Raw genomic sequence first — 112044 nt, 5'->3', positions numbered from 1 at the left:
TCTGATTGGACTGGCCCAGGGCACGCTGCCGCCAGACCAGCTCGCGGATTAATCGTTATCGAGGTAGTGCTTTAACGTCAGACGTAAATCGGGGTTGAGCTGTTTGACGTTATTGAGCATCCAGCGCAGATACCCCGGATCGCGCCCGGCGATATCGGCCACCGGCTCGCCGCGGTATTTGCCAAACGGCAGCGTGGCGATAAGCTGCGGGCGGCCGGTGATATTGACCATCTCTTCCGGCGTCCATCCGGAGACTTTCATTATCTCCAGCAGCAGCGCCGCGGTGATGTAGCAGTCGAACAGCGCGCGGTGATGATGCAGTCCTTCAGGCGTTTCCACCTGTAGCTTAAGCGATTTATACAGCCCCATATTGCTGTAGCGAATGCCTGGCCACAGGCGGCGCGCCAGCTTGACGGTGCAGATCCACTCGCCCGGCATTTCGGGCAGTACTTTGCGGTCAAAGCTGGCGTTATGCGCCACATACCATTGGCTGCCGTGGTAGCGCGGGATCACCTCTTCGATATAGGGTTTATCCGCGACCATCGCCTCGGTAATTTTATGTATCGCCATCGCCTGATGGCTGATAGGGCGGTCCGGGCGCACCAGATCGCTCATCGGGTTGACTATCGCGCCGTCGATGATGTCCACCGACGCCACTTCGACAACGCCGCCCTGCAGTCCGCAGGTTTCGGTATCAATAATCCGTAGCATATGCGCTCCGCCGGAAGGAAAAACAGACGCCCGCCGTTGTCAGATGGACCGGCGGGCAAGGCAGAAAGCCATTATTTCATTTTAGGCTCGTAAGGCAGGCGGGAGAGATTCACCGACGCCAGACGATGCGCGATAAGACGCTCGCGAAACCAGTCGCGCAGATGCTCAGGCTGTTCGCGCTCTACGGCTTCGGCGATAACCGGCATGTTGTAGCGCTCTTTAAACGCCACGCCGGACGCCGCCAGATCGACGTTCACTTTATCCATCTCTTCCTGCGGAAGAAGGGCAAGGTTCTGGTTCATGGTGTGCTCCTGTTAATCGCCGTGAAGGTACTGCGCCGCGCGCCGGATGACAAGCCTTATGTGGCGGGATGTGCCTTCCCGGCTCGACTTGCCATCAGCGCGAAGGTATTCTTGCGCCTGATTTATAATAAAAAGGAATGACTGATATGGCACTGTTTACCGCACGTTTTTGCCGTGCGCTGGCGCTGGTCGCCGCCGTCATGACCACGCCTGCCGTCTGGGCGCATGCGCATCTGAAAGCCCAGCAGCCTGCCGCGAACGCGACGGTTGACGCCTCGCCCGAAGCGCTGACCTTAACCTTTTCCGAAGGCATTGAGCCTGCGTTCAGCGGCGTGACGCTGACCGGCCCGAACGGCAAAAAAATGGCTACCAGCGCGGTCAAACGCGCGCCGAATGATGATAAACAGCTGGTGGCACCGCTTGCTGCACCCCTTGCGAGCGGTGAGTACCAGGTACAGTGGCACGTGGTGTCGGTGGATGGCCATAAAACCAAAGGCAGCTACCGGTTTAGCGTGAAGTAACGTCGTGCTGGAAAGCGTTTATGTCGCGCTGCGTTTTGTCCATGTCGCCGCGCTGATGCTCGGCGCGGGCGGCGCGCTGTTCTGCACGTGGCTGGCACCTCCCGCGCTCGCAGAACCGCTGGCGCAGCGTCTGCGTACGCTCTGGCGCTGCGCTGCGCTGGCGACGGCTATTAGCGCCGTGGCGATTTTCGCGGTGCAGGCGGGGCTAATGGGCGATGGCGCGGCCGACAGCCTGCGCCCGGCTGTCTGGCAGGCGATGTTATCGACGCGCTTTGGCGCGGTGTGGCTCTGGCAAATCCTGCTGGCGCTGGTGACGCTGCCGTGTCTCGGGCTGGCATTACGGCGCGGCGGCCTGTTACTGCTACTGTTTTGCGTGCAGCTCGTGTTGCTCGCGGGCGTCGGGCATGGCGCGATGCACGAAGGGCTGACCGGCGCGCTCCAGCGGATTGGCTATGCGCTGCATGTGCTGTGTGCGGCCTGGTGGTTCGGCGGTCTCGTACCGCTCTTGATGCTGATGCGCATGGCGAAAGAGGTCACATGGCGCGCCGACGCCATTACCGCCATGATGCGCTTTTCGCGCTACGGACACATCGCGGTAGCCGGTGTCATCGCGACAGGCATCGTTAACAGCGTACTGATCCTCGGCATAGCATGGCCGTTACATAGCGGGTATGTGCGTCTGCTGGCGCTGAAAATCGCGCTGGTGGCGGTGATGGTGGTCATCGCGCTGATTAACCGTTATGTTCTGGTGCCGAAATTTTCACGTCAGGCGACGGCGCAGCGCCGGTTTATCCTGATGACAAAACTGGAAGTGGCGCTCGGTGCGCTGGTGTTGTTAAGCGTCAGCCTGTTCGCCACCTGGGAACCTTTCTAACTGGTGAGAAAATAATGAAGAAATCGCTGCTTGCGCTGCTGATGCTCTCCTGTTCCGGCATGGCTCTCGCCGCGCCGCAGATTATTACGGTAAGCCGTTATGAAATCGGCAAAGACAAATGGGCGTTCAACCGTGAAGAAGTGATGCTCGCGTGCCGTCCGGGCGATGCGCTGTTTGCGATTAACCCCAGCACGCTGATGCAGTATCCGCTCAATGACGTGGCTGAAAAACAGCTGGCGCAGGGCAAAGTCACCGGCCAGCCGATCTCGGTCATCCAGATTGATGACCCGGCGCATCCGGGGCAGAAGATGAGCCTGGCGCCGTTTATCGAGCGCGCACAAAAACTCTGCTAATTTCCCGTCACGCATAAAAAAACCGCAACAGCCCGCCAGGGCGCGTTGCGGTTTTTCTTTTTTATGACGTTCTGACCGCTTTTTGCTGCGACTTTAGCCGCAAACTGGAAAAGCTGGTGTCGTCATCTATTCTTAAAAGGCAAGGCGACTGAGCCTGCATTAATGCCAACTTTTAGCGCACGGCTCTCTCCCAAGAGCCATTTCCCTGGACCGAATACAGGAATCGTATTCGGTCTTTTTTTATCCTTCGTTTATAAGTAATAAACTAAATCATCCTTAATAAATACCCTTTTATTTAAATATTATTGATTCAGACAGGTCTGAAGGGATCGAAAGTGGTTTTCAAGTCTTTTTGATCCAATAGGTTGTACTATTTTTAGGGGGGGTGAGTCGCTGTTCATTTCTGGGGGATTTAATTAGCATATACTGCCTTCTTTTATCAGAGGGGTGCCAAAAAAGGAGAATGAAATGAAGGAGTTAAGCGGAGCAGCTTGGGTTAATAAATTTCAGGGTAGTGCTTCCACTGAAACGTTAAGCTATCCATTCAGAACCAATGTTGAACAATTTTTGGCCGCCTTGCGGCAAGCTGGAGCAGTAGTAACTATAGCCGCTACGCTTCGCCCACCAGAAAGAGCTTATCTGATGCACTGGTGCTGGAAAATTAGCCGGGGACTGGTCAAAGCTTCCGATGTACCCCCAATGGCTGGCGTTGATATTGAATGGGATCATGGCAATGACGCTAAGAGTTTGCGTGAAGCGAATGCGATGGTCGCGGCCTATGGTATGAGTGGGTTGCATGTGGCTCCGGCGTTACAAAGCCGTCATACTGAGGGGAATGCGATTGATATGAACATTTCGTGGTCAGGCGATCTGCATATCATCGATAAAAATAATAACGCTGTCATTATCAGGACACCGCCGCGAGATGGAATGAATACAGAACTCCATCAGGTAGGCAGAAATTATAACGTGATAAAATATCATGGTGGTGCTCGGGACAAGCCTCACTGGTCATCTGATGGGAGATAACATGAAAAAAATAATGATGATGGTCGTCGCTTTTTTGCTGATAGAAGGATGTACCGCAGTACAGGCTGAACCCGTACAGCCTGATGTGAAAGCTTTTCAGGATAACGCTGATGAATGCCAGCACTTTGCTGGTGAGTGGGACAGCACGTTACCTAAAAGCCGCCAAAAGGAAATTGAGGCAGGCGTAGATAAATATTGTACAGCGGCGCGTCAGCAACAAGAGCAACTAAAGAAAAAATATAAGGGAAATCATCAGGTAGAACAAATAATTGCTGAGTACGATCTCTGAATGAGCGTACTCGCATCGTATTATTCGACGGGGTTTCTGAGGCGACATCCTATAACCGGGTGCCGCCAGTTAATGACTTCGCGTCAAGCCTTCAGCATAACGTTTATTCACGCTCTGGTTATGCTTGTTATTTTCTGCTCTCTTCTCAATATCAGTCAGGATTATCTCTGGATCATGAATTCATGATGATTAAGGTCATACCGTTCTTTCGCGAACGAACCGACCATCCCTTCCTTATGTGAACAGAAATTCCGCCCACTAAATCTGGTGGATTTGTAAAGGCGAACCGGTAGCAGGCTAAGGGATGAAGTATAGTAAAAGCAGGAAAACAAGGAGTTAATCCCGATGAATCCGTTTATCTATGTTTTTGGTCTCCTGCTGACGCTCGACGCGCTGCGTGAACTGGCCGGCGCCTCTTCCGTTATAGGGCTGTGGTAAACCGGCCTGCGCAAACATGCCTATTTATCGTGTTTGCGGCCAAACAACCAGAGCATAAAAATAGCCGCCACAACACAGCCGATAAAACTGACGATAGCTTCGTGAGTAAAAATGGTCACAGGACACCTCCCGACGTTGCTTGCTTTAAGCATAGAACATCCTTAGCCGGGTAAGCGTCTCTTTACGCATTAACGAGATAAACGCTGCCATTCATCTCTTTTTTAGTTACAACATACTTATGCTTGACACAATGGTTGCTGACAAACACCCACGCGAGCGCATCGCCTGGCAAGGCGCACTGCGCATTACACTATGCCATGCAGCGCTATACTTGGCTGATAACCAGAGGGGCAGGCGATGTATCAGCGAATCGACGGCGCGGCGTGGCGGCATATCTTTATTGTGGGCGATCTGCACGGTTGTCTGGAGGCGCTGGTCAGCGCCCTGAAGCGCGAGCGTTTCGACCCGCGCGTCGACGCGTTGATTTCTGTCGGTGATTTAATCGATCGCGGCCCGGATAGCCTGGGCTGCCTGCGGCTTATCGGCAAACGCTGGTTTTTCGCGGTGCGCGGCAATCATGAGGCGATGGCAGTCGAGGCGCTGGAATCCGGCGACAACGCGTTATGGGCAATGAACGGCGGAAGCTGGTATTTCGGGCTTTCTGAAAAGGAGAAGCACGAGGCGCAGGCGCAATTTGTCAGAGTGAGTGAACTGCCGCTGGTCATTGAGGTACAAAGTCATGACAGGGTGATAGTGGTGGCGCACGCCGATTATCCGGCGTCGCGCTACGTTTGGGGTCAGCCGCTCGATGAACAGGCGGTGGTGTGGAGCCGGGCGAGAGTAAACCGGGTATCGGCAGGTAAAGCGGAGCACATTGAGGGCGCGGACGCGTGCTATTTTGGCCACACGCCGCTGCGCGAGCCGCTCACGTGCGGGAACCTGCATTACATCGATACCGGCGCGGTCTTTGGTCATACGCTTACGCTGGTACGCGTGCAGTGATCAGAAATCGCTGTACTCCCGCGCCGGGCGCCAGAAGCCATCGATAAAGTCTTCAACGGGGTAGCAGCCCCCGTGGCGCATCCGCTGTTCATCCATCACTTTCAGACATTGCTGTTCCGTATTAAACACATCCACGACGATGTCATCGCAACCGCCATCCAGATAACAAACAAATAAAACCAGAGCGAACATGGCGTCCTCTGTGTGACAACGTTTGTCATAAGTGTAGGAGAAGCGAGGGGGAAGGGAAAACCGAAGGTTCTGAATCGGGACGTGTAAATAAATAACCCGCCTTCAGCGACGGGTTCTTTTTGAATCAGGCAAGGCGCATGATCCAGGCATCAGCTTGTTGGTCGTAATGTTCGCGGTAGAGCACGGAGTGTTCGCCGTTGAGCACGGCAGGAATGCTGGTTTCGGCGTCCCAGGCATCAAGCTGCATGCAGAGATCCGGATCTGATTTGCAGGGAATGCTCAGCTTACGCTCGCCAGGTGAGTCGCCGTGCAGCTCTGCATCATCTATCTCGAAAGTGCCGATTTTTACGCTGGTTTTTGACATAACGTTCTCCCTCAGACAGTACACAGGTGGTATGACCAGTCAGGCCCCACCGTTAAGCGTAGTCAAAAGCGCAAGAAATGCCAAAAAATGCGTTGGTGTTTTTTTGCGCGCCTTAAACCGGCGCGCTGAACAGAACCCCGTCGCGCACCAGCTCGCGCGGATAACTGTTCTTCAGTCGGCTGCCTACTTTTTTCGCCAGACCCAGCGGCTGATGCTGGAAAGTGACAATCACGTCATCGACATCCGGCACCGTCTGCGGCCAGACATCGCGTCCGCGATACCACTCCTGAGCCTCTTCGGCAGACAACTCAAAGCCGAGCGGATTATCGCTTCCGGCCAGCGCGACGACGGCTTCGTGCTGCCAGCGGTACCCTTTATTATGGATCTCAGCCAGACGAATGCCAGTGCGGGAGAACCGCACCTTGCCGATGAACGGCGTAAAAGCCTGTGGGAAAAGCCAGATCTCTTTATCGCGTTGCCATAGCTCAAGCGTCTCGTCCCATTCGAGGCCGACTTTTCTGGCGGCGGCGATGACGGCCTGCGCTTCGCGGGTTTTCAGCGGCGTAAACGGGAATGCGCCTACCTTGTAGGTCGGCGCGGGCAGCGGCTCGACGCTCGCGGTTTTACGCAGACGCGCGACAAAAAAGCCTTCGCAGTCGTAAATCTGCGGAAAGACATGCAGAAAGCCTTCTTTGGTCAGCGCCGCATCGGCACCGGGGAAGAGGGCTTCAAGCGAGAGCACTTCCACCGCCTGCGGGTAGCGCGCCAGCAGCCAGCGCACCGTCTCCTGGTTCTCTTCGCGGTTCAGCGTGCACGTGGAGTACACCAGCGTGCCGCCAGGAGCGAGCGCATGAAAAGCGCTGTCGATAAGTTCGCGCTGGGTGGCGGCGATTTCCTGATTGCTCTGCGGCGACCAGTTGCGCAGCGCGTCCGGATCTTTTCTCACCACGCCTTCGCCGGAGCAGGGCGCATCCAGCAAAATGGCGTCAAACTGCTCCGGCAGCGCGGCACCAAAAACGCGACCGTCAAAATGAGTCAGGCCGACGTTGTGAATGCCGCAGCGGCTGATATTCGCGTGCAATACCTTGACGCGGCTGGCGGAATATTCGTTGGCGAGAATAAAGCCCTGGTTTTGCATCAGCGCGGCTATCTGGGTCGTTTTTGAGCCGGGTGCCGCCGCAACATCCATCACGCGCGCAGGCGTGTTGCCATCGGCGAACAGCGCCGCTACCGGCAGCATGGAGCTCGCTTCCTGAATATAAAACTGGCCGCTTAAGTGCTCGGCGGTGCTGCCAAGCGGCAACGCGTCTTCGTCATCGCGCTCGATCCAGAAACCTTCCGGGCACCACGGCACGGGCGTTAACTGCCAGCCGTAGGGCGCGACCTGCGCAAGGAAGTCTGCAACGCTGATTTTCAGCGTGTTGACGCGAATGCTGCGACGCAGCGGGCGCTGGCAGGCGGCGATGAAATCGTCCATCGCAAGCCCGGCGGGCATCGCTTCACGCATAACATCAAGAAAAGCTTCAGGAAGGCAGACAGAACCGAATTGCGCCACGGCGACACCTCAGCGGGCAGAAAAAGAGGGCGCGAAGTGTAACACAAACGCCCCGGCGTGACACCGGGGCGCAGGCGTTAACGGGGAAGGGCAGTGCCCCACTGACGCCACTCTTTCGGCTCACTGTCCTGCAACAGGAAGTGCTTGCCGGGCTGCGCTTTCGGCGCGAGCGGCGTTTCCGGTGGCGTGGCGAACGCAATACCGCCGCGGATGAACTGGTTAAACGTACCGGTTTTCACCACGCCGCCCACCAGGCCGAAGTTCAGGCTGTAGCCCGAGGCGAGCCAGAAGACCGAGTTCTCGCGCACCAGATGCTGATAGCGCTTACTGATGCGCATCGCGACCATCACGCGATCGGACATGCTGCCAAGCGACATCCCCGTCACTGTGCCCACTTCGATGCCGCGGAAGAGCACCGGCGTGCCGATATTCAGCGACCCGGCCTCCGGCGCTTCAACAATAATGCTCAGGCCGTCGAGGTAGCGGGAATCGGTGATAGTTGCTTCCTGTAGCTCAAAGCTGCGACGCCCCGGTCCGCGCCCCGGCTCCACGTTGATATAGGGTTGCAGGATGGTATCGAGATTCTCAACGCCTGCCGCCGAAATTTGCGGCGTCACCACGGAGAACCGCGAACCCGCGCGCGCAAAAGTATTCACATATTCCGGATAGAGCACCGCCGTCGCCTGCACTTCGTTGCGATCGGTGATGAGTTTGAGCGATTCGATCTGGCCGATATTGATGCCGAGATAGCGAATCGGCATGTCCGGCGCCAGCTTGCCGGCATCAAACGCGTGCAGCGTGATCTGGCTGCCCACCGCGCGGGCGGCGGTTTCTGATGGATAGAGCGTGCGCTTGTCTTTTTCGCCAAGACCGGCACCCGCACCGTTGAGATTATCGAAACTGATGGCACCTTTCAGCGCGCGGGAGAGCGGGGAGGCCTGCACCGTCAGCCCGCTACCGTTGAGCTGCACTTTCGCGCCGCCTTCGGCCCAAAAGACGCTGTTTGGCGTAAGCAGCTTGCGATACTCCGGCTTGATATGCACTTCGATGTCAAACGCGTTGGCGCGTGGCCGAACGGTGATGACTTCACCCACTTCAAATTTACGGTACAGCACCACGGAACCGGCCTGAACGTCCGGCAGGCTTTCGGCGGTCAGCGTCAGCGTCGTGGTCGGCATGTCGCTTAAGCTGTTTTCCACCGCTTTTTCCAGATTGGCGTACAGCGGGTATTCGTTTTTCATCTCGCCTTTATCGCCCGGCAGCACGCGGATGCCGCCGCTCAGCCATTCGCTGGCGCTGGCACCGAGAAACTCAACGCCATCGAGACCGACCTTCACATCCACGCGGCTGTTGACGACGAATTTGCTGTCGCCTTTGAGCAGCTCGCGGTACTGCGGGTCAATCGCCACGGCGAAACTGACGCCTTTGGCGTTAAGCGAGCGCTCCAGCACCTGGCCTATCTGAATGCCGTGCAGAATGACCGGCTGGCCGGCGTCGATGCCGTAGCTCTCCGGCGCGTTCAGCGTCAGCGTCAGCACGCCCGGCTTTTGCAGCGGCGTTTTGTCATCCGGCAGGACAACGAAATGGTTGCGCGGCTGGCCTTCGCCCGGCACCAGCTCAAGCGTACTGCCGGTCAGCAGCGTGCTGATTTCAGGGTTATTGAGCGAGAGTTTCGGGCTGTGCATCTCAATGCGCGTACCGTCACGCAGCAGATTCACGACGCTCGGGTCGACCGTCAGCTCGCCGGTGACGGCGCCGCCAGGATTGAGATTAAGTTTGGTGAGCGTACCCACCTCAAGCCCCTGATACATGAGCGGCGTGGAGTTCTCTTTGAGCCCCTGACCGCCGGGGAGATCGAGCTTCACCAGTACGCCGCGCTGGCTGTGGGCGAGATCTTCATACAGGCCGAAGGTGTCGTTCTGGTCGGCATGTGCGGAATCCGCGGGCGAGTCAAAGGCGATAGCCCCGTTGACCAGCGCCGCCAGGCTCTCCAGCTCCACTTTGGCACCGCTCAGCCCAATGTTGGTTTTCACGCCGGAGACGTTCCAGAAGCGGCTGCCTTTTTTCACCAGATTGGTGAAACGCCGCTCAATGATAACGTCGATAGTGACGCCCTGTTTATCGGTGTTAATGGAGTAGTCATACACCCGGCCAACCGGGATTTTGCGGTAATAGACCAGCGACCCGCTGTTCAGCGAACCAAGATCCGGGGCGTGCAGATGAATCATCAGCTCGCCGGTATTGAGGCGGTATTTCGGCTGTGTATCAAGCGCCCGAAAGTGGTCGCGCGGCTCGCCTTCGCCCGGCATCATGCCGATATAGTTACCGCCCACCAGCGCGTCCAGCCCGGAAACGCCTGCCAGCGAGGCTTTCGGCGTCACGAGCCAGAACTGCGTCTGGTCGCGCAGGGCGTCTTTCATGTCATTCTTGATACTGACCGTCACCTCGATTTTATTCAGATCTTCGCTCAGGCGAATATCCTGTACGGTGCCGACTTCGACGCCCTGATAGCGCACCGGCGTGCGCCCGGCGACGATCCCGTCGGCGGACATAAAGTCGATAGTGACGGTGGTGCCTCGCTCTTCATACGTGGTCCAGATAAGCCAGCCCGCTATCAGCAATGCGATAACGGGCAGGATCCAGAACGGAGAGATGCGACGTTTTGTTTTAATTCGCGCTTCAGTCTGTGAAGCGGGCGTTTCCTGACTCATGTGCGTCCCAAAGTAAGCGGCTGTCCAGCCATTCAACAGCAAGAATAGTCAAAATCACCGACGCGCCGAAATAAAACGCCGCCGGCCCCATGACAAACGACAACAGCTGGTCACGGTTGACCAGCGACATCGTAAGAGAAATCACAAACAGATCGAGCATTGACCAGCGGCCAATCCAGGCCACCAGACGTAACATCAGAATGCGCGCGCGCAGCCCCTGCTGACATTTAAAATGAATACTGACCAGCAGCGTCAGCAGCACCAGCACTTTGGTGAACGGCACCAGAATACTTGCAACGAACACGACGCCCGCCACCAGGATATTGCTCTGCGCCAGTGAGATTATCCCTGACATGATCGTATCTTCCTGGCGCGAACCGTTGATATAGATAATCGAGATAGGCAGCAGGTTGGCAGGCAGCAGAAACACCATTGAGGCGATGAGCGCCGCCCAGCATTTTTGCAAGCTCTGCCGACGGCGGCGGCGTAGCGGAATATGGCAGCGCGAACAGCGCCCGCGGTTATCCGGCACGCCGGTGTAGTGACAGCCGAGACAGACGCGCAGATCCTCGTGATAGCGCGTGGCAGGGCGTTGGGGATAAAAGCGCTCCCACAGCTCTTCAACATTGAGATGGATCAGCGTCAGTACGCTTAACACCACCAGCGCCACAAATGCCAGAAGCCCGATGCCCGGCTCAAGCCAGGCGTATTCGCGTACTTTGATGGACGCGACGCCGATGCCCACCAGATAGATATCGAGCATCACCCATTCGCGCAGCCGCTCCAGCATCAGCAACACCGGACGCAGGTTCATACCCAGAATATTGCCAAACCAGAGATAGGCGATGGCGGCGACCAGCGTCGCGGGCGCACCTACCGAGCAAAACAGCACCATAGCGGCGGTGATCGTATCGCCCTGGCGCGTCATCTGCCAAATGCCCTGGAAAAGGTTGGCGTCGATGCGTGTGCCAAGCAGGTACAGGCGCAGCAGCGGTTCGCTATAGGCGAACGGCATCAGCAGCAGCATGGTGATGGCCATCGCCGCCAGCCGGGTAAGCGACCAGTCGCGACCGTCGCGAATTTTCGCGTCGCAGCGCGGGCAGTGCGCGGTCTGGTTAGACTTCACCACAGGCAGCATAAAAAGGATATCGCATTGCGGACAACGCTGATAATGTGCCATCGGCAACGGCTCGCCGATGGCGTGAATGTTCAGTTTTTTGCCAGGAGAAATCTGTTGAGTTTTGAGTGCCATGTGCGAAGCATGTTTTTATATGATTCTGTTATCGTAACTCATGAAATGATTAATCTTGAGCATGAGCGCATTTAATGCTTATTTTAGTAGGCTGGCAGAGTAAGTAAGACAACAAAGCGATCGGATTAATGAACAAAACACAATTTTACGCGGAACTCAATCGCGATTTTCACTCCCTTATGGCAGGGGAAACCAGTTTTCTCGCGACGCTCGCGAATACCAGCGCGCTGCTGTTCGAGCGCCTTGAAGGCGTGAACTGGGCAGGTTTCTACCTGCTGGAAGACAAAACGCTGGTGCTTGGGCCGTTCCAGGGCAAAATCGCCTGCGTGCGTATTCCTTACGGCCGCGGCGTCTGCGGTACGGCGGTCGCGACTGGCGAAGTGCAGCGCGTGGATGATGTGCATGCGTTCGACGGCCACATCGCCTGCGATGCGTCCAGCAACGCCGAAATCGTACTGCCGCTGCGCGCGGACGGCGAAATTATCGGCGTGCTGGACATCGACAGTACCGTCTTTAACCGCTTCGATGCCGACGACGAGCAGGGGCTGCGTACCCTCGTGGAACAGCTTGAAGCCGTTATCGCCGCCACCGACTTTAAAAAATTCTTTGCGCCAGTCGCATGATAAGCAACGGATAACGTGGCATTTACCGATGGCGTCATTATAATGACGCCTGTTCATGCCTGCGGCTTGTTGGCAACATCCGTTGTAATCAGGAAATTTCATGGAAAATCAACCTAAGTTGAATAGCAGTAAAGAAGTTATCGCCTTTCTGGCCGAACGTTTTCCGCAGTGTTTCAGTGCTGAAGGCGAAGCGCGTCCTCTGAAGATCGGCATTTTTCAGGATCTGGTAGAGCGTGTTGAGGGCGAAATGAACCTCAGCAAAACGCAACTTCGTTCCGCATTACGTCTTTATACGTCGAGCTGGCGCTATCTTTACGGCATCAAACCCGGTGCCACGCGTGTCGATCTCGACGGCAACCCGTGCGGCGTTCTGGAAGAACAGCACGTAGAACACGCCCGCAAGCAGCTTGAAGAAGCGAAAGCCCGCGTTCAGGCGCAGCGCGCCGAACAGCAGGCGAAAAAACGCGAAGCAGCTGGCGCTGAAGGCGAAGAGAGCGGCGCAGAGCGTCGCGAACGTAAGCCGCGTCCGGCTCCGCGCCGCAAGGACAACGCCGAGCGTAAACCGCGCGCTGCGAAACCTGCCGCTGCCGCCAAACCATCGCGCCCTGCGCGCGAAGAGCGCCATACTCCGGTGTCTGACATTACGGCGCTCAGCGTCGGCCAAGCCATCAAGGTCAAAGCAGGCAATAACGCGATGGACGCCACCGTGCAGGAAATTACCAAAGATGGCGTCCGTGTACAGCTGACTTCTGGTATGTCGATGATTGTACGCGCAGAACATTTAGTGTTCTGAAACGGAGGTCAACCAGGGCATGAACACTTTTTTTAAGCTTACCGCCGTCGCCGGCCTGCTGCTGATGGCGGGTCAGGCGTTGGCCGTGGATGACATTACCCGTCCTGACCAGATCCCGGTTCTCAAAGAAGAACCGCAGCATGCCACCGTTAGCGAGCGGGTGACCTCACGGTTCACCCGTTCTCACTATCGTCAGTTCGATCTTAACGAAGCCTTCTCCGCCAAAATCTTCGATCGCTACCTCAATCTGCTCGATTACAGCCATAACGTGCTGCTGGCGAGCGACATCGAAAAATTCGCGAAGAAAAAAGGGGAGATTGGCGATGAACTGCGTAGCGGCAAGCTCGATGTGTTTTACGATCTCTATAATCTGGCACAGCAGCGCCGTTTCGAGCGTTATCAGTACGCGCTGAAAGTGCTGGAAAGACCGATGGATTTTACCGGTAACGATACGTTTGATATCGATCGCAGCAAGGCGCCCTGGCCTTCCAGCGAGGCGGAGCTGAATAAGCTCTGGGATGGCAAAGTCAAATATGACGAGCTGAGCCTGAAGCTGACCGGTAAAACCGACGCGGAAATCCGCGAAACGCTGACCAAGCGTTATAAATTCGCGATTCGCCGCCTGGCGCAAACCAACAGCGAAGATGTGTTCTCGCTGGCGATGACCGCCTTCGCGCACGAAATCGACCCGCATACCAACTATCTCTCACCGCGCAGCACCGAGCAGTTCAACACCGAAATGAGCCTCTCGCTTGAGGGCATTGGTGCCGTTCTGCAAATGGATGATGACTATACCGTCATTAATTCTATGGTGGCGGGCGGCCCGGCGGCCAAAAGCAAGGCGATTAGCGTTGGCGATCGCATCGTCGGTGTAGGCCAGGTGGGCCAGCAGATGCAGGATGTGATCGGCTGGCGTCTTGATGACGTCGTCGCGCTCATCAAAGGGCCGAAGGGCAGCAAAGTGCGTCTTGAAATTTTGCCTGCCGGTAAAGGTACCAAAACCCGCATCGTGACGCTGACGCGCGAGCGCATTCGTCTTGAAGATCGCGCCGTGAAGATGTCGGTGAAAAATGTCGGTAAAGAAAAAATCGGCGTGCTGGATATACCTGGCTTCTACGTTGGCCTGACCGATGACGTGAAAGTGCAGCTCCAGAAGCTTGAGAAGCAGAACGTCGCGGGCGTTATCATCGATCTGCGTTCCAATGGCGGCGGTGCGTTGACGGAAGCGGTATCGCTCTCCGGTCTGTTTATTCCGTCCGGCCCGGTCGTGCAGGTGCGTGATAACAACGGCAAGGTCCGTGAAGATCGCGATACCGACGGTGTGGTCTATTACAAAGGCCCGCTGGTGGTGATGGTCGACCGTTTCAGCGCCTCGGCGTCTGAGATTTTCGCTGCCGCCATGCAGGATTACGGCCGTGCGCTGATTGTCGGCGAGCCAACCTTCGGGAAAGGCACCGTGCAGCAGTACCGTTCACTGAACCGTATTTACGATCAGATGCTGCGCCCGGAATGGCCAGCGCTGGGTTCCGTGCAGTACACCATCCAGAAATTCTACCGCGTCAATGGCGGCAGTACCCAGCGTAAAGGGGTCACGCCAGATATCATCATGCCAACCGGCAATGAAGAGACGGAAACCGGCGAGAAATTCGAGGATAACGCGCTGCCGTGGGATAGCATCAACGCCGCCACGTATGAAAAATCTGGCGACCTGAAGCCGTTCGGCCCTGAGCTTTTGAAAGATCACAACGACCGTATCGCGAAAGATCCGGAGTTCCAGTACATCATCAAGGATATTGCTCGTTATAACGCGATGAAAGATAAGCGCAACATTGTGTCGCTTAACCTTGCTCAGCGTGAAAAAGAGAACCATGAGGATGACGCAACCCGACTGGCGCGTATTAACGACCGTCTGAAGCGTGCCGGCAAACCGCCGCTGGCGAAGCTTGAGGATCTGCCGAAGGATTATCAGGAGCCCGATCCGTATCTTGATGAAACGGTGCATATCGCTCTTGACCTGGCGAAGATGACCAAAGAGAAAACGGCGCAGCCCGCTGACTCTCAGAAATAAAATCCCCAACCGGCGTCCTCTGAGGCGCCGGTTTTTTATGTCGTGTTAATCCCCCGTCAGTGAAATGCTACAAAATGTAAAGTTTCGTATTTTTAGGGACTTGCCAGCCGTTGATGCTTGAAAACGGCGCGCGCGCCCCTACGATGTGTGTAATCGCATAATGCGTATTGTGAAACCGAGGTAAAAAGAAAATTATGATGCGAATTGCGCTTTTCCTGTTGACTAACCTGGCCGTTATGGTGGTGTTCGGTCTGGTGCTCAGCCTGACAGGGATCCAGTCAAGCAGCGTGACGGGCCTTCTGATCATGGCGCTGCTGTTTGGTTTTGGCGGCTCGATCGTTTCGCTGCTGATGTCCAAATGGATGGCGCTGAAATCGGTGGGTGGTGAAGTTATCGAAGCGCCGCGTAATGAAACAGAACGCTGGCTGATGGATACCGTGGCGCAGCAGTCGCGCCAGGCGGGTATCGCGATGCCGCAGGTGGCTATCTATCACGCGCCGGATATCAACGCCTTCGCAACAGGCGCGCGCCGCGATGCCTCGCTGGTAGCGGTAAGTACCGGCCTGTTGCAGAACATGAGCCGTGATGAAGCGGAAGCGGTTATCGCGCACGAGATTAGCCATATCGCCAACGGCGACATGGTCACCATGACCTTGATTCAGGGCGTGGTAAACACCTTCGTGATTTTTATTTCGCGCATCATTGCGCAGGTGGCGGCCGGTTTCCTCGGCGGCAACCGCGATGAAGGCGAAGAGAGCAACGGTAACCCGCTGATTTATTTCGCTGTTGCAACCGTGCTGGAACTGGTCTTCGGTATCCTCGCGAGCATTATTACCATGTGGTTCTCGCGCTACCGTGAATTCCACGCTGACGCAGGCTCCGCGAAACTGGTAGGCCGCGAGAAAATGATCGCCGCACTCCAGCGCCTGAAAACCAGCTATGAGCCGCAGGAAGCGAGCAGCATGATGGCGTTCTGCATCAATGGTAAATCAAAATCGCTGAGTGAACTGTTCATGACGCACCCGCCGCTCGATAAACGTATCGAAGCGCTGCGTAGCGGCGAATACCTGAAATAATTGCGTAAGCGATAAAGACGAAAGCGCGCCTCGTGGCGCGCTTTTTTTTGGCCGTGCGGGCAGGGCGCTTGCGAGTGGTACATTCATCTTAAGCGTTTGATCTGGTGCGAAAGATATATCCTGCGGCCCAATGCGGTTGGATGTCGCAGATTTATCATGTGCGCACATAGATTCATTGCGGCACCGGCGCGCGGAATTTATAATAAAAACCGGTTCTGATTTTTATAAAACAAATGCGATCGAGGTGATCAATGGCAATCGCAGAATTAGATAAACAGCCTGACTCCGTCTCTTCGGTGCTCAAGGTCTTTGGTATCTTGCAGGCGTTGGGTGAAGAGCGCGAAATTGGTATCACCGAATTGTCGCAGCGCGTCATGATGTCAAAAAGCACCGTTTACCGCTTTTTGCAGACGATGAAATCACTGGGTTATGTGGCTCAGGAAGGCGAGTCGGAAAAATATTCTCTGACACTCAAGCTCTTTGAGCTTGGCGCGCGCGCATTGCAGAATGTCGATCTTATCCGTAGCGCAGATATCCAGATGCGCGAACTGTCGCGCCTGACAAAAGAGACCATTCACCTGGGCGCGCTGGATGAAGACAGCATTGTCTACATCCATAAAATCGACTCGATGTATAACCTGCGCATGTATTCGCGCATCGGCCGTCGTAACCCGCTCTACAGTACCGCTATCGGTAAAGTGCTGCTGGCCTGGCGCGACCGCGATGAAGTTCGACAGATCCTCGAAGGCGTCGAGTATAAGCGTAGTACCGATCGCACTATTGTCTCTACCGACGCGCTGCTGCCGGTACTGGATCAGGTTCGCGAGCAGGGATACGGCGAAGATAACGAAGAGCAGGAAGAAGGGCTGCGCTGCATCGCGGTGCCTGTATTCGACCGCTTTGGCGTGGTTATCGCGGGGCTGAGTATCTCTTTCCCGACGCTGCGTTTCTCCGAAGAACGCCTGCACGAGTATGTTGAGATCCTGCATACCGCCGCGCGGAAAATTTCCGCACAGATGGGGTATAACAATTATCCGTTCTGACAGACTCGTTCTGATGAAAAAGCCGCAGCGAGCCTGCGGCTTTTTACTGCATCTGATTAACCGTTGTCCACGACGGTTTCGCTTTTGCGCAGTACCGGACAGGCGGTAATGCCGATAAGTCCGCTGTCAGAATGAATGAACTGTGTGCTCACTACCTGTCTTGCCGTCAGGTAGCGACACTGTAATCCCAGTCCTGCAGCGTTCTCGTGGCTACCAATTAATATCCCATAACCGCTGAAAAGCAGCGCAACCCAGGCCACCACTAAAAGTGCGGCAATACGAATCAAATAGCGCATTACGGCTCCGTTTGTTAACGTTCAGGCGTACAGCCTGCCGTGGCTGCCGCTGCGTTACAAGGAGAGGATTCCGTATTCCGTGAGTTAACGTTACAGTGATATTTGGTTTAAGGTTTCCGTGATAATTTGGCCCCGTAGATGCCGTAACGGAGAAGGTAGTGAAAAAATTCAGATGGGCTATTTTGCTGGCCGTGCTGGTGGCCTGTTTATTGTTGTGGATGCAGACGCTCAATGTGATGTGCGATCAGGACGTTCAGTTTTTCAGCGGCATTTGTACCATCAATAAGTTCATTCCCTGGTAACGCGTCACTCAGGCGATGCCCTTGCGCCGCCGCGGTGGTAAGATAGCGCGTTTCCCTGAGGTGGTTAGCATGAACGACATTATCAATTCTGGTGCTTTAAATTTCGCCTCCCTGGCGATTTCTCTCTTTGGTGCCATCGTGGCGCTGGTGGCTTGGTTCTTTATCAATCGCGCAAGCGTGCGCGCAAACCAGCAGGTCGAACTGCTGGAAGCGCTGCTTGAACAGGAAAAGCGTCAGACCGCACTGTTGCGTCGCCTGTGTGAGGCGAACGAGCCGGAGGCGCAGACGCCTGCCGCATCTGCTGACGCAACGCAGGATGACGATGACGGTTTCGTCCGCCTTGTGGCTGAACGTTAACCATCAACGCCCCGGAGGTGATGGGCATGGTCTGGAAGAACCCGTGGTACGACCCTACAAAAGCGCATCACCGCCCGGACGGGTTTTGCAACACGCGTGAAGTCGGGCATCAGCCCGGCGATTTGCGCCGCTGGCAGAACGAACGTAAAGCGCAGGGGCTGCCGCATCCGCCTGCAGGCGGGTACGACGCGTTTATCCGCCAGTGGTGGCAACCTGCAGTTATTGACGGCGACGAAGACGGCGTCTGGTGGCTCGGCCATGCCACGCTGCTGCTGCGTCTTAACGGTCGCTATTTGCTCACCGATCCGCTTTTCTCCCGCCGGGCTTCGCCAGTGAATTTCTATGGCCCCGTTCGTAAAACGCCGCTACCGCTGGAGCTTGCCCGCCTGCCGCGCATCGACGCGGTGCTAATTTCCCATAATCATTACGATCATCTGGACAACAGCACGGTCCGCCGCCTTGCGAAACGTTTTCCTGATGCGGCGTTTTTTGTGCCATTGGGGCTGAAGGCGTGGTTTGTGAAACGCGGCATCCGCAACGTCACAGAACTTGACTGGTGGGGCACTCAGTCGCTGGAAGGGCTGAACATCACTGCCGTTCCGGCACAGCACTGGAGCATGCGCACACCGTGGGACCGAAACCGCTCGCTATGGTGCGGCTGGGTGATTGAAAGCGCTACGCAGCGTTTCTGGTTTAGCGGTGACAGCGGTTATACGCCTGAACTGCTTGAAATCCCGCGCCGCCTCGGGCCGCTCACGGGCGCGGCCATTCCCATTGGTGCCTACGCGCCGCGCTGGTTTATGGCGCCGCATCATATGGATCCGCAACAGGCGGTCGGACTCTGGCAGGATACAGGTCGCCCTCTTGCCATTCCTATACATTGGGGCGTTTTTGAACTGGCTGATGAATCGCTGGATACGCCGCCTGCCGAGCTGATAAACGCGCTTGCTGAACGTGGCGAACAAGCGGATATGTTTGCGCCGCGCCGTATTGGGCAATATTTATCGCTGGCTGCAAATAAACGCTGATTAAGAATATATCTGACTGGTTATATTTGCTTCTGTCAGGATGATTTATTAAACGCTTTGCTTATTCCCGCTGCCTCTTTTTGAGGCAACTTTCATTAAAATGTCATTATTTTGGTGCAGGGGAAAATTGGCTTGTACAATTTCTTTTGATTTGTACATTATTTACTGCCTTCAGGCTGTAATAAAGCCTCGTTAAAATGAAGTTTAACCACATTTATGAATAAGCTTTTGCAGAAATAATAACAGCGCGAAAAATAATGCCTGTGCTTTCCCGCGTCGCCTGGACGAACCGAAGTTATTGAGCTACTGTTAAAAAGTGCATTCTGGCTTTATACCAGAACCGGGCGGCGAGTTAACCCTTACAGGGCTTCGCGGGTCCATTCTGTGCTTTATTGTCAGGGACATAGCGTTCTGTTGAGGAATCTGTGCGGCAGATCGTGCAGCGTATAAAAATGGCTTGCCATTGTTTACGTTGTGTGTGATAACAAGTTTTGGGTTAAACGAGGTACAGTTCTGTTTATGTGTGGCATTTTCAGTAAAGAAGTCCTGAGTAAACACGTTGTCGTTGAATACCGCTTCTCTGCCGAACCTTATTTTAGTGCCTCAAGCAGTAATGTCTCAGTTTTATCTAAGTCAGCGCCCGCGGGCGAACAAAACAATTGAAGGAATTTGCGAAATGGCAAAGATTAAAGGTCAAGTTAAGTGGTTCAACGAATCTAAAGGTTTTGGCTTCATTACTCCTGCTGACGGCAGCAAAGATGTGTTCGTACACTTCTCTGCAATCCAGGGTAATGGTTTCAAAACTCTGGCCGAAGGCCAGAACGTTGAGTTCGAGATTCAGGACGGCCAGAAAGGTCCGGCAGCTGTTAACGTAGTTGCTATCTAATCGCACTTAAACTGACCCGGTGCCTTGTTTCACCGGCCAGCTATTTTAAAGCCCCGCCCACTGGCGGGGCTTTTTCATGTCTGAGGCGCATCAGCGTTTCCCCGACTGCCGATTCACGTTACACTTCGCGTTTTGCGCTGTTTCGGAGTCCGCATGTCTTTTATCTGCCCCCTTTGCCATTTGCCGCTGGAGCCGCAGGCCAACAGCTTTCGCTGTGCCAGTCATCATCAGTTCGATATTGCAAAGGAAGGGTACGTGAATCTTCTTGCGGTGCAGCATAAGCGCTCGCGGGATCCGGGCGACAGTATCGAAATGATGCAGGCGCGCCGCGCGTTTCTCGATGCCGGTCACTACGCGCCGCTTCGCGAGAGAACCACACAATTGTTGAATGAGCGCCTGCCGAAAAGCGGTGCCACGCTGCTGGATATTGGCTGCGGAGAAGGGTATTACACCAGCGCGTTTGCCGCGCTCACGACCACCCACGGCGGGCAGAGTTTTGGGCTTGATGTATCAAAAAGCGCCATCCGTTTTGCCGCGAAGCGTTATACGGATATCTCGTTTTGCGTCGCCTCCAGCCACCGGTTGCCGTTTGCGGATGCCTTTTTCGATGCGGTGGTACGCATTTACGCGCCCTGCAAGGCCGAAGAGCTGGCGCGTGTGGTCAAACCCGGTGGCGTGGTGGTGACCGTCACGCCTGGCCCGCGTCATCTTATCCAGCTCAAAGGGCTTATTTATGATGAAGTGCGGCTGCATGCGCCGAATGAAGAATCGCTGCCCGGCTTTACGCTCGCCGAAGAACAGGCATTACGTTATGAGATGTGCCTGAATGGCGAAGAGGCGACGACGCTTTTACAGATGACGCCTTTCGCCTGGCGCGCCCGCCCGGAAGTATGGGCGGCGCTAAAAGAACAAACGGCGTTTGACTGTGAAACCGATTTTTGCCTGCGCGTCTGGCAGCGCGAGGCTTAACCCGCGAAATGGCTCCAGAGGATCTGGCAGCCGATACCGATAAGCACGACACCGCCCAGAATTTCCGCCCGCTTGCCAAGCAGCGGGCCGATAAAGCGGCCTACCATCATACCGAGCGTTGACATGATCAGCGTGGCGCAGCCGATGGCGAGCGCGGTTTTAATAATATCTACCTGCAGAAAGGCGAGTCCGACGCCAACTGCCATCGCGTCAAGGCTGGTGGCAAATGCGGTAGTCACCAGCAACCAGAAGCTGTGACGGCGAATTTTCTCGGATGCTTCCTCACAGCCGCGCACGCCTTCAATAATCATTCTGCCCCCAAGAAACACCAGCAGTACAAACGCTATCCAGTGGTTCCAGGTCAGCACAAACTGTGTAGCGAGAAGGCCGAGCAACCAGCCAACCAGTGGTGTAATCGCTTCGATAACGCCAAAGATCAGCCCCGTGCGCAGCGCTTCAGAAAATTTGGGTTTATGGAGTGTGGCGCCTTTGCCGATGGAAGCCGCGAATGCGTCCATGGACATGCCGAAGGCGAGAAGCAGAGTTGCGGAAAGATTCATTGCACAGTCCTGACCGGGATCACCATATACACGCCGTCCGCCCCCAGTAAAAAGCGGCCGCGTGCCTATGGTCTCGCCTGACTGAAAGGGCTTCAGTCCGTACGCACCACGTTTTGCAACGAGTATGTTGATGCGTACATTTCCTTAAGGAAATTGGCTACTCCCCAATGACGGGCGCAACCTTACCATATTCCAGACGGCAAAGACAATAACTGGAGAATAACCTTTTGGTTATAAATGAGAATGGTTTTCGCTTAATGGCAGGACGTGAAGATCTTGTTAAGAATTAAGGAAAGGAACCGGGCAAAAATATAGCACGGGCTATAAGCATGGTTGTTTTTTATTCGCAAAAATAGCCTGTGCTATATTTTTAATTTATTGATTATTAACAATAAAATGATAGATTCTCTCCAGATCGTCGATATTCTTTACCCGGATAAGCAAGCGACGTTTATCTAATTGCATCACCAGCACGCCGTCTTCCGATAAATTCATCGCTTTAATGTGGTTATATTTCACCCAGCCGCCAGCAAAGAAAAAGCCTTCACGCTTGAAGCGTATTTGCGGCTCTCTGATCCAGAAAAGATAAATGGCGAGTAATCCCAGCGCGCCCAACAGCCAGGTCGTGAGCAGGGCACCGTGCGATGCCACATTCTGCCAGATAAGGATGGCGACCAGACCGGTGAAAATCAGGCTGTCAGCACGTCCGCGTTTGAGCAAGGGCACACGCAGCAGCGTTTTCCCGTGTCGACGTTCAGTGCCCCACTGGTCATAAATGGCCCATCCCAGCAGCGCGATAATAAAAATGATCAGAACTCCATCATTCAACGTCATGCCGTCTCCCTTAAATAAAAAAGCCGGGAGCCGCTGGCCCCCGGCGCATGATATTAACCGTTACTGGCCGAGCAGACCGACCGCGTAACCGGCGATACCAATCACAAAGAACCCCACGATAATCCACAACGGGTTCACTTTTTTACGCAGCAACCACATGCAGGCGAAGGTCAGCAGCAGCGGCACCAGGCCCGGCATCAGCTGATCAAGGATCGTCTGCACCGTCGTGACTTTTTCCGTGCCGTTCTGGTCGGTAATGCGCGACACCACTAACGGAATGTTTACGTGCGTCCATTTGTTAACCAGCGCCCCCATCACAAACAGGCCGAGAATGGACGCCCCCTCGGTCAGTTTTTGCAGGAAGCCGCCGCCCATATCTTTCACGATATCGACGCCTTTGCGGTAGCCATACGCCACGCCGTAGTAACGTGTGGCAAGACGCACCAGGTTAAACAGCACAAAGAACAGCAGCGGGCCGAGCAGGCTGCCGCTCATGGCGATGCCCGCGCCAAGCGCCGCGAACACCGGACGCACCGTGCCCCAGAAAATCGGGTCGCCGACGCCCGCGAGCGGCCCCATCAGGCCCACTTTGATACCGTTAATCGCGCCGTCGTCGATCTCCGCGCCGTTCGCGCGTTGCTCTTCCATCGCCAGCGTCACGCCGAGCACTGGCGCTGCCACATAGGGATGCGTGTTAAAAAACTCCAGATGGCGTTTAATCGCCTGGCGACGCGCTTCGTTATTCTCCGGATAAAGGCGACGGATCGCCGGCACCATTGAGAAGCAGAAGCCAAGCGCCTGCATACGTTCAAAGTTCCACGATCCCTGGAAGAGGTTAGAGCGGATAAACACGCCGCGAACATCGCCCGGGGTCAGTTTTTTCTCACCAGTTGTTTTCGTCATATCAACCATGTCGCTCACCTGTTAATCCAGTTCGTTATCAAGATCGTTCGCGCCAGCAGTTTGCGCGGGTGCCGCTGCGGAGCGGTTATATTTCGGGCTCAGCTGGATATAGAGCACCGCCATAACAGCCCCGATAACGCCCAGCGCCACGAGGTTGAAGTTGGTGAACGCGGCGGTAACGAAACCGAGGTAGAAGAACGGCATCAGGTAGCCCGCGCGCATCATGTTGATGACCATCGCGTAACCGACCACCACAATCATGCCGCCCGCGATGTTAAGGCCGCCGGTCACGACTTCCGGGATAGCGCTAAGCATACTCTGCACTTCGCTGGTGCCGACGGAAATCGCCACGATGACGGCCGGAATAGCGATACGCATTGCCTGTAAGAACAACGACGAGACGTGGATCCAGGATAGCGCGGTGAGGTTGCCGTTTTGCGCCGCCTTATCCGCCGCGTGCTGGAAGCCGACGGTAATAGTACGCACGATAATGGTCAGTACCTGGCCTGCCGCAGCCAGCGGGATAGCCAGCGCAATACCGGCGCCAATGCTCTGGTGCCCGGCGATAACCAGAATGGTTGAGATAATCGACGCCAGCGCGGCGTCAGGCGCCACGGCGGCACCGATGTTCATCCAGCCGAGCGCTATCATTTCCAGCGTACCGCCGATGATAATACCGGTTTTCATATCCCCCAGTACGGCCCCGACCAGGGTACAGGCTACCAGCGGGCGGTGGAACTGAAATTCATCGAGCACCGATTCCATACCCGCGATACAGGCGACGATGAACACCAGCACAATCTGAAGAGTGGTAATCTCCATTGTACTTCTCCTGTGATATCAAACTTACGTGTAAAAACTGAGTAATCGTTAAGCTGCAATGCCGTTATTTCGTGGCTTTGCTGATTAAATCCATCATTTTTAAACGGGGATCGTTTGAGACTTTACGCACTTCCAGCTCAATACCGCGCGCGTTAAGTTTCTTAAAGGCCTCAATATCTTTCTCATCGACAGACACCGCGTTGTTCACCTGGGTTTTGCCCTGGCGATAGGCCATCCCACCAATATTGACAGAGGTGATTTTGACGCCGCCTTCCACGATGCGCTCAACATCGGTTGGGTTGGTAAACAGCAGCATCACACGTTCGCCCGCATATTTCGGGTTGTTGTAAACGCGGATCATTTTGGCGACATCCACCACATGCGCGGTGACGCCAGGCGGAGCCACCTGAGTGAGCAGCGTTTTGCGCACGTTGTCGGCGGCGACTTCATCGCTCACCACGATAATGCGCGAAACGTTGGTCTCTTTGGTCCAGCGGGTGGCGACCTGGCCGTGGATCAGACGGTCGTCGATACGGGCAAGGCCGATGACCATATAGTCGTTCGGGCCCATGGGTTTAACAGGCGCCGCCGCTTTCGGGGCAGGTGCGGCGGGAGCCGCTTTTTCGGCGGGTTTGGCTTTCAGGGCTTTTACGCCTTCGCGGCCCGTTTCAACGGCAATCGCGACCAGCTCATCGAAAGCAGGATCGTCATCGCGCGCCATTAAGGTTTCGACAAGCATCGGGATGTTCACCCCGGCGACGACTTCATAGTGGGGCTTATCCACGACAATGCGGCTCGCCGCGTTGAACGGACTGCCGCCCCAGGTATCAACCAGAAAGACAACGCCTTTGCTGGTGTCCAGTTTTTCGAGCTGTGCGTTATATTTTTCGATCAAGGTTTCCGCATTTTCGCCGGGAACGAAATCGATCCAACCGACATTCTCCTGCTCACCCAACAGCATTTCCGCTGTTTTGAGCAGTTGTTCGGCCGCCCAGCCATGCGTGCCTATGACAATAGCAATGGTCACTTGCTACCTCCGTGGTTATTGTCAATGCCCTTACAGGCACCGCTAACAGTGATTCGCTTATCGAATCGATTCAGATAAGGATTTGTAAGCTTTCAGAACCTAAGCACGATTTATTTTAGGAGGCGAAAAAATAATGTATGTGATGAGCGTCAGTAATTTTGCCTTCAAAACAAGGCATTCGGTGTATGCGCAAAATATGCGCGTTTTTTATGTCACATCGATTGCAAATTCTGGTAAATCTTTGCCAAAGCCTGATACGCTTTGTTAATGTAGATTTCCGATTAACTAACAGGAGTAGCGGGCAGCAGCCCACCGTATGGACCGTCACCGACGTCTTTTCTTTACCAGGCTTTCATCAGCCGTCATCTCACAAGGCTTTCGCCTTAACTCTCTGATAAATCATGTCAAAGCGCCCGACATCGTTGGGGTGCCGTTTAGTCATTCCTTGCGCAGGAGCCTGTTATGGAATTCTTAATGGACCCCTCGATTTGGGTGGGCTTAGCAACGCTTGTGGTGCTGGAGATTGTTCTTGGCATCGACAACCTGGTGTTTATCGCCATCCTCGCGGACAAACTGCCGCCGAAGCAGCGCGATAAAGCGCGTCTGATTGGTTTATCCCTGGCGCTGGTAATGCGTCTGGGGCTGTTGTCGTTGATCTCGTGGATGGTGACGCTCACCCGTCCGCTTTTCAGCGTGTGGGAGTTAAGTTTCTCCGGCCGCGATCTGATCATGCTGTTTGGTGGTCTGTTCCTGCTGTTCAAGGCCACGACAGAACTCCATGAGCGGCTGGAAAACCGCCAGCACAATGACAGTCATGGCAAAGGCTACGCCAGCTTCTGGGTCGTGGTGGCGCAGATTGTGGTGCTGGATGCCGTCTTCTCGCTGGATGCCGTGATCACGGCGGTAGGCATGGTGAACCATCTGCCAGTGATGATGGCCGCGGTGGTGATTGCCATGGGCGTGATGCTCCTCGCCTCGAAGCCGCTGACCAACTTCGTTAACGCGCATCCGACGGTTGTGGTGCTCTGTCTGAGCTTCCTGCTGATGATCGGCCTGAGTCTGGTGGCGGAAGGCTTCGGTTTCCATATTCCGAAAGGCTACCTCTACGCGGCGATTGGCTTCTCTATCATCATTGAGTTCTTCAACCAGGTGGCGCGCCGCAACTTCCTGAAGCACCAGTCGAATCTGCCGCTGCGTGCGCGCACGGCGGAGGCGATTCTGCGTCTGATGGGCAACCGTCGTCGCCCGGCCCCGGTCAGCGAAACCGAGCATCACACCGTGGTGCCGGTGCATGACGAGGCGTTTGCCGAAGAAGAGCGGTACATGATTAACGGCGTGCTGACGCTGGCGTCCCGCTCGCTTCGCAGCATCATGACGCCGCGTGGCGAGATAAGCTGGGTGGATGCCAACCGCAGCGTGGATGAAATTCGCGAGCAGTTATTGTCGTCGCCGCACAGCCTGTTTCCGGTGTGTCGCGGTGAGCTTGATGAAATCATCGGCGTGGTGCGCGCGAAGGAACTGCTGATGGCGCTGGAAGAGGGCGTTGACGTCGCGGCTATCGCCTCGGCGACGCCGGTGATTGTGGTGCCAGAAACGCTGGATCCTATCAACCTGCTCGGCGTGCTGCGCCGTGCTCGCGGCAGCTTTGTTATCGTCAATAACGAGTTTGGCGTGGTGCAGGGGCTGGTCACGCCGCTGGACGTGCTGGAGGCGATTGCCGGAGAATTCCCGGACGCCGACGAAACGCCGGAAATCGTTCACGACGGCGACGGCTGGCTGGTGAAAGGCTCGACCGATCTCCACGCGCTGCAACAGACGCTGGACCTTCCGTCGCTCGTCAATGACGAAGAGGACATCGCGACGGTCGCCGGGCTGGTCATCGCCATTAACGGGCAGATCCCGCGCGTGGGCGACGAGCTGGCGGTGCCGCCGCTGCGTATCACGATTGTTGAGGCGAACGCCTACCGTGTCGATCTCGTGCGCGTGGTGAAAGACACGCCAGCGCACGACGAAGAAGAGTAACGGTCAGACCATCGGCGCCGGATGTTGACGGCGCCAGAACGGCGTACCCGGATGGGTGCGCCGTTGTTCCAGCCACTGCGGTAACGCGCTGAGCGGCATCGGATGTGCGAACAAATATCCCTGCAACACCGGTACGCCGAGGCGGTATAAATACGCGGCCTGTTCTTCGGTTTCCACGCCTTCCGCCACCAGTTCAATTTTCAGCCTTCTCGCCATCGCGATAATAATGTCCGTTACGGTCGAATTAACCGCGTCGGTACCGATAGCGGCGGTGAAGCGTTTGTCCATTTTCAGCACGTCCGGGCTGAGTGTTTCGAGATAAGAGAGCGAGCTCTGGCCCGTGCCAAAATCATCAATCGCCAGCCTGACGCCGAGTTTGCGCAAATCATGCGCCACGCGGTAATCCACCTCCGGCAGCGCATCGCGCTCCGTGAGCTCCAGAAAGAGCGTCTGTACTGGGATATGCGGATACCAGTAGCGCTTCAGATCGTCAATAATGACGCCGTCATGAAAGTGGCTGGCGGCAATATTCACCCCGATATGAAAATCCGCAGATGCCGGAAAATAGTGGCGCTGCGCGATAGTTTTTATCAGCACATAGCGCGTCAGCGCGTTAATCATCCTGAGCTGTTCGGCAAGCGGAATAAACACGTCCGGTGCAATGGGCCCAAGGCGTGGATTGTTCCAGCGCAGCAGCAGTTCCACGCCCGTACACTCGCCGGTTTTGCCGCTTACCAGCGGCTGGCAGTAAACCTCAAACTCATTGTTGGCGATGCCGAGATTAATTTCCCAGGAGAAGCTCATACGTCTGGCGGTCGCAAGCCAGGCGATATAGCCGATCAGCAGGCTCAGTAGCACCGCGAGCGGTAACTGCACGGGGATATTTTTCAGCGCCAGTGCGTTTGCCGAAGGGCCAAGCAGTGTCACTGAGAACGGGTACTGACTGGACGTTTGCTGGTATTGCGTCAGCCCGTCGAGGGCAGGCGGCATTGCCGTCAGACCGCGCCCGTACTCCAGATGCGCGCCTGCGACATCAAATAGCACATGCTCAATGACGGGCGGATCCGGTGCCAGCAGAAGGCTGGCGATAAATTCAATATTAACCGACTGCAAGACGCCAGACTGGCCGTTGTCGATGGAGGGCGTCCAAAGCAAAAGTATTGGACTTCCCTTAATCAACGAGCTGTCACGAGAGAGCCGCATCAGGGGTTTTGCCGCAGGTAAATGGGGTTGCAACTGATGCACCGGCACGTTGCGTTCGCCAAAAATGCTGGAGCAATAGAGCGTGCCGTCGCTCACCAGCGCAATGGTCCGCACCGTCTGGAGGCTGGCGGCCATTTCGCGCAACTGGCGATGCACCTGCTGACACGGCATGCCGATGAGCGGCAACAGCGCGGTGCGTGCGGCATCCAGCGGCACCAGCAACTCTTCCAGGGTTTCCACCGCATGGGCGGCGTAGCGCGTGGTTTCGTGCTGGTACTGTTTACGATCGGACAGATAGCGTATTCCCAGCGTGACGATTAACGCCAGCAGGGCGAGGGCAATACAGAGAATCAGCCGCCGACGGCGGTAAGCCCGGATAATACGCTGCGCTTTTTGCATAGGCTCTATCTCTCAGACTCATCTGAGTTATTAAGACGGAATGTTAAGAGTGTAGTGGGCGTTGACGCGACGGGAGGAATAAAAGGCGAGCGGGGATAAAAAAAGCGCCGCGGATGCGGCGCTTTTGGGCATTAATCGCACTGAACCTTGATGGCCAGGCCGCCACGTGACGTTTCACGGTATTTGGCGTTCATATCTTTGCCGGTTTCATACATCGTCTCGATGACTTTATCGAGCGAGACGCGCGGCTCGCTGGTCCGGCGCATCGCCATACGCGCGGCGTTAATCGCCTTCACGGAGGCAATCGCGTTACGCTCGATGCACGGCACCTGTACCTGACCCGCGACCGGATCGCAGGTCAGGCCAAGGTTATGCTCCATACCGATTTCGGCTGCCACGCAGACCTGTTCCGGGCTCGCGCCCAGCAGCTCTGCAAGCCCTGCCGCCGCCATGGAGCAAGCGACGCCCACTTCGCCCTGGCAACCCACTTCGGCACCAGAGATTGAGGCGTTCATTTTATACAGCGCGCCGATAGCGCCCGCGGCAAGGAAGTAGCGGATGTAGATATCCGGACTGACCGATTCAATAAAGTGATCATAGTAGGCCAGAACTGCCGGTACGATGCCGCATGCGCCGTTAGTCGGCGCGGTGACAACACGGCCGCCCGCCGCGTTCTCTTCGTTGACGGCGAGCGCAAACATATTCACCCAGTCGACCACGATCATCGGATCGTTGGAGAGTTTATCGCTGGAAACCAGCATACGGCGCAGCGCAGAGGCGCGACGCGGCACGCGCAGCGGGCCAGGGAGCACGCCTTCGGTATTCATACCACGATCGATACAGGCGCGCATGGTCTGCCAGACGTCTGCAAAATAGTCTTCAATCTCTTTTTTGCTGTGCAGCGCCAGTTCGTTTTTCATCACCAGGCCGGAGAGCGACAGGCCGGTTTCTTTGCAATGCGCCAGCAGATCTTTAGCAGAGTGGAACGGATACGGCACGCTCACTTCGTTGCTGGCGGTTTTGCCGAAATGCTCTTCATCGACGATAAAGCCGCCGCCGATGGAGTAATAAGTTTTGCTGTAGATCTCTTTCTCGCCGCTGTAAGCGTGGATGGTCATGCCGTTTTCATGCAGCGGCAGGTTATCGCTCTGAAAACGCATCCCGTTATCTTTCGGGAAATCCACTTCGTGAGCGCCCTGCGCGAGCAGCAGGCGACCGCGGGTTTCAACATCACGGATAAATGCAGGTATGGCGTCGATATCCACCGTGGCGGGCTCATTACCTGCCAGACCCATAATAATGGCGATATCGGTATGGTGGCCTTTGCCGGTCAATGAGAGCGATCCGTAGACGTCCACCGCGACGCGGGTCACGTCCTGCAATAATCCTTTTTCGACCAGGTCATCGACGAACTGCTTCCCGGCCTTCATCGGACCTACGGTATGGGAAGAGGAGGGGCCAATGCCCACCTTAAACATGTCGAATATACTAATCACGTGGTAACTCCTGACAGAGTCATTTGCCCTGCAAATGACGGTGTGAAAACAGCGCATAGTGTAAAAGGTTATTGTGCTGCGCAGTTAACTATTCACATGAATTAAACTAATGAATAAGGCGAGGCCGCCTAATAAAGTGCTGCGGATCGCACTTTTCACCCACAATAATAGTCAGGGTTTCTCGCCGATTTGTAGCGCCAGCTCACGAATAATGCCTGCGGTCATGCCCCAGACAAAATAGTGCTGATACCAGGAGAGCCAGACGCGGTGATGATTGCCGCGCCGGTGGATGTCGAGCGGGTGATAGCGTCCGAGTCGTAGCGCTTCGGCAAGCGGCATCTCAAAGACCGCCGCCACTTCATCTTCACTGGCGTGATACGGCAGATCTGGCGGGATAATGCCCACCACGGGCGTCACCTGAAAACCGGTCACGCTGTCGACCGGCGGCAGTACGCCGATAACTTCCACCGCCTCGGGCGGGATAGCCACTTCTTCCTGCGCTTCGCGCAGCGCCGCCGCGATTAGCGAGGCGTCGGTGTCATCCACCGCACCGCCGGGGAAGGCTACCTGGCCCGCGTGTTTGCGAAGGGTGGCGGCGCGCTTCGTTAACAGCAGGCCCGGCTCCGGGCGGCGCACCACCGGCACCAGCACGGCGGCCTGGCGCTGATTCAGGCTGGATCTGCTCATCTGCGGGCGCAGGAGCTGGAAACGCGATAAAAACCGGTCGAGCGTCAGCGGGCTATTCTCCATCGTCACCTCTCTAATGCGTGCAGGATACGGTTAACTTTATCAAAAGTTTCCTGATATTCCGCCGCTTCTTCGCTGTCAGCCACGATGCCGCCGCCCGCTGAGCAGTAAAGCGCGCCGTTTTCCGCCGTCAGCGTGCGGATGGTAATGCTGGTGTCCATCGCGCCGCAGAAGCTGAGATAACCAATGCTCCCGCACCAGGCGTTGCGCCGCTGCGGCTCCAGCTCTTCGATAATTTCCATCGCCCGCACTTTGGGCGCACCGGTGATAGAGCCGCCAGGGAAACTCGCGCGCAGCAGATCGGTGGCGTGAAGCGATGGCGGCAGCGTCGCGGTAATGGTGCTGACGAGATGATGCACCGCCGGAAACGGCTCAACGACAAACAGCTCCGGCACTTTGACGCTGCCGGGTGTCGCCACGCGGCCAATGTCGTTACGCAGCAGATCGACAATCATCAGGTTTTCGGCGCGATCTTTGGGTGATTGCGCGAGCCGTAAAGCCTGGCGCGCATCTTCCTCAGGATCGGACAAACGCGGCAGCGTGCCTTTAATGGGGCGCGTCTCGATGGCGCTGTCGTGCAGACGGATAAACCGCTCCGGCGACAGGCTTAAAATCGCCTGTTCCGGCAGGCGCAGAAAAGCGCTGAACGGCGCGCGGTTAGCGGCATTCAGCGTTAAAAATGCCTGCCATTCGCTGCCTTCATAGTGCGCGCGAAACCGTTGCGCCAGATTGACCTGATAGCAGTCGCCGCTTCGCAAATACGCCTGCACCTGGCGGAATTTCTCGCCATATTCTTCGCGCGTCATGTTTGAGCGCCACGGCGTGGTTAAGCGAAACGGCTCGGTTTCTGTGGGCTGCTGTGCGTCAAGCCAGACGAGACGCGCGTTCGCATCACCGTAGCAGAGCAGCGTCAGGCGCTCGCGATGGTGATCGGCTATCAGCGCCCAGTCATAGATGCCGACCGCCATATCCGGCGTGTTGAGATCGGCGCTGGCCTGTGAGGGCAGCCGCTCGAAGCGCCGCCCGAGATCGTAGCCAAACAGCCCGAGCGCGCCGCCCTGGAAGGGAAAATCCTCATCTGGTGCGGGTGAAAATGCAAAACGCGCCAGCGCCGCATGCAGCAGACGCAGCGGATCGTCGTCGCTCTGCTGGCAACCCTCTGCGTCTTGCGTCATAGTGAGCGCCCCCCGCGTGGTCAGCGTGACGCGCGGGTCGGCCACCAGAATGTCGAAGCGGTTGTGGGCGTGCTCGGCAAAACCCGAGTGCAGCAGCATCGCCCACGGCTGATGTTGTAGCGCAGAAAAGGTCTGTTGCAGCGCATCGGCGCGCCAGGGCAGGGAGATCAGTTCAGGAGTCAGGTTCGTATTCATCAGGACGACAATTAACAACGGCGCAGGGCGTCTGGCGCCCGCACGCACGGCGTGGAATAATTGAACGCATCAATGTAACAGGAGTCAGCGATGTTTGCAGGTTTACCTTCTCTCACCCATGAACAGCAGCAGCAAGCGGTTGAACGTATTCAGGAGCTGATGTCGCAGGGCATGAGCAGCGGCGAAGCCATCGCACAGGTGGCGCAGGAGATCCGCGCCACCCATCAGGGCGATCGCATCGTCGCGCGTTTTGAAGACGACGAAGAGGAATAAACGCACCACACCAGGAAAAGGTAGCGACAATTTTTTTGTCCCTGCTGACGTGTTATCGTGCGCAGCACGCATAATAACGTCAGATATCATCATACTTTGCGTCCCTGTCCGGCAGGGACGTTAAGCTTAGGGACAGAGCTTTATGGCCTTTACACCTCACACCCCACCTGCTTCACGGCTGAAACTCATCGCGACCGGCAAGGCGCTGCCGGAACACCTTATTACGTCCGCCGAACTTGATAGCCGCCTCGGCAAGCGCGAGGGGTATGTGGAGCGCCGCTCAGGCATTCTGCACCGCTACCATGCCGCAAATGATGACAGCCAGGCTGCGCTCGCCGCCGCCGCGCTGCATGACGCCTGCCAGCGTCACGCGATTAACCCCGACTCCATCGATCTGCTGATCTCCGCCTCGGCCATTGCCGTTCAGGCGCTGCCCTGTTCAGCGGTACACGTGATGAAAGCCGCAGGCTTACCGGCAGGCATGGCGGGGTTTGACATCAACAGCAGTTGCGTGAGTTTTATCAGTGCCATGCAGGTGGCGTCGGCGCTGTTAACGAACGGCGCTTATCGCCGTATCGCGATTGTGTCGGCGGATATCGCCTCGCGCGGGATCGACTGGCAGCATGAAGAGTCGTCGCTTATTTTCGGCGACGGGGCCGCCTGCGCCATTGTCGAGGCGGGTGATGGTCGCTCTGGCATTCTGGCGATGAAAGCGGAAACTTACCCGCAGGGCAGTGAGCTGTGCGAGATCCGCGCCGGCGGCACGCGTAAAAACCCCCGCGCCGGGATGGAGGAGAGCGACTTTCTGTTCCATATGCAGGGCAAAGCGCTGTTCCGCCAGGCCTCGCTGCTGATCGATGGCTTCTGGCAGCGGCTGCTTGACGCCGCCGGACTAACGCTTGATGACATCGCCACCGTGGTGCCGCACCAGGCGAGCCATTTGTCGCTCGAGCATATGCGCAAACGCCTGAAAGTGAAGCCGCAGGGGCTGGTGGATATTTACCGCCAGCACGGCAACCAGGTGGCGGCGTCGATTCCCACCGCGCTCCACGAGGCGTTTACCACCGGGCGCGTAAAAACGGGCGAGCCGATAATGCTGGTCGGCACGGCTGCGGGATTAACGCTCGCCGGTATGGTGCTGCTGCCATGAAGTACCTGGTGACGGGCGCCACCAGCGGGCTTGGGCGCAACGCGGTTGAGGCGTTGCTCGCGCAGGGCTGTGACGTGCGCGCGACCGGGCGTGACGAAAACGCGGGCGCTGAGCTTACCGAGCTCGGCGCGCAATTCGTACCGCTGGAGCTTGCGCAGGCCGATGACGCCCGCTGCGATGCATTGATACAGGGCTGTGATGTGGTCTGGCACTGCGCGGCCAAATCGTCGCCGTGGGGCAGCGCGCAGGCGTTTCACGCGGTGAATGTCGCCGCCACCGAACGGCTTGCCCACGCTGCCGCGCATGCAGGCGTCACGCGTTTCATTCATATCTCCACGCCCGCTATCTATTTCGATTTCCGCCATCACCACAATGTGGATGAGCACTACCGGGCTGCCCGTTTCGCCTGCCATTACGCCAGCAGTAAATATGCGGCGGAGCAGGTCATTCAGGCGGCGGCAAGGCAATTTACGCACGTCACGTTTATTATTCTGCGCCCGCGCGGGCTGTTCGGCGCGCACGATCGCGTGATAATCCCGCGCCTGCTGCGCCAGCTTGAGGCCGACCGCGGCGTGCTGCGTCTGCCGCGCGGCGGCGAGGCGCTGCTCGATTTAACCTGGGTTGGCAATGTGGTGCATGCGATGCGTCTTGCCACCGACACGCCGGGGCTCATCTCCGGTGAAACATTCAATATTACCAATCATGAACCGCAGCGGCTGGTGGAGATGCTGGGCAGCCTGCTCGGCGATGAGCTGCAGATCCGGTATCGGGTGGCGTCGGTGCCCTGGCCGCTGCTCTCGCTCGTGGCGCAGGGTATGGAAATCCACGGGCATCTCACCGGCACGGAACCGCGCCTGACGCGCTACAGCGCGGGCACCGTCAGTTTCGATATGACGTTAAGCCAGCAGAAGGCAATAACCCGGCTCGGCTATCGCCCGCCGGTGTCGCTTGCGCAAGGCGTGCGGCTTACCGGCGCCTGGCTGCGTGAAAGGAGAGGCTGAATGGCCACGATTACGACGTTTGAAATCGGCTACTGCACCCATTTAGGCTGCATCGCGCTGAAGGGCGCGGCATGGAAAACCTGTAAATTTCCGGCCCGCGCGAGCCTTATCGAAGCAGCCGGCAAACGCTGGCTGTGGGATACCGGCTACGCCTCGTGGTTTGACGACTACACCCGCCGCGGGATCTATCAAATTTATCGCCGCGTAACGCCGGTTTACTTTTCCCCGGAACAGTCGCTGGTGCGCCAGCTTGCGGCGAATGGTTATGGCCCCGGTGACATCAACGCGCTGATCCTCTCGCACTTTCACGCCGACCATATCGCCGGGCTGCGTGACTTCGCGGATAACCGCTTTATCTGCTCTGGCGAAGGCTGGGCGCAGACCCGCACGCTGCGTGGGTTTGCCGCGCTGCGTCAGGCGTTCGTGCCAGGGCTCATCCCGGAAAAGTTTGAAAGCGCGGTCAGATTTATCGAGAGCTTTGAGCGCGTGGCGCTGCCCGCCGCACTCGCGCCGTTTGATACCGGCTTCCTGCTGCCAGGCAGCAACGGCGAGGTGTTGCTGGTGCCGCTGCCGGGCCACGCCGCCGGGCATATCGGCGCGTTTGTGCTGACGGATAACGGTTGGGTGCTGCTCGCCGCCGACGCCGCCTGGTCGCCGGTCAGCTACCGTGAACAGCGCGGCCCGTCGCGGCTCGCGAATCTGGTGATTGCCGATCCGGCGGCCGCCACGCGCACGCTCGATTTACTGCATCGGCTCTGGCGCGATGGCGGCGCGGAGATCCGTCTCGCGCACGAGGGCGATTTGTGAATAAGCTCGCCATGCTCTGGCACTATTTCCGTGTGAAGCGTCTGCGTTTTCAAAATCGCGCGGCGCTTGAGCGCTACCAGCAAAAACAGCTTGGGCGGTTTGCCGCGCGCGTGCTGTCGAAAAGCCCGTGGTTCAGGCGCTACCGTACGCTGCCGTTTGGCGAATGGCCGCTAATGGACAAAGCGCTGATGATGGCGCATTTCGATGAGATGAACACCGGCGGCCTGAAAGCGGCAGACGTGATGGCGTGCGCGCTCAAAAGTGAAAACGACCGCAATTTTACGCCGACGGTTGGGCGCTACAGCGTGGGGCTGTCGAGCGGCACATCCGGGCGGCGCGGGATTTTCACGGTCAGCCCGCAGGAACAGGCGCTGTGGGCAGGCGCCATGCTCGCAAAAATGCTGCCAGACGGCCTCTTTGCAGGCGAGCGGGTGGCACTCTTTTTGCGCGCCGACAATAACCTCTACCAGAGCGTCAACAGCCGCTGGCTGAGCCTCGGTTTTTACGATCTCTTTGAGCCCTTCGACGCCCTGCTTACACGGCTTGAAGCCGAATCGCCATCGATTATCGTTGCACCTGCGCAGGTACTGCGCGCGCTCGCGCTGGCAGTCCAGGCAGGCGCTCTGAAGATTGCGCCAAAGAAAGTCATTTCCGTGGCAGAAGTGCTCGACGCGCAGGACAGCGCGCTGCTGAAAAGTATTTTTCCTGACGTCGGCGAAGTGTATCAGGCGACCGAAGGCTTTCTCGCCGCCACCTGTTCGCATGGCGTGCTGCACCTGAACGAAGCATTTATCCATGTTGAAAAGGAGTGGCTGGATGCGCGTCGTTTTGTTCCGGTCATCACCGATTTTACCCGTACCACGCAGCCCATCGTGCGTTACCGGCTGGACGATGTGCTGGCGGTGCGCGATACGCCATGCGCCTGTGGCGATCCGTCGCTGGCGCTGGCGCATATCGAAGGGCGGCAGGACGATCAACTCCTGTTGCCGGACGGGCAGGGCGGCGAGCGGGTCATCTTTGGCGATCTCTGCAACCGCGCGCTGGCGCGCGTTCTGCCCTTCACGGCGGATTACCGGCTAATTCAGCACGGCGCGGAGCGCCTGACGCTTATCGTCGAGGCCGACGACGCACAGCGCGCGCAGGCGCAGGAAGCGCTAATGGCGCTTTTTGAACAACAGGGCGTGGCGTGCGATGTTCTTCGCTGGACGCTTTTAGCGCAGATCCCGCAAGCGGCCGCCGGGGCCAAGCGGCGGCGTATCGTGCGTGTAAGGGAGCGCGCATGAACGAAACGGCTTATCGCCTGAAATCTCTGCTGCTGGGGTGGGGAAGCGTTGGCATAGTCTATTCCACGACCGATCTGCTTCAGCGCGCCGGGCACAAACTACCGCCGTTGTGGTTCGACACGCTGCTGGATTTTACGCCCTCGGCCATCTGGCTCTATATGTCGTTTTTCCTGCTCGTTCCTGCGGGCTACTGGCTGACCCCGAGGGCAGAAGTGAAATGGCTGATGCGCGCCACGCAACTGGCGGCGCTGTTTGCTGGGGCAGTCTATCTGGCGTGGCCGACGACGATGGCTTATCCCGCCGTCACCGGCGAGGGCATCAGCGCTGACGCGCTGCGTATTCTGCTGGCGGTGGATTCGCCGCAGAACTGTTTCCCGTCACTGCATATGGCGCTGACCCTGCTGATGGTCTGGGGCATCAGCAAACGCGGGCAGTGGGGCTATACCCTTGCCGCGGTGCTCTGGGGCGCGGCGATTAGCGTGTCGATTTTGCAGCTGCGACGCCATCTGTTTGTCGATTTGGTCGGCGGCGTCGCGCTTACGCTGCTGGCAGGCATGCTGGCGCGAAAAATGTTGTCTTACTGGATGATACAAAAGGAATTGAATCATGAATGAATTAACGTTACCCATCGTAGTGATGCTGGGGCTGGTCTTTGGTGAGGCGCTTCTTTTGAAATGGCGCGCACGTGCGCCGGTGAACTGGCGTGACATAGTGTTTAATGTCAACTCCGGGCAGATGATGCTGTGGCTGTTCCGGGGGCTGGAAGTGCTGTGCTACAGCATCATCTCCCGCAACGTAAACCTTGAGCTTTTTCAGGGAGCACCTGCGGTTGTGGTGTGGGGCTTTGCCTTTATCGCCTGGGATTTTGGGTTTTACTGGCTGCACCGGTTGCATCATGAATGGCCCTTACTCTGGGCCGTTCACAGCGTACACCATCACGGTGAACACTATAATCTCTCGCTCGGCGTGCGCAATTCCTGGTACTCATCGCTGACCTCAATCCCCTTTTTTATGCTGCTGGCCGTGGCGGGTGTGCCGCTGTCAGTGTTTCTTGCGGTCTCTGTGATTCACTACAGTATCCAGTTTTTTAACCACAACGCGTTCACCGGGCGACTCGGCTTTCTGGAGCGGTTGCTGGTCACGCCGTCGCATCATCGGGTTCACCACCTGTGCGAGCGCCGTTTTGCTGACACCAACTACGGCGGTACGTTGATCCTCTGGGATAAACTTTTCGGATCGTTTTGTCATACGCCACCGGCGCGGGATGAACATCAGTATGGTGTAAAAGGCTATCGCGCCTCTGCCAATCCGCTGCGGGAAAGTAACGCGCCTTTTGCCCGCCTGCTTGGCTTTCGCCCTGCGCCGCACACGAAAGGCAGCGTCTGTCCTGCGCCATACATTATCGTTAGCGGTACGCTGCTGCTGTTTATTCCGGTTATCGGTTATATCCAGCGTTATGGCTATGGTTATGACGATATCGGCCGGGAACAAATGACGCTGTTTTTGCTGCTGGTGGCCGCGTCAGTGATGATGGGACTGATGAATGACGGGCATCGTGCAAGCCGCATCGGCTGGGCCGTCGTGACCGGCTTGATGCCGCTGTGTTGTCTGCATCTTTTTGGCTGGCAGGGGCTTATCTGGCAGCTAAGCCTGCCTGCACTGGCGCTGCACGGTCTGATAGTTCTGACCATGCCTGTGATGCAAAAGAGGGCGCTACGCCATGACTAAAGCGCTTATCCCGTTACGCTTCAGCCCGGCAGCCGAAGGGGCGTTTCATCGCGCGCTCCAGCAAGAGGCATATGCTTATCTTCACGATCGTAACGACCACCGTTTTGCTGACCGTCCGGCGCGCATCAAAGCGCTTCTGATCCTGCTGGCAAGCATTGCATGCTATGCGCTGGCTCTGCAGGCCTCTGACGCGGTGTGGTTCATCGCCTGCTATGCGTCATTCGCCGTTTTGATGATGTGGCTGAATATTGATGTTAATCATGACGCCTCACATCTGACATTTACTCGCCGCCGTTTCTGGAACGCGCTCATCAGCCGCGCGGTGACGCTTTCAACCGGTATTGAGCCTGTTTACTGGCGCACGCGACACGTCAGTTATCATCATCGCTACGCGAATATCGAACACTACGATCTGGATACCGAAGAGAACGGGATTTTCCGCCAGACGCCGTTTCAGCGCTGGCGCAGGTGGATGCACTTTCAGCATCTCTACTGGCCGCTGGTGGCAGCGTTATCCCTGAGCTGGATAGGCCTTGTGTTTGACTGGGCCGACAGGCTGGGCCGCACGCCGCTGCATGCGGACCGGCTGCTGCCTGGCGTGAAAGGATGGAGCGCTTTTATCTTTAGTAAAATAGCGCATATCACGCTGATGCTGGGTGTACCGATCATCGCGGGGCATAACGTCTGGATGGTGGCGGGCATTTATCTGCTGACCCAGATGTGTACGTCGCTGCTGGTGGTCTTTTTGCTTCTCGGCACCCACTGGGCCGGAGCCACGTTTTATCAGGCTCCTCAGGACGGGGAGAAGCGAATGGCGCATGGCTGGTATCACCACAACTTCACCACCGCCTGCGACTGGCACACGCCACGGCGCTGGCTGGAGACATTTACCGGCGGGCTGAATTATCACCTGACGCACCATCTGTTCCCAGGCTGGCACCATCGCCACTATCCGGCGCTCGCGCGGATAGTGGCGCGGCTGGCACAGGAACATGGGTTGCCGTATCGCTGCATCAGCTATCGCGAACTCCGTGCCGCGCAGCGGGTATTTTTGGTTCAGATGGGCAACCCGCATGACGCGTAATTTGCCACCGCTGCGAGTGGAACGCCACGATCCCGCGCTGCATAAAGCGTTCCGCACGGCCTGTCAGCACTATCTGACGACGCAGCAGGAGCATCGCTTCGCCGATAAGGGCATGTGGGCGAAACTCGTTTTTCTCGCGCTCTGCTGCGCGGCCTGTTACCTGCTGAGCCTGACGTCATCGCATCTCACCGGTTTTGCGCTCTGGTATTTCGGTTTTATCTTTTTCGCCATGATGCTGGTGGTCAATGTGTTGCATGATGCCAGTCACAATGCATACTGCCGTTCCGGTGCGGCGAACGCCTGGCTTGGCCGGCTGGTGAGCGTTCCTCTGGGGCTTGATGCTGACAACTGGCAAGTACGGCATGTGCAGTTTCATCACCCCTATACCAATATTCAGGGGTACGACCCCGATATCGATGAAAACGGCGTCCTGTGCCAGACGCCGTTCCAGCGCCGCAAGCCTTTTATGCGCGCACAGCATCTTTACTGGCCGCTGGTGGCCGCGCTGACCTTTCCCTGGTATGCGTGGTGGATGGACTGGCGCGACCGGTTGGGCGAAACGCCTTTTACGCGCCATTTACCTCACCCGGGCGCAGGTGGCGCACTCCTGTTTTTACTGCTGAAAGCCGCACACTTTTGGCTGGCGCTGGGGCTTCCGATGCTGCTTTTGGACGAAGCCATCACGTTTCCAGCTGTCCTTGCCGTTTACCTCATCAGCCAGATGCTGGTTTCGGCGCTGTTTGTGTCGCTGCTTATCGGAACGCACTGGGCGAAGGGCCATTTCTATCCTGCGCCGGCCGATAACGTGATGCCGCAGAGCGTCTATCACCATGCGTTTGCGACAACGTTTGACTGGCACATGCGGCCACGCCTGATGGGATACTGGCTCGGCGGTTTAAATCTCCACCTGACGCATCATCTCTTTCCTGACTGGAGCCACCGCCACTTTCCGGCGCTGAGCGCTATCATCGCCCAGGTCGCGAAAACACATGGGTTGTCATACCAGATACTCACGGTGAAAGATCTGCTGCGGCTGCAACGGCGGCATTTACTCAGAATGGGAAGAAAACCCGAAGAAAACGCCACCGGCGAACGGTGACGGCGGGGCTCAAACTGCGGCGATAATTTTGATTTCTACTTTATAGCGCGGGTTCATCAGGCGGGCCTGCACGGTGCAGCGTACCGGTGCGGAGCCTGCCACCACCCACTCATCCCAGGCTTTATTCATCAGCGCGAAGTCGTCGCCGTCGGCCAGAAAGATGGTGGCGTCGAGAATACGGGATTTATCGCTGCCCTGCGCGGTTAACAGCGTGTCGATTTGCGCCAGTGTATTGGCGGTTTGTTCGTAAGCGTCGCCGTCGAGATTTTCCGGCACGCCGGTGTAGTAAATCGTCTGGTTGTGAATCACCGCGTCAGACCAACGATCTGCGGGATCGATACGCACGATTGTCATCGCTTTTTCCTTTTCCTGTTCTGTTTAGCAGGGTGCAAGCCTGCCATAAAGCGCGAGCGCCGTCATCTGTTCGGCTGGCGTAAGCGTGGCCGCCCTGACATAATCACTGGCAATTTAACCAGGGGGCAGTGTGACAGACGATTTTGCAGCAGATGGCCAACTGGCCAACGCGATTCCCGGCTTTAAACCGCGCGAGCCGCAGCGTCAGATGGCGCAGGCGGTCAGCGCCGCCATTGAGGCCGCGACGCCGCTGGTGGTCGAGGCGGGTACCGGGACCGGGAAAACTTATGCTTATCTGGCGCCCGCGCTGCGTGCCGGTAAGAAAGTGATTATTTCCACCGGTTCGAAAGCGCTGCAGGATCAGCTCTACAGCCGCGATCTGCCGACCGTCGCCAAAGCGCTGGAATTCAAAGGCCGTCTGGCGCTCTTAAAAGGGCGCTCGAACTATTTATGCCTGGAGCGCCTGGAGCAACAGGCGCTGGCGGGCGGCGATCTGCCGGTTCAAACCTTAAGCGACGTTATCCAGCTGCGCGGCTGGGCCAACGAAACCGTCGATGGCGATATCAGCACCTGCGGGCGCGTGGCGGAAGACGCCCCCGTCTGGCCGCTTGTCACCAGCACCAACGATAACTGCCTTGGCACCGACTGCCCGCTCTACAAAGACTGCTTTGTGGTGAAAGCGCGCAAAAAGGCGATGGAAGCCGATGTGGTGGTGGTGAACCATCACCTGTTTCTCGCCGATATGGTGGTCAAAGAGAGCGGCTTTGCGGAGCTTATCCCGGAGGCAGAGGTGATTGTTTTCGACGAAGCCCATCAGCTTCCCGATATCGCCAGCCAGTATTTCGGCCAGTCGCTCTCCAGCCGCCAGCTGCTTGACCTCGCAAGAGACATTATCATCGCCTATCGCACCGAGGTGAAAGATACCCAGCAGCTACAAAAGTGCGCCGACCGGCTGGCGCAAAGCACCCAGGATTTCAGGCTGCAGTTGGGCGACCCTGGCTTTCGCGGCAACCTGCGCGAACTGTTGGCGGACGCCTCCATCAGCCGCGCGTTGCTGCTGCTCGATGACGCGCTGGAGCTCTGCTACGACGTGGCGAAGCTGTCGCTTGGCCGCTCGGCGCTGCTGGACGCCGCTTTTGAGCGCGCCACGCTCTATCGCGCGCGTCTCAAACGCTTAAAAGAGATTAACCAGCCAGGCTACAGCTACTGGTATGAGTGCAACTCGCGCCACTTTACGCTGGCGCTCACGCCGCTGACCGTCGCGGATAAATTCCAGGACGTGATCGCCGAAAAGGGCGGCAGCTGGATTTTCACCTCCGCCACGCTCTCGGTAAATGACGATCTTCATCACTTCACGGAGCGGCTCGGCATTCACGAGGCAAAAACTCTGCTGCTGCCCAGTCCGTTCGACTATGCCCGCCAGGCGCTGCTCTGCGTGCCGCGAGGTCTGCCGCAGACTAACCAGCCGCAGGCCGGGAAAGCGCTGGCGCGGATGTTACAACCGCTGATTGAGGCTAACCAGGGCCGCTGTTTTATGCTTTGCACATCACACGCCATGATGCGTGAGCTGGCCGAGCAATTCCGCGCCACAATGACGCTGCCGGTGCTTTTGCAGGGTGAAACCAGTAAAAGCCAGCTGCTGGAGCAGTTTATCAGCGCGGGTAACGCGCTGCTGGTAGCGACAAGCAGCTTCTGGGAAGGGGTGGACGTTCGCGGCGACGCGCTGTCGCTGGTGATTATCGACAAACTGCCGTTCACCTCGCCGGACGATCCGCTGCTGAAAGCGCGGATGGAAGATTGTCGCCTGCGCGGCGGCGATCCGTTTGATGAAGTCCAGCTGCCGGAGGCGGTCATCACGCTCAAGCAGGGCGTCGGGCGGCTTATCCGCGACGTCGACGACCGCGGCGTGCTGGTGATTTGCGACAACCGCCTGGTAATGCGTCCCTACGGCGCGGTCTTTCTGAAAAGCCTGCCGCCGACGCCGCGCACCCGCGATATCGGCGAGGCGGCGCGCTTTCTCACCGACGCGGCGCGGCAGTAATTTGCGCCAGACTGTGATAAGATGCGCCCCTTTTTGAACCACCACGACGCGTAAGAGTGTTATAGATCCATGCGAATTCTGGCTATTGATACCGCCACTGAGGCCTGTTCCGTCGCCTTGTGGGACAACGGTAAAACGTCCGCCCTTTTTGAACTCTGCCCGCGCGAGCACACCCAGCGTATTCTGCCGATGGTCAGTGAGATCCTCACCGAAAGCGGCGTTGCGCTGTCGGCGATGGACGCGCTGGCCTTTGGCCGCGGGCCGGGAAGCTTTACCGGCGTGCGAATCGGCATCGGCATCGCGCAGGGGCTGGCGCTTGGCGCAGAACTGCCGATGGTCGGCGTGTCGACGCTAATGACGATGGCGCAGGGCGCATGGCGCGTCAGCGGCGCGACCCGCGTGCTGGCGGCGATCGACGCCCGCATGGGCGAAGTCTACTGGGCCGAGTACCAGCGCGATGAGCAGGGCGTCTGGCACGGCGAAGAGACTGAAGCGGTACTCAAGCCCGACGCCGTCACGGAGCGCCTGAAGGCGCTTGACGGCGAGTGGGCGACGGTCGGCACCGGCTGGCAGGCGTGGCCGGATATGGCGAACGGCAGCGGGCTTACGCTCACCGACGGGCAGATGACGCTGCCGGCGGCGGAAGATATGTTGCCGTTAGCGTGCCGGTTGTTCGAACAACAGCGCGTTGTTGCGGTCGAACATGCAGAACCGGTCTATCTGCGCAACGAAGTGGCGTGGAAAAAACTGCCAGGCCGGGAATAACATCCCGACGCAAACCGCGGGCGGGTTTAAGGAGTCGCTTATGGTGGGTCAACAATCAATGGTGCGCAGTGGGCTTCTGGCGCTGAGCGTTTTGCTGCTTAGCGGGTGCGTCAGCATTCCCGACGCGATTAAAGGCACCAGCCCGACGCCGCAGCAGGATCTAGTGCGCGTAATGAACGCGCCGGAGCTCTACATCGGCCAGGAGGCGCGCTTCGGCGGGCGAGTGGTCAATGTCGATAACGAGAAGGGCAAAACCCGCCTTGAGATAGCCACGCTGCCGCTCGACAGCGCGGCGCGGCCGCTGCTCGGCCAGCCGTCGCGCGGACGCATCTTTGCCGACGTTGGCGGCTTTCTCGACCCGGTGGACTTCCGCAATCAGCTCGTGACGGTGGTTGGCCCTATCACCGGCACGGCAGAAGGGAAAATCGGTGCGAGCCCGTACAAATTCATGGTAATGCAGGTGAACGGCTTCAAGCGCTGGCGCGTGACGCAGCAGGTGGTGATGCCGCCACAGCCTATCGATCCGTGGATGTGGGGACCGCGCCCCGGCTGGGGATATGGCTATGGCCCGTGGGGCTGGTATAATCCCGGCCCGGCTCAGGTTCAGACCGTAGTAACCGAGTAATTCATTGATTTAGTGAATAAAATAAACAGCGGCCCGTCCGCTGTTTATTTGTTTTATCGGTATAACAAAAATAATTAGTGACGCGCTTCGCAACCTTAAATCAGGCGAATTAATAAACTGGTACAATGAGTTAATATTATGTTAATGCCGTGTTTATTGTTTTGGGGTTGTGATGACGACGAATAATACATTCAGAGGTGACGCATTGAAGAAGGTTTGGCTTAACCGTTATCCGGCGGATGTTCCGGCGGAGATAAACCCGGACCGTTATCACTCCCTGGTGGATCTGTTTGAGCAATCCTGCACACGCTACGCGGATCAGCCCGCCTTCACCAACATGGGTGAGGTGATGACCTTCCGCAAGCTGGAAGAGCGCAGCCGCGCCTTCGCCGCCTGGCTGCAACAGGGCCTGGGCCTGCAAAAAGGCGATCGCGTGGCGCTGATGATGCCAAATCTCCTGCAATATCCGGTGGCGCTGTTCGGCATTCTGCGCGCCGGAATGATCGTCGTGAACGTCAACCCGCTCTACACGCCGCGCGAGCTGGAGCATCAGCTGAACGACAGCGGTGCCAGCGCCATCGTCATCGTTTCTAACTTTGCCCACACGCTGGAAAAAGTGGTCGATAAGACCCAGGTGAAACACGTCATTTTGACCCGCATGGGCGATCAGCTCTCCACCGCCAAAGGCACCCTGGTGAATTTTGTGGTGAAGTACGTGAAACGCCTGGTGCCGAAGTATCACCTGCCGGACGCTATTTCGTTTCGCAGCGCGCTGCATAACGGCTACCGCATGCAGTACATCAAGCCGGAAGTGACGCCAGACGATCTCGCTTTCCTGCAATATACCGGCGGTACTACGGGCGTGGCGAAAGGTGCGATGCTGACCCATCGCAACATGCTTGCTAACCTCGAACAAGTGCTCGGCACGTACGGCCCGCTGCTGCATCGCGGCAAAGAGCTGGTGATCACCGCGCTGCCGCTGTATCACATTTTCGCGCTCACCATGAACTGTCTGCTGTTTATTGAACTCGGCGGGCAGAACGTGCTGATTACCAACCCGCGCGATATTCCGGGGCTGGTCAAAGAGCTTGGCAAATATCCATTTACCGCGATGACCGGCGTGAACACGCTGTTTAACGCGCTGCTGAATAACAAAGATTTCCATAAGCTCGATTTCTCCTCGCTTCACCTCTCGGCGGGCGGCGGGATGCCGGTGCATCAGGCGGTCGCGGAGCGCTGGGAAAAACTCACCGGTCAGTTCCTGCTGGAAGGCTATGGGCTTACCGAATGCTCGCCGCTGGTGAGCGTTAACCCGCACGATATCGACTACCACAGCGGCAGCATTGGCCTGCCGGTGCCGTCCACCGAAGTCAAACTGATTGACGACGGAGGCAATGAAGTGGCAGCCGGTGAGCCTGGCGAGCTGTGCATTAAAGGCCCGCAGGTGATGCTGGGCTACTGGCAGCGTCCGGACGCCACCGATGAGATCCTTCAGGACGGCTGGCTGCGCACCGGTGATATCGCGGTGATGGACGAAGAGGGTTTCCTGCGTATCGTCGATCGCAAAAAAGATATGATTCTGGTCTCCGGTTTTAACGTCTATCCGAATGAAATTGAAGATGTGGTAATGCAGCACAGTGGCGTGCAGGAAGTCGCGGCGGTGGGCATCCCGTCGGAAGCCAGCGGCGAACTGGTGAAAATCTTCGTGGTGAAGAAAGAAGCGTCGCTTACGGAAGAAGCGCTGATCACCTTCTGTCGCCGTCACCTGACGGGCTATAAAGTGCCGAAGCAGGTTGAATTTCGCACCGAGCTGCCAAAATCCAACGTCGGGAAAATTTTACGACGAGAACTACGTGACGAAGCGCGCCGGGCGGGCGACAATACCGCCTGAGCTGCAATCACGTCGCCCTGACGCCGGTTCTACCGGCGTTTTTTATGGGCGCAGACAAAGAGAGAGCGATTTGAATTACCAGATGATTACCACCAATGACGCGCTGGCGACGCTGTGCGAGACCGCACGCACGCAGCGCGCCCTGGCGCTGGACACCGAATTTGTCCGTACCCGTACTTACTACCCACAGCTGGGGCTTATCCAGCTGTATGACGGCGAAAACGTCGCGCTTATCGATCCGCTGACCATCACCGACTGGGCGCCGTTTCAGGCGCTGTTGCAGGATCAAAACGTTACCAAGTTTCTCCACGCGGGCAGCGAAGATCTGGAAGTGTTCCAGAACGCGTTCGGCATGATGCCCGATCCGTTTATCGACACTCAGGTGCTGGCTTCGTTCGTTGGTCATCCGCTCTCCTGCGGTTTTGCTACGCTTGTGGAACATCACACCGGCGTGGTGCTGGATAAAAGCGAGTCGCGCACCGACTGGCTGGCGCGTCCGCTGACCGAGCGCCAGTGCGATTACGCGGCGGCGGATGTCTGGTATCTGCTGCCGATCGCCCACAAACTGATGGAACAGGTGCGCGAAGCCGGCTGGCTGACCGCCGCCATCAACGAATGCCGCTTGATGACCCAGCGCCGCGGCGAGGTGCTCGATCCTGATGAAGCCTGGCGTGAAATCACCAACGCCTGGCAACTGCGTCCGCGTCAGCTTGCGTGCCTGAAACTGCTGGCGGGCTGGCGTCTGCGCAAAGCGCGCGAGCGCGATATGGCGGTGAATTTCGTGGTGCGTGAAGAAAACCTCTGGAAAGTGGCGCGCCATATGCCAGGCTCGCTTGGCGAGCTTGACGGCATGGGGCTTTCCGGCAGTGAAATCCGCTTCCACGGCAAGACGCTGCTGGCGCTGGTCGCGCAGGCGCAGGCGCTGCCGGAAGAGGCGCTGCCGGAGCCGCTCTCGAATCTGGTCGACATGCCGGGCTATCGCAAAGTATTTAAAGAGATCAAAGCGCTGGTGCAGGCGACGAGCGAGGCGCACAAGATCAGCGCCGAGCTGATGGCCTCACGCCGCCAGATTAACCAGCTACTGAACTGGCACTGGAAGCTGAAACCGCAGAATCAGCTGCCGGAATTAACCAGCGGCTGGCGCGGCGAGCTATTAAATGAATCATTAAAAACGCTGCTGGAAAATTATTAACGGCGTGACCTGTAATTATTTACAGGAAATGTGAAGTTTACTGAAAATATATACAGTGAATTGACTGAAAAAATACCCCGGCATGCCGGGGTATTTTTTAGTGTTATTTTGTCTCTTCCGCTTCCGGTAAGGTGACATTAAGTTCGAGAATCGAAATATCGTCGCCTTTTTGTTCCAGCTGAACGGTGACCATTTCCGGATCAATCTGAACGTATTTGCAAATCACTTCCAGAATATCCCGCTTCAGCTGCGGTAAATAATGCGGTTCAGCATCGCTACGACGACGCTCAGCAACAATAATTTGTAAGCGCTCTTTGGCGATACTGGCGGTGTTCTTTTTTCTGGAGAGAAAAAAGTCGAGTAATGCCATAACTTATCCTCCGAACAGGCGTTTGAGGAAACCTTTCTTCTCTTCTTCAATGAAGCGGAAAGGACGTTCTTCTCCCATCAGGCGATCAACGGTATCGGCGTAGGCTTTGCCTGCGTCGGATGTGGCGTCAAGAATGACCGGCTCGCCCTGGTTGGAGGCGCGAAGCACAGACTGATCTTCCGGGATGACGCCCACCAGAGGAATACGCAGGATCTCCAGCACATCTTCCATGCTGAGCATATCGCCTTTGCTGACGCGGCCCGGGTTGTAGCGGGTCAGCAGCAGGTGCTCTTTAATCGGCTCTTCGCCATTTTCGGCGCGGCGCGATTTGGAAGAGAGGATGCCCAGGATACGGTCGGAGTCGCGCACGGAGGAGACTTCCGGGTTAGTGGTAATGATGGCTTCGTCAGCAAAATAGAGTGCCATCAGCGCACCGGTTTCGATACCGGCAGGGGAGTCACAGACAATGAAGTCGAACTCCATCTTTTTCAGCTCATCCAGCACCTTTTCCACGCCTTCGCGGGTCAGCGCGTCTTTGTCGCGGGTCTGCGAGGCAGGCAGGATATAGAGGCTTTCGGTGCGTTTATCGCGGATAAGCGCCTGATTCAGCGTGGCATCGCCCTGAATCACGTTCACAAAATCGTATACGACACGGCGTTCACAACCCATGATGAGATCAAGGTTACGCAGGCCGATATCAAAATCGATAACTACGGTCTTCTTTCCCTTCTGGGCCAGACCCGTAGCGATGGCCGCGCTGGAGGTGGTTTTGCCAACGCCCCCTTTACCTGATGTAACTACAATAATGCGTGCCATAAAGGAATTCCTTGTTAAAAGGGCTTAATTTAATGGTTGAACCGTCAGCGCGCCGTCGGCCAGTCGCAGGCGTGCCGCTTTGTTGTAAAACTCGGCCGGGATTTGATCGCTCAGCCAGTAAACCCCGGCGATGGAAACCAGCTCCGCCGCGAGATTCGTTGAAAATATTTGTGCTTCTTTATCGCCGCCGGCACCGGCGAGGGCGCGCCCGCGCATGGTGCCGTAGACGTGAATATTGCCATCGGCGATAAGCTCCGCGCCCGCGCTGACGTGACTTGTGACCACCAGATCAGCACCCGGCGCGTAGATCCGCTGGCCGGAACGCACCGGCAGATCGATTAACCGGGTACGCAGCGCCGCCGCTGGCGGCGCGGACGTTTCAGCAGGCTTTGCAGCGCGTGGTGCGCTGGATTTTCCCTCAGTGAGCAGCGCCAGTCCCGCACGCGAAATTTCCGCTTTCAGCGCGTCATCCTGACAGCCGCTGATGCCGACCAGATGCAGTCCGCTGTCGATAAACGTCTGGTGCAGTTGCTGCCAGTTTATCGACCCATCAAGTCCCGCAACATTCACAACCACTGGCGCATTTTTGAGAAAGGCCGGCGCCTGAGCAATTTTTTCTTCAAGCGCCTTGCGAATAACCTCAGGGTGAGCATCATGCAAATGAACCACTGATAAAGTGAAACTACTGCCTTTTAGCTCGATGGGCGTGTTTGACATCCTGGCCTTACTCAATTCAGTTTAAATCCCCACCGCAGTGGGATGATATTCCGAAGCACATCAGGCATGTTATAGTCAGCCTTATATTCAGGCAAGTAACCATCTGGCTAAATTAGAGTAAAAACATGTTTTGTGTGATCTATCGAAGCGCGCGTCGCGAACAAACTTATCTTTATGTTGAAAAAAAAGACGATTTTTCGCGAGTGCCGGAAGAATTGCTGGCCGGTTTCGGGCAGCCAATTATGACCATGATGCTGCCGCTGGATGGTCGTAAAAAATTAGCCAACGCCGATCTCGAAAAAGTGAAACAGGCGCTTAAAGACCAGGGCTATTATTTACAGCTCCCCCCGCCGCCGGAAAATTTGCTTAAACAGCATCTCGAATCGATCGGTAAAAAATAGTCCTGCGCGCCGTTTTTATACGGCGCTTTTTTTGCGCCAATGCGCGCGGTTTGACTTTTCGCACTGGCGGGGCAAATAGTTACGTACTGTCTTATCATCGAACACAGAGGGACGCTATGTACCAACATCATCACTGGCAGGGCGCGCTGCTTGATTATCCGGTCAGCAAAGTGGTTTGTGTGGGCAGTAACTACGCAAAGCATATTCAGGAGATGGGCAGCGCTACGCCGGAAGAGCCGGTGCTTTTTATTAAGCCGGAAACTGCGTTGTGCGATCTGCGCCAGCCGCTTGTGCTGCCGCAGGGGCTCGGCTCGGTGCATCATGAAGTGGAGCTGGCGGTGCTGATTGGCGCAACGCTGCGTCAGGCGAGTGAAGAGCATGTCGCCAAAGCGATCGCCGGTTATGGCGTCGCGCTCGATCTGACGCTTCGCGATATCCAGGGCAAAATGAAAAAGGCCGGACAGCCGTGGGAGAAGGCGAAAGCGTTTGATAATTCATGCCCAATCTCCGGGTTTATCCCGGCAGGGGAGTTTACCGGCGATCCGCAAAACACGCCGCTCAGCCTGCGCGTGAACGGCGAGGTACGCCAGAGCGGCAATACCGCCGATATGATCCATAAGATCGTGCCGCTTATCGCCTACATGAGCCGTTTCTTCACGCTACGCGCAGGCGATGTGATCCTGACCGGCACGCCGGAGGGCGTCGGTCCGCTTAACAGCGGCGACGCGCTTGACATTACCTTCGACAACCACTCGCTCTCGACGCGCGTTCTGTAAAGATGCCGCCCACAGGGCGGCAAAACTTGCATCCTGGCGTCAGAGTGTTTATAAGGTGCAGCTTAATTTTTGATGCGCGGACACCGTTATGACCGAAACGCCTTTCTGGCAGCGTAAAACACTGGATGAGATGAGCGACGCCGAGTGGGAATCGCTCTGCGACGGGTGCGGTCAGTGCTGCCTGCATAAGCTGATGGATGAAGACACCGACGAAATCTATTTCACCAACGTCGCCTGCCGTCAGCTTAATATCAAAACCTGTCAGTGCCGCAACTATGAACGGCGCTTCGAGTATGAGCCGGACTGTATCAAGCTGACCCGTGAAAACCTGCCTACGTTTGAGTGGCTGCCGCCGACCTGCGCGTATCGGCTGCTGGCCGAAGGGAAAAACCTGCCGCTGTGGCATCCGCTGCGCACCGGCTCAAAAGCCGCGATGCACGCCGAGCGTATTTCGGTGCGTCATATTGCCGTTAAAGAATCCGAAGTGCGCGACTGGCAAGACCATATTTTAAACAAACCGGACTGGGCAGAATAAACGCATATTCTTTTTTCGAAGACCTTGAACCGTGCATCTGCTAATTAAAGAAATATAAAAAGCCGCTAACGAAGAGCGGCTTTTTTTTATCCGGAAGGTAAGCGTTGCGGTTTTTCTCACCCGTCATAGCGGGAAGAACATCGCGTGGCAAGAGGGTTTGCTGTCGGCCCCGAGACGCAGGGCGGCTCAGATCCAGCCAAACCTGACGGATAAGGAAAGGAGTAGACCAGCAAAGGCGAACAGGTTAAGTAAAACCGCAGTTCTGCTTGAAATCTCCATACAATACTCCGGGCTTCTTGTTTACGACACAGGGAGTATAGCTACTGTTTATTCCGGTGCATCTGTAATTTTAAAAAATCAGACTTTTCGCTTAGTGCGATCTGAGATATTTCTTAAGCAAGTCTGAATAATTGCATTTTCATTAATTAAAGCGTAATGACGGCTTATTCTGGTTCGCAGAATTGCGCGAGGAACTGATGCAGCGTAGCGTGCTCATCAGTAGTGAGGGATAAAAAACGAGCAACCTGTTCTTCAAGATGGCTGCAGGGTTGCGCGATGATGGTTATCAGATTTTCATTATCCGAAAGTCGGATAATCGATACGCCGCGCAGCGTACCGGACGCCGTGAGCACGGCTTTAATGCAAATATCGTCACGAAAAATCAGTGGGTTCATAAGGCTGAGAAGGCTTAGCAAAATCATCTGACCACACAAATAGCACATCTCTTGCCTTGATACAATTCACCTTTTTATAGTGATTGAACTGATAGTCTATATCTATTGTAGTGATAATTAAGGCTCTGTTTTTAATCGTAAAGTTAAGTAAAGAGCCTTATTGTCTAATAAACCAGCGATTGTAAAAAATACGATAAAAAAGGCCGCCTCAGCGACCTTCTACTTACTTCTGATTCGGGCTCGGCCTTTTATCGCCAGATTCCGGTGCTTCGTTCGGATCGTCTTTTTCGACGTTAAGTAAATACTTATTCATCACGTCCTCCTGTCGTTAATCAAACACACAATTAAGTATAGGCAGGTGAACTCAGAACAAGCCAGGCGGTAAAGGCAATGCGTATGTTGAGCCAATAAAAACGCCCACCGGCCGGAGCGCGGTGGGCGTGGTGCAGCGCAACTGAGAAGCACTCAGTAGCGGCCGAAAAGATCGCGTTTTTTCGGTTTGAACGCCTGCGCCAGCAGCACCAGCAGGGCAACCACCAGATAAGCGGCGAAAATGCCGATTAACCACTGCGGCATCTCAAGCGTCAGGAAGGACCACTGGCGCTCGGCGCAGTCACCGCTGGCGACAAACACCTGCGGCAGCCATTTATCGAGCGGCAGCCAGGTCGGGAAACGCGCTGCGAAATCGCAGGTCACAAACGGTGAAGGGTGCAACTGGATGTTTGTGTGCTCAATGGCGAGCATCAGGCCTTTCCAGGCGCTGTAAATCCAGATACCCATCGCCACAAAACGTAACGGGGTTTTCGGTGCAATGGCTCCCACCAGCCCTGCGCCCATTACGCCAAACAGCGCGCAACGTTCATAAATACACAACACGCACGGCTTCAGCATCATGACATGCTGGAACCACAGCGCCACCATTTCCAGCGCAAAAGCGGTAAGCGCCAGCAAAAGCCATGCGCCGCGGCCACCCGAACACTGGTTTAAATATCGCAACATAATGATTATCTCTGCAATCTGCGTTGAACCGGCAGTGTAAACGAAAACGGGTTTGACGCCACTAGCCACATCAAAAATAACGCATTAAACCTCTGCCCATAAAAAGAAAATCGGGCTGCGGGAGCCCGATTTGCGATTAATGCAGCAGCGCCGTCGTGGCAGGCGTACTCACCCAGCCGCTTTGCAGTAGCCAGTCGGTGAACGGCACCAGCGTAAACTGTACACAGGCGAGTCCCACCAGCGTCAGTACGATTGTATACGGCAGCGCCATCCAGACCATGCGGCCATAGGAGAGACGGATTAGCGGCGCCAGGGCTGAGGTCAGAAGGAACAGAAACGCCGCCTGGCCGTTTGGCGTGGCGACGGACGGAAGGTTGGTGCCGGTATTGATCGCCACCGCCAGCATCTCAAACTGTTTCGCGTCGATAACCCCCTGTTGGAGCGCGCTTTTCGCTTCGTTGATATACACCGTGCCAACAAACACATTATCGGAGATAGACGACAGCAGGCCGTTGAAGAGATAGAACAGCGACAGTTGGTTATGCGGCGAGGCTTCGAGCACATAAGCGATAATCGGCGCGAAGAGATGCTGGTCGATGATAACGGCCACCACGGCGAAGAACACAGTCAGCAGGGCGGTAAACGGCAGCGCCTCGGTAAACGCTTTGCCGATAGCGTGCTCATCGGTGACGCCGCACAGCGACGAGGCGAGAATAATGACCGAAAGACCAATCAGGCCCACTTCCGCCAGATGCAGCGCCAGCGCCGTAATCAGCCACACGCCGATAAGCCCCTGGGTTATCAGCTTCATGGTGTCCTGACGGGTACGCTTCTGGCGGCTCTTGTCATCGTATTCGCGCAGGATCTTACGTACCGGCTCCGGCAGCGGTTCGCCATAGCCGAACGATTTGGTTTTCTCCACGAGAATGCAGGTGACGATGCCGCAGATAAAGACCGGCACGCTCACGGGCGCGACGCGCAGCAGGAAGTCGCCGAAGCTCCAGCCCGCCGCGTGCGCGATAATCAGGTTTTGCGGTTCGCCGACCATCGTCATCACGCCGCCAAGCGCGGTGCCGACGCCCGCGTGCATCATCAGGCTGCGCAGAAACGCGCGAAAGCGCTCAAGCGTGGCGCGGCGCTCGTCGTCCAGCTGGGCATCATCCACCAGCTCCTGCCCCTCATCACGATTTGACGCGACGCGATGGTAGATACCGTAAAAGCCCACCGCCACGCTGATAACCACAGCGACGACCGTCAGCGCGTCGAGGAATGCGGAAAGAAACGCCGCCGCAAAGCAGAATGCCAGTGAGAGCAGGGTCTTGGAGCGAATGCCCAGCAGCAGGCGGGTGAAAATCAGCAGCAGCAACTGCTTCATAAAGTAAATGCCCGCCACCATGAAAATCAGCAGCAGTACCACGGCGAGGTTATTCGCCACCTCTTCACGCACGTGTTCGGCGCTGGTCATCCCGATAAACAGCGCCTCGACGGCCAGCAACCCACCCGGCAGCAGAGGGTAACACTTCAGCGCCATCGCCAGCGTGAAGATAAACTCAATCACCAGTAGCCAGCCGGCGGTGAAGGGGCTTACCCAGAAAACCAGAGGATTAAGAATCAAAAAGCCAAGTAAACAAAGCTTGTACCAGTCCGGAGATTGTCCTAAAAAGTTACGATACAACGCCCGGCCATATGAAATTTCCATGCCATGATCCTTTACGGTTATTTTTCGTTAACATGTCAGGGTACCCGGCAGTGGTGCGGCAATCAAGCCGCAGGCGCGTATGGCGGGCCGGTGGGGATTGTTAAAAACCGAACCACGATCCCTTTTTTTACATTTCGTCATGCTATCTGCGCCCCGGCGCGTCTGGTATGATGAGTGAATTTTGCATCTCAGGTGTATTGGAAAGCTCATTATGGTGATTAAGGCGCAGAGCCCGGCGGGTTTCGCGGAAGAGTACATTATTGAAAGCATCTGGAATAACCGCTTCCCTCCGGGATCTATTCTGCCTGCTGAACGCGAACTCTCTGAACTGATTGGCGTGACGCGCACCACCCTGCGCGAAGTGTTACAGCGCCTGGCGCGCGACGGCTGGCTGACTATCCAGCACGGTAAGCCAACGAAAGTAAACAACTTCTGGGAAACCTCAGGCCTCAATATTCTCGAAACGCTGGCGCGTCTCGACCACGAAAGCGTCCCGCAACTTATCGACAACCTGCTTTCCGTGCGCACCAACATCGCGACGATTTTTATTCGTACCGCGTTGCGTATGCACCCGGAGCGCGCGCGTGAAGTGCTCGCGACGGCGGATGAAGTGGAAGATCACGCAGACGCTTTCGCGGAGCTCGATTACAACATTTTCCGCGGTCTGGCGTTCGCCTCCGGCAACCCTATCTACGGGCTGATTCTCAACGGCATGAAAGGGCTCTATACCCGCATTGGCCGTCACTATTTCTCCAACCCGGAAGCGCGCAGCCTGGCGCTGGGCTTCTACCATAAGCTCGGCACGCTCTCGCGCGAAGGGCTGCACGATCAGGTCTACGACGTGGTGCGTACTTACGGCCGTGAAAGTGGCGAGATCTGGCACCGGATGCAGAAAAACCTGCCGGGCGATCTGGCGATGCACAGCCGTTAAGGCATGACGCAAACATAAAAAAGGCTTCCTTCGGGAAGCCTTTTTTGTTGAACGCAGGGGTCAGAGCGTATTGATGCGCGGCGGGCAGCGCTCCAGCAGTTCTACGCTGCCGTCTTCGTTCTGCTGCTCCAGCAGCACGTCGAAGCCCCACAGGCGATGCACATGTTTCAGCACTTCGCGGCGGCCTTTGTCGAGCGGCGCGCGATGCTGGGGAATGTAGCGCAGCGTCAGCGCGCGATCGCCGCGCAGGTTAACGTTCCACACCTGAATATTCGGCTCCAGGTTACTGAGATTGTACTGGGCCGACAGCTCATTACGAATCGACCGGTAGCCCTCTTCATTGTGAATCGCCTCAATTTCCAGATAGTTGTTGCGATCGTCATCCAGCACCGTAAAAAAGCGGAAATCGCGCATCACTTTCGGCGACAGGAACTGGCTGATAAAGCTCTCATCTTTGAAGTCGCGCATCGCGAAATGCAGGGTTTCCAGCCAGTCGGAGCCGGCGATATCCGGGAACCAGTGCCGGTCTTCGTCGGTCGGGTTCTGGCAGATACGCTTGATGTCCTGGAACATAGCGAAGCCGAGCGCATACGGGTTAATACCGCTGTACCACTGGCTGTTATAGGGCGGCTGGAATACCACGTTGGTGTGGCTGTGTAAAAATTCCAGCATAAAGCGCTCGGTCACTTTTCCTTCATCATAGAGATGGTTCAGGATGGTGTAGTGCCAGAACGTCGCCCAGCCTTCGTTCATCACCTGCGTCTGTTTCTGCGGGTAAAAATACTGGCTCACCTTCCGCACGATGCGCAGGATCTCGCGCTGCCACGGCTCCAGCAGCGGGGCGTTCTTCTCCATAAAGTAGAGCAGGTTTTCCTGCGGCTCGGCCGGGAAGCGGTGGTGCGCCTCGACGGCTTTCTCCTCTTCACGCCGCGGCAACGTGCGCCACAGCATATTGACCTGGCTTTGCAGATACTCTTCGCGGCTTTTCTGGCGCGCTTTCTCTTCCTGGAGCGAGATCTTCTGCGGGCGTTTATAACGATCCACGCCGTAATTCATCAGCGCGTGGCACGAATCCAGCAGCTTCTCGACTTCATCAACGCCGTAGCGCTCTTCACACTCGGTGATGTAGTGACGGGCGAAAATCAGGTAATCGACAATCGAGCTGGCGTCGGTCCAGCTGCGGAACAGATAATTATTTTTGAAAAACGAGTTGTGGCCGTAACAGGCGTGCGCCATCACCAGCGCCTGCATGGTAATGGTGTTCTCTTCCATCAGATACGCGATACACGGATTGGAGTTAATCACGATTTCATAAGCCAGCCCTTGCTGACCATGCTTATAGAGCCGCTCGGTCTCGATGAATTTCTTACCAAACGACCAGTGCGGGTAGTTAATCGGCATCCCGACGCTGGAGTATGCATCCATCATCTGTTCGGAGGTGATTATCTCAATCTGATGCGGGTAAGTGTCCAGCCGGTAGAGTTTCGCCACGCGATCGATTTCAGCGAGATAGACATCCAGCAGCTCAAATGTCCAGTCCGGCCCGTCGCTCAGACGTTGGGTATCCTTTTTCAGGGAATCAGTTACGGTAGCCATCAGCGCGCCCTCATTGTTAGCGGCTCTCATCCGGGGAGAGCCTTAATTTCAAGCATAGATCACCCCCGACTTATCAGCGCCACGGCAAAAATTTTTTCTGCGCGATTTCCTGAGCCCACCTGTCGGTAAATGACAGGCCTGGCAGCATTTTATTTTGCCGGAAGGGGAAGGGAAGCAGGAGATCCTGAAAGCGCTATCCCTGCTGTGGCGGGGAAAGTTGTGAGTCGGTTCACCATAAAAAAGCCATATGTTGAATAATATTTTCTTCTGGGTTATCAATTTGTAATCAGTTAATTATTCTTTAGCCTGAGAAGGAAGAGGACATGCATGTAGTCGTGCTGGGGAGTGGAGTTGTCGGCGTCGCCAGCGCCTGGTATTTACGCCAGGCGGGGCACGAAGTGACGGTGATCGATCGCGAGCCGGGCCCGGCGCTGGAAACCAGCGCCGCCAACGCCGGCCAGATCTCGCCCGGTTATGCAGCGCCCTGGGCTGCGCCCGGCGTGCCGCTGAAAGCCATCAAGTGGATGTTCCAGCGTCACGCGCCGCTGGCTATCAGCCTTGACGGCACGCACTTTCAGCTTAAGTGGATGTGGCAGATGCTGCGTAACTGCGACACCCGCCACTACATGCAGAATAAAGGCCGTATGGTGCGTCTCGCGGAATACAGCCGCGACTGCTTAAAAGCGCTGCGCGAATCCACCGGTATTCAGTATGAAGGCCGTCAGGGCGGGACGCTGCAACTGTTCCGCACCGAGCAGCAGTATGAAAACGCCTCGCGCGATATCGCGGTGCTGGAAAGCGAAGGCGTGCCGTTCCGCCTGCTGAAAGCCGCTGAACTTGCGCAGGTTGAACCGGCACTGGCTGAAGTAGCGCATAAACTCACCGGCGGGCTGCAGCTGCCGAACGACGAAACCGGCGACTGCCAGCTTTTCACCACGCGCCTCGCGCAGATGGCGGAAGCGGCAGGCGTGGTGTTCCGTTACAACACGCCGGTGGACAGACTGCTCTCGGAAGGCCAGCGCATTTACGGCGTGAAGTGCGGCGATGAAGTCATCAAAGCCGATGGCTATGTGATGGCGTTCGGATCCTATTCCACCGCTATGCTCAAAGGCATCGTGGATATTCCGGTCTACCCGCTGAAGGGCTATTCGCTCACCATTCCGATTGCCGATGAAAGCGGCGCGCCGGTCTCCACTGTGCTCGATGAAACCTACAAAATCGCCATTACGCGCTTTGATAACCGCATCCGCGTTGGCGGTATGGCCGAGATTGTCGGCTTTAATACCGAGCTTTTGAAACCGCGTCAGGAGACGCTGGAAATGGTCGTGCGCGATCTCTACCCGCGCGGCGGCCATATCGAACAGGCGAAATTCTGGACCGGCCTGCGCCCGATGACGCCGGACGGCACGCCGGTGGTCGGGCGCACCGAATTTAAAAACCTGTGGCTCAATACCGGCCACGGTACGCTCGGCTGGACGATGGCCTGCGGCTCCGGCCAGCTTCTGAGCGATATTATCTCCGGCCGCACGCCTGCGATCCCGTTTGAAGATCTGTCGGTCGCTCGTTACGCGCCAGGCTTTACGCCGTCGTCCTCCCACCGCCTGCACGGCGCGCACCCCTGATAAGGAACCCGCATGTCTCGTCCGATACAGGCGAGCCTGGATTTGCAGGCTCTGCGTCACAACCTGGAGGTAGTGCGCCGCGCGGCACCCCGGTCGCGTGTCTGGTCAGTGGTCAAGGCGAACGCCTACGGCCACGGGCTTGACCGCGTCTGGTCGGCGCTCGGTGCCACCGACGGGTTTGCCATGCTCAATCTGGAAGAGGCCATTCTGCTGCGCGAGCGCGGCTGGAAAGGCCCGATCCTGATGCTGGAAGGTTTTTTCCACGCCGATGAGCTGCCGCTGTTTGATAAATACCGGCTCACCACCAGCGTGCACAGCAACTGGCAGTTAAAGGCGCTGGCGGAGGCGAAGCTGAACGCGCCGCTGGATGTTTATCTCAAAATCAACAGCGGCATGAACCGTCTCGGTTTTGTACCGGAGCGGGTGCACACCATCTGGCAGCAGCTGAAAGCGATTGCCAATGTGGGGCAGATAACGCTGATGGCGCACTTCGCCGATGCCGACCACCCGGACGGTATCGATGCGGCGATGGTGCGCATTGAGCAGGCGGCGGAAGGCATCGACGCGCCGCGTTCGCTCGCGAACTCCGCCGCCGCGCTCTGGCACCCGCAGGCGCACTTTGACTGGGTTCGTCCTGGCATCGTGCTCTACGGCGCGTCGCCGAGCGGGCAGTGGCGCGATATCGCCACCAGCGGCCTGCAGCCGGTGATGACGCTGAAAAGCGAAATTATCGGCGTGCAGACGCTCAAACCGGGCGATACCGTGGGTTACGGCAGCCGTTACCGCGCCGCTCGCGAACAGCGTATCGGCATTGTAGCGGGCGGTTACGCTGACGGGTATCCGCGTCATGCGCCGGACGGCACGCCAGTGCTGGTGGATGGCGTGCGTACCGGCATTGTCGGTACTGTCTCGATGGATATGCTGGCAGTCGATCTCACGCCTTGCCCGCAGGCAGGCATCGGCAGCCCGGTGGAGCTGTGGGGCAACGAGATTAAAATTGACGATGTCGCCGCGGCCTGCGGCACTATCGGCTATGAGCTGATGTGCGCGCTGGCGCCGCGCGTGCCGGTCAGCACGCGCTAAACGCGTCATACCGGCGATAAAAAAGGGAAACCCGCGGGTTTCCCTTTTTCTTTTCTACCACGCGATAACGTCTTACTCGTCGCTGTCCTCGGCGACTTTCAGACCGATGCGGCGGATCTGGTTATTCTCTTTCTCCGCCACCGTCCACGTCATGCCTGCAAAATCCACCTGGTCGCCCACGACAGGCGCGGCACCAATCAGCGCCAGCACCACTTCACCAATGGTGCGGTTTTGATCCACCGCCGACTGGTCATCCAGCCCGTAGATAAACGCCACGTCGGAGAATTTCGCGTCCGCTTCGAGGATAAAATCGCCGAAGAAACGCTGGTCGAGCGCCACCGGCGGCGACTGGCTGAACAGCTTGCCAAGCGCAGGCAGGTCACGCTCGCGGCCAATCACGCACAGCACGTCGCCTTCACGCAGCCGGGTACTGCCGGTCGGGTGCATCAGCTGGTTTTCACGAAACAGCGCCGCGATGCGCGTCTCTTTCGGCATGTGGAGGTCGCGTAGCGCCGCGCCGACGCACCATTTATCGGCGCTCAACTGATAAACAAACTGCTCCCACGGGTTTTCCGGGTGAATATCAAGCCCCACGCGCGACTGCGGGCGGCCCACTTCCGGCACCACCACTTTGGCCTTTTTCGCGGCCCAGCCGAGCGTCGTTCCCTGGAAGAGCAGCGACACCAGCACCACGAAAAATGCCACATCGAAAAACAGATTCGCGCGCGGCAGCCCGGCCATCATCGGGAAGACCGCAAGGATAATCGGCACCGCGCCGCGCAGGCCCACCCAGCTGATAAACACGCGCTCACGCAGCGTAAACCCGCGAAACGGCAGCAGTCCGGTAAAAATAGAGAGCGGGCGGGCGACGAAAATCATCCACAGCGACAGCAGCAGCGCCGGAATGGCGATGGGCAGCAGATGTGACGGTGTCACCAGCAGGCCGAGCACCAGGAACATGCCAATCTGCGCAAGCCAGGCGAGGCCGTCGAACGTTTGCTGAATGCCGTAGCGGTTGCGAATAGGCTTATTACCCAGCACAAAACCGCACAGATAGACTGCGAGAATGCCGCTGCCATCCAGCGCGGTGGTCACGGAGAACACCATGATGCCGCCGCTTAACGCCAGTAGCGGGTAGAGCCCGGAGGGCAGCGGAATACGGTTAATGGTTTTCAAAAGCAGCCAGCCGCCGCCAAGGCCAATAAGTATCCCGAGCCCGAACTGCTGAATGATATGCACCAGGAACAGCCAGCTCAGCGCGGTCTGATGCTCCTGTATCATCGAAATCAGCGTGATGGTGAGAAACACCGCCATCGGATCGTTACTGCCGGACTCAATCTCAAGCGTTGAGCTGACACGCTCGTTCAGGCCTTTGCCGCCGAGCAGCGAGAAAACCGCTGCGGCGTCGGTAGAGCCGACTATCGCGCCAATCAGCAGCCCTTCCATGATGTCCAGATGGAACAGCCATGCGGCGGCCATGCCGGTCAGCCCGGAGGTGATCAGCACCCCGACCGTCGCGAGCGACAGCGCAGGGCCGAGGGCGACTTTAAAGGAGCTGGCCTGGGTGCGCATCCCGCCATCCAGCAGGATGACGGCCAGCGCCAGGTTACTTATCAGATACGCGAAAGGGTAGTTGTCAAACGGAATTCCGCCCACGCCATCCACGCCCGCAAGCATGCCGATAGCCAGGAAAATCACCAGGATGGGGATACCAAGACGTGACGAGAATGAACTTAACAGGATACTGCAGGTGACCAGTACCGAACCCAGAATAAAAAGACTAATTATCGTCCCGGCGTCCAACGTGCGCGATCTCCTCTGCTGATGGGTTTTCTAAAAACTTAACATACTAATTATGAATCAATCGGTTTAATTAGCATGGTGAATGACATTTTCCCGATGTTTGCGTAGCGTAACTGTCAATCAGGGTAGCAGATCGCAGGGGCCATCCGGTTACCCATTCGCAACATCTTTGCCTTCAGGGCGCTGTTTCGCAGGCGGTTCGGGATTTATCTTACGTCTCACTGGCAGCCAAATGCGTGTCTCGCTGTCGCTAATGCTCGTATCAGGCAAAGGACGGTTGCAGGATCTGCACCCAGCCCGTGAAGCAGCTGACGCGCTGCGATATTCCTGTGTCGATTATTCCTCTTTCAGGTAACAGTGTGTTCTGTTTTTGCGTATTTATAACCCTCTCTGTACCTAATAGACTGCCTCTAATCGCGTAACCGCATGAGGCTGCCGCGCGCCGGACACCTGCTTGCATTGATACAGAAAATAATTTACCCGTCTCGCGCCCGCTCAGTCTCTCGCCAGCGCGAGCATAAAACCCACTGCTATTAAAGGAAGAGAAAATGAAGAAAGGCTATCTGGTGGCTCACGTGACCATCACCGATCCGGCTGCTTACGCGGAATATGCTGAGGCCGCCGCACAGGCCATGCAGCCTTTTAATCCGAAAATCGTGGCATGGTCAGGGCAGTATGAAAATCTTGAAGGCGAGGTCCACGGAAAGCACCTCGTTCTGGAATTTGATTCGTTCGACGACGCGAAGCGCTTTTACGAAAGCCCAGCGTATCAGGCCGCCAAAGCCATGCGTTTAAAAGCCGCGACCGGCACGCTGGTGTTAGTGGAAGGGCCGGAAGTGTGATGCGTTAAAACCGCAACGTCCGCTCGTGAGGGAGCGGACGTTGCGAATATTGTACGATGGTAGATTGATGTCTCAATACACCATTCTTATGAAACAGATACTCATACTCTGGCCTTAATCAAATAACATTGATCAGCATAATCAAATTATCTCTGGCTGAATAGATTACTGAATAAACGTCAGGCAGTTTCTTTAGCGTATAGCGAGCTTTTTGTAACGCTCTTTATCTCCAGCTATAGCTGCGCCAGGGAACGGAATAATAACCCTCTGGAAACTCCAGAACGCCACTACGAAAAACCCTGGAAACACAATGAGGGAAATATTATCTTTACTGATGTCTGGAATAGACGACAATGGCCTAATGAGGTGAGTGTATGGATACTACTGAATGGACTTCATTCTGATGACTATTACTGATGAAATTCTGGCGCTTTTTCGTGAAGAAATACCGGGTTATCTTGATCGAAACTGGAAAGAAGTACCGTTAGAACTGGATTCGGATTTATATGATTGCCCGCGTGACGATTTGGAAGATGCAATCAGGAAGTATAAGGAAAGATTTAATATTAGCCTTGAAGATTTAAATTGGTCTTTATATTTTCCGTGGGAATATAAATCATGTTTACAACGCTGGTTTAAGCTGAATAAACAAGAGGTTGAGCTGACCCGTCGGCCTCTGACGATAAGAATGTTTGCAGCATCAGCGCAAGCAGGTAAATGGTTGTATGATTAAGCCGAGCCAGGAAGCGGTATTTAAAAAAATATAATTTCCGCACCGTGCGTATTCTGTATAAAGTCCTCTGTGTCTGAGCAGCCACGCTGCTCAGACACATCTTTCACTCACTTCCCTTGCTTAAACCCCGTCCCTGCCGCAGCAGGCAGCACCGGATGACCGCTCAGGCGAAGCTGCGCACGTTCGCCGTCATGGCGCAGTTCGCCGTGCGCGCCAAGCGGTAGCGTAACGGTCTCCTGCTCATGGCCGAAGGCAAGGCCGGTCAGCACCGGGATCCCGAGCCGCTCGCGCAGCAGGGCGACGACGCTTTCAAGGTTATAGCCGTCGTCGTAGTCGTTCACGGCGGCGGCGGTGAAGCTCCCGAGGATAAGCGCCTTCTGACGCGCCAGAATCCCGGCCGCATGCAGTTGCAGCAGCATACGCTCAACGCGGAACGGGTGTTCGTTGATGTCTTCGACCACCAGAATGCCGTCGTCGATGACCGGCATCCACGGCGTGCCGGTGATGGACGCCAGCATGGCCAGGTTCCCGCCCCAGACGGTGCCTGCGGTTTCGCAGGGCGCGCCGTCGCTGCGCCACGCAAGCGTGAATTGCGGTTCGGTCAGCGCCTGCCAGAAGTGGCGCCAGGTAAAATCGTTCATCTCCGGCGCGCCGAAATTCCCGGCCAGCATCGGGCCGCTGAACGTTATCGTCTTGCCACGCGCCAGCAGCAGCATCTGCAGCGCCGTGAAATCGCTGTGGCCGCAAATCAGCAGCGGGTTTTCCTGCTGGCGGGCAATCAAGGGCTTCGGATCAAAGCGCTCCAGCAGGCGCGTCATCCCGTAGCCGCCGCGTACCGGCATCACGATCGCGCCATTTTCAGACAATGCGCTTAACGCCTGTAAATCGCCGAGACGCTCGTCGTCGCGCCCGGCGAAACGCTGCATCCGGCGCGTAATAACATGCTGATTTTTTACGGTTATTCCGGCCTCTTCGAGACGGCGTACGCCGCGCCAGGCAGCGTCCTGATTAATGCAGTAGCCCGACGGGGCGATGAGATGAACAGAGACCATGACAAATCCTTGCTGACATACCAGGCGAAACCGCTATCATGCCGCTAACCTTAGCGGTTGTCATCCGGATGCCCGCGCGGCCATCCGGGGTGATGCGTCGTTTGGCACTGATATGGAAAGGAAAGTTGCGTGAAATTAAGATGGTTGATGTGGTTAGTGGTGTTCCTCGCCGGGTGTTCTTCCACGCCGGATTATAAAAACCCGCCCTGGAACCCTGAGGTGCCGGTGAAACGCGCAATGCAGTGGATGCCGATTACCGAAAAAGCCGGCAATGCCTGGGGCGTCAGCCCGCGTCTGGTCACGGCGATTATCGCAGTGGAATCGGGCGGTAATCCGACGCTCGTCAGTAAATCTAACGCGGTCGGGCTGATGCAGATTAAAGCGTCCACCGCCGGGCGCGAAGTCTACCGCTATATGGGCTGGAGCGGCCAGCCGTCGTCCAGCGAGCTGAAAAACCCGGAGCGCAATATTTCGATTGGCACGGCGTATTTAAGCATTCTTGAGCATGGCGTCCTGAAGGGCATTGAAGCGCCGGAAACGATGCAGTACGCGCTGGTGGTCTCTTATGTGAATGGCGCGGGCGCGCTGCTGCGCACGTTCTCTTCAGACCGCAAAGCGGCGATTGAAAAGATAAACGATCTCAGTCCGGATGAGTTTGTCGAACATGTCGCGAAAAATCATCCGGCACCGCAGGCCCCGCGTTATATCTGGAAAGTGCAGCAGGCGATGAACGCCATGTGATTAGCGCACCCGGCTGGCTTTTTCCCGGGCGATACGCTCCAGCGCGAAGATAATGCGCTGGAGTTCGCGCTCGGTGCCCGGGCTTACGTTCATAAAGCGAAAGCTCAGGCGCGGCGTGGCGATAGTCTCGTTTTTACTGTCCACGACTTTGCGCTCGCTGATGTTTAAAAGCTGCGCGTCGACACGAAATTTTCCCCACTCCAGCAGGTCAAGCTCCAGCGGCGAGAACTGCATTCCTGCTTCCAGCCCTTCCGGCATCGCGCCTTCCAGCAGCGTGCCCATGCCGCCAAGCGACAAATCCTGCAGGCGACCGCGAAACAGCTTGCCATCAGGCATACGCGCCAGGCTGTAGAACTGCGGCTGCACCGGCGCGGTAATACGAAAATGCTCGCGGCGCTGCACAAACCACACGGCTTCCGGCAGCGGGGCGACAAAGGCAGGCAGATTCTGAAACTCCCCGACGTTCAGCGCAGGCAGGTTAAATTCCACCTTTGCGCCCTGGGCTTCAGCGCTGAACTGGATATTTTTCGCTTTTTGCACGGCCTGGTTTTCGCTCGCCTGGCTGCCGAAATCCAGCACCAGCTGTTCCGGCGAGGCGTCAAGAATACGGCTGATAAACTGCCAGCCGCCCCAGGAGAGGCGGATCGGCGCCTGGCTTTTTTGCAAGTCGCGTAAAATCCCCAGTACGGCCAGCGGATTTTGCTTCAGAAACTGCTCACTGTAATTGCTCACGTCGCGTGATTCCTCAAATGACTGACAGAGAGATGTGAACGGTTATCGGCCCGTCCGCCAGAAACTTAAGATTTATCCTAAAATAAATCATTTTCTGTATAAGGATAATCTGAGCTTACCGGAAGAATCTTTTTTTATTACCTATACTTGAACCACTTCGGTTTGTCGCGCCTTGTGGCGAACCATTCAATGAGACTTAACCAAGAGGGTGGAGACTATGGGTATTTTGTCCTGGATCGTATTTGGCCTTATCGCGGGTATTATTGCCAAACTGATTATGCCGGGCCGTGACGGCGGCGGCTTTATTCTGACCTGTGTGCTCGGGATCGTGGGTGCGGTGGTCGGCGGCTGGCTGGCGACATTCTTTGGCGTGGGCGGTAGCGTGACGGGCTTTAACCTGCCGAGCTTCCTGGTGGCGGTCGTCGGTGCCATTGTGGTGCTGCTGATCTTCCGTATGCTGCGCAGGGATTAAAAAACGGTCCGTAAGGACCGTCTGAATGGTCAGTAAAAACGGCCCCTTGGGGCCGTTTTTTTTCGTCAGGATCAGAAATCGTAGCCGACGGTTGCGGTCACGCTGCGCTCCGCGCCCCAGTAACAGTAGCCGGTGCCGTAGCAGCCCGCCACGTAGTCACGTCCGGTCAGGTTATTCGCATTAACCTGAACAAACGCCCCTTTCAGCGCGCTGTTCCACGCGCCCAGATCGGCTTTCACCATCGCATCCACCAGCGTGACGGAAGGCACGCGGCGCGTATTTTCGTTATCCGCCCACTGTTTGCCGATGTAGCGCACACCCGCGCCCGCGCTTAAGCCGTAATCAAACTGATAATGGCCCCACAGGTTCGCCATCTGATCCGGCGTTACGTATGGCGTGTTCTTGTTGTTGCCGTCAATGGCGTCTTCAAAGCGCACATGGTTCCAGGTGTAGTTGGCGATAGCCGAGAAACGCGAAGTCAGCTGCGTGTGCGCTTCCAGCTCTACGCCCTGCGAATGCACTTTGCCTGCCGGTTCGAAATAGCTGCCGACCACGACGCGGTTACCGACATCTTTCTGCATCAGATCGTAAACGGCGATGCTGTAGAGATCGGACGTACCCGGCGGCTGATATTTCAGGCCGCCTTCATACTGCTCGCTGGTGGTGGGCTTGAGCAGCTTGCCGCGGGCGTCGGTCAGCACCTGCGGCGTCACCGCCGTGCTGTAACTCAGGTACGGCGACAGGCCGTTTTCAAACGCGTAAAGCAGCGAGGCGCGACCGCTGAAATGATCATCCTTGCGGTGATCGGTGGTATCGGTGCCCGCCGACGGCGTGATCACGCGGTTTTTGGTTTCCAGGTGGTCGAAACGCCCGGAAAGATCCATATGCCAGCGGTTCCAGACCATCTCATCCTGCAGATAAACGCCGGTTTGCTCATAGACGCGCTTCATGTCCTTGCGTTGCAGACCCTGCAGACGGGTGGCGTAGGTCGGGTCGAGCGGGTCGTAATACCAGAAGCCGCCCGCGCCGCCGGAGACGCCGGTCCACGGGTTGAGATTGGTGGTGTAGCCCGCGTCGTCGGAAAGATTGTTGGTGAATTTATGGTATTCGCCGCCTAACACTACGGTATGCGCGAGGTCACCAGTGTTAAAGCGCGCCTCTAACTGATTGTCCATAGCCCAGGCGTTCAGCGAAGAGTGTTCGCCACTGTAGTAGCGGGTCAGCTCGTTCTTCGATGCATCGGCCCAGCCAATCTGGTAAGCCTGCTTGAGATCCAGATTCGAGTGCGTGTAGCTGCCGTTCGAGCGGAACGACCAAGTGTCATTGAAGTCATGCGAAAACGCGTAGCTGTAGAGCTGCTGGTAGCGTTTGAATTCGTCGTTGCCCGGCTCCACGTCCGAGAAGCCCGTGTCGAGCTTGCCGTGCGAGGTGGCATCGAGGCTGCCGCTTGCCGGTACCGAGCCGTGATAACCACCGGACGGATCTTTTTCAAGATACGCGCGCAGCAGCAGCGACGTGGATTCGCCCGGCTGCCACAGCAACTGCGGAGAAATCGCGTAGCGTTCGTCACGCGTTTTTTCATACTGCGTGTCGGTGTATTTCGTCAGGCCGGTAATGCGGTAAGCCCACTCGTCGTTAATGGCGTCGGTGTAATCAAACGCGGTGTTGCGAGTGTTGTGATTGCCGACCGAGGCGCGCAGATGGCCTTCCGGGCTGAAGAGCGGGCGCTTCGAGCTTTCCATCACCACGCCGCCGGGAATGGTCTGGCCGTAAAGCGCGGAAGAGGGGCCTTTAATCACATCGATACGTTCAAGGAACCACGGGTCGACCTGTAAAACGTTATAGCTGCCGCCGTCGCTCATCAGACGCAGACCGTCTAAAAACGTGTTATTGACGTCGCCGCCGTGGAAGCCGCGCAATGAAATGGTGTCGTAACGGGTTGCCCCGCCGGAGAACCCGGTAAATGCGCCTGCGGTGTAATTCAGCGCGCTGTTAACCGACAGCGCCCCCTGATCTTCCATCTGCTGACGCGTGACGACGGAAACCGACTGCGCGGTGGTGATAAGCGGCTGATCGGTTTTTGTCGCACCTGTGCTGGTTTTCACCGTGTAGCCTTCGGTAGGCGAGGCGGCCGTTTGCGCGGGGGCGGCGCTAACGGTGATGGTCTCCTCGGCGAGCGAGACGTGCGGTGCCGCCAGCGCCAGCGCGCACATCACGGCGGAGCGTTTCAGGGTTAAAGCGATTGTCATTGTTGTCTTCTCTGGTTGCCATCTGCTCCCTGCGTGACAGGGGCGTAACGATATCTAATAAAGAATGCGAATTATTATCGTTATCAACGCGCGGGGCAACTAACAGAATTGGCGGGGAAAATATATCGGGCGCAGGAAAGCAAAAAAAACTGCCCTCCGCAGAGGGCAGTGGTGTAGCGCGTGTGAATTACTGTGCCGGCGCGGGTTGCGCAGCGGCGTTATCCTGCGCGTTGCTGTTCGGCGCGGCCGGTGCGTTTTCAGCAGGCGCGCTATTGCTCGCGGGCGCAGCGGTGTCGGTTTTCGCCGGGGCTGGCGTTTGCGTTGTTGCCGGGGCAGACGTTTCCGTTTGCGCCGGCGCCGGTGCTTCTGTTTTCGCTGGTGCTGACGTTTCGGCTTTTGCTGGCGCAGAGGATTGTGCCGGTTGGCTCAGCATTTTGCCTTCCTGCTTCGGCTGCGGCGCAGGAACGCTGCCTGGACGGGTCTGCGGCACATCGTCACACGGTTTTTCGGTGCCGCACAGCAGGTCGAGCATTTTCAGCGTCACGCCGTTGGTCCAGCCAAAGCCGTCCTGAAGCGGGTATTCACCACCGCCGCCGCCCGTACCGGTCGAAGAAACGTCATATTTCTCCACCAGTTTCTGCTCGCGGTTGTAGGTGTGCTGAACGTTGGTCAGGAATCGCCAGGTGACGTCCATCGCCAGATCTTTCTGCCCGTAATTCATCAGACCTTCGGTCGCCACCCACTGCAGCGGTGCCCAGCCGTTTGGCGCATCCCACTGCTGGCCGGTTTTGACCGTCGTGGTCACAATACCGCCCGGTTTCAGCAGTTGCGCACGCGTTGCCGCCGCCACTTTCTCGGCGCGATCCTGCGCGGCCGCTTTGACATACAGCGGGAACAGCGCGGCGGCGGTCAGCTGATCGCGCACCTTGTTGGTTTTCAGATCGTAATCCGCGTACCAGCCATGTTTCGCATTCCACAGATGGGTTTCGATCGCCTGCTGACGCTGGCTGGCGAGCGATTCATAGCGGGCGGCACCCGCGCTGTCGCCTGCGGCTTTGCTGGCGCGCGCGAGGGTTTTTTCCATCTGGAACAGCAGGGCGTTGAGATCGACAGGCACGATACTGGTGGTGCGGATAGAGCCAAGCTGCTGCGGATTATCCATCCAGCGCGAGCTGAAATCCCAGCCGGACGCCGCGCCCGCGCGCAGATCGCGGTAGATGTCAGTTGCCGGGCGATCCGGGTTATTTTTGGCGGTGGTTACGTCATCAAGCCAGGATTCGGTACGCGGCGCGTCGCGATCGTCCCAGTAGCGGTTCAGCACTGCGCCATCTTTCAGTTTCACCACGCGCTCGTGGGCATCGCCCGGTGCCAGATTTTCGCTGCCTTCCATCCAGTAGGCGTACTCTTTCTGCAACTGCGGCAGATATTTCTTCAGCGTCTCGTCGCCGCCTTCATGGCTCGCCAGCAGTTCAACCATAAACGCGAAGAAGGGCGGCTGAGAGCGGCTTAAATAGTAGCTGCGGTTGCCGTTCGGAATATGGCCCCAGGCGTCGATTTCATGGGCGAAGTTATCGACCATATCCTGCACTTTATCCCAGTGGTTGCTCTCCGCGAGCCCCAGCATGGTGAAGTAGGTGTCCCAGTAATAGACCTCGCGGAAACGCCCACCCGGTACCACGTAAGGCTTCGGCAGCGGCAGCAGAGAATCCCATTTGCTGGCGGAATCGGTCGAGCGCGTCAGCACCGGCCACAGGCCGTCGATATGCTCGCGCAGGCTTTGTCCGGCTGGCGGAACATAGGCTTCGCCTTTTTGCGGCAGGGTAAAGTTCAGCTCAACGAAATGGCGCAGGTCAAAGCCCGACTGGTTACGCTGCATGCGGTAATCGGCCAGGATCATCAAAGGATCGCTGTTCGGCACCGCGTCGGCGAACGTTTTCTGATCGGGGAACAGTTTGGCGCTCTGTACATCCGTAAACAGCGGGCCGAGAAGCTGGTCCGGTGATTGCGGCGCGGGGCGCTCTGCGCCAGACGGCTCTTCTGCGCTGGCGGGCAGGGTGGAGAACGCCAGCAGCGCGCCGCTAAGGGCGACCTGAATGGCGAAAAACAGCGTCCGGGGACGGCGCGTGACGGGTTGTGACATCAATGAATTCTCCTTAAGGGGCGCAGCGCACACCACTGCGAATCAACCATATGAAAACCTTAGACGAATATTCCCGTTTCGAGCGCACGTAAACGGGAAATTTCTGTTTTTCGCGTTCGGTTAAGCTGCCGTTTACGTCATCCATTAAGCAGCGCCAGCGTCGCCGGTTGCGCGCGGGCCAGCAGGGCAACGGCCTCTTCTGCCGAGCGAAGATTGGCGTAGCCGATAATCAGGCCGTAGCGCTTGTCGGGCCGCCGGTACCAGGGCGACAGCGCGCTGACCTGCAACTGGTGCTGGTGCCAGAAGCGGGCAAGCGCCTCATCGCAGGTTGCGGTTTTCAGATACGCCACCACGTGCATCCCGCCATCTTCCAGCGGCGTTTCGAACACGTCGGGGTAAACCGCGTGCAGCGCCGCGATAGCCATCGTGCGCCGCTGCTGGTAGAGCGCGCGCATTTTCCGCAGATGAGTGTAAAACTCGCCGCCAGTCAGAAACGCGGCGAGGATCTTCTGTATCAGCAGCGGCTGCCCGCCTGTCAGCAGCACGCCGTGTTCAAGAAAGGCGTGGCGCGCCGCGCGCGGCATCACCAGATAACCGATACGCACCGACGGCATAATCGTTTTACTGAAGGTGCCGAAGTAAACGACCCGGTCATCGGTGTCCAGGCTTTTAAGCGATGGCAGCACGTTGCGGGTGAAGTGAAACTCGCCGTCATAATCATCTTCCACAATCCATGCGTTTTGGCGGGACGCCCACGCCAGCAATTGCTGTTTTCGCGGCAGCGACAGCGACACGCCAAGCGGGCTGTGGTGTGTCGGCGTGACAAACGCGAGCCGGGCGTCCGGGTGGTGATGTTGCAGGTAGTCCACATCTATGCCTTCGTTATCCACCGGTATGGCGTGCAGATTCGGCGTGAGCGTTTTCAGCAGCCGCTGACCGAGAAAATAGGCAGGATCTTCCATTGCCACGCTCTCACCCGCGCCGAGCAATGCCTGGACGGTGAGCAGCAGATTGCCGCGATAGCCATTGGTGATAAAAACATCGTCAGCGGTACACGTCACGCCGCGTGACAGCGTCAGATAGCTTGCGATCGCCGCGCGCAGCGGCGCGTAGCCTGCAACTGGCGGGTTCACCATCTCTTTGGGGCGCATGGCGCGCGTCGCTCTTGCGCTCAGGAGCAGCCACTTTTTATAAGGAAACTGATCCAGCGACGGCAGACCGGGGCGCAGAAACCCTTCGTGCTCGTTAAGCGCCAGCAGATCGTTGTTATCGCCCGGGCGGACAGGCGCTGGCTCTGCCACGCGCGGCGGCACCGTGAGCGCCGGATTCACCAGCGTACCCTGCGGGCCGCGGCTCACCAGATACCCTTCACCCACCAGCACCGCGTAGGCCGCCTCCACCGTTTTCTTCGCCACCTGGAGTTCCTGCGCCAGCACGCGGATGGACGGTACCCGGTCGCCGGGCTTCAGAAGCCCGGCGTGGATATTCTGGCGATAGCGCTGATAAATTTCACGATAACCCGGTTTCATGTCCTGCCTTATTTCACGTTTTATGACCCTTTTGACTATGTCATGGCACCGTATGATAGACGAGAAGAATTTGACACGCTCCGCACCGCGCGGGGTGATTTCTCTTGTGATGTAAGGAGTTTCCATGAGTACGCGCGTGAACCATTATCAGACCATTCCGGCGCTGGTTAACACTCTGATGAACGCCAGCGCGGCGCTGAAAAAAAGCAGCCTGACGCCAACGCTTAAACAACTGATCGACATGCGCGCTTCGCAGCTCAACGGCTGCGCGTTTTGCGTCGATATGCACGCGAAGGAAGCAAAGATGGCGGGCGAGCGTGAACTGCGCCTGTACCATCTGCCGGTATGGCGCGAATCGCCGCTGTTCAGCGCGAAGGAGAAAGCGGCGCTGACCTTAACGGAAGCGATAACGCATATCAGAGAAGAAGGGATCAGCGATGCGATCTATCAACAGGCGCGTGAGCATTTCTCTGAAACGGAAATTGCAGAGATCGCGTTTGCCGTTGCCATCATCAATAGCTGGAACCGTCTCCAACTGGTGTCGCAAATGGCACCCGGCAGCCAGGACGCGGCGTTTGGTCTGGCTCGCGCCGGGCTTGAATAACCTTGTTTTTAACCTTTTGAAAAGCCCGCCTGCGCGGGCTTTTTTTATGAGCGCGGTGGGCAGATAGCGCAGGAGGCAGCGAAAAGGGATTGATTTTTAATCACATAGCGGACCACTCATCGCAGGCCGCGTCTCGCCTGCAACTTAAGTAAAACCGATTAAAAAATCTACTGGATATTTAAACAGGTACCTGTATACTATTTCTACAAAGCACCAGGTGTTGTTGTAATTGAGTTAGTGAATGAGTGGTGAAACCTATGATGATTCCGCTGGAAAATCTTAATGCTCAGGATCAATCGGTCACAATGAGCAGCCGTGAAATCGCGACGTTAACAGGGATTGCCCACAGTGAAGTGAAGCGCATGATTAAAAGCCTGGAAACGGCGCAGCGCCTGTCCCAGCCTATCGGCATTAATCTGTACGAACGGGAAGGGGAGATGCGTCAGGAGTTCTTACTGAATAAACGCGACTCGCTGCTGACGGTGGCGCGCATTTCGCCCGCCTTTACCGCCGAAATGCTCGATCGCTGGCAGGAACGCGAACGTAACGCCAGCCTGCCGGACTTTACCAACCCGGCCGCCGCCGCGCGCGCCTGGGCCGAGCAGTATGAAAAGCGTCAGCGGGCGGAGCAGCAGCTGGCTCTCTTCGCCCCTAAAGCCGAGTTCTTCGATCGTTTCGTGCAGGTCGACGAGTCGCTTGGCTTTCGCCAGCTGTGCAAAATGCTGAAGGTGAAGGAGCCGGAATTCCGCCAGTTTCTGCTGGAGCGCAACATTATGCAGCGCGCCAACGGTACGCTGGTGCCGCAGCACCACCACCTGCAGGCGGGTTACTTTACGCTGCGCTCCGGTGTGGGCGAAAACCTGCACACCTTCGCCCAACCGCGTTTTACCGCGCGCGGCGTGAAATGGGTGGCAAGCCTGTGGGCCGCGCACCTCGCCGCACAGACCAACGGCGCCGCGGCCTGACGGCCCGGCGCACCGTGAGCGTCCGGCTGCGTCTTGATTCGCTTTTCACCTGCGGTTATTTGCGGGGTTTAGCGGATAAGAGAGACGCGCCGGATGGCTGTTTCCTCCGCGTTTATTCCCGTTATCTCTCTGTAACCCCTTCTCTGGCTGACGCGCTTATGCTGACGTGGTAAATATTTTCGCGCCCAGCACGCGTGCGCATTCCAGGGCGTCGTCAGGCGTACTGAGATCCGGCAGAAACAGCGTTTCGTTGGTGATAACCGGCGCGCCGCAGTAATCGAAAATCCCGTGGGCGATTTGCGTGTCCCAGGCCTGGTGATAACCGTGTTTATCGAACGTTTTTCTGTCCGCGCCGCCGATACTCACCAGATGCACCGGCAGATGCCCCAGTTTTTTGACTACTTTCCCTTCCGGGCTTTCTTCATACGCCCAGCCGTTTGAAAAAACGCGATCGATCCAGCCTTTCAACAGCCCCGGCATCGACCACCAGTACACCGGAAACACCAGTACCAGCGCGTCGGCGTGATTGATACGCGCCTGCTCGCGGGCGACGTCTGGCGGCACCGGTGCAGTTTTCATAAACGCGGCGTAATCGTGCTCGTTAAAGACCGGGTCGAAGCCTTCGCGTGTGAGATCGGCAATGTCGGCGGTATGACCGCTACCGTCACGGGTAATGCCTTCGGCCAGCGCGTGCGCGACGCGGTGGGTCAGAGATGACGCTAACGGATGGGAAACGACGATTAATGCGTGCATATTCACTCCTCCTGCGTTGCCATCGGGTGACGACAGACGTAATCTGATATACTAAAAGTAACCTACCATTGGTAAGTTACTTTTAGTAGGTAATTCTGTCAAGGAGAAACGCCGTGTCTGAAATTCGCACGCGCCAGCGGCTAAGCCGCGATGCGCGCCACACCCAGCTTATTGAAATGGCCTGGCAGATTATTCGTGAAAAGGGCACCGAGGCGCTGACGCTTGGCAGGCTCGCGGAACGGGCGGGCGTCACAAAGCCGGTGGTCTACGATCATTTCACCAGCCGCTCCGGCCTGCTGGCGGCGCTTTACCACGAATATGAAGTGCGCCAGAACCGCAAAATGGATGAGGCGATCGCACGCGCTCAACCTGAACTGTTGCCGCTGGCAGCGGTGATCGCCGATGCGTATATCGAATGCGTGCTGTTGCAGGGGCGTGAAATGCCAAATGTGATGGCGGCGCTCACCGGCACGCCGGAGCTTGAAAAGCTGCGTCAGGATTACGCGGTGGAATTCATCAGTAAATGCCGCACGCTGTTTGCGCCGCTGCGTTCGGATAACGCCCTGCGTGACGCCGCGCTGTGGGCGATGTTTGGCGCTGCCGAAGGGCTTTCCTGGGCCGTCACGATGGGCGCGATTGATGCCGCACAGGCAAAAGCAGAATTACGCGATGCGATTGTCGGAATGGTAGAGAAGAGATAAGCCGCAAGTGGTGAGCATAACGCTGGCTTTCTCAAAAGCGCATGACATGCCTGTTCGAGGCATGTCGCGATATTCGTAGCACAAAACGAACTTTGCTGGATATAAATACAGCGTTAGGATGGTGTCATTGTGATCTATTTTTAACCACACCTGGCCCCGCATGTTCCTGATTAAAATGCTGTTACTGAGTTTTCTTTGTATCACTCTGCTGTCACTTGCCGCGAGCGTCGGCCAGAAGATGTATCACCATGAGCCACTTTCGCAGCGTGGCTGGTGGGCTGCCCGCAGCGACTCCGCGGGGCTCGCACCGGATCCGAGAAAAAACGCCCGGCTGGCATTGGTGCAGGTTTACGCCGCGCCGACATGGGGCTGGAAAGGCGTGGTCGCGGTCCATCCCTGGATAATCTATAAGCGCGCCGGAGAAACCCATTACACCCGCTATGAAGTGATTAGCTGGGGCGCAGGTAAGAAAGTGCGGCGCAACCAAAACGTGCCGGACGGTTACTGGTATGGCTCGAAACCCCGCCTGCTGGTTGAGCATCGTGGCAAGGAAGCCGAAGCCATGATCCCTCAAATTGAAGCGGCTATCGCCTCCTGGCCGTGGCCAGAGACTTATCGCGTCTGGCCTGGCCCAAACAGCAACACGTTCATCGCCCATATCGGGCGGGAAGTTCCTGCGCTGAAGCTGGATATGCCCGCCAATGCTATCGGCAAAGATTTTCGCTCGCTGCGCCATTTCGTTGGCTTACCGCCGTCAGGACGCGGCGTTCAGGTCTCTGTTTTGGGCGTGGCGGGATTTACGCTGGGCGCGGAAGAGGGGCTTGAAATTAACATTCTGGGGCTGAATATGGGACTGGATCTCTCGCCACTTAAACTCAGGCTGCCCTTTATTGGCGGAGTGGGAAGCGATAATTTGCAGAAAAACAGGGAAGGCGGCGAGGGATAAACTGTCGTTTACGTATTGATGAACACGTTCCGGTGATATTTTGTCCCGGCTTTCTGTCCTGCCGCCGCCAAAAAAATGCGCCCGCAGGCGCATCGTGTTTAGTGCAGGCAGCAGTGCTTATACTTTTTACCGCTGCCGCAAAAGCAGGGATCGTTTCGCCCAGGCTTTTGTTCGGCCACCACCGGCTGCTGCGGCTCAGGCACCGCTTCCGGCTGGGCTATCCAGTAATCATGCAGCGCCAGCGCGGCGGGGCGGATAGCAGCGAAACTCGCTTCGAGTGCTTCCTGGGAGAGCGATTCCAGCTGTGGGAAGTTCTCTTCCTTGCCGTGCAGGGCGATGGCGTCCAGCGCGGGCTGCAGCGATTCCGGCAGTGATGACCAGTCGCCGAGTGCCACGCCGCGCAGATAGCCAAAGCACCACTCTTCCACCACGGTAAATTCCTGGCCTTCGGTCTCGCGCATGCCAAACAGCGGATCGAACTGATCGGGGAATTCCGCGAGACGATCGGCGATATCGTTCATATGCTGGAAGCACAGATCCATAAAGCGGTTCATCTCACGCTCGTTGCTCCAGCGGGGAATGCGGTTTTGACCGCCCCACAGCGCGACCAGCCATTGGCTCGGCTCAATCGTTTTTGGGCCGGAAAGCACGGCGGTCAGCAGGCCATCGAGCTCAGCGACATCGACAATCGAATCCTCGCTGCCATACTTTTCCAGCATCTCGTCAAGCCATTCCAGCTCTTTCTCGGTCAGCGGGCCTTCTTTCATCATGTTGCCTCCTCGGCGCTTAGGTCCAGGACCGGCAGTGTAAACACTTACCCTGTCCCTTTAGTCATCAATCTGTTAACCGCGGCGTTATCCGCTAAAGATACGACGCGCTTAAAACGGGTATTCAGGACGAAAAGAAAAATCCACGCCAGAGCGTGGATTTTACATTCTCAGTCAGCTTTATGAGATGAAAAACCATCCCACACGCGAAAAGAAATGGTCAGACGTTGAACAGGAAGTTCATGATATCGCCATCTTTGACGATGTAATCTTTGCCTTCGGCACGCATTTTACCGGCTTCTTTCGCGCCCTGTTCGCCTTTGTAAGCGATGAAATCGTCATAAGCGATGGTTTGCGCGCGGATAAAGCCTTTTTCGAAATCGGTGTGGATTTTACCCGCCGCCTGCGGGGCGGTGGCACCGACAGGAATGGTCCAGGCGCGCACTTCTTTCACGCCAGCGGTGAAATACGTCTGCAGGTTCAGCAGCGCGTAACCGGCGCGGATCACGCGGTTCAGACCCGGCTCTTCGAGGCCCAGCTCCTGCATAAACTCATCGCGCTCTTCATCGTCAAGCTCAGCGATATCCGCTTCCACGGCGGCGCACACCGGCACAACCACAGAGCCTTCTTTCGCGGCGATTTCACGCACCTGATCCAGGAACGGGTTGTTCTCGAAACCGTCTTCGTTGACGTTCGCGATGTACATGGTCGGCTTGAGCGTCAGGAAGCTCAGGTATTTGATGAGATCTTTCTCTTCTTTGCTCAGATCCAGCGCGCGCAGCATACCGGCGTTCTCAAGCTGCGGCAGGCATTTTTCCAGTACGGCCAGCTCGGCTTTGGCGTCTTTATCGCCGCCTTTGGCTTTCTTGGAGATACGATGAATCGCACGCTCGCAGGTATCGAGGTCAGAAAGCGCCAGCTCGGTATTGATGGTATCAATATCTTCCGCCGGATTTACTTTGCCCGCGACGTGGATGATGTTGTCGTTTTCAAAGCAGCGCACCACGTGGCCGATAGCTTCGGTTTCGCGGATGTTGGTCAGGAACTGGTTGCCCAGACCTTCGCCTTTGGACGCGCCCTTCACCAGACCGGCGATATCCACAAATTCCATCGTGGTCGGCAGAATACGTTGCGGCTTCACGATCTCGGCGATTTTGTCCAGACGCGGATCGGGCATAGGCACGACGCCGGTGTTCGGCTCAATGGTACAGAACGGGAAGTTCGCCGCCTCAATACCTGCTTTGGTCAGCGCATTGAACAGAGTGGATTTACCGACGTTCGGCAAGCCGACGATACCGCATTTGAATCCCATGGTTTACATTACCTTAATTGCTTGTTTATCAGAGGGTTAAAATTAACCCGATGATGAGAAATGGTGTTATTTGGCTATTATACACGTAACGGGCGCGCAACGGGGGAGAAATCGCCCTTATGCCGCGCCGGCGCGCGGTTTATTGCGCTTTAAAACTGTGCAGACGGTTAGTGGCTTTGGTTAAGCCGTCCTGCAGCCAGATTTCGGTGCAGCGTGCCGCTTCGTCCACGGCCTCGTCAATCAGCTTTTGCTCGCTCACTGGCGGTTTGCCAAGCACAAAGCCGACAACTTTGTTTTTATCGCCCGGATGACCAATGCCCAGCCGTAAGCGGTGAAAATTAGGGTTATTCCCCAGCTTGCTGATGATGTCTTTCAGGCCGTTATGACCGCCATGACCGCCGCCTAATTTGAACTTCGCCACGCCTGGCGGCAGATCGAGTTCATCGTGCGCCACCAGAATTTCATCCGGCGCGATACGGTAAAACGTGGCCATCGCCGCCACGGCTTTGCCGCTCAGGTTCATAAAAGTGGTCGGCACCAGCAGGCGCACATCGTTGCCGTTCACGTTGATGCGTGAGGTATAGCCGAAAAATTTAGCCTCTTCTTTCAGCGGGGCGCGAAAGCGATCCGCCAGCAGATCCACATACCATGCGCCCGCGTTATGACGGGTGGCGGCATATTCCGCGCCGGGGTTCGCAAGCCCGACTATCAGTTTAATCGTCACGTTACTGTTCCTGAAAACCTCTGTTTGCGGCGTAGTTTACTGTGCTGTCGCGCAGATCACAAAACCGCGTCGCACCGATGAATGGAAATCAATAATCACAATCATGAATAATTAGATTTTCATGTAATTCATTGGCTTATTTGTAAAGTTTCGTCCAGAGAAAGTTCATAATTGTGATCCCCGGCGCAACCCGCATTTATAAGCGTTGCCTATACTTTACACATAAATAACAGGGATACTTTCCCGCCCATTCTTCCGGAGGTGACTATGAAACGCAAAAACGCGTCGTTGCTCGGCAATTTCTTGATGGGGCTGGGGTTAGTGGTCATGGTTGGCGGGGTCGGTTACTCCATTCTCAACCAGCTGCCGCAGCTAAACCTGCCGCAGTTTTTCGCGCATGGCGCGGTATTAAGTATCTTCGTCGGGGCCGTGTTATGGCTGGCAGGCGCCCGCGTTGGTGGTCATGAACAAGTGTGCGATCGTTACTGGTGGGTGCGCCATTATGACAAACGCTGCAAGCGCAACCATCACTCCAGTTCATAATGATTACTCTCGTTAATACGTAAACGCTGTAAAAGCTCCCGCCGGTCGGGAGCTTTTTTTATGATACGCTCTTGACCCTTACGTTACGTCAGGGCTCACAGTGGGCTTCGAAAGGGAAGAGGAGAGGCGTTATGTTGCTACAGGTTGGTGAACTCGCAAAGCGCGCCGGGCTGACGGTCCGCACGCTGCATCACTACGAAAGCCTCGGTCTGCTCATTCCCTCCGGCCGCACGGCCGCCGGTTACCGTCTCTATAACCGCGATGATATTCAGCGCCTGCATCATATTCAGGCACTGACGCGAATGGGGTTGAGTCTGGCGCAGGTGCGGGAGTGTCTGGAGAGCGGCAGCATGACGCTGCCGGAAGTCATTGACACGCAAATCACCCAGCTGAATGCACAGCTTACGCGTACCGCGATACTGCGCGACCGGCTGGTGGTGCTGCGTGACGGGCTTCTGGCCGGTTGTGAGCCGGATCTTCAGGAATGGCTGAAAACACTGGAGTTAATGACGATGTATGAGAAATGGTTTTCGCACGACGAACTGAAACAGCTGCCGTTTGCGCAGGAAAACGCCGAGCGCGAAGCGCAGTGGGCGGCGCTGGTGAATGAGGTTAAGGCAGCGGTTTCTCAGGGCGTACCGGTCAGCAGTCCGGCTGCGCAGGCGCTCGCCACGCGCTGGATGGAAACGCTGGAGCGGGATACCGCGGGCAACCCTGCGTTCCTGACTCGCCTCAACGACATGCATGCCGCCGAGCCTGCGATGCGCGATAAAACTGGTATTACACCGGAGATAGTCGACTGGATCACGCATGCCTTTGCCGAAAGCAAGCTTGCTATCTACGAGCGTTATCTGACGCCCGAAGAGTACGCGTTCACCCGTGAGCACTATTTTGATCGCATGATGGAGTGGCCGCCGCTGGTGGCGAAACTTCATGCGGCAGTGGACGCGCAGCTCTCCCCGCAAAGCGAAGAAGCGCGCGAAATTGCGGCGCACTGGCTGACCCTGTTTTCTTCGTTCGCTGGCGATAACCCGCAGACGCAGCAGAAATTTCGGGAGGCGATGATGCGCGAACCGCATCTTTCTAAAGGCACCTGGATGACGCCGGAAACGCTCGCCTGGCTGCAACAGGCATTCGGCGCGTTGATGCAGGCGCAGGGGGCTGCGCCTGCACGTTGATTCACGGCGCGGCTAAGGCTGCGTCGCTCCCCGGGAAGAAAGCAAGACGCCCAGGGATGGGCTGAACGCCTGCGCGCGCCAGCGTGCGCAGCGGCTGGAATTCGAGATGACAGATACGCAGCTCGCAGCCATCCGGCAGGCGTTCAATAAAGCGTTGCAGGGCATCCAGGCCACCCGCGTCCAGCACCGGCACCGCGTCCCATTGCATCACGATAACGCGTTTGCCTGCCGCCTGCGCCAGCAGCGGCGTAAAGACGCCTTCGGCCGCGGCGAAGAACAGCGGCCCGGTCACCCGCACGGCCAGGACATCCTCTGGTACGGAAACATTCAGCGGCGCGAGCCGCGTCATGCGCGCCACCCGGCGCATAAACAGTAGCGAGGCCAGCACCACGCCGACGCTGATGGCTATCACCATATCAAACAGCACCGTCAGCGACATGCAGATAAGCATCACGACGATGTCATCCTTCGGCGCGCGGCGCAGCAGGCCAATCACCTTATGCGCTTCGCTCATATTCCACGCCACCATCAGCAGCAGGGCGGCCATCGCCGAGAGCGGAAGCCAGGAGAGCAGCGGGGCGAGCGCCAGCAGCGCTAACAGCACCAGTAGCGCATGGAACACCGCGGCGACAGGCGAAGTAGCACCCGCGCGGACGTTGGCCGCCGAACGGGCTATCGCGGCGGTGGCGGTGATGCCGCCAAAGAACGGCGCGACCAGATTACCAAGCCCCTGGCCGATTAGCTCACTGTTGGCGTTATGGCGCGTACCGGTCATGCCGTCCAGCACGACCGCACACAGCAGGGATTCGATAGCGCCCAGCACCGCCATAGAAAACGCGGCGGGCAGCAGCGCGCGCAGCGAATCCAGACTTAACGTAAATGACGACCCCGGCAGATCCCACGGCAGCACCAGTTGTGGCAGGAGCGGCGGAATACCGCTGCCCTGGGTGCCGTCTGCCAGCAGGTAGTGAAAGCGCGAACCAATGGTTGCGACATCGCCGCCCAGCAGATGAACGACGCCCATCACCGCGCAGCCCGCCAGCAGCGCCGGTAAATGCCCCGGCAGGCGGATGCCGAGACGCGGCCAGAACACCAGCACACCCAGCGTGACGATACCAATCGCCGCATCGCCAGGATTCAGCCCAGGCAGCGCCACCGCCAGCGCGGCCACTTTCGGCAGGTAATGTTCCGGCATATGCGCGATGTCGAGGCCAAAGAAATCTTTGATCTGCATGGTCGCGATGGTAATGCCGATGCCGGAGGTAAAGCCCAGCGTGACCGGCAGCGGAATATACTCAATCAGTCGCCCGAAACGCGCCAGACCGAACAGAATTAAAAAGATACCCGAGAGCAGCGTCGCCACCAGCAGCCCGGAAAGCCCAAATTGCTGCGCGACAGGGTAGAGAATGACCACAAACGCGGCGGTCGGCCCCGAGACGCTGTAGCGCGAACCGCCGCTCAGCGCGATAACAATGCCCGCGATGGCGGAAGTATAGAGGCCGTATTGTGGCGGCACGCCGCTGCCAATAGCCAGCGCCATGGCGAGCGGAATGGCGATAATGCCGACGGTGATACCAGCAATCAGATCGCGGCTCAGCCGTGAGACGGTATATTTTTCACGCCAGCAGGCTTCCACCAGCGCACGGAAAGGAAGGATTTGCGAGAGATATTGGGTGTTCACGATATTTCATCCATGCGTTCACCACCATGTAAAAAAATATACGATGATGAATACATAAATCATACAAATAAAACAAAAGAATAAAAAAACCCGCCGGGGCGGGTTTTTACGCTCAGTCCGATTAATGCTCGAACATGGCGGAGATAGATTCTTCGTTGCTGATACGACGAATCGCTTCGGCCAGCATACCGGAGAGGGTCAGCGTGCGCACATTCGGCAGCGCTTTGATCTCTTCAGACAGCGGGATAGTGTCGCAGACGACCACTTCATCAATCACGGAGTTGCGCAGATTATTCAGCGCGTTGCCGGAGAAAATCGGGTGGGTGGCGTAGGCGAAAACGCGTTTAGCGCCGCGCTCTTTCAGCGCTTCAGCCGCTTTGCACAGGGTGCCGCCGGTGTCGATCATGTCATCTACCAGTACGCAGTCACGACCTGCCACGTCACCAATGATATGCATCACCTGAGAGACGTTAGCGCGCGGACGACGTTTGTCGATGATAGCCATGTCGGTATCGTTGAGCAGTTTTGCGATGGCGCGAGCGCGCACCACGCCGCCGATGTCCGGAGAAACCACAATCGGGTTATCCAGGTTCTGCTGCAGCATATCTTCCAGCAGAATCGGGCTGCCGAAGACGTTATCTACCGGCACATCGAAGAAGCCCTGAATCTGTTCTGCGTGCAGGTCCACAGTGAGAACGCGGTCAACCCCTACGCTGGACAGGAAATCCGCCACCACTTTCGCGGTGATAGGCACACGCGCGGAACGCACGCGACGGTCCTGACGGGCATAACCAAAATAAGGGATAACGGCGGTAATACGACCTGCGGAAGCGCGGCGCAGGGCGTCGACCATGACAACCAGTTCCATCAGGTTGTCGTTGGTGGGGGCACAAGTGGACTGGATGATGAAAATATCACCACCGCGTACATTTTCATTAATTTGTACGCTGACTTCGCCGTCGCTAAAGCGACCGACAGCAGCGTCGCCGAGGGAAGTGTACAGGCGGTTGGCAATACGTTGTGCTAGTTCCGGGGTGGCGTTACCAGCAAAAAGCTTCATATCAGGCACGAGAAGAACCTCAGGCATGCGTCCAGTGGTGGATGGCGGCGCCGCAAAACGCGACAGGAAGCAGGTTCGCCATCCAGGCGGTGTATTTAAAGAGCATGGCGCAACGTCTGGAACAGAGGTGACGTTGTCACCACGACTCAGTTTGCCCGGCGATGGCTTGCTGTAACGGGGAGTGGTTGACGCCTCGCGCAACAAAACCCTTCAGCCATTCCGGGGCTTTCTCAAGCACCCGGCGGGCCTCGGATTCGGTGTTAAATTCAGCAAACACACAAGCTCCGGTGCCGGTCAGGCGCGACGGCGCGTATTCTAACAGCCAGGAAAGCGCGGCATCAACCTCACGAAAACGTTTTCTTGCGATATGCTCGCAATCGTTGTGAAATTCACATTTCAGCAACGTTTCCATTGACCGGACGGGCGTATCGCGCGTGAGCTCCGGATCCCCGAAAATCACGGGTGTGGGAATGCTCACGCCCGGGTGCGCCACCAGATACCATTTCTCCGCAGGGCTTGCAGGCGTCAGCAGTTCGCCAACCCCTTCGGCGAAGGCCGCACGGCCTCGCACGAACACCGGCACGTCGGCACCAAGTTGCACGCCAGGTTGCGCCAGTTCATCTTCGCTAAAGCCGGTCTGCCAGAGATGATTGAGCGCCACCAGAACCGTCGCGGCGTTGGACGAACCGCCGCCGAGCCCGCCGCCCATCGGTAAACGCTTCTCCACGCCCAGATCCGCCCCCGCGCCCTCAGGCAGCCGTCCGGTTTCACGAGCGCGCGCCATCAGAAGCCTTGCGGCGCGCATGATGAGATTGTCCTCTTGCGCCACGCCCTCAACGGGAGTCACCAGCCGAAGCTCGCCGTCCATGCGCGGCGTTATCAGCACCGTGTCGCCATAGTCGAGAAACTGAAACAGCGTCTGTAAATTGTGATAGCCGTCGTTACGACGGCCCGTGATATATAAGAAAAGATTAAGCTTCGCCGGGGAGGGCCAACGGGTCATTATTTAACAATCCAGTTATCCATTTTGAGCTTGATGCGCTGGTCGCCTTCGCGCAGCTCCAGGTTCGAGGGCATCGCAGGCTGGGTTTTGGTGTCGTAACCGCCGTATACCACCTTCCAGGTTTTGCCGTTTTGGGTGTAATTCACTTCGCGTAAACGATACTGATCGTCAAGCGCGTAGTCAGTCGCATCGCCCGGCAGGCCGACAATCCACTGGCGCAGACTATTGAGCGGAATCGGCATGCCGGTCAGTTTGCCGATCATCTCCTCGGCATCCGTGGCCTGATAGTGTTTACCTTTGTTATCCACCAGTTCCACGGCACCCGGCTTCGCGTTCAGCTCAAGCTCGGTGCTGCCAAGCGGATTAGTGAGCAGCAGGCGATAGTTTTCTTTGCCGGTCTGCTGCCAGAAGAAACGCGCGTAGACTTTCTGCTGGTCGGAAAGATAGGCGAAAGCGCCGCGGGTCTGGAACTGCGCGAGATTTTGCACCTGCTGTTGGTGCTGTCGCCACTGGGGAGAGTCGGGGCTTTTGCCAGGGCCTTGCGGGGCGTGGCTGACGCAGGCGGTCAGCACCAGGCTCGCCAGCGGGGCGAGAGACCAAAAACGCACAGAAGAAATCGCCATAACAGGAACAAATCCTTGATGTTGATTGAGGTTATAACCCTTCATGCTAGCGTCAGGGGCTGAGGGCGTCTATGGTCAAGTTGTCTTAAATCATGAATCTGTCTATTACTCCAAAAGAGGCGGTTCTCTTTTATTGACCTTACGCATCCTGTATGATGCGCACAGCAAACCTTATCAACGCTGGTACTATTCCCGCTCCATGACCCTGTTAGCTCTCGGCATCAACCACAAGACGGCTCCTGTTTCGCTGCGAGAACGCGTGACGTTTTCGCCGGATACGCTCGACCAGGCGCTGGAAAGCCTGCTGTCGCAGCCGATGGTGCAGGGCGGTGTGGTGCTCTCGACGTGTAACCGCACGGAGCTTTACCTGAGCGTTGAGGAACAGGACAATTTGCACGACAAGCTCGTGCGCTGGCTGTGCGATTATCACAATCTCGACGAAGAGGAAGTGCGCAACAGCCTCTACTGGCACCACGATAACGACGCCGTCAGCCATCTGATGCGCGTCGCCAGTGGTCTCGATTCGCTGGTGCTGGGCGAGCCGCAAATCTTAGGCCAGGTGAAAAAAGCCTTCGCCGATTCTGGTCGCGGCCACGCGAACGCCAGCGAGCTGGAACGCATGTTCCAGAAATCCTTCTCCGTCGCCAAACGCGTGCGTACTGAAACCGATATCGGCGCCAGCGCCGTGTCGGTAGCGTTTGCCGCCTGTACGCTGGCGCGGCAGATTTTCGAATCGCTCTCGACGGTCACCGTGATGCTGGTCGGCGCGGGCGAAACCATCGAGCTTGCGGCCCGTCACCTGCGCGAACATAACGTGCAGAAAATGATCATCGCCAACCGTACCCGCGAGCGCGCCCAGCGCCTGGCGGATGAAGTCGGCGCGGAGGTCATCGGGCTTGGCGATATCGACGAGCGCTTAAAAGACGCCGATATCATTATCAGCTCCACCGCAAGCCCGCTGCCGATTATCGGCAAAGGCATGATGGAGCGCGCGCTGAAGGCCCGCCGCAACCAGCCGATGCTGCTGGTGGATATCGCCGTGCCGCGTGATGTCGAGCCGGAAGTGGGCAAGCTTGCCAACGCCTATCTTTACAGCGTTGACGATCTGCAGAGCATCATCCAGCACAACCTCGCGCAGCGTAAAGCCGCAGCGGTGCAGGCGGAGTCTATCGTCGAGCAGGAAGCCTGCGAATTTATGGCCTGGCTGCGCGCCCAGAGCGTCAGCGAGACCATCCGCGAGTATCGCGCCCAGGCCGATCAGGTGCGCGAAGAGCTCACCAGTAAAGCCCTGGCGGCGCTGCGCACCGGCGGCGACGCCGAAGCCATCATGCAGGATCTGGCGCGCAAGCTGACCAACCGCCTGATCCACACCCCAACCAAATCTCTTCAGCAGGCTGCCCGTGACGGGGATGATGAACGCCTGCATATTCTGCGCAACAGCCTCGGGCTGGAGTAGCACAACACAATTCTAATTACAGGGTGATCTACCGCCTATGAAGCCTTCTATCGTTGCCAAACTGGAAGCCTTGCAGGAGCGTCATGAAGAAGTTCAGGCTCTGCTGGGCGATGCGGGTACGCTTGCCGATCAGGAGCGTTTTCGCGCGCTGTCGCGCGAGTATGCCCAGCTGAGCGACGTTTCGCGCTGTTTCCTTGAATGGCGCCAGGTCCAGGAAGATATGGAAACCGCGCGCCTGATGCTAAGCGACCCGGAAATGCGCGATATGGCGCAGGACGAGCTGCTGGAAGCGAAGGCTAAAAGCGAAGCGCTGGAGCAGGAGCTTCAGCTTTTGCTGTTGCCGAAAGATCCTGACGATGAACGTAACGCGTTCGTGGAAGTGCGTGCGGGCACTGGCGGCGATGAAGCCGCGCTGTTCGCAGGCGATCTCTTCCGTATGTACAGCCGTTACGCCGAATCGCGCCGCTGGCGTGTGGAGATCATGAGCGCCAGCGAAGGCGAGCATGGCGGTTATAAAGAAGTCATCGCCAAAATCAGCGGCGAGGGCGTCTACGGGCGTCTCAAGTTTGAGTCCGGCGGGCATCGCGTACAGCGCGTTCCTGCGACCGAATCTCAGGGGCGTATCCATACCTCCGCCTGCACTGTGGCGGTGATGCCGGAGCTGCCGGAAGCCGAACTGCCGGACATCAACCCGGCGGATCTGCGTATCGACACCTTCCGCTCCTCCGGCGCGGGCGGTCAGCACGTTAACACCACCGACTCCGCCATTCGTATCACCCACCTGCCGACCGGCATTGTGGTGGAGTGCCAGGACGAGCGCTCACAGCACAAGAACAAAGCCAAAGCGCTGGCGGTGCTGGGCGCGCGCATTCACGCCGCCGAAGTGGCCAAACGCCAGCAGGCGGAGGCCTCCACGCGCCGCAATCTGCTCGGCAGCGGCGATCGTTCGGACCGCAACCGCACTTACAACTTCCCGCAGGGCCGCGTGACCGATCACCGCATCAACCTGACGCTTTACCGTCTTGACGAAGTGATGGAAGGCAAACTGGACGCGCTCATTGAGCCGATTATCCAGGAGCATCAGGCCGATCAGCTGGCGGCGCTGGCTGAGCAGGAGTAATGGAATATCAGCAGTGGCTGAAACAGGCCATCGAGCGTCTCACTGCAAGTGAATCTCCGCGCCGCGACGCGGAGATCCTGCTGGCGTTTGTGACCGGCAGGACGCGCACGTTTATCCTCGCCTTTGGCGAAACCGCGCTGACTGACGATGAACACGCGCGGCTCGATGCCCTGCTGGCGCGCCGCGCCGCGGGCGAGCCGGTGGCGTATCTCATCGGCCAGCGTGAATTCTGGTCGTTGCCGCTGGAGGTTTCCCCGGCAACGCTTATCCCCCGTCCCGATACCGAATGTCTGGTGGAGCAGGCGCTGGCGCGTCTGCCGGCCACGCCGTGCCGCATTCTCGATCTCGGCACCGGCACCGGCGCGATTGCGCTGGCGCTCGCCTCCGAGCGTCCTGACTGCCACGTCACCGCGCTGGATGTCATCCCGGAGGCTGTGGCGCTTGCGAAACGCAACGCACAGCGGCTCGGCATCGACAACGTCACGATTTTGCAAAGCCACTGGTTTTCCGCACTGACGGACGCGCGTTTTTCGCTTATCGTCAGCAATCCGCCGTATATCGATGGCGACGATCCGCATCTCTCGCAGGGCGACGTGCGTTTTGAGCCAATAAGCGCGCTGGTGGCGGATGACGCGGGCCTGGCCGATCTTGAAACGCTGGTGACTGAGGCACGGCGCTTTCTTGAGGATAACGGCTGGCTCATGCTGGAACATGGCTGGCAGCAGGGCGAGGCGGTGCGCGAACTTTTTACGCGCGCGGGCTATCAGGCTGTTGAAACCTGCCGCGATTATGGCGGTAATGAACGTCTGACGCTGGGACACTATCGCGACACACAGGATCGCAACACACAGGAGTAAGGCAGCATGGCCGCTTATTTTGCAGTAAAACACCTACATATTCTGACGGTGGTGATTTCCATCAGTCTGTTTATTTTGCGCTACTGGTGGCAGTACCGCAGCTCGCCGATGTCCTCAAAGCGCTGGGTGCGCATTGTGCCGCATGTCAACGACACCGTATTGCTCGGCAGCGGTGTGGCGCTGGTACTCATCACGCATTTTTATCCTTTTACCCCACAGGGCGCATGGCTGACTGAAAAGCTCTTTGGCGTTATCATCTACATCGTTTTAGGCTTTATCGCGCTCGGGCGTCGCCCGCGCAGCCAGCAGGTCCGCTGGATTGCCTTCCTGCTTGGGCTGGTGGTGCTTTACATCATCGTGAAACTCGCCACCACTAAAGTACCGCTATTGGGGTTGATATGAAGTCGTTGGCCGATTTCCAGTTTAACAACGCGCCGCTCTGTGACGGCATGATTTTGGTTTCACAGCATATCCGCGACGATTTTCCGGTGCAGGACGTCTACGACCAGCTCGAAAGCCTGGTGCGTCTGGCCCGTGAAGAGATCTGCGAAGGTTCACATCAGGATACGCAGCTTGAGCGCCTGCTGGAGCTGTTTTACGGCGAGTGGGGCTTTAGCGACGCGCGCGGCGTTTACCGCCTGTCTGACGCGCTGTGGCTGGACAAAGTGCTAAAAAAACGCCAGGGCAGCGCGGTGTCGCTCGGGGCTATTCTGCTGTGGATAGCCGGGCGTCTTGATATTCCGCTGATGCCGGTGATTTTCCCGACGCAGCTGATTCTGCGCGCCGACTGGATGGATGGCGAAATGTGGCTCATCAACCCGTTTAACGGTGAAACGCTCGATGAACATACGCTTGAAGTCTGGCTTAAAGGCAACATCAGCCCGGTGGCTGAGCTTTATATGGATGACCTGGAAGAGTCTGAACACAGTCTCGTCATCCGCAAACTGCTCGACACGCTGAAATCGGCGCTGATGGAAGAGCGGCAGATGGAGCTCGCGCTGCGCGCCAGCGAAGCGCTGCTGGAGTTTAACCCGGAAGATCCGTATGAGATCCGCGACCGCGGACTGATTTACGCCCAGCTCGACTGCGAGCACGTGGCGCTCAATGATTTAAGCTATTTTGTGGAGCAGTGCCCGGAAGATCCGATTAGCGAGATGATTCGGGCGCAGATTAACTCGATTTCGCACAAGCAGATTACCCTGCACTAAGCGCGGCGTGTACCGATTTACACAGGATAAAGGCGACAATATGAAACAAAAAGTGGTTAGCATTGGCGACATCAACGTCGCGAACGATCTGCCGTTCGTACTGTTTGGCGGCATGAACGTGCTGGAATCGCGCGATCTGGCGATGCGCATCTGCGAGCACTACGTCACCGTGACCCAGAAGCTCGGCATTCCTTACGTTTTCAAAGCGTCTTTTGATAAAGCCAACCGCTCCTCTATTCACTCTTACCGCGGCCCGGGCCTCGAAGAAGGGATGAAAATCTTTCAGGAGCTGAAGCAGACCTTTGGCGTGAAAATTATCACCGATGTGCACACCGCCGAGCAGGCACAGCCGGTTGCGGATGTCGTGGACGTTATCCAGCTGCCGGCCTTCCTGGCGCGCCAGACCGATCTCGTGGAAGCGATGGCGAAAACCGGCGCGGTCATCAACGTGAAAAAACCGCAGTTCATCAGCCCGGGGCAGATCGGCAATATCGTCGATAAATTCAAAGAGGGCGGCAACGAGCAGGTTATCCTGTGCGATCGCGGCACCAACTTTGGTTATGACAACCTGGTAGTCGACATGCTGGGCTTTGGCGTAATGAAGAAGGTCTCTGGCAACGCGCCGGTGATTTTTGACGTGACCCACGCGCTGCAGTGCCGCGACCCGTTTGGCGCCGCGTCCAGCGGTCGTCGCGCCCAGGTGACCGAGCTTGCCCGCGCTGGTATGGCGACCGGCCTCGCAGGGCTCTTTATCGAAGCGCACCCGGACCCGGAAAACGCGAAATGCGACGGCCCGTCCGCGTTGCCGCTGGCGAAGCTCGAAGCGTTCCTCACGCAGATCAAAGCGATCGACGATTTGGTGAAAAGCTTCCCGGAACTCGATACCGAGCATTAATCGGCCAGGTCGTAAAAAGAAAACCCCGCGATGCGGGGTTTTTTTGGGGTAATAAGGCGGGGGCGCAGGCTTACCCGCCCTACGAAAACATATTTAGCCTCTTATCGTAGGGTGGGTAAGCGAAGCGCACCCACCGCCCCAATGCACTAATCAGGTTCACGTAGGGTGGGTAAGCAACGCGCACCCACCATTCCAGCGCAGCGCGCCCACCAAAAACTCTACGCAAAAATCGTCATCAAATACGCCGCGAACAGCGCCAGATGCGCGCTGCCGTTCAACACATTCGTGCGCCCGGTGGAAAACGAAATCTGACACAGCATCAACGCCGCGAACATCACCACCATTTCCGGCGCGCCGAGCGCAAACTGCAAATCGTTGCCGGTCAGAATCGCGATAATCGTCACGGTCGGCACGGTCAGCGAAATGGTCGCCAGCACCGAGCCGAAAAAGAGATTCATCGCGCGCTGCACCTGATTATTCAGCACCGCTTTCAGCGCGCCCAGGCCTTCCGGCGAGAGGATCAGCAGCGCCACCAGGAACCCTGTAAACGACACCGGCGCGTTAAGATGGCTTAACAGCGCTTCAAGCGGGTTCGCGTTCATCTTGGTCACTGCGATCACCGCGACCAGATGCACAATCAGCCACACCGCGTGCCACAGGCTGCTGTGCGCCGACGGCTTACCGTGGTGCGGATCGTCGTCATCGCTCTCGTCTTCATGCTCATAAACAAACAGGCTCTGGTGCGTTTTGGTCTGGATAAGCAAAAACACGCCATACATCGCGGCGGAAATCATCGCCACCAAAAGCGACTGGCCGGTAGAAAAGTTACCGCCCGGCAGCGCCATCGGAAACACCAGCACAATCACCGCCAGTGGGAAAAGGGCGATCAGATACTGTTTAATCCCGAAAAGATTTACATATTGCGTGGCGAATTTACGCCCGCCGAGCAGCAGCGCCACGCCCACCAGGCCGCCGCTGACAATCATAATGATCGAATAAAGCGTATCGCGCATCAGCGTCGGCGCGGCATCGCCCGTCGCCATGAGCGCGGAGATCAGGCTTACTTCAAGGATAACGACTGAAAGACTCAGAATCAGCGATCCATACGGCTCGCCGAGGCGATGCGCCAGCACATCCGCGTGGCGCACCACGCTAAACGCGCTGCTCAGAATCGCGACCAGCGCCAGCGCGTTGATGCCGATAATCACTGGCAGCGACTGGCTGGAACCCCAGAACGCCAGCACCGCCAGCGCTAATACCGGGAAAATGAGAGAAGACTCCTTATGGCGGGTCTTCACCGCCTCATGGTTTGTTTTTGTCACGTTAATTCTCCAGAGAAGCAGGTGATAATCATTATAGTGATGAGGAAGACAGAGCGTAAAACTACCAAAAAATGCGCGGTCAGGAGGCTTTATTTACGCTTTTTTACGGCTAAACCGTAACTTTGCAATAAATGCGTCAAAAAACCGAATTTCATTGAGGAACCATTTATCAAACAAGGCATTGTGAAGGCATCACAACATGCTTCGCTTGCGGCTGGCGCGCTTTCTGATTGTGTTCCACACTTATCTTTTTATGAAATAAAGGAGCGTAGCGATGCCTTACTCTTCAAGAACCGATTTGCCCGATAATGTCCGCAACGTCCTCCCGGCGCATGCGCAGGATATTTATAAAGAGGCGTTCAACAGCGCCTGGGATCAATATAAAGACGAAGATGACCGGCGCGGCGACGCCAGCCGGGAAGAGACGGCGCATCGCGTCGCGTGGGCCGCCGTTAAACATGAGTATGAAAAAGGCGATGGCGATAAATGGCATAAGAAAAAATAATGCTTCGTTAATCGCCTGATTCCTCTCCATCTTTACCTTTATTCCCGTAAAGCGCGCGGGAACAGATAAGTTTTTTGTCGGTTGAAAACGCCGCTGCGGTCTTGTCAGCGGCGCGTTAATCCCCTATCGTCACCCCGTAATTGCTTTCTGATTGAGCGATAAAAAGATTCTGAAAGCGCTTAAAATCGCAGGGAAGCAGCCGTGGTGGAGGTAGAAAGTGTTAACACGTGATTTCTTAATGACAGCAGACTGTAAGACGGCTTTCGGAGCCATTGAGGAATCGTTACTGTGGACGCCAGAGCAGCGGGCGGCGTCACTGGCCGCCACGCTCGCCTGTCGTCCTGAGAACGAACCGGTCTGGATTTTTGGTTACGGCTCCCTGATGTGGAACCCGGCAATGGTCTTTGAAGAGCGCTGCGCCGCGACGTTAAACGGCTGGCACCGCGCGTTCTGCCTGCGGCTCACCGCCGGGCGCGGCAGCGCCTGCATGCCTGGGCGCATGCTGGCGCTGAAAGAGGGCGGCGCCACGACCGGCGTCGCGTATCGTCTGCCCGAGGCGGAGCTTGAAACCGAACTGACGCTGCTGTGGAAGCGCGAGATGATCACCGGCTGTTACCTGCCGGGCTGGTGCAAGCTCACGCTCGATGACGGCCGCACCGTGCACGCCCTGGTCTTTATCATGGATCCGAGCCACCCGCTGTATGAAGCCGACACCCGTCCTGCGACCATCGCGCCGCTCATCGCCCGCGCGAGCGGCCCGCTTGGCACTAATGCCCAATATCTCTTTTCGCTTGAGCAGGAGCTGAAAAAGCTCGGCATGTGTGAAGCATCGCTGGATGAACTGGCGTCAGAAGTGCGCGCGTGTCAGGCGCAAGACGGCGATGAGAGTGGCGATCTGCAACCGCATTTCGCCTGAAAAAACCCCGGCGAGAGCCGGGGAGAATGGTCAGGCCGGAACGTAGCTGATGGAGTGTTCCAGTGTCTGGCTGTGACTGTCGATAAGCACATCCCAGACGCCGCTGTAAGGCACGCTGATATACGCGCTGTTGCGGTTCTGGACGCTTAAAATATCTGCTCCCGCGCGCTTGGCGCGTTCACCCGCGCTCATTAAATGGATATGGCAATTCGCTGAACAGCGCACCACCACCGTGTCTCCGCCAAACAACTTCAGGCTTGCTTTTACCCGCGCCATCTTTAACCCCTCTGTCAATGATAAATCCGTCAGGACAGCCTTTCGAACGTGAGGCTGTTCACAAAACCTGTCGGAAATAACACCAAAGAGGGAGGCCGCGAACGCTGATTTTGATCAAAAAATGCGGGCACAACACGATATTCATCACATTGTTCGTTAAAGCGGCGGGCAGGCGCGCGGAAAATGTCTCAATGCGCGCCTGCGCCTGATTAAATGCGGAAATGGCTGGCCGTCTGGGCGAGTTCTCCCGCCTGGCCCTGCAACGCGCCCGCTGCGGCGGCCGACTGTACCACCAGCTCGGCGTTCTGCTGCACCATCTGATCGAGCTGCAGCACCGCGTGGTTAATTTCCTGAATGCCTTTCATCTGCTCGCTGGTGGCGACGGTGATTTCACGCATAATGCCGGAAACGTTGCCGATGCTGCTGACTATCTCCTCCATCGATTCGCCCGCGAGGCGCACGTAGCGCGAGCCGGTCGCGACGCTTTCCGTTGTGGAGTCGATAAGCGATTTAATCTCTTTCGCCGCCTGAGCGCTGCGGCTGGCGAGGTTACGCACTTCGCCCGCCACCACCGCGAAGCCGCGGCCCTGTTCACCGGCGCGCGCGGCTTCCACCGAGGCGTTCAGCGCCAGAATGTTGGTCTGGAACGCGATACCGTCGATAACGCTGGTAATATCGCCGATTTTCGCCGAGGCGCTTTCAATCAACTGCATCGTGGAGATGGCTTTAGACACCACTTCACCGCCGCGCGAGGCGGCATCCGTCGCGCTCTGCGCCTGGGTATTAGCCTGCGCCGCCGCATCGGTAGAGTTAGCGACCGACGCGGTTATCTGTTCTACCGCGCTCGCCGTTTCACGCAGGCTGGAGGCCGCCTGTTCGGTGCGCCCGGAGAGATCCTGGTTCCCGGCCGCGATTTCATTCGCCGCCACTTTCACTGATGCGCTGGCGTCGCGCAACTGGCCCATTACGCCCGCGAGCTTATCGCAGAAGGCGTTAAAGGCATGGGCGATTTGCGCCACTTCGTCCCGGCCATCTTCCGGCAGGCGCTGAGAAAGATCGTTAGTGCCGCTGCTGATAGCCACCAGCGCGTCGCGGATCATCAGCAGGCGTTTTAACAGTCGGGTGACCAGGAAATGCATCAGCGCGCCGGTAATCAACAGCAGCACCAGCACGGAAATAGCTGAGGTATTGAGCAGGGCGCGCATGCCTGACGTGGCGTCGTTTTCATCAAGAGCGACCACCAGATACCACTGGGTGCCCGGTACGCGCGTGGCCAGCAGTGCTTTTTGCGCGCCGCCGATATCGCCTTCCAGCGCCGTATCGCTCGTTTTCAGCTCGCTGAACGCGACGCCTGATACCGCCTTATCAAAAGGTTTTGACGTCAGCGCCGGGTCTTTCGCGGCAATCAGCGTGCCGTCCTCGTTCACCAGCAGCCCGCTGCTGTTTTCCGTCGGGTGAATGCTGCGTACGTTGGCAATCACGCTCTCCATGGAGAGATCGCCTGCGACCACCGCCGCAATGACGCCGTTTTGCTTCACCGGCACCGCGAACGTCACCACCAGCTTGCCGGTGCCGGCGTCCACGTATGGCGCGGTCACCACCGGCGCGTCAGCCTTTACCGCCTGCTGATACCAGGGGCGAATGGTCGGATCGTAATCCGCCGGGACACCTTCCGGGTTAGAGAATTTCGCGGTTTTATTGGCATAACCGGCGTAGACGTTCATAAAGCCGCCCGCTTTCGCCATCTGCGTAAAGACCGGCACCGGATCGGCGCCCAGCGCGACGGTATCCAGCGACTGGATCATTGCCGTTTTGCTGTTCACCCAGTCGCTGATGGCGAGATTATGGCTGGCGCTGGTACTGCGCAGCGTATTCAGGCTCGCCTGCTGATTATCCAGCCGGGTGACCTGATAGTTCATGATGGTATTCAGTAACAGCGCACCGACCAGGCAGCCTGCGGTGGCTGCGATGATGCGCGCGCGAATGGACGTTAACATAGGCGTATACCCTGCTGTGTGTTGTGTGAGCGTTATGTTTCAGACGAGCGTGTTGTTGTAGGTTTTAAGTAAAATATCGGCACACAGGGCGGGGACTTGATGGGCAGCGCAGGCGAATAAGTAAATATTATTACACCTGCGTGATTATCAGAAGGTCAGGACTTTATCAGCCTCCAGCGTCCACCCGGCAAGCTCAACCAGCGTGCCAATCTCCACGCCGTCAATCAGCGGCAGCGCGCTCACGCCGCGCCCGTCGGCGCAGGTCTTGCACAGCCTCACCGGCACATTCTGGGCGGTGAGAATCTCCAGCATCTGCTGCACGTTATAGCCTTCAGCGGGTTTCTGACCGCGCAGCCCAGCGGTGACGGCATCCGACATCAAAAACAATTTCAGCTCAGGGGCCTGCGGCTGGTCGCGCAGCGCGATGGCAAGACGCAGGCTATTAAACAGCGATTCGCTGCCGTAAGCCGCGCCGTTGGCGATAATCACGATTTTTTGCATCCGGAACTCCTTTGCCATGACGGCATAGTTATTGCTTGATTCCTGTAAAGGCGATCACAGGAGAAAGAGCGATGGCAATTCCCGCGACATCCTTGCAGAACGCGCAGGCGTGGTTTCGTTTCGCCCGGGAGAGAAAACGCAGCCAGCTGGAGGCGTGGTCGGGCGTCGGCGACTGGGTCAGCCAGATAAGCCATCTGGTGCATATGCTACAGCGCGAGCGCGGCGCGTCCAACATCTGGCTCTGTTCCGGGGGGCAGCTTTTCGCGCGCGAGCGCGCCTTTTGCGTGACAGAAACCGACCAGCGCGCGGCGCAATTTCGCGCGGTGCCCGTGCCGGTTGCCACCGCAGGCAGCCTGCTTTCCTGGCACATGGCCTGTGCGCTCTGGCAGCTTGAGCAGTTGCCTGGGCTGCGCGCGCGCATCCTCGCCCGCGATATTGAGCCTGGCGAGGCGATGGAGAGCTTTAATCTGGCGATCCGGCATCTGCTGGATCTGGTGCCGGAGGCGAGCGAAAGCGTCGATGAAGCCTCGCTCGCCCGCGCGCTGACGGCGCTCTACAGCTTTATGCAGGGTAAAGAGCTCGCGGGCCAGGAGCGCGCTATCGGGGCTATCGGTTTTACGCAGGGCGCGTTCAGCGAGCCCCTGCGACAGCGGCTCGCTGACCGCATTGACGGGCAGCAGCGCTGTTTCGAGACGTTTTTATCGCTCGCCTGCGCGGATATTCGCGAGCGTTTTTACCGCCACGGTGAAGCCACGCGCGAGCTTGAGCAGTTGCGTCGTCTCGCCTGTACGCGGCTGCCCGCCGATGACCACCGCGCGCGGGCGGTGCGTTGGTTTGGGTTGCAGACCACGCGGCTGGACGCGCTGCGCGATATCGAAGAGGCGCTAATCGCCGCGCTGCTGGCGGAGGCCCGCCAGTTGCTGGCCGAGGAGGCGCACAGCGAATCGCCGGAGGCAGCGCTGGCGCGCCGTGCGTCTTTGCGTGACGAGCAGGAGACGCCAGCGCTTGAGCGTCATCTTCTGCCGCTGGTGCGCCAGCAGGCTCGCGAGGTGGAATCGCTGACGCGCCAGCTCGCCTCGCTACAGGCGAACCTAGAAGAACGTAAGCTTATCGATCGCGCCAAAAGCTTGTTGATGAGTCACCAGCAGCTTAGCGAGGAGCAGGCGTGGCATCAGTTGCGCAAGCTCGCGATGGATCAGAATAAACGGATGGTGGAGATTGCCGAGGCGATGCTTGCCGTCGCCCAGCTCTGGCCGGTAACCCCAAAGGAGTAGCTGCACAGCGAGCGGGCATTTTATGCATGGAAATGGGGCAAAGCGGGGGAGTGTGCGAGGCGTTTTTTCGCGTGTTACTGGCGGGTGCGCTGCGCTTACCCGCCCTACAATATCGGCTCTCACGTTTTACGTAGGGTGGGTAAGCGCAGCGCACCCACCACGGGGATAACCAATCACGTTTTTGTAGGATGGGTAAGCGCAGCGCACCCGCCACGGAACCCACCCTGAAACCTGGCACACCCCTTGCTTAATAAATCCTGACAATCATTTCCCGGCAGCTCGCCAACGGCGGCGGGCAAACCGGAAAGGATAAAGGCGTCCTGCAATGTCTTCGGGCATTGGCGGACGCCTTTTTTATTTTCAGGAGCAGCCATGAGCGATTCATCCTTTTCTCTTTCCCGCCGCCGCTTATTGCAGGCCGGGGCCGCGCTTAGCGGCGCGATGCTGTTACCGGGGTTTATGGGCAGCGTGTGGGCCGCGGGGTCTGACAAACCCGAGCTCGACACCGTACGCGTCGGCTTTATTCCGCTCACCGACTGCGCGCCGGTGGTGATGGCCGCGCTGAAAGGCTTCGATAAAAAATATGGCATCCGCATTCTGCCCAGCAAAGAGGCGAGCTGGGCGGCGGTGCGCGACAAGCTGGTCTCCGGCGAGCTCGACGCCGCCCATGCGCTCTATGGGCTCATCTACGGGCTGGAACTCGGTATCGCCGGCAAGGCGCAGCCGATGGCGACTCTGATGACGCTCAACCAGAACGGTCAGGCAATTTCGCTCAGCGCCGATCTGCTGGAGAAAGGCGTCACCACGCCCGACGCGCTGAAAAAACTGATCGCCGCAAGCGAGCCAGGCGCTTACACCTTCGCCCATACCTTTCCGACCGGCACCCACGCCATGTGGCTCTACTACTGGCTGGCGGCGGCGGGCATTCATCCTTTTAACGATGTACGCACCGTGGTGGTGCCGCCGCCGCAAATGGTGATGAACATGCGCATCGGCAATATGGTCGGCTTCTGCGTCGGCGAGCCGTGGAACGCGCGCGCCATCAACGACCGCATCGGTTTCACCGCCGCCACCTCGCAGTCTATCTTCCCGGATCACCCTGAAAAAGTGCTCGGCACCCGCCGCCTGTGGGTGGAGCAGAATCCGCACACCGCCCGCGCGCTCACCGCCGCCGTGCTGGAGGCCGCCCGCTGGATAGACGCCTCGGATGACAACCGGCGCGAAACCGCGCAGGTGCTGGCGAAACGCGCGTATCTCAACACCAAAGTGCAATACCTCACGCCGCGCATGCTCGGCGAGTACGACGACGGTGCCGGAAAGCGCTGGCAAGACGATCACGGCATGCGCTTCTTCCGCGACGGCGAAGTGAGCTACCCGTGGCACTCCGATGGCATGTGGTTCTTAACGCAGTTCCGCCGCTGGGGGTTGCTGAAAACCGATCCAGACTACGCAGCCATCGCCGCCCGCATCAACCGCACCGACATCTATCAGCAGGCCGCAGAGGCGGTGGGCGGGATTGCGCTGCCCGCGTCGACGCGGCGTACCAGTCGCCTGATGGACGGCAGCGTCTGGGACGGGCGCGATCCCGCCGCGTATGCCGCCCGTTTTGCCATGAAACGTTAAGGGGAAACTATGAAAGAGCGTAAACAGACCGTCAGCGCGGCGCCTGAACAGCCCGCCGGTGAAGTGATAGTGATGCCCCGCGTGGCGGTGCGTAAACGCCGCGCGCCGCTCGCGGCCACGGTAAACGCGCTGCTGGCCCGCGTGGTGCCGGCCATTCTGGGCCTGGCGCTGCTGGTGATTGCCTGGCAAATCGCAGCCGTCAGCAGTAAAGGCTTTCCGACGCCGCTCAGCACGCTCGACTCGGCGCTGACGCTGTTCGCCGATCCGTTCTACAACGACGGGCCAAACGATCAGGGCATCGGCTGGAATGTGCTGGCCTCGCTCAGCCGCGTGGCGGTGGGCTTCGGGCTGGCGGCGCTGGTGGGGATCCCGCTGGGTTTTCTGATTGGCCGCTTTACCTTTCTCGGGCGGATGTTCAACCCGCTTATCGCGCTCCTGCGCCCGGTCAGCCCGCTCGCCTGGCTGCCCATCGGCCTGCTGCTGTTTCAGAAAGCCGAGCCCGCCTCCAGCTGGACCATTTTCATCTGCTCTATCTGGCCGATGGTCATCAACACCGCCGAAGGGGTGAAGCGTATCCCGGAGGACTACCTCAACGTGGCGCGCGTATTACAGCTCTCCGAGTGGACCGTCATGCGTCGCATTCTCTTTCCGGCGGTGCTGCCCGCGGTGCTCACCGGCGTGCGGCTCTCCATCGGCATCGCGTGGCTTGTGATCGTCGCCGCCGAAATGCTCACCGGCGGCCTCGGCATCGGCTTCTGGATCTGGAACGAGTGGAACAACCTTAACGTGGAAAACATTCTCATCGCCATCGTCATCATCGGCGTGGTGGGGCTCTTGCTGGAGCAGGGGCTGATGCTTATCGCCCGCCGCTTCACCTGGCAGGACAAATAAGGAGCGAACATGAAACCGATCATTCAGGTACAGAACGTCAGTCAGCGCTTCAACACCGCCAGCGGCGAGTTCCTGGCGTTGCAGAACGTCAGCTTTGACATCAACGCGGGCGAAACCGTGAGTCTTATCGGCCACTCCGGCTGCGGCAAATCGACGCTGCTCAATCTCATCGCGGGCATCACGCTGCCGAGCGAAGGCGGGCTGCTGTGCGATAACCGTGAAATCGCCGGGCCCGGCCCTGAACGCGCCGTGGTGTTTCAGAACCATTCGCTGCTGCCCTGGCTCACCTGCTTTGACAATGTGGCGCTGGCGGTGGATCAGGTATTTCGCAAAACCATGGATAAAGCGCAGCGCCGGGAGTGGATTATTCACAACCTGGAGCGGGTGCAGATGGGGCACGCGCTCAACAAACGCCCCGGCGAGATCTCCGGCGGCATGAAGCAGCGAGTCGGCATTGCCCGCGCGCTGGCGATGAAACCGAAAGTGCTGCTGATGGACGAACCGTTCGGCGCGCTTGATGCGCTGACCCGCGCGCATTTGCAGGATGCCGTGATGCACATCCAGCAGGAGCTTAACACCACCATTGTGCTGATTACGCATGACGTGGACGAGGCGGTGCTGCTCTCCGATCGCGTGTTGATGATGACCAACGGCCCGGCGGCGACGGTCGGCGAGGCGCTGGAGGTCAATCTGCCGCGTCCGCGCAACCGGGTGCAGCTCGCCGACGACAGCCGCTATCACCAGTTGCGCCAGCAGATCCTGCATTTCCTCTACGAAAAACAGCCGAAAGCGGCGTAAGGAGCGGCGATGGCGCAACGACTGGTGATTATCGGCAACGGCATGGCGGCGGTGCGTCTGGTGGAGCAACTGCTGGCGCGCGCGCCGGAGCGCTTCGCCATCACGCTTATCGGCGATGAGCCGCTGCCTGCCTATAACCGCATCCTGCTCTCGCCGGTGCTGGCGGGCGAAAAGACCGCCGCGCAGACGCAGCTTCACGACGCGTCATGGTATTCACGTTACGGTGTCACGTTGCTGACCGGCGAGCGGGCGCTGGCGGTGGATTTAACCGCGCGCACCGTCACCACCGCCGCGCGCACGCTGCCCTGGGATGAGCTGGTGTTCGCCACCGGCTCGACGCCGTTTATTCCGCCCATTGAAGGCAGCGGGCTGCCGCACGTGCGCGCCTTTCGCACGCTGGCGGATGTCGGGGCGCTTCTCGCGACGCCTGGCCCCGCCGTGGTGCTGGGCGGCGGCCTGCTTGGGGTGGAAGCGGCCGCGGCGCTCGCCCGTCAGGGGGCGGCGGTGACGCTGGTGCATCGTCACCCGTGGTTGATGGAGCAGCAACTGGATGCGCAGGCGGGCGAGTGGCTCGCCGAAAGCCTGCGCGCGCGCCACATTCGCGTGCTGACCGGCAGCGGCATCACACGCATCACGCCAGATGACGTCACGCTCGCCTGCGGCGAAACCGTCCCGGCACAGCGGGTGGTGATCGCCACCGGCGTGCGTCCGGCTATCGCGCTGGCGCAGTCCGCCGGGCTCGCTTGCCAGCGCGGCATTGTGGTGGATGACACGCTTCGCGCCTCGCACCCGGCGGTGAGCGCCATCGGCGAGTGCTGCGAAATCGACGCGCAGACCTGGGGGCTGGTGGCGCCCTGTCTGCAACAGGCAGACGTGCTGGCGGCGAGGCTCTGCGGCGAGACGGCGCGCTTTGGTTATGAGGAAAAAGGCACGCGTCTCAAGGTCACCGGTATCGCGGTTTTCAGCGCGGGCGAGGTGACGCCGGGCCCGCAGGCGCAGACGCTGATAAGCCTCGACCCAATAGCCCGCCATTATCGCCGCCTGATTATCGAGCACGGCAGGCTCACCGGCGTGCTGCTGTATGGCGATACCGACAGCGCCGGCGCGCTGATGAATCACTTCGGGCAGCCGCTGCGCGCCAGCGCCGGGCTGCTGTTTGATGAAACCGATGAAACGCAGCCCGCGGCTGCAGGATATGACACGATGACAAAACAAACTCTGGTGGTCGTGGGCCACGGCATGGTTGGGCACCATTTTCTGGAGCAATGCGTCAGCGCCGGGCTGCATGAGCGCTTTCATATCATCGTCTTTGGCGAAGAGCGCCACGCGGCCTACGATCGCGTGCATCTCTCGGAGTATTTCGCCGGACGCAGCGCGCAGTCGCTCTCCATGGTGCAGAGCGATTTCTTCGCGCAGACGGGCATTGAACTACGCACCGGCTGTCAGATTGTGGCGCTGGATCGCGCGCGGCAGATCGTGCGCGACGCGCAGGGTCACGAAACGCATTTTGACAAACTGGTGCTCGCCACCGGCTCCTGGCCGTTTGTCCCGCCGGTGCCGGGGCGCGACCTGCCGGGCTGTTTCGTCTATCGCACGCTTGACGATCTCGACGCCATCCGCGAACGCGCACAGCACGCCACGCGCGGCGTGGTGGTGGGCGGCGGCCTGCTGGGGCTTGAGGCGGCGAACGCGCTTAAACAACTGGGGCTGAAAACACACGTCGTGGAATTTGCGCCGGGGCTGATGGCGGTGCAGCTCGATGCGCCTGGCGCAGCGATGCTGCGCGAGAAAATCGAGGCGCTGGAGGTCAGCGTGCATACCAGCAAATCCACCACCGCGATTGTCGAAGAAAATGGCGGACTGACGATGCAGTTTGCCGATGGCGACAGCCTGCATACCGATCTGATTGTCTTTTCGGCGGGCATTCGCCCGCAGGACAGTCTTGCGAAGTCGGCGGGGCTTATGACCGGCGAGCGCGGCGGCATCGTCATTGACGATCAGTGCCGCACCAGCGACGCGCATATTTTCGCCATCGGCGAATGCGCGCTGTGGGAGAACAAAATTTTCGGGCTGGTGGCACCAGGCTATCAGATGGCGCGGGTCGTTGCGGCGACGCTCGCGGGCGAGACGGCGGCGTTCCGCGGCGCAGACATGAGCACCAAACTGAAGCTGCTTGGCGTCGAGGTCGCGTCGTTTGGCGACGCGCACGGGCGCACGCCGGGCAGCCAGAGCTATCAGTGGACGCACGGGCCGAAGCAGATCTACAAGAAAATCGTCGTTTCGGCAGACGGCAAAACGTTGTTCGGCGGCGTGCTGGTGGGTGACAGCAGCGAATACGCCACGCTGCTACAGATGATGCTGAACGGCATGGCGCTCCCCGCCGAGCCGGAGACGCTGATCCTGCCCGTAAGCAGCGGCGCGCCCGCGAAAGGGCTCGGCGTGGCGGCGCTGCCGGAAAGCGCGCAGATCTGTTCGTGCCATAACGTCAGCAAGGCGGATATCTGCGCGGCGGTTGTCGCCGGCGCAGGCGATATGGGCGCGGTGAAAAGCTGCACCAGAGCGGCGACCGGCTGCGGCGGCTGTAGCGCGCTGGTCAAACAGGTCATGGAGTATCAGCTCGAACAGCAGGGCGTCACGGTCAAAAAAGATATCTGCGAGCACTTTGCGTATTCGCGCCAGGAGATTTACCACCTCGTGCGCGTTAATCATATCCGCACGTTTGACCAGCTTATCAGCCGCTACGGCCAGGGCCACGGCTGCGAAATCTGTAAACCGCTGGTGGGCTCGGTGCTGGCGTCGTGCTGGAACGAATACCTGCTGAAACCGGCGCATCTGCCGCTCCAGGACACCAACGATCGCTACTTTGCGAATATCCAGAAAGACGGCACCTACTCGATCGTACCGCGGATGGCTGCGGGCGAAGTGACGCCGGACGGGCTTATCGCCATCGGGCAGATAGCCAAACGCTATCAGCTCTACAGCAAAATCACCGGCGGCCAGCGCATCGATCTTTTCGGCGCGCGGCTTGAACAACTCCCGGCGATTTGGGCCGAGCTGGTGGCGGCGGGCTTTGAGACCGGCCACGCCTACGGGAAATCGCTGCGTACCGTGAAATCGTGCGTCGGCTCCACCTGGTGTCGCTACGGCGTGCAGGATTCGACGGGGCTCGCGGTAACGCTTGAGAACCGCTACAAGGGGCTGCGCGCGCCGCACAAAATCAAAATGGCGGTCTCCGGCTGCACGCGTGAATGCGCCGAGGCGCAGGGCAAGGATGTGGGCGTTATCGCCACTGACAAAGGCTGGAACCTCTACGTCTGCGGCAACGGCGGCATGAAGCCGCGCCACGCGGATCTCTTCGCAAGCGATCTCGACCGGGAGACGCTGCTGCGCACCATCGACCGCTTTCTGATGTTTTACATCCGCACCGCCGACCGCCTGCAACGTACCAGCACCTGGATGGATAACCTGGAGGGCGGCATTGAGTATCTGCGCGAGGTCATTCTTGAGGATTCGCTCGGAATCGGCGAGGAGCTGGAGCGCGAAATGGCGCAGGTGGTCGAAAGCTACCAGTGCGAATGGCAGACCACGCTGGCAAGTCCCGACCGGCTGGCGCTGTTCCGCTCGTATGTCAACAGCGATAAACCGGATGAAGCCGTGCAGCGCCGCGAGCTCAGAGGCCAGCCGCAGCCGGTGGAGGTCGTGCAGCCGGTGACGCCGCGCGCGCCGGAGCGCCCGTGGCAGGCGGTGTGTGAGCTGAAAGACATTCCACCTCAGGCGGGCATCGGCGCGCGGCTTGGCGACATGCAGATTGCGCTGTTCCGTTTTGGCGATCGCGTTTACGCGCTCGATAACCTGGAGCCGGGCAGCGACGCCAATGTGTTGTCGCGCGGGCTGCTGGGGGATGTCGGCGGCGAACCGGTGGTGATTTCGCCGCTCTATAAGCAGCGTATCCGGCTGCGTGACGGGCGGCTTGCGGAAGCGCTCACCGAGGCGGTACGCGCCTGGCCCGTGAAAGTGGAGGGCGGCAAGGTGTGGGTGGCCGGTCAGGCGCTGCTGTTACAGGCGCAGGCGTCATGAACGGCGTTAAGACCACCTGCCCCTATTGCGGGGTCGGCTGCGGTGTGGTGGCGCAGCGCGACGACAGCGGCGCGGTGAGCGTGCGGGGCGATGAAAACCATCCCGCGAATGTCGGGCGGCTGTGCGTCAAAGGCGCGGCGCTCGGCGAGACGACCGGCCATGACGGGCGACTGCTGTACCCGGAAGTCAACGGCGAACGGGCAAGCTGGGAGACGGCGCTCGACGCGGCGGCCTCGCGGCTTGGCGATATTATCGATAAGCACGGCCCGCAGTCGGTGGCATTTTACGCCTCCGGGCAGCTGCTTACCGAGGATTACTACGCCGCCAACAAGCTCATGAAAGGGTTTATCGGTGCGGCGAATATCGACACCAACTCGCGGCTCTGCATGTCTTCCGCCGTGGTGGGCTACAAACGGGCGTTCGGGGCCGATGCGGTGCCGTGTAGCTATGCGGATCTGGAGCAGACCGATCTGCTGGTGTTTGTCGGCTCAAACGCCGCATGGGCGCATCCGGTGCTGTATCAGCGCATCGCGGCCGCGAAGCAGGCGCGCCCGGCGATGAAAATCGTGGTCATCGATCCGCGGCGTACCGCGACCTGTGATATCGCCGATCTCCATCTGGCGCTGGCGCCCGGCAGCGACGCCGGGCTGTTTGTCGGGCTGCTGAACGCGCTTTCAGCACTGCTCGCGCCTGAGACGTTCGACGGCCAGGCGCAGGCGCTCGCGGCCGCGCGGGCGTGGAGCATGGCGCGCGTTGCGCAGTTCTGTGGGCTGCCAGAAGCCGAGGTGGCGCGCTTTTACGACTGGTTTTTGAGTGCGCCCACGGCGATGACGCTCTACACCATGGGCATTAACCAGTCCTCCAGCGGCAGCGACAAGTGCAACGCCATCATTAACGTGCATCTGGCGAGCGGACATATCGGGCGGCCCGGCTGCGGGCCGTTTTCGCTGACCGGTCAGCCGAACGCGATGGGCGGTCGCGAAGTGGGCGGGCTGGCTAACCAGCTCGCGTGCCATATGGGTTTTGATCCGGCAGATATCGCCCGTCTCGGGCGGTTCTGGGGCAGCGAGCGCATCGCGCAGACGCCCGGCCTGATGGCGGTAGAACTCTTCGACGCCATCGGGCTCGGTGAGGTGAAAGCCGTCTGGATAATGGGCACCAACCCGGCGGTATCGCTGCCGGACAGCGACGCGGTGCGCCAGGCGCTGGCGCGCTGCGAACTGGTGATGGTGTCTGACATTACCGCGCAGACCGATACGGCTGCTTTTGCGCATATTCGTTTTCCGGCGCTGGGGTGGGGGGAGAAAAACGGCACGGTGACCAATTCAGAGCGGCGGATCTCGCGCCAGCGCGCCTTTCTGCCCGCGCCCGGCGAGGCGCGCCCTGACTGGTGGATAGTCGCGCAGATGGCGCATCGCCTGGGTTTTGGCGAGGCGTTTGGCTGGCAGCATCCGCATGAGATTTTCTGCGAGCACGCGGCGCTGTCGGGGTTTGAGAACGACGGCGCGCGGGCGTTTGATATCAGTGGGCTGGCCGCGTTAACCCGCGAGGCGTATGACGCGCTCGCGCCGGTGCAGTGGCCGGTGACGAACAAACAGCCGCAGGGTACGCCGCGTCTGCTGGAAACCGGGACAGGCTGGCGTGGCGGCAGGCTGAATATGGTAGCGGTTTCTCCGGCGCTGCCGCAGGCGCGGCCCGACGCGCGCTACCCGCTGTGGCTCAATACCGGGCGTATCCGCGATCAGTGGCACACGATGACCCGTACCGGCCGCGTGGCGCGGCTGATGCAGCACCAGCCGCTGCCGCAGGTGGTGATGCATCCTGACGATGCGGCGCGCTACGGTGTGCGCGAGGGCGACCTGGTAGAAGTGGCCTCAGCGCAAGGGTTTATGGTGGGCTGGGCAGCGCTCAATGACGCCCAGGCACCCGGCGCGCTGTTCGCCCCGATGCACTGGAACGCGCAGTTCGCGAGCGACGGGCGCGTCAATACGCTGGTGGCCCCGGTCTGCTGCCCGCACTCCGGCCAGCCGGAAAGCAAACAGACCGCCGTGCGTCTGCAAAAACGCCGCACCGCGTGGCAGGGCGAGCTGTTTTGTCGCGATATGCCGCCGCTTGCGCCCGATCTGCTGTGGTGGCGTCAGGCGCTGGACGGCTGCCTGCATGTCACCCTGGCGGGCAATGCGTCGCCGCAACGCTGGCTGCGTGAAATGGCCGCCCGCGAAAGCTGGCAATTGCAGTATGCGCAGGGCGAGGGGTTCTTTCATCTGCTGGCGTGGCGCGACGGCGCGCTGATGCTGGCGTTTTACAGCGCGGCGCGTCGCCCGGCGGTTCAGCGCGAGGCGATTGCGGCGGCGTTCCTGGAACCGCCTGCGAACGCGGCCGCGCGTCATGTGCTGCTGGCCGGTAAAGGTGCGCAGAGCGCGCCCGCAAAGGGGCGCACTATCTGTAGCTGTTTCGGCGTGGGTGAGAACGCCATCCGCGCCGCTATTCGCGCCGGGTGCGACAGCGCCGGGAAACTGGGTGACGCCCTGCGCTGTGGCACCAACTGCGGCTCCTGTATCCCGGAGCTTAAAGCGCTGCTGGCGCAGACGGCGTCACTGCCCGAAGCGGCCAATCAGACCGGTGGCGGCGAGCGCGTGGCCTTTGAGTTTCGTGAAGAGTTCCTCGCGCGTCAGGCCGGGCGGGAGATCGGCCGGTAGATCGGTTGCGATAAGCGTAAAGGTGTAATGGTGCGCGCCACTGCCGGGCGGCGGGCAGGGGCCGTGCCAGGCGCTGGTCCCCGGCGTGTTTTTCCCGCCGGTAAAGCCTTTGCCCTCTGTCAGCGCATTGGCGGCAAGGCCAGTGGTGCTGGCGGGTATGTTATAGGCCACCAGGTGCGTCACGCCAAGCCCCTTCGCGCCCTCCGGGTCATGGACGATCAGCGCGAAACGCGTCGTGCCCTGCGGCGCATGGCTCCAGACCAACGCAGGCGACTGATTCTCACCGGTACAGTTGGGGTTTTGCTTCGCGTTACCGGCGAATTTTTTCTCCATCATGCCGTTATCGGCAAACGAGGGGGACTGCAACATAAAAATACCGTCATCGGACGCGGCGGCGGCGTTCACAGCGGCAACCGCCAGCAGACAAGCGAGCAGCGTTTTTTTCATCGGCGTGTCTCACGCAGGGTGGGAATGTTAAGCGTAGCGCACCGCGCGTAAACGGGATGAGGATTATCCTTAAAAGCCGCGTCAGGGCTTGTCGGGAGCGGCAAACGCGATATGGTATACTGTGTAAATGTATCCATTTTCCGGCAAAACCGGCCCAGGAGAGAAAAATTCATACGTGATGCGGTGGTTATTGGTTGTCCTTCCCTCAGTTGTTACCGCCGCGCTGCTGCCGGTCCGTGCAGATGCGGCCAGCCAGAGCGACGACTACGTGCGCCAGGCGCAAAACCCCTTCGATGAAAATGGCGATAACCTGCCCGATCTCGGCCTCGCGCCCGAAAATAACGCGGCGGAAAAACATTTTGCCCGTGTATTAAAAGCCTTTGGCGAAGCGAGCCAGACCGACAGCACGCTCTCACCCGGCCAGCAGGCGCGCCATTTCGCGTTTGACCGTTTGCGTGACGCGGTGAGCAGCAGCATTACCAGTGAGGCCGAAAGCCTGCTGTCGCCGTGGGGCAACGCCACGGTGGATCTGCTGGTGGATGAAGAGGGCAATTTTAACGGCAGCAGCGGCTCGCTGTTTACGCCCTGGCAGGACAATAACCGCTATCTCACCTGGAGCCAGGTCGGCGTCAGCCAGCAAAATCAGGGGCTGGTGGGTAACGCAGGCATCGGCCAGCGCTGGGCGGCCGGGCACTGGCTGCTCGGCTATAACACCTTTTACGATCGCCTGTTTGACGACGATACCTCACGCGCCGGGTTTGGCGCAGAAGCGTGGGGCGACTATCTGCGCCTTTCCGCTAACTATTATCAACCGCTTGGCGGCTGGCAGCACCGCGCGGGTTTGCTGGAACAGCGCATGGCGCGCGGTTATGACGTGACCGCGCAGGCGTATCTGCCGTTTTATCAGCACATCAATACCAGCGTCAGCTTTGAGCAATATTTCGGCGATCAGGTAGAGCTGTTCGACAGCGGCACGGGCTATCACAACCCGGTCGCGGTGAAAGTGGGGCTAAGTTATACGCCGGTGCCACTCGTCACCGTCAGCGCGCATCACCGTCAGGGGGAAAGCGGCGTGAGCCAGAATGATTTAGGGCTGAAGCTGAACTATCGCTTTGGCGTACCGCTGACCAAGCAACTCTCGCCGGACGAAGTGGCCGCCTCGCGTTCGCTTCGCGGCAGCCGCTATGACCGCGTGGAGCGCACGAACGTGCCGGTGATGGAGTTTCGCCAGCGCAAGACGCTGTCGGTATTCCTCGCGACGCCGCCGTGGGATCTCAGCGCGGGCGAAACCGTGGCGCTGAAGTTACAGGTGCGCAGCCGCCACGGGATCCGCCAGCTCTCCTGGCAGGGCGACACCCAGGCGCTGAGCCTGACGCCGCCGCTGGACAGCGCGAGCGCCGACGGCTGGACGGTCATTATGCCCGCCTGGGATAACACGCCGGGGGCCAGCAACAGCTGGCGGCTGTCGGTGACGGTCGAGGATAAACAGGGCCAGCGCGTGACGTCAAACTGGATAACCCTGAAGCTGTCCGCGCCGGTACAGACGCTGCCGCAGGACGATCCGCGCTATGAACTGCTGGCACCGGTGCCTTAAAAAATACGTTCCTGATGTACCCAGACCGCCGCTTCGACGCGCGATTTGAGCTTCATCTTTTTCAACAGATGCTTCACGTGCACTTTGACGGTGCTTTCGGTGATATCGAGCTTGCGGGCGATCATTTTGTTCGGCAGGCCCTGGGCGATGAGCTTGAGAATATCGCGCTCTCGCGGCGTGAGCTGGGAGACATCGCGGCCTGACGTCGCGCGGCTCGCACGCAGGCTCGCCGCCAGCACCGGCGTTAACGCTTCGCTTAAGACCATTTCGCCCGCTGCCGCCTGTTGCAGCGCCTTGAGCAGATCTTCCGGCTCCATATCTTTAAGCAAGTACCCATCCGCGCCGCGCTTAAGCGCCGTCACTACATCCTCTTCATGGTTCGAGACGCTGAAGACCACCACCCGGCCCGACAGCGCTTTTTCACGCAGTTTATCGAGGGTTTCCAGGCCGTTCATACCGGGCATATTGAGGTCAAGCAGGATCAGATCCGGGTCGAGCGCTTCGGCCATTTCGATACCTTGCTCGCCGTTTCCGGCTTCGCCGACCACCGTGATAGCGGGTGCCATGCTGACCAACTGTTTTACGCCGCTGCGAAGCATAGGGTGATCGTCAATCAGCAGAATGGTTGCCGGTTCCGGGTTATTCATGAACTTCTCCTTCTGGAAGAGCGGGGACGGATGAAAACGGCGCATCGGGGATAAAGGTCACCACCACTTCGGTGCCGCCTTCTGCTCGTCGCCGTACCTGACAGTCGCCGCGCAAACTCTGCGCGCGGTCGCGCATAATAATTAAGCCGTAGTGGTTAGTGCGCCCGGCGTTATCCGGCAGACCACGGCCATTGTCGGCCACGCACAGCCGTACCTGGCCCTCCTGCAGCGTGACGCTGACGCGAATTTCGCTGGCATCGGCATGCTTAAACGCATTGTTTAACGCCTCGCGCGCAATCTGCACCAGATGAATCGCCTGATGCGACGGCACCAGCCGCGGCGGGAGCTGATAATCAAGCACCACCGGGAAACCGAGCCGCGCGCTGAACTCCTGACAGCTCGCCACCAGCGCCGCCTTAAGCCCTGGCTCGTTGAGCTGTAAACGGAACGTCGTGAGCAGCTCGCGCAGTTGCCGCCAGGAGGCGTTCAGTTCATGGCGGATCTGGCCCAGCAGTTCGCGGCTCTCTTGCGGCAGCGCGTCGCCCTGCATCTGCAGGCAGCTGATTTGCATTTTCATACAGGAGAGCGACTGCGCGATAGAGTCATGCAGCTCGCGGGCAATGGCGGCGCGCTCCTCCATCACCAGCAGCTGCTGTTTGCGCTCCTGCTGACGCTCCAGCGCCAGCGTTGCAGTGAGCTGCTCCATGAGCGTGTCGATCATCTGCTGCTGGTCGCGGCTCAGATGACAACCCGCGGGCAATGTCGCCAGCAGAAGGCCATACTGGGTGTGAAGATCGCCAAGCCGCCATTTCAGCGTCGTGCCGGTTTCGCTCTCCGTGCGCAGGTGCCGCGGGCAGAGATGACAGCCGATTTCGTCGCAGCGCTCGTCCGGTTGCCAGACAAACTCCTGATAGTGCTCTTCGTCGTCCACTTCATAAACCCGCAACGCGATATCGCGCAGCAGCGTGAGATTTTGCAGTCGCGTCAGCACCGGTGCCAGCCGCTCGCACAGCGGCACGTCGGAATGCAGGCGACGGTTCGCCTCCCAGAGAAACGACAGGATCTGGTTTTTCTGCTCAAGCCCGGCGGTTTTCTCCTGCACGCGTTGCTCAAGGCTCGCGTAGCTTTCGGCAAGCTCCGCCGACATGCTGTTAAGCGCATGGCCAAGCGTTGCCATCTCATCGCGCCCGGAGACGCTGGCGCGCTGGCTGAAATCGCGGTGGCCCACGGCGTGGGCTATTTCAAGCAGCTGTCGCCACGGGCGCAGCAGGCGGCGGCGCAGCCAGAGCAGGGTAAAGAGCAGTAAAAGCCCCATCAGCAGCGCCATGCCGCGCTGCAGCATGACTATCTGCGCGATGCGGTGTTCAGTGGAGCTGTCAAAGGCGCTGACCAGCGCGTCTATCTGGCCGACAAACTGCGTGACTTGCCCGCTCACCTCCTGCGGCGAATGGGCGTCGCGCAGCGCGGGCGCAAGATGCTGTCGCCAGTAGCGCTGGATAGCCAGCAGCGCTGCCTGCTGACCATCGCGCACCGCGGCCTGCTGTAGCTCATCGCTCCAGGCGGTGCGCTCCATCTCGTTAAACATGTCGGTGCGGGTAGTGCCGACCGGGACGGCGGCGAGCAGACGATAGCTCTGCATGCGCAGCGACCCGGCTTTGTTGATAGCATGCGCGCTGCCCTGAACGCCCTGCGCCAGCCAGCCCGCCAGCGCCATGCCCCCCATGCCGAGGCCGGCGAGCAGTAGCACGATGATCGCCAGTTGATTAGCGAGGGTCAGCGGGGAAAAGCGTCGTTTCAGCATGGCGATGCGCGCTCCTTAACGCGGCGTCGGGACAGGCGGAGGATCTATTCTCAGGTAT

114 protein-coding genes and 1 riboswitch (1 of these 115 running past the window's edge) are annotated in these 112044 nt (G+C 58.1%); of the genes, 65 read left to right on the top strand and 49 right to left on the bottom strand.

Annotation, left to right across the window (positions count from 1 at the left end):
• A protein-coding gene (ptrB, locus tag ACUW6V_RS02770) for an oligopeptidase B (RefSeq protein WP_080320613.1) crosses the window boundary here: on the top strand, positions 1 to 52 show its 3' end. It extends 2012 nt beyond the left edge of the window; the window shows 52 of its 2064 coding nt (coding positions 2013-2064); its start codon lies beyond the left edge, outside the window; the stop codon is at positions 50 to 52.
• On the opposite strand, the gene exoX is transcribed toward ptrB, so the two are convergent.
• Both exoX and ACUW6V_RS02760 read right to left on the bottom strand, forming a co-directional pair.
• A complete protein-coding gene (gene exoX, locus ACUW6V_RS02765) occupies positions 49 to 711 on the bottom strand; it encodes an exodeoxyribonuclease X (protein WP_007775901.1) in 663 nt (220 codons plus the stop codon). The genes ptrB and exoX overlap by 4 nt on opposite strands.
• Positions 712 to 782: 71 nt before the next feature.
• Positions 783 to 1013, bottom strand: a complete 231-nt coding sequence (locus tag ACUW6V_RS02760; protein WP_007698883.1) for a DNA polymerase III subunit theta — start codon at positions 1011 to 1013, stop codon at positions 783 to 785.
• A 146-nt stretch (positions 1014 to 1159) separates the two neighbouring features.
• Here ACUW6V_RS02760 and yobA point away from each other — a divergent pair, with 146 nt between their 5' ends.
• From yobA to ACUW6V_RS02725, 7 genes are all read left to right on the top strand, one after another.
• Complete coding sequence (yobA, locus tag ACUW6V_RS02755) at positions 1160 to 1534, top strand: CopC domain-containing protein YobA (RefSeq protein ID WP_014728643.1); 375 nt, start codon at positions 1160 to 1162, stop codon at positions 1532 to 1534.
• A gap of 4 nt (positions 1535 to 1538) precedes the next feature.
• Complete coding sequence (gene copD / locus ACUW6V_RS02750) at positions 1539 to 2408, top strand: copper homeostasis membrane protein CopD (protein ID WP_454037969.1); 870 nt, start codon at positions 1539 to 1541, stop codon at positions 2406 to 2408.
• A 14-nt stretch (positions 2409 to 2422) separates the two neighbouring features.
• Entirely contained in the window at positions 2423 to 2761 is a 339-nt protein-coding gene (locus ACUW6V_RS02745; RefSeq protein WP_004386669.1) for a YebY family protein, read from the top strand.
• Between the two features lie 468 nt (positions 2762 to 3229).
• Positions 3230 to 3790, top strand: a complete 561-nt coding sequence (locus ACUW6V_RS02740) for a hypothetical protein (protein WP_032989333.1) — start codon at positions 3230 to 3232, stop codon at positions 3788 to 3790.
• A complete protein-coding gene (locus ACUW6V_RS02735) occupies positions 3744 to 4079 on the top strand; it encodes a hypothetical protein (protein ID WP_004386671.1) in 336 nt (111 codons plus the stop codon). Before ACUW6V_RS02740 ends, ACUW6V_RS02735 begins: the two co-directional genes overlap by 47 nt.
• Positions 4080 to 4424: 345 nt before the next feature.
• A complete protein-coding gene (locus tag ACUW6V_RS02730; RefSeq protein ID WP_012124476.1) occupies positions 4425 to 4517 on the top strand; it encodes a KPN_01571 family protein in 93 nt (30 codons plus the stop codon).
• 357 nt (positions 4518 to 4874) lie between these two features.
• Positions 4875 to 5519: a metallophosphoesterase gene (locus ACUW6V_RS02725; protein ID WP_454037968.1), complete on the top strand. Its 645-nt coding sequence runs from the start codon at positions 4875 to 4877 to the stop codon at positions 5517 to 5519.
• On the opposite strand, the gene ACUW6V_RS02720 is transcribed toward ACUW6V_RS02725, so the two are convergent.
• From ACUW6V_RS02720 to yebS, 5 genes are all read right to left on the bottom strand, one after another.
• Entirely contained in the window at positions 5520 to 5711 is a 192-nt protein-coding gene (locus ACUW6V_RS02720; RefSeq protein WP_004386675.1) for a YdfD/YebW family protein, read from the bottom strand.
• 124 nt (positions 5712 to 5835) lie between these two features.
• Positions 5836 to 6075, bottom strand: a complete 240-nt coding sequence (locus ACUW6V_RS02715; protein WP_004386676.1) for a YebV family protein — start codon at positions 6073 to 6075, stop codon at positions 5836 to 5838.
• Between the two features lie 112 nt (positions 6076 to 6187).
• On the bottom strand, positions 6188 to 7582 hold the full coding sequence (rsmF, locus tag ACUW6V_RS02710) for a 16S rRNA (cytosine(1407)-C(5))-methyltransferase RsmF (RefSeq protein ID WP_454038054.1): 1395 nt from the start codon (positions 7580 to 7582) through the stop codon (positions 6188 to 6190).
• Between the two features lie 125 nt (positions 7583 to 7707).
• Complete coding sequence (locus ACUW6V_RS02705; protein ID WP_007868599.1) at positions 7708 to 10341, bottom strand: PqiB family protein; 2634 nt, start codon at positions 10339 to 10341, stop codon at positions 7708 to 7710.
• A complete protein-coding gene (gene yebS, locus ACUW6V_RS02700) occupies positions 10310 to 11593 on the bottom strand; it encodes a membrane integrity lipid transport subunit YebS (protein WP_004386679.1) in 1284 nt (427 codons plus the stop codon). Before yebS ends, ACUW6V_RS02705 begins: the two co-directional genes overlap by 32 nt.
• 128 nt (positions 11594 to 11721) lie before the next feature.
• Between yebS and ACUW6V_RS02695 the strand changes: the two genes are divergently transcribed.
• The 5 genes from ACUW6V_RS02695 to kdgR all read left to right on the top strand — a co-directional run bounded on the left by ACUW6V_RS02695 (position 11722) and on the right by kdgR (position 17196).
• Positions 11722 to 12216 carry a GAF domain-containing protein gene (locus tag ACUW6V_RS02695; RefSeq protein WP_004386680.1) on the top strand — a complete coding sequence of 165 codons (495 nt, stop codon included), beginning with the start codon at positions 11722 to 11724 and terminating at the stop codon, positions 12214 to 12216.
• A gap of 100 nt (positions 12217 to 12316) precedes the next feature.
• Positions 12317 to 13009, top strand: a complete 693-nt coding sequence (proQ, locus tag ACUW6V_RS02690) for an RNA chaperone ProQ (RefSeq protein WP_007868587.1) — start codon at positions 12317 to 12319, stop codon at positions 13007 to 13009.
• A gap of 19 nt (positions 13010 to 13028) precedes the next feature.
• The gene (prc, locus tag ACUW6V_RS02685; protein ID WP_007868584.1) at positions 13029 to 15077 is read left to right on the top strand and encodes a carboxy terminal-processing peptidase; all 2049 of its coding nucleotides are present in this window, start codon (positions 13029 to 13031) and stop codon (positions 15075 to 15077) included.
• 194 nt (positions 15078 to 15271) lie between these two features.
• Positions 15272 to 16153: a protease HtpX gene (htpX, locus tag ACUW6V_RS02680; protein WP_004386682.1), complete on the top strand. Its 882-nt coding sequence runs from the start codon at positions 15272 to 15274 to the stop codon at positions 16151 to 16153.
• Positions 16154 to 16404: 251 nt separating this feature from the next.
• Positions 16405 to 17196 carry a DNA-binding transcriptional regulator KdgR gene (kdgR, locus tag ACUW6V_RS02675; protein ID WP_014728651.1) on the top strand — a complete coding sequence of 264 codons (792 nt, stop codon included), beginning with the start codon at positions 16405 to 16407 and terminating at the stop codon, positions 17194 to 17196.
• Positions 17197 to 17252: 56 nt separating this feature from the next.
• On the opposite strand, the gene ACUW6V_RS02670 is transcribed toward kdgR, so the two are convergent.
• Positions 17253 to 17492 carry a YobH family protein gene (locus ACUW6V_RS02670; RefSeq protein WP_004386684.1) on the bottom strand — a complete coding sequence of 80 codons (240 nt, stop codon included), beginning with the start codon at positions 17490 to 17492 and terminating at the stop codon, positions 17253 to 17255.
• Between the two features lie 158 nt (positions 17493 to 17650).
• Here ACUW6V_RS02670 and mgrB point away from each other — a divergent pair, with 158 nt between their 5' ends.
• The 6 genes from mgrB to rlmA all read left to right on the top strand — a co-directional run bounded on the left by mgrB (position 17651) and on the right by rlmA (position 21034).
• Positions 17651 to 17794, top strand: a complete 144-nt coding sequence (gene mgrB / locus ACUW6V_RS02665; RefSeq protein WP_004386685.1) for a PhoP/PhoQ regulator MgrB — start codon at positions 17651 to 17653, stop codon at positions 17792 to 17794.
• Between the two features lie 69 nt (positions 17795 to 17863).
• Positions 17864 to 18151: a YebO family protein gene (locus ACUW6V_RS02660; RefSeq protein ID WP_085046838.1), complete on the top strand. Its 288-nt coding sequence runs from the start codon at positions 17864 to 17866 to the stop codon at positions 18149 to 18151.
• Between the two features lie 20 nt (positions 18152 to 18171).
• Positions 18172 to 19179: an MBL fold metallo-hydrolase gene (locus ACUW6V_RS02655; RefSeq protein ID WP_454037967.1), complete on the top strand. Its 1008-nt coding sequence runs from the start codon at positions 18172 to 18174 to the stop codon at positions 19177 to 19179.
• 519 nt (positions 19180 to 19698) lie between these two features.
• Positions 19699 to 19842, top strand: a complete 144-nt coding sequence (locus tag ACUW6V_RS02650) for a DUF2627 domain-containing protein (protein WP_007698789.1) — start codon at positions 19699 to 19701, stop codon at positions 19840 to 19842.
• Positions 19843 to 19855: 13 nt separating this feature from the next.
• Positions 19856 to 20065 carry a transcription antiterminator/RNA stability regulator CspE gene (gene cspE / locus ACUW6V_RS02645; RefSeq protein WP_004386688.1) on the top strand — a complete coding sequence of 70 codons (210 nt, stop codon included), beginning with the start codon at positions 19856 to 19858 and terminating at the stop codon, positions 20063 to 20065.
• Between the two features lie 153 nt (positions 20066 to 20218).
• Positions 20219 to 21034 carry a 23S rRNA (guanine(745)-N(1))-methyltransferase gene (gene rlmA / locus ACUW6V_RS02640; protein ID WP_012124488.1) on the top strand — a complete coding sequence of 272 codons (816 nt, stop codon included), beginning with the start codon at positions 20219 to 20221 and terminating at the stop codon, positions 21032 to 21034.
• Here the strand turns inward: rlmA and mntP are convergent.
• The 5 genes from mntP to manX form a co-directional block, all read right to left on the bottom strand.
• Entirely contained in the window at positions 21031 to 21594 is a 564-nt protein-coding gene (gene mntP / locus ACUW6V_RS02635; protein WP_012124489.1) for a manganese efflux pump MntP, read from the bottom strand. The genes rlmA and mntP overlap by 4 nt on opposite strands.
• A gap of 5 nt (positions 21595 to 21599) precedes the next feature.
• Positions 21600 to 21772: riboswitch (yybP-ykoY riboswitch) on the bottom strand.
• A 197-nt stretch (positions 21773 to 21969) separates the two neighbouring features.
• Positions 21970 to 22428: a DUF986 family protein gene (locus tag ACUW6V_RS02630; protein WP_454037966.1), complete on the bottom strand. Its 459-nt coding sequence runs from the start codon at positions 22426 to 22428 to the stop codon at positions 21970 to 21972.
• 60 nt (positions 22429 to 22488) lie between these two features.
• A complete protein-coding gene (locus ACUW6V_RS02625) occupies positions 22489 to 23340 on the bottom strand; it encodes a PTS mannose transporter subunit IID (RefSeq protein ID WP_032989343.1) in 852 nt (283 codons plus the stop codon).
• A 12-nt stretch (positions 23341 to 23352) separates the two neighbouring features.
• Positions 23353 to 24153: a PTS mannose/fructose/sorbose transporter subunit IIC gene (locus tag ACUW6V_RS02620; protein WP_004386694.1), complete on the bottom strand. Its 801-nt coding sequence runs from the start codon at positions 24151 to 24153 to the stop codon at positions 23353 to 23355.
• 64 nt (positions 24154 to 24217) lie between these two features.
• Positions 24218 to 25180 carry a PTS mannose transporter subunit IIAB gene (gene manX, locus ACUW6V_RS02615; RefSeq protein ID WP_097649406.1) on the bottom strand — a complete coding sequence of 321 codons (963 nt, stop codon included), beginning with the start codon at positions 25178 to 25180 and terminating at the stop codon, positions 24218 to 24220.
• 462 nt (positions 25181 to 25642) lie between these two features.
• Here manX and yoaE point away from each other — a divergent pair, with 462 nt between their 5' ends.
• Entirely contained in the window at positions 25643 to 27202 is a 1560-nt protein-coding gene (gene yoaE, locus ACUW6V_RS02610; RefSeq protein ID WP_454037965.1) for a CNNM family cation transport protein YoaE, read from the top strand.
• A 3-nt stretch (positions 27203 to 27205) separates the two neighbouring features.
• On the opposite strand, the gene ACUW6V_RS02605 is transcribed toward yoaE, so the two are convergent.
• From ACUW6V_RS02605 to pabB, 4 genes are all read right to left on the bottom strand, one after another.
• On the bottom strand, positions 27206 to 28804 hold the full coding sequence (locus tag ACUW6V_RS02605) for an EAL domain-containing protein (RefSeq protein ID WP_454037964.1): 1599 nt from the start codon (positions 28802 to 28804) through the stop codon (positions 27206 to 27208).
• 131 nt (positions 28805 to 28935) lie between these two features.
• Positions 28936 to 30300 (bottom strand): L-serine ammonia-lyase, encoded by a 1365-nt coding sequence (sdaA, locus tag ACUW6V_RS02600; RefSeq protein WP_004387270.1) that lies wholly within the window; start codon positions 30298 to 30300, stop codon positions 28936 to 28938.
• Between the two features lie 171 nt (positions 30301 to 30471).
• Positions 30472 to 31050, bottom strand: coding sequence for a CoA pyrophosphatase (locus ACUW6V_RS02595; RefSeq protein WP_007888039.1), 579 nt, complete (start codon positions 31048 to 31050; stop codon positions 30472 to 30474).
• 2 nt (positions 31051 to 31052) lie between these two features.
• Positions 31053 to 32417, bottom strand: coding sequence for an aminodeoxychorismate synthase component 1 (pabB, locus tag ACUW6V_RS02590; protein WP_454037963.1), 1365 nt, complete (start codon positions 32415 to 32417; stop codon positions 31053 to 31055).
• A 90-nt stretch (positions 32418 to 32507) separates the two neighbouring features.
• On the opposite strand from pabB, the gene ACUW6V_RS02585 reads away from it, so the two are divergent.
• The 9 genes from ACUW6V_RS02585 (at position 32508) to ACUW6V_RS02545 (ending at position 40842) form a co-directional block, all read left to right on the top strand.
• A complete protein-coding gene (locus ACUW6V_RS02585) occupies positions 32508 to 32690 on the top strand; it encodes a YoaH family protein (protein ID WP_012124497.1) in 183 nt (60 codons plus the stop codon).
• 142 nt (positions 32691 to 32832) lie between these two features.
• Positions 32833 to 33840, top strand: coding sequence for a 3-oxoacyl-[acyl-carrier-protein] synthase III C-terminal domain-containing protein (locus ACUW6V_RS02580; RefSeq protein WP_105561598.1), 1008 nt, complete (start codon positions 32833 to 32835; stop codon positions 33838 to 33840).
• Positions 33837 to 34841 (top strand): NAD-dependent epimerase/dehydratase family protein, encoded by a 1005-nt coding sequence (locus ACUW6V_RS02575; protein WP_454037962.1) that lies wholly within the window; start codon positions 33837 to 33839, stop codon positions 34839 to 34841. Before ACUW6V_RS02580 ends, ACUW6V_RS02575 begins: the two co-directional genes overlap by 4 nt.
• Positions 34842 to 35648: an MBL fold metallo-hydrolase gene (locus ACUW6V_RS02570; RefSeq protein WP_454037961.1), complete on the top strand. Its 807-nt coding sequence runs from the start codon at positions 34842 to 34844 to the stop codon at positions 35646 to 35648.
• Positions 35645 to 36931 carry a F390 synthetase-related protein gene (locus ACUW6V_RS02565; protein WP_454037960.1) on the top strand — a complete coding sequence of 429 codons (1287 nt, stop codon included), beginning with the start codon at positions 35645 to 35647 and terminating at the stop codon, positions 36929 to 36931. The genes ACUW6V_RS02570 and ACUW6V_RS02565 overlap by 4 nt, the downstream gene beginning before the upstream one ends.
• Positions 36928 to 37545, top strand: a complete 618-nt coding sequence (locus ACUW6V_RS02560) for a phosphatase PAP2 family protein (protein WP_105561594.1) — start codon at positions 36928 to 36930, stop codon at positions 37543 to 37545. Before ACUW6V_RS02565 ends, ACUW6V_RS02560 begins: the two co-directional genes overlap by 4 nt.
• Positions 37538 to 38659: a sterol desaturase family protein gene (locus tag ACUW6V_RS02555; RefSeq protein WP_454037959.1), complete on the top strand. Its 1122-nt coding sequence runs from the start codon at positions 37538 to 37540 to the stop codon at positions 38657 to 38659. Before ACUW6V_RS02560 ends, ACUW6V_RS02555 begins: the two co-directional genes overlap by 8 nt.
• Entirely contained in the window at positions 38652 to 39743 is a 1092-nt protein-coding gene (locus ACUW6V_RS02550) for a fatty acid desaturase family protein (protein ID WP_454037958.1), read from the top strand. Before ACUW6V_RS02555 ends, ACUW6V_RS02550 begins: the two co-directional genes overlap by 8 nt.
• Positions 39733 to 40842 (top strand): acyl-CoA desaturase, encoded by a 1110-nt coding sequence (locus tag ACUW6V_RS02545; RefSeq protein ID WP_454037957.1) that lies wholly within the window; start codon positions 39733 to 39735, stop codon positions 40840 to 40842. The genes ACUW6V_RS02550 and ACUW6V_RS02545 overlap by 11 nt, the downstream gene beginning before the upstream one ends.
• 9 nt (positions 40843 to 40851) lie before the next feature.
• Here the strand turns inward: ACUW6V_RS02545 and ACUW6V_RS02540 are convergent, their stop codons facing one another.
• Entirely contained in the window at positions 40852 to 41196 is a 345-nt protein-coding gene (locus ACUW6V_RS02540; RefSeq protein WP_004384975.1) for a RidA family protein, read from the bottom strand.
• Positions 41197 to 41326: 130 nt separating this feature from the next.
• Here ACUW6V_RS02540 and ACUW6V_RS02535 point away from each other — a divergent pair, with 130 nt between their 5' ends.
• From ACUW6V_RS02535 to rnd, 5 genes are all read left to right on the top strand, one after another.
• Positions 41327 to 43237, top strand: coding sequence for an ATP-dependent DNA helicase (locus tag ACUW6V_RS02535; RefSeq protein ID WP_454037956.1), 1911 nt, complete (start codon positions 41327 to 41329; stop codon positions 43235 to 43237).
• A gap of 69 nt (positions 43238 to 43306) precedes the next feature.
• On the top strand, positions 43307 to 44002 hold the full coding sequence (gene tsaB / locus ACUW6V_RS02530) for a tRNA (adenosine(37)-N6)-threonylcarbamoyltransferase complex dimerization subunit type 1 TsaB (RefSeq protein WP_171964498.1): 696 nt from the start codon (positions 43307 to 43309) through the stop codon (positions 44000 to 44002).
• Between the two features lie 40 nt (positions 44003 to 44042).
• The gene (locus tag ACUW6V_RS02525; protein ID WP_069681966.1) at positions 44043 to 44627 is read left to right on the top strand and encodes a Slp family lipoprotein; all 585 of its coding nucleotides are present in this window, start codon (positions 44043 to 44045) and stop codon (positions 44625 to 44627) included.
• Positions 44628 to 44832: 205 nt separating this feature from the next.
• Complete coding sequence (gene fadD, locus ACUW6V_RS02520; protein ID WP_142969014.1) at positions 44833 to 46518, top strand: long-chain-fatty-acid--CoA ligase FadD; 1686 nt, start codon at positions 44833 to 44835, stop codon at positions 46516 to 46518.
• Positions 46519 to 46600: 82 nt separating this feature from the next.
• Positions 46601 to 47710, top strand: coding sequence for a ribonuclease D (gene rnd / locus ACUW6V_RS02515; RefSeq protein WP_171964665.1), 1110 nt, complete (start codon positions 46601 to 46603; stop codon positions 47708 to 47710).
• 103 nt (positions 47711 to 47813) lie between these two features.
• On the opposite strand, the gene minE is transcribed toward rnd, so the two are convergent.
• From minE to minC, 3 genes are read right to left on the bottom strand one after another with little or no spacing between them, the layout of a single operon-like run.
• Positions 47814 to 48080 carry a cell division topological specificity factor MinE gene (gene minE, locus ACUW6V_RS02510; protein ID WP_004384978.1) on the bottom strand — a complete coding sequence of 89 codons (267 nt, stop codon included), beginning with the start codon at positions 48078 to 48080 and terminating at the stop codon, positions 47814 to 47816.
• Positions 48081 to 48083: 3 nt separating this feature from the next.
• On the bottom strand, positions 48084 to 48896 hold the full coding sequence (gene minD / locus ACUW6V_RS02505; RefSeq protein WP_004384979.1) for a septum site-determining protein MinD: 813 nt from the start codon (positions 48894 to 48896) through the stop codon (positions 48084 to 48086).
• A 24-nt stretch (positions 48897 to 48920) separates the two neighbouring features.
• Positions 48921 to 49613 (bottom strand): septum site-determining protein MinC, encoded by a 693-nt coding sequence (gene minC / locus ACUW6V_RS02500; RefSeq protein ID WP_454037955.1) that lies wholly within the window; start codon positions 49611 to 49613, stop codon positions 48921 to 48923.
• 125 nt (positions 49614 to 49738) lie between these two features.
• Between minC and ACUW6V_RS02495 the strand changes: the two genes are divergently transcribed.
• The 3 genes from ACUW6V_RS02495 (at position 49739) to ACUW6V_RS02485 (ending at position 51325) form a co-directional block, all read left to right on the top strand.
• Positions 49739 to 50014, top strand: a complete 276-nt coding sequence (locus ACUW6V_RS02495) for a YcgL domain-containing protein (protein ID WP_004384981.1) — start codon at positions 49739 to 49741, stop codon at positions 50012 to 50014.
• A gap of 116 nt (positions 50015 to 50130) precedes the next feature.
• The gene (locus ACUW6V_RS02490; protein WP_007888075.1) at positions 50131 to 50790 is read left to right on the top strand and encodes a fumarylacetoacetate hydrolase family protein; all 660 of its coding nucleotides are present in this window, start codon (positions 50131 to 50133) and stop codon (positions 50788 to 50790) included.
• Positions 50791 to 50878: 88 nt separating this feature from the next.
• Entirely contained in the window at positions 50879 to 51325 is a 447-nt protein-coding gene (locus tag ACUW6V_RS02485) for a YcgN family cysteine cluster protein (protein WP_007868487.1), read from the top strand.
• A gap of 186 nt (positions 51326 to 51511) precedes the next feature.
• On the opposite strand, the gene yncL is transcribed toward ACUW6V_RS02485, so the two are convergent.
• From yncL to nhaB, 5 genes are all read right to left on the bottom strand, one after another.
• Positions 51512 to 51604 (bottom strand): stress response membrane protein YncL, encoded by a 93-nt coding sequence (gene yncL, locus ACUW6V_RS02480; RefSeq protein WP_071601485.1) that lies wholly within the window; start codon positions 51602 to 51604, stop codon positions 51512 to 51514.
• 164 nt (positions 51605 to 51768) lie between these two features.
• Positions 51769 to 51999, bottom strand: coding sequence for a hypothetical protein (locus ACUW6V_RS02475; protein ID WP_007888078.1), 231 nt, complete (start codon positions 51997 to 51999; stop codon positions 51769 to 51771).
• Positions 52000 to 52222: 223 nt separating this feature from the next.
• Positions 52223 to 52312: a hypothetical protein gene (locus tag ACUW6V_RS02470; RefSeq protein WP_085959387.1), complete on the bottom strand. Its 90-nt coding sequence runs from the start codon at positions 52310 to 52312 to the stop codon at positions 52223 to 52225.
• A 152-nt stretch (positions 52313 to 52464) separates the two neighbouring features.
• Positions 52465 to 52998: a disulfide bond formation protein DsbB gene (gene dsbB / locus ACUW6V_RS02465; protein WP_454037954.1), complete on the bottom strand. Its 534-nt coding sequence runs from the start codon at positions 52996 to 52998 to the stop codon at positions 52465 to 52467.
• A 136-nt stretch (positions 52999 to 53134) separates the two neighbouring features.
• Positions 53135 to 54697, bottom strand: a complete 1563-nt coding sequence (gene nhaB, locus ACUW6V_RS02460; RefSeq protein ID WP_454037953.1) for a sodium/proton antiporter NhaB — start codon at positions 54695 to 54697, stop codon at positions 53135 to 53137.
• Between the two features lie 211 nt (positions 54698 to 54908).
• Here nhaB and fadR point away from each other — a divergent pair, with 211 nt between their 5' ends.
• Positions 54909 to 55628: a fatty acid metabolism transcriptional regulator FadR gene (gene fadR / locus ACUW6V_RS02455; protein WP_012124511.1), complete on the top strand. Its 720-nt coding sequence runs from the start codon at positions 54909 to 54911 to the stop codon at positions 55626 to 55628.
• A gap of 60 nt (positions 55629 to 55688) precedes the next feature.
• Here the strand turns inward: fadR and ACUW6V_RS02450 are convergent, their stop codons facing one another.
• Positions 55689 to 57224 (bottom strand): SpoVR family protein, encoded by a 1536-nt coding sequence (locus ACUW6V_RS02450; protein WP_004384988.1) that lies wholly within the window; start codon positions 57222 to 57224, stop codon positions 55689 to 55691.
• 323 nt (positions 57225 to 57547) lie between these two features.
• Here ACUW6V_RS02450 and ACUW6V_RS02445 point away from each other — a divergent pair, with 323 nt between their 5' ends.
• Complete coding sequence (locus ACUW6V_RS02445) at positions 57548 to 58846, top strand: D-amino acid dehydrogenase (RefSeq protein WP_105627767.1); 1299 nt, start codon at positions 57548 to 57550, stop codon at positions 58844 to 58846.
• A 12-nt stretch (positions 58847 to 58858) separates the two neighbouring features.
• Complete coding sequence (gene dadX / locus ACUW6V_RS02440; RefSeq protein ID WP_454037952.1) at positions 58859 to 59929, top strand: catabolic alanine racemase DadX; 1071 nt, start codon at positions 58859 to 58861, stop codon at positions 59927 to 59929.
• Positions 59930 to 60001: 72 nt separating this feature from the next.
• Here the strand turns inward: dadX and ACUW6V_RS02435 are convergent, their stop codons facing one another.
• Positions 60002 to 61732, bottom strand: a complete 1731-nt coding sequence (locus ACUW6V_RS02435) for a potassium/proton antiporter (protein WP_004384991.1) — start codon at positions 61730 to 61732, stop codon at positions 60002 to 60004.
• Between the two features lie 548 nt (positions 61733 to 62280).
• On the opposite strand from ACUW6V_RS02435, the gene ACUW6V_RS02430 reads away from it, so the two are divergent.
• The gene (locus ACUW6V_RS02430; RefSeq protein WP_454037951.1) at positions 62281 to 62574 is read left to right on the top strand and encodes a DUF1330 domain-containing protein; all 294 of its coding nucleotides are present in this window, start codon (positions 62281 to 62283) and stop codon (positions 62572 to 62574) included.
• A gap of 388 nt (positions 62575 to 62962) precedes the next feature.
• Positions 62963 to 63307 (top strand): DUF1493 family protein, encoded by a 345-nt coding sequence (locus tag ACUW6V_RS02425; protein WP_454037950.1) that lies wholly within the window; start codon positions 62963 to 62965, stop codon positions 63305 to 63307.
• Positions 63308 to 63414: 107 nt separating this feature from the next.
• On the opposite strand, the gene ldcA is transcribed toward ACUW6V_RS02425, so the two are convergent.
• A complete protein-coding gene (gene ldcA / locus ACUW6V_RS02420; protein WP_454037949.1) occupies positions 63415 to 64359 on the bottom strand; it encodes a muramoyltetrapeptide carboxypeptidase in 945 nt (314 codons plus the stop codon).
• 129 nt (positions 64360 to 64488) lie between these two features.
• Here ldcA and emtA point away from each other — a divergent pair, with 129 nt between their 5' ends.
• Positions 64489 to 65100, top strand: a complete 612-nt coding sequence (gene emtA / locus ACUW6V_RS02415) for a membrane-bound lytic murein transglycosylase EmtA (RefSeq protein ID WP_007775739.1) — start codon at positions 64489 to 64491, stop codon at positions 65098 to 65100.
• Here emtA and ycgR read toward each other — a convergent pair whose 3' ends face one another.
• On the bottom strand, positions 65101 to 65832 hold the full coding sequence (gene ycgR, locus ACUW6V_RS02410) for a flagellar brake protein YcgR (protein ID WP_105622273.1): 732 nt from the start codon (positions 65830 to 65832) through the stop codon (positions 65101 to 65103). It lies immediately after the preceding gene.
• A 217-nt stretch (positions 65833 to 66049) separates the two neighbouring features.
• On the opposite strand from ycgR, the gene ACUW6V_RS02405 reads away from it, so the two are divergent.
• Positions 66050 to 66304, top strand: coding sequence for a GlsB/YeaQ/YmgE family stress response membrane protein (locus ACUW6V_RS02405; RefSeq protein WP_004386309.1), 255 nt, complete (start codon positions 66050 to 66052; stop codon positions 66302 to 66304).
• 71 nt (positions 66305 to 66375) lie between these two features.
• Here the strand turns inward: ACUW6V_RS02405 and ACUW6V_RS02400 are convergent, their stop codons facing one another.
• From ACUW6V_RS02400 to pdxR, 3 genes are all read right to left on the bottom strand, one after another.
• Positions 66376 to 68553 (bottom strand): TonB-dependent siderophore receptor, encoded by a 2178-nt coding sequence (locus ACUW6V_RS02400; protein WP_454037948.1) that lies wholly within the window; start codon positions 68551 to 68553, stop codon positions 66376 to 66378.
• Between the two features lie 187 nt (positions 68554 to 68740).
• On the bottom strand, positions 68741 to 70693 hold the full coding sequence (gene treA / locus ACUW6V_RS02395) for an alpha,alpha-trehalase TreA (RefSeq protein WP_454037947.1): 1953 nt from the start codon (positions 70691 to 70693) through the stop codon (positions 68741 to 68743).
• 137 nt (positions 70694 to 70830) lie between these two features.
• Positions 70831 to 72222, bottom strand: a complete 1392-nt coding sequence (gene pdxR / locus ACUW6V_RS02390) for a MocR-like pyridoxine biosynthesis transcription factor PdxR (protein ID WP_454037946.1) — start codon at positions 72220 to 72222, stop codon at positions 70831 to 70833.
• Positions 72223 to 72346: 124 nt separating this feature from the next.
• Between pdxR and ACUW6V_RS02385 the strand changes: the two genes are divergently transcribed.
• Together ACUW6V_RS02385 and ACUW6V_RS02380 are read left to right on the top strand one after the other, a co-directional pair.
• Complete coding sequence (locus ACUW6V_RS02385; RefSeq protein ID WP_104671822.1) at positions 72347 to 72826, top strand: carboxymuconolactone decarboxylase family protein; 480 nt, start codon at positions 72347 to 72349, stop codon at positions 72824 to 72826.
• A 257-nt stretch (positions 72827 to 73083) separates the two neighbouring features.
• The gene (locus ACUW6V_RS02380) at positions 73084 to 73791 is read left to right on the top strand and encodes a phage antirepressor KilAC domain-containing protein (protein WP_004387862.1); all 708 of its coding nucleotides are present in this window, start codon (positions 73084 to 73086) and stop codon (positions 73789 to 73791) included.
• A 156-nt stretch (positions 73792 to 73947) separates the two neighbouring features.
• Here the strand turns inward: ACUW6V_RS02380 and ACUW6V_RS02375 are convergent, their stop codons facing one another.
• Entirely contained in the window at positions 73948 to 74544 is a 597-nt protein-coding gene (locus tag ACUW6V_RS02375; protein ID WP_454037945.1) for an NAD(P)H-dependent oxidoreductase, read from the bottom strand.
• A gap of 113 nt (positions 74545 to 74657) precedes the next feature.
• Here ACUW6V_RS02375 and ACUW6V_RS02370 point away from each other — a divergent pair, with 113 nt between their 5' ends.
• Both ACUW6V_RS02370 and ACUW6V_RS02365 read left to right on the top strand, forming a co-directional pair.
• Positions 74658 to 75245, top strand: a complete 588-nt coding sequence (locus ACUW6V_RS02370) for a TetR/AcrR family transcriptional regulator (protein WP_454037944.1) — start codon at positions 74658 to 74660, stop codon at positions 75243 to 75245.
• A 160-nt stretch (positions 75246 to 75405) separates the two neighbouring features.
• Positions 75406 to 76191, top strand: a complete 786-nt coding sequence (locus ACUW6V_RS02365; protein ID WP_454037943.1) for a DUF3750 domain-containing protein — start codon at positions 75406 to 75408, stop codon at positions 76189 to 76191.
• Between the two features lie 98 nt (positions 76192 to 76289).
• On the opposite strand, the gene ACUW6V_RS02360 is transcribed toward ACUW6V_RS02365, so the two are convergent.
• From ACUW6V_RS02360 to pth, 3 genes are all read right to left on the bottom strand, one after another.
• Complete coding sequence (locus ACUW6V_RS02360) at positions 76290 to 76958, bottom strand: YecA/YgfB family protein (RefSeq protein WP_104673248.1); 669 nt, start codon at positions 76956 to 76958, stop codon at positions 76290 to 76292.
• Between the two features lie 220 nt (positions 76959 to 77178).
• Positions 77179 to 78270 carry a redox-regulated ATPase YchF gene (gene ychF, locus ACUW6V_RS02355; RefSeq protein WP_004387866.1) on the bottom strand — a complete coding sequence of 364 codons (1092 nt, stop codon included), beginning with the start codon at positions 78268 to 78270 and terminating at the stop codon, positions 77179 to 77181.
• A 139-nt stretch (positions 78271 to 78409) separates the two neighbouring features.
• A complete protein-coding gene (gene pth / locus ACUW6V_RS02350; protein WP_004387867.1) occupies positions 78410 to 78994 on the bottom strand; it encodes an aminoacyl-tRNA hydrolase in 585 nt (194 codons plus the stop codon).
• 267 nt (positions 78995 to 79261) lie between these two features.
• Here pth and ychH point away from each other — a divergent pair, with 267 nt between their 5' ends.
• Positions 79262 to 79537 (top strand): stress-induced protein YchH, encoded by a 276-nt coding sequence (gene ychH, locus ACUW6V_RS02345; protein WP_007850694.1) that lies wholly within the window; start codon positions 79262 to 79264, stop codon positions 79535 to 79537.
• 131 nt (positions 79538 to 79668) lie between these two features.
• Positions 79669 to 80715 (top strand): MerR family transcriptional regulator, encoded by a 1047-nt coding sequence (locus ACUW6V_RS02340; protein ID WP_080320648.1) that lies wholly within the window; start codon positions 79669 to 79671, stop codon positions 80713 to 80715.
• Between the two features lies 1 nt (position 80716).
• On the opposite strand, the gene dauA is transcribed toward ACUW6V_RS02340, so the two are convergent.
• The 4 genes from dauA to lolB form a co-directional block, all read right to left on the bottom strand.
• Positions 80717 to 82396, bottom strand: a complete 1680-nt coding sequence (dauA, locus tag ACUW6V_RS02335) for a C4-dicarboxylic acid transporter DauA (protein ID WP_085662607.1) — start codon at positions 82394 to 82396, stop codon at positions 80717 to 80719.
• Positions 82397 to 82517: 121 nt separating this feature from the next.
• The gene (gene prs, locus ACUW6V_RS02330; RefSeq protein ID WP_004386060.1) at positions 82518 to 83465 is read right to left on the bottom strand and encodes a ribose-phosphate diphosphokinase; all 948 of its coding nucleotides are present in this window, start codon (positions 83463 to 83465) and stop codon (positions 82518 to 82520) included.
• 127 nt (positions 83466 to 83592) lie between these two features.
• Positions 83593 to 84462 (bottom strand): 4-(cytidine 5'-diphospho)-2-C-methyl-D-erythritol kinase, encoded by an 870-nt coding sequence (gene ispE / locus ACUW6V_RS02325; RefSeq protein WP_104677017.1) that lies wholly within the window; start codon positions 84460 to 84462, stop codon positions 83593 to 83595.
• Positions 84459 to 85082 (bottom strand): lipoprotein insertase outer membrane protein LolB, encoded by a 624-nt coding sequence (lolB, locus tag ACUW6V_RS02320; protein WP_104673055.1) that lies wholly within the window; start codon positions 85080 to 85082, stop codon positions 84459 to 84461. The genes ispE and lolB overlap by 4 nt, the downstream gene beginning before the upstream one ends.
• Positions 85083 to 85281: 199 nt before the next feature.
• Between lolB and hemA the strand changes: the two genes are divergently transcribed.
• Genes hemA through kdsA form a run of 6 tightly spaced genes read left to right on the top strand, consistent with a single transcriptional unit; the run spans position 85282 to position 90618 of the window.
• Positions 85282 to 86538: a glutamyl-tRNA reductase gene (gene hemA, locus ACUW6V_RS02315; protein WP_004386063.1), complete on the top strand. Its 1257-nt coding sequence runs from the start codon at positions 85282 to 85284 to the stop codon at positions 86536 to 86538.
• Positions 86539 to 86575: 37 nt separating this feature from the next.
• Positions 86576 to 87658 carry a peptide chain release factor 1 gene (gene prfA / locus ACUW6V_RS02310; RefSeq protein ID WP_007868426.1) on the top strand — a complete coding sequence of 361 codons (1083 nt, stop codon included), beginning with the start codon at positions 86576 to 86578 and terminating at the stop codon, positions 87656 to 87658.
• On the top strand, positions 87658 to 88515 hold the full coding sequence (prmC, locus tag ACUW6V_RS02305; protein WP_142969021.1) for a peptide chain release factor N(5)-glutamine methyltransferase: 858 nt from the start codon (positions 87658 to 87660) through the stop codon (positions 88513 to 88515). The genes prfA and prmC overlap by 1 nt, the downstream gene beginning before the upstream one ends.
• Before the next feature lie 6 nt (positions 88516 to 88521).
• Positions 88522 to 88917 (top strand): invasion regulator SirB2, encoded by a 396-nt coding sequence (sirB2, locus tag ACUW6V_RS02300; RefSeq protein WP_004388050.1) that lies wholly within the window; start codon positions 88522 to 88524, stop codon positions 88915 to 88917.
• On the top strand, positions 88914 to 89723 hold the full coding sequence (gene sirB1 / locus ACUW6V_RS02295) for an invasion regulator SirB1 (RefSeq protein WP_004388051.1): 810 nt from the start codon (positions 88914 to 88916) through the stop codon (positions 89721 to 89723). Before sirB2 ends, sirB1 begins: the two co-directional genes overlap by 4 nt.
• A 40-nt stretch (positions 89724 to 89763) precedes the next feature.
• Positions 89764 to 90618, top strand: coding sequence for a 3-deoxy-8-phosphooctulonate synthase (gene kdsA / locus ACUW6V_RS02290; protein WP_004388052.1), 855 nt, complete (start codon positions 89764 to 89766; stop codon positions 90616 to 90618).
• Between the two features lie 218 nt (positions 90619 to 90836).
• Here kdsA and chaA read toward each other — a convergent pair whose 3' ends face one another.
• Positions 90837 to 91940 (bottom strand): sodium-potassium/proton antiporter ChaA, encoded by a 1104-nt coding sequence (gene chaA, locus ACUW6V_RS02285; protein WP_454037942.1) that lies wholly within the window; start codon positions 91938 to 91940, stop codon positions 90837 to 90839.
• A 274-nt stretch (positions 91941 to 92214) separates the two neighbouring features.
• On the opposite strand from chaA, the gene chaB reads away from it, so the two are divergent.
• Positions 92215 to 92445: a putative cation transport regulator ChaB gene (gene chaB / locus ACUW6V_RS02280; protein WP_454037941.1), complete on the top strand. Its 231-nt coding sequence runs from the start codon at positions 92215 to 92217 to the stop codon at positions 92443 to 92445.
• A 217-nt stretch (positions 92446 to 92662) separates the two neighbouring features.
• Positions 92663 to 93361 (top strand): gamma-glutamylcyclotransferase, encoded by a 699-nt coding sequence (locus tag ACUW6V_RS02275; RefSeq protein WP_105944368.1) that lies wholly within the window; start codon positions 92663 to 92665, stop codon positions 93359 to 93361.
• Between the two features lie 30 nt (positions 93362 to 93391).
• Here ACUW6V_RS02275 and ACUW6V_RS02270 read toward each other — a convergent pair whose 3' ends face one another.
• From ACUW6V_RS02270 to ACUW6V_RS02260, 3 genes are all read right to left on the bottom strand, one after another.
• On the bottom strand, positions 93392 to 93637 hold the full coding sequence (locus ACUW6V_RS02270; protein ID WP_454037940.1) for a hypothetical protein: 246 nt from the start codon (positions 93635 to 93637) through the stop codon (positions 93392 to 93394).
• 209 nt (positions 93638 to 93846) lie between these two features.
• A complete protein-coding gene (locus ACUW6V_RS02265; RefSeq protein ID WP_454037939.1) occupies positions 93847 to 95634 on the bottom strand; it encodes a methyl-accepting chemotaxis protein in 1788 nt (595 codons plus the stop codon).
• A 147-nt stretch (positions 95635 to 95781) separates the two neighbouring features.
• Positions 95782 to 96135 carry a DsrE/DsrF/TusD sulfur relay family protein gene (locus tag ACUW6V_RS02260; protein ID WP_041460479.1) on the bottom strand — a complete coding sequence of 118 codons (354 nt, stop codon included), beginning with the start codon at positions 96133 to 96135 and terminating at the stop codon, positions 95782 to 95784.
• A gap of 71 nt (positions 96136 to 96206) precedes the next feature.
• On the opposite strand from ACUW6V_RS02260, the gene ACUW6V_RS02255 reads away from it, so the two are divergent.
• Positions 96207 to 97409 (top strand): nitrate regulatory protein, encoded by a 1203-nt coding sequence (locus ACUW6V_RS02255; protein WP_105622259.1) that lies wholly within the window; start codon positions 96207 to 96209, stop codon positions 97407 to 97409.
• Between the two features lie 173 nt (positions 97410 to 97582).
• Here the strand turns inward: ACUW6V_RS02255 and ACUW6V_RS02250 are convergent, their stop codons facing one another.
• The gene (locus ACUW6V_RS02250; protein ID WP_454037938.1) at positions 97583 to 97783 is read right to left on the bottom strand and encodes a hypothetical protein; all 201 of its coding nucleotides are present in this window, start codon (positions 97781 to 97783) and stop codon (positions 97583 to 97585) included.
• On the opposite strand from ACUW6V_RS02250, the gene ACUW6V_RS02245 reads away from it, so the two are divergent.
• From ACUW6V_RS02245 to ACUW6V_RS02225, 5 genes are read left to right on the top strand one after another with little or no spacing between them, the layout of a single operon-like run.
• Positions 97782 to 99032: a CmpA/NrtA family ABC transporter substrate-binding protein gene (locus tag ACUW6V_RS02245; RefSeq protein ID WP_319703752.1), complete on the top strand. Its 1251-nt coding sequence runs from the start codon at positions 97782 to 97784 to the stop codon at positions 99030 to 99032. The genes ACUW6V_RS02250 and ACUW6V_RS02245 overlap by 2 nt on opposite strands.
• 9 nt (positions 99033 to 99041) lie before the next feature.
• Positions 99042 to 99923, top strand: coding sequence for a nitrate ABC transporter permease (gene ntrB, locus ACUW6V_RS02240; protein ID WP_454037937.1), 882 nt, complete (start codon positions 99042 to 99044; stop codon positions 99921 to 99923).
• 9 nt (positions 99924 to 99932) lie between these two features.
• Positions 99933 to 100721, top strand: a complete 789-nt coding sequence (locus ACUW6V_RS02235) for an ABC transporter ATP-binding protein (protein ID WP_004387007.1) — start codon at positions 99933 to 99935, stop codon at positions 100719 to 100721.
• A 9-nt stretch (positions 100722 to 100730) separates the two neighbouring features.
• Positions 100731 to 104798 carry a nitrite reductase large subunit NirB gene (gene nirB / locus ACUW6V_RS02230; RefSeq protein ID WP_454037936.1) on the top strand — a complete coding sequence of 1356 codons (4068 nt, stop codon included), beginning with the start codon at positions 100731 to 100733 and terminating at the stop codon, positions 104796 to 104798.
• Positions 104795 to 107497 (top strand): nitrate reductase, encoded by a 2703-nt coding sequence (locus ACUW6V_RS02225; RefSeq protein WP_454037935.1) that lies wholly within the window; start codon positions 104795 to 104797, stop codon positions 107495 to 107497. Before nirB ends, ACUW6V_RS02225 begins: the two co-directional genes overlap by 4 nt.
• Here ACUW6V_RS02225 and ACUW6V_RS02220 read toward each other — a convergent pair.
• Entirely contained in the window at positions 107393 to 107944 is a 552-nt protein-coding gene (locus ACUW6V_RS02220) for a YbhB/YbcL family Raf kinase inhibitor-like protein (RefSeq protein WP_012124546.1), read from the bottom strand. The two genes, ACUW6V_RS02225 and ACUW6V_RS02220, sit on opposite strands and share 105 nt — an antisense overlap.
• 178 nt (positions 107945 to 108122) lie before the next feature.
• On the opposite strand from ACUW6V_RS02220, the gene ACUW6V_RS02215 reads away from it, so the two are divergent.
• Positions 108123 to 109538, top strand: a complete 1416-nt coding sequence (locus tag ACUW6V_RS02215) for a YchO/YchP family invasin (RefSeq protein WP_454037934.1) — start codon at positions 108123 to 108125, stop codon at positions 109536 to 109538.
• Here the strand turns inward: ACUW6V_RS02215 and narL are convergent.
• Both narL and narX read right to left on the bottom strand, forming a co-directional pair.
• Positions 109535 to 110185, bottom strand: a complete 651-nt coding sequence (narL, locus tag ACUW6V_RS02210) for a two-component system response regulator NarL (RefSeq protein ID WP_007698510.1) — start codon at positions 110183 to 110185, stop codon at positions 109535 to 109537. The two genes, ACUW6V_RS02215 and narL, sit on opposite strands and share 4 nt — an antisense overlap.
• Positions 110178 to 111986: a nitrate/nitrite two-component system sensor histidine kinase NarX gene (narX, locus tag ACUW6V_RS02205; protein WP_004386019.1), complete on the bottom strand. Its 1809-nt coding sequence runs from the start codon at positions 111984 to 111986 to the stop codon at positions 110178 to 110180. The genes narL and narX overlap by 8 nt, the downstream gene beginning before the upstream one ends.
• Positions 111987 to 112044 lie beyond the last annotated feature (58 nt).

The organism is Cronobacter sp. 153480017-3, assembly GCF_053627815.1.
Note: the sequence above shows the minus strand (reverse complement) of the source record. Positions and strands in the feature narration are given on the sequence as shown.

Excerpts from the sequence above, each read along its gene's own strand:
- ACUW6V_RS02555 (WP_454037959.1), top strand. The coding sequence starts at position 37,538 with ATGAATGAATTAACGTTACCCATCGTAGTGATGCTGGGGCTGGTCTTT.
- ACUW6V_RS02545 (WP_454037957.1), top strand. The coding sequence starts at position 39,733 with ATGACGCGTAATTTGCCACCGCTGCGAGTGGAACGCCACGATCCCGCG.
- ACUW6V_RS02220 (WP_012124546.1), bottom strand. The coding sequence starts at position 107,944 with ATGAAAAAAACGCTGCTCGCTTGTCTGCTGGCGGTTGCCGCTGTGAAC.
- ACUW6V_RS02705 (WP_007868599.1), bottom strand. The coding sequence starts at position 10,341 with ATGAGTCAGGAAACGCCCGCTTCACAGACTGAAGCGCGAATTAAAACA.
- htpX (WP_004386682.1), top strand. The coding sequence starts at position 15,272 with ATGATGCGAATTGCGCTTTTCCTGTTGACTAACCTGGCCGTTATGGTG.
- ACUW6V_RS02595 (WP_007888039.1), bottom strand. The coding sequence starts at position 31,050 with ATGGAGAATAGCCCGCTGACGCTCGACCGGTTTTTATCGCGTTTCCAG.
- ACUW6V_RS02265 (WP_454037939.1), bottom strand. The coding sequence starts at position 95,634 with ATGTTAACGTCCATTCGCGCGCGCATCATCGCAGCCACCGCAGGCTGC.
- ACUW6V_RS02425 (WP_454037950.1), top strand. The coding sequence starts at position 62,963 with ATGGACTTCATTCTGATGACTATTACTGATGAAATTCTGGCGCTTTTT.
- ACUW6V_RS02360 (WP_104673248.1), bottom strand. The coding sequence starts at position 76,958 with ATGAAAGAAGGCCCGCTGACCGAGAAAGAGCTGGAATGGCTTGACGAG.
- lolB (WP_104673055.1), bottom strand. The coding sequence starts at position 85,082 with ATGGCGATTTCTTCTGTGCGTTTTTGGTCTCTCGCCCCGCTGGCGAGC.
- ACUW6V_RS02260 (WP_041460479.1), bottom strand. The coding sequence starts at position 96,135 with ATGCAAAAAATCGTGATTATCGCCAACGGCGCGGCTTACGGCAGCGAA.
- ACUW6V_RS02245 (WP_319703752.1), top strand. The coding sequence starts at position 97,782 with ATGAGCGATTCATCCTTTTCTCTTTCCCGCCGCCGCTTATTGCAGGCC.
- ychH (WP_007850694.1), top strand. The coding sequence starts at position 79,262 with ATGAAACGCAAAAACGCGTCGTTGCTCGGCAATTTCTTGATGGGGCTG.
- ntrB (WP_454037937.1), top strand. The coding sequence starts at position 99,042 with ATGAAAGAGCGTAAACAGACCGTCAGCGCGGCGCCTGAACAGCCCGCC.
- tsaB (WP_171964498.1), top strand. The coding sequence starts at position 43,307 with ATGCGAATTCTGGCTATTGATACCGCCACTGAGGCCTGTTCCGTCGCC.
- ACUW6V_RS02340 (WP_080320648.1), top strand. The coding sequence starts at position 79,669 with ATGTTGCTACAGGTTGGTGAACTCGCAAAGCGCGCCGGGCTGACGGTC.
- ACUW6V_RS02255 (WP_105622259.1), top strand. The coding sequence starts at position 96,207 with ATGGCAATTCCCGCGACATCCTTGCAGAACGCGCAGGCGTGGTTTCGT.
- ACUW6V_RS02385 (WP_104671822.1), top strand. The coding sequence starts at position 72,347 with ATGAGTACGCGCGTGAACCATTATCAGACCATTCCGGCGCTGGTTAAC.
- ACUW6V_RS02760 (WP_007698883.1), bottom strand. The coding sequence starts at position 1,013 with ATGAACCAGAACCTTGCCCTTCTTCCGCAGGAAGAGATGGATAAAGTG.
- ACUW6V_RS02405 (WP_004386309.1), top strand. The coding sequence starts at position 66,050 with ATGGGTATTTTGTCCTGGATCGTATTTGGCCTTATCGCGGGTATTATT.
- kdgR (WP_014728651.1), top strand. The coding sequence starts at position 16,405 with ATGGCAATCGCAGAATTAGATAAACAGCCTGACTCCGTCTCTTCGGTG.
- proQ (WP_007868587.1), top strand. The coding sequence starts at position 12,317 with ATGGAAAATCAACCTAAGTTGAATAGCAGTAAAGAAGTTATCGCCTTT.
- ACUW6V_RS02495 (WP_004384981.1), top strand. The coding sequence starts at position 49,739 with ATGTTTTGTGTGATCTATCGAAGCGCGCGTCGCGAACAAACTTATCTT.
- minC (WP_454037955.1), bottom strand. The coding sequence starts at position 49,613 with ATGTCAAACACGCCCATCGAGCTAAAAGGCAGTAGTTTCACTTTATCA.
- prfA (WP_007868426.1), top strand. The coding sequence starts at position 86,576 with ATGAAGCCTTCTATCGTTGCCAAACTGGAAGCCTTGCAGGAGCGTCAT.
- ACUW6V_RS02380 (WP_004387862.1), top strand. The coding sequence starts at position 73,084 with ATGATGATTCCGCTGGAAAATCTTAATGCTCAGGATCAATCGGTCACA.
- prmC (WP_142969021.1), top strand. The coding sequence starts at position 87,658 with ATGGAATATCAGCAGTGGCTGAAACAGGCCATCGAGCGTCTCACTGCA.
- pdxR (WP_454037946.1), bottom strand. The coding sequence starts at position 72,222 with ATGAAACCGGGTTATCGTGAAATTTATCAGCGCTATCGCCAGAATATC.
- treA (WP_454037947.1), bottom strand. The coding sequence starts at position 70,693 with ATGTCACAACCCGTCACGCGCCGTCCCCGGACGCTGTTTTTCGCCATT.
- ACUW6V_RS02630 (WP_454037966.1), bottom strand. The coding sequence starts at position 22,428 with ATGACGTTGAATGATGGAGTTCTGATCATTTTTATTATCGCGCTGCTG.
- kdsA (WP_004388052.1), top strand. The coding sequence starts at position 89,764 with ATGAAACAAAAAGTGGTTAGCATTGGCGACATCAACGTCGCGAACGAT.
- ychF (WP_004387866.1), bottom strand. The coding sequence starts at position 78,270 with ATGGGATTCAAATGCGGTATCGTCGGCTTGCCGAACGTCGGTAAATCC.
- ACUW6V_RS02270 (WP_454037940.1), bottom strand. The coding sequence starts at position 93,637 with ATGGCGCGGGTAAAAGCAAGCCTGAAGTTGTTTGGCGGAGACACGGTG.
- yoaE (WP_454037965.1), top strand. The coding sequence starts at position 25,643 with ATGGAATTCTTAATGGACCCCTCGATTTGGGTGGGCTTAGCAACGCTT.
- prc (WP_007868584.1), top strand. The coding sequence starts at position 13,029 with ATGAACACTTTTTTTAAGCTTACCGCCGTCGCCGGCCTGCTGCTGATG.
- ACUW6V_RS02740 (WP_032989333.1), top strand. The coding sequence starts at position 3,230 with ATGAAGGAGTTAAGCGGAGCAGCTTGGGTTAATAAATTTCAGGGTAGT.
- ACUW6V_RS02720 (WP_004386675.1), bottom strand. The coding sequence starts at position 5,711 with ATGTTCGCTCTGGTTTTATTTGTTTGTTATCTGGATGGCGGTTGCGAT.
- ACUW6V_RS02660 (WP_085046838.1), top strand. The coding sequence starts at position 17,864 with ATGAACGACATTATCAATTCTGGTGCTTTAAATTTCGCCTCCCTGGCG.
- ACUW6V_RS02725 (WP_454037968.1), top strand. The coding sequence starts at position 4,875 with ATGTATCAGCGAATCGACGGCGCGGCGTGGCGGCATATCTTTATTGTG.
- ACUW6V_RS02620 (WP_004386694.1), bottom strand. The coding sequence starts at position 24,153 with ATGGAGATTACCACTCTTCAGATTGTGCTGGTGTTCATCGTCGCCTGT.
- rnd (WP_171964665.1), top strand. The coding sequence starts at position 46,601 with ATGATTACCACCAATGACGCGCTGGCGACGCTGTGCGAGACCGCACGC.
- ACUW6V_RS02695 (WP_004386680.1), top strand. The coding sequence starts at position 11,722 with ATGAACAAAACACAATTTTACGCGGAACTCAATCGCGATTTTCACTCC.
- ACUW6V_RS02550 (WP_454037958.1), top strand. The coding sequence starts at position 38,652 with ATGACTAAAGCGCTTATCCCGTTACGCTTCAGCCCGGCAGCCGAAGGG.
- ACUW6V_RS02585 (WP_012124497.1), top strand. The coding sequence starts at position 32,508 with ATGTTTGCAGGTTTACCTTCTCTCACCCATGAACAGCAGCAGCAAGCG.
- ACUW6V_RS02215 (WP_454037934.1), top strand. The coding sequence starts at position 108,123 with ATGCGGTGGTTATTGGTTGTCCTTCCCTCAGTTGTTACCGCCGCGCTG.
- nhaB (WP_454037953.1), bottom strand. The coding sequence starts at position 54,697 with ATGGAAATTTCATATGGCCGGGCGTTGTATCGTAACTTTTTAGGACAA.
- minE (WP_004384978.1), bottom strand. The coding sequence starts at position 48,080 with ATGGCATTACTCGACTTTTTTCTCTCCAGAAAAAAGAACACCGCCAGT.
- yncL (WP_071601485.1), bottom strand. The coding sequence starts at position 51,604 with ATGGAGATTTCAAGCAGAACTGCGGTTTTACTTAACCTGTTCGCCTTT.
- ACUW6V_RS02715 (WP_004386676.1), bottom strand. The coding sequence starts at position 6,075 with ATGTCAAAAACCAGCGTAAAAATCGGCACTTTCGAGATAGATGATGCA.
- ACUW6V_RS02430 (WP_454037951.1), top strand. The coding sequence starts at position 62,281 with ATGAAGAAAGGCTATCTGGTGGCTCACGTGACCATCACCGATCCGGCT.
- ACUW6V_RS02655 (WP_454037967.1), top strand. The coding sequence starts at position 18,172 with ATGGGCATGGTCTGGAAGAACCCGTGGTACGACCCTACAAAAGCGCAT.
- sirB2 (WP_004388050.1), top strand. The coding sequence starts at position 88,522 with ATGGCCGCTTATTTTGCAGTAAAACACCTACATATTCTGACGGTGGTG.
- ACUW6V_RS02450 (WP_004384988.1), bottom strand. The coding sequence starts at position 57,224 with ATGGCTACCGTAACTGATTCCCTGAAAAAGGATACCCAACGTCTGAGC.
- ACUW6V_RS02235 (WP_004387007.1), top strand. The coding sequence starts at position 99,933 with ATGAAACCGATCATTCAGGTACAGAACGTCAGTCAGCGCTTCAACACC.
- dadX (WP_454037952.1), top strand. The coding sequence starts at position 58,859 with ATGTCTCGTCCGATACAGGCGAGCCTGGATTTGCAGGCTCTGCGTCAC.
- ACUW6V_RS02745 (WP_004386669.1), top strand. The coding sequence starts at position 2,423 with ATGAAGAAATCGCTGCTTGCGCTGCTGATGCTCTCCTGTTCCGGCATG.
- narX (WP_004386019.1), bottom strand. The coding sequence starts at position 111,986 with ATGCTGAAACGACGCTTTTCCCCGCTGACCCTCGCTAATCAACTGGCG.
- ACUW6V_RS02225 (WP_454037935.1), top strand. The coding sequence starts at position 104,795 with ATGAACGGCGTTAAGACCACCTGCCCCTATTGCGGGGTCGGCTGCGGT.
- ACUW6V_RS02625 (WP_032989343.1), bottom strand. The coding sequence starts at position 23,340 with ATGGTTGATATGACGAAAACAACTGGTGAGAAAAAACTGACCCCGGGC.
- rlmA (WP_012124488.1), top strand. The coding sequence starts at position 20,219 with ATGTCTTTTATCTGCCCCCTTTGCCATTTGCCGCTGGAGCCGCAGGCC.
- ACUW6V_RS02730 (WP_012124476.1), top strand. The coding sequence starts at position 4,425 with ATGAATCCGTTTATCTATGTTTTTGGTCTCCTGCTGACGCTCGACGCG.
- ACUW6V_RS02570 (WP_454037961.1), top strand. The coding sequence starts at position 34,842 with ATGGCCACGATTACGACGTTTGAAATCGGCTACTGCACCCATTTAGGC.
- ACUW6V_RS02365 (WP_454037943.1), top strand. The coding sequence starts at position 75,406 with ATGTTCCTGATTAAAATGCTGTTACTGAGTTTTCTTTGTATCACTCTG.
- fadR (WP_012124511.1), top strand. The coding sequence starts at position 54,909 with ATGGTGATTAAGGCGCAGAGCCCGGCGGGTTTCGCGGAAGAGTACATT.
- pabB (WP_454037963.1), bottom strand. The coding sequence starts at position 32,417 with ATGAATACGAACCTGACTCCTGAACTGATCTCCCTGCCCTGGCGCGCC.
- rsmF (WP_454038054.1), bottom strand. The coding sequence starts at position 7,582 with ATGCGTGAAGCGATGCCCGCCGGGCTTGCGATGGACGATTTCATCGCC.
- ACUW6V_RS02670 (WP_004386684.1), bottom strand. The coding sequence starts at position 17,492 with ATGCGCTATTTGATTCGTATTGCCGCACTTTTAGTGGTGGCCTGGGTT.
- ACUW6V_RS02475 (WP_007888078.1), bottom strand. The coding sequence starts at position 51,999 with ATGAACCCACTGATTTTTCGTGACGATATTTGCATTAAAGCCGTGCTC.
- nirB (WP_454037936.1), top strand. The coding sequence starts at position 100,731 with ATGGCGCAACGACTGGTGATTATCGGCAACGGCATGGCGGCGGTGCGT.
- ACUW6V_RS02485 (WP_007868487.1), top strand. The coding sequence starts at position 50,879 with ATGACCGAAACGCCTTTCTGGCAGCGTAAAACACTGGATGAGATGAGC.
- mntP (WP_012124489.1), bottom strand. The coding sequence starts at position 21,594 with ATGAATCTTTCCGCAACTCTGCTTCTCGCCTTCGGCATGTCCATGGAC.
- yebS (WP_004386679.1), bottom strand. The coding sequence starts at position 11,593 with ATGGCACTCAAAACTCAACAGATTTCTCCTGGCAAAAAACTGAACATT.
- ACUW6V_RS02560 (WP_105561594.1), top strand. The coding sequence starts at position 36,928 with ATGAACGAAACGGCTTATCGCCTGAAATCTCTGCTGCTGGGGTGGGGA.
- ACUW6V_RS02735 (WP_004386671.1), top strand. The coding sequence starts at position 3,744 with ATGGTGGTGCTCGGGACAAGCCTCACTGGTCATCTGATGGGAGATAAC.
- ACUW6V_RS02375 (WP_454037945.1), bottom strand. The coding sequence starts at position 74,544 with ATGCACGCATTAATCGTCGTTTCCCATCCGTTAGCGTCATCTCTGACC.
- ACUW6V_RS02445 (WP_105627767.1), top strand. The coding sequence starts at position 57,548 with ATGCATGTAGTCGTGCTGGGGAGTGGAGTTGTCGGCGTCGCCAGCGCC.
- ACUW6V_RS02575 (WP_454037962.1), top strand. The coding sequence starts at position 33,837 with ATGAAGTACCTGGTGACGGGCGCCACCAGCGGGCTTGGGCGCAACGCG.
- ACUW6V_RS02250 (WP_454037938.1), bottom strand. The coding sequence starts at position 97,783 with ATGGCTGCTCCTGAAAATAAAAAAGGCGTCCGCCAATGCCCGAAGACA.
- dsbB (WP_454037954.1), bottom strand. The coding sequence starts at position 52,998 with ATGTTGCGATATTTAAACCAGTGTTCGGGTGGCCGCGGCGCATGGCTT.
- narL (WP_007698510.1), bottom strand. The coding sequence starts at position 110,185 with ATGAATAACCCGGAACCGGCAACCATTCTGCTGATTGACGATCACCCT.
- ACUW6V_RS02650 (WP_007698789.1), top strand. The coding sequence starts at position 19,699 with ATGTGTGGCATTTTCAGTAAAGAAGTCCTGAGTAAACACGTTGTCGTT.
- ACUW6V_RS02605 (WP_454037964.1), bottom strand. The coding sequence starts at position 28,804 with ATGCAAAAAGCGCAGCGTATTATCCGGGCTTACCGCCGTCGGCGGCTG.
- ACUW6V_RS02525 (WP_069681966.1), top strand. The coding sequence starts at position 44,043 with ATGGTGGGTCAACAATCAATGGTGCGCAGTGGGCTTCTGGCGCTGAGC.
- sirB1 (WP_004388051.1), top strand. The coding sequence starts at position 88,914 with ATGAAGTCGTTGGCCGATTTCCAGTTTAACAACGCGCCGCTCTGTGAC.
- yobA (WP_014728643.1), top strand. The coding sequence starts at position 1,160 with ATGGCACTGTTTACCGCACGTTTTTGCCGTGCGCTGGCGCTGGTCGCC.
- exoX (WP_007775901.1), bottom strand. The coding sequence starts at position 711 with ATGCTACGGATTATTGATACCGAAACCTGCGGACTGCAGGGCGGCGTT.
- ACUW6V_RS02490 (WP_007888075.1), top strand. The coding sequence starts at position 50,131 with ATGTACCAACATCATCACTGGCAGGGCGCGCTGCTTGATTATCCGGTC.
- ACUW6V_RS02400 (WP_454037948.1), bottom strand. The coding sequence starts at position 68,553 with ATGACAATCGCTTTAACCCTGAAACGCTCCGCCGTGATGTGCGCGCTG.
- ACUW6V_RS02580 (WP_105561598.1), top strand. The coding sequence starts at position 32,833 with ATGGCCTTTACACCTCACACCCCACCTGCTTCACGGCTGAAACTCATC.
- ACUW6V_RS02540 (WP_004384975.1), bottom strand. The coding sequence starts at position 41,196 with ATGACAATCGTGCGTATCGATCCCGCAGATCGTTGGTCTGACGCGGTG.
- cspE (WP_004386688.1), top strand. The coding sequence starts at position 19,856 with ATGGCAAAGATTAAAGGTCAAGTTAAGTGGTTCAACGAATCTAAAGGT.
- chaB (WP_454037941.1), top strand. The coding sequence starts at position 92,215 with ATGCCTTACTCTTCAAGAACCGATTTGCCCGATAATGTCCGCAACGTC.
- ACUW6V_RS02470 (WP_085959387.1), bottom strand. The coding sequence starts at position 52,312 with ATGAATAAGTATTTACTTAACGTCGAAAAAGACGATCCGAACGAAGCA.
- minD (WP_004384979.1), bottom strand. The coding sequence starts at position 48,896 with ATGGCACGCATTATTGTAGTTACATCAGGTAAAGGGGGCGTTGGCAAA.
- hemA (WP_004386063.1), top strand. The coding sequence starts at position 85,282 with ATGACCCTGTTAGCTCTCGGCATCAACCACAAGACGGCTCCTGTTTCG.
- ldcA (WP_454037949.1), bottom strand. The coding sequence starts at position 64,359 with ATGGTCTCTGTTCATCTCATCGCCCCGTCGGGCTACTGCATTAATCAG.